This is a genomic window from Paenibacillus oryzisoli (assembly GCF_001653565.1).
GTDB lineage: Bacteria > Bacillota > Bacilli > Paenibacillales > NBRC-103111 > Paenibacillus_E > Paenibacillus_E oryzisoli.
In genome coordinates this window covers 281,910-397,252 of record NZ_LYPB01000073.1, presented here as the reverse complement: position 1 = coordinate 397,252, position 115,343 = coordinate 281,910, and the positions used below count along the sequence as shown (strand labels likewise).

The 115,343-nt window shown below is 44.7% G+C and carries 118 protein-coding genes and 1 pseudogene (2 of these 119 cut by a window edge); 93 read left to right on the top strand and 26 right to left on the bottom strand.

Annotated elements, in window-relative coordinates:
- The 16 genes from A8708_RS20060 to A8708_RS19985 form a co-directional block, all read left to right on the top strand.
- Window positions 1-1,170, top strand: the 3' portion of a protein-coding gene (locus tag A8708_RS20060; protein WP_068666646.1) for an ABC transporter ATP-binding protein. 633 nt of this gene lie to the left of the window's left edge; the window shows 1,170 of its 1,803 coding nt (coding positions 634-1,803); its start codon lies off the left edge, out of view; the stop codon is at window positions 1,168-1,170.
- Window positions 1,171-1,205: 35 nt separating this feature from the next.
- Window positions 1,206-1,661: a lasso peptide biosynthesis B2 protein gene (locus A8708_RS20055; RefSeq protein ID WP_068666644.1), complete on the top strand. Its 456-nt coding sequence runs from the start codon at window positions 1,206-1,208 to the stop codon at window positions 1,659-1,661.
- Window positions 1,662-1,682: 21 nt separating this feature from the next.
- On the top strand, window positions 1,683-2,870 hold the full coding sequence (locus A8708_RS20050) for a nucleotidyltransferase domain-containing protein (protein ID WP_068666642.1): 1,188 nt from the start codon (window positions 1,683-1,685) through the stop codon (window positions 2,868-2,870).
- A gap of 151 nt (window positions 2,871-3,021) precedes the next feature.
- Window positions 3,022-3,744, top strand: coding sequence for a glycosyltransferase family 32 protein (locus A8708_RS20045; protein ID WP_068666640.1), 723 nt, complete (start codon window positions 3,022-3,024; stop codon window positions 3,742-3,744).
- Between the two features lie 23 nt (window positions 3,745-3,767).
- A complete protein-coding gene (locus tag A8708_RS20040; RefSeq protein ID WP_068666639.1) occupies window positions 3,768-4,373 on the top strand; it encodes an acyltransferase in 606 nt (201 codons plus the stop codon).
- Window positions 4,366-5,559 carry a glycosyltransferase gene (locus A8708_RS20035; protein ID WP_068666637.1) on the top strand — a complete coding sequence of 398 codons (1,194 nt, stop codon included), beginning with the start codon at window positions 4,366-4,368 and terminating at the stop codon, window positions 5,557-5,559. Before A8708_RS20040 ends, A8708_RS20035 begins: the two co-directional genes overlap by 8 nt.
- 2 nt (window positions 5,560-5,561) lie before the next feature.
- Window positions 5,562-6,599 (top strand): glycosyltransferase family 2 protein, encoded by a 1,038-nt coding sequence (locus tag A8708_RS20030; protein WP_068666635.1) that lies wholly within the window; start codon window positions 5,562-5,564, stop codon window positions 6,597-6,599.
- 14 nt (window positions 6,600-6,613) lie between these two features.
- A complete protein-coding gene (locus A8708_RS20025) occupies window positions 6,614-7,771 on the top strand; it encodes a polysaccharide pyruvyl transferase family protein (RefSeq protein ID WP_068666633.1) in 1,158 nt (385 codons plus the stop codon).
- A 15-nt stretch (window positions 7,772-7,786) separates the two neighbouring features.
- Window positions 7,787-8,983, top strand: coding sequence for a glycosyltransferase (locus A8708_RS20020; protein ID WP_068666631.1), 1,197 nt, complete (start codon window positions 7,787-7,789; stop codon window positions 8,981-8,983).
- Between the two features lie 9 nt (window positions 8,984-8,992).
- Window positions 8,993-10,174: a glycosyltransferase gene (locus A8708_RS20015; RefSeq protein WP_068666629.1), complete on the top strand. Its 1,182-nt coding sequence runs from the start codon at window positions 8,993-8,995 to the stop codon at window positions 10,172-10,174.
- A gap of 19 nt (window positions 10,175-10,193) precedes the next feature.
- Window positions 10,194-11,387: a glycoside hydrolase family 88 protein gene (locus A8708_RS20010; protein WP_068666627.1), complete on the top strand. Its 1,194-nt coding sequence runs from the start codon at window positions 10,194-10,196 to the stop codon at window positions 11,385-11,387.
- The gene (locus A8708_RS20005) at window positions 11,384-11,944 is read left to right on the top strand and encodes an acyltransferase (protein WP_157264901.1); all 561 of its coding nucleotides are present in this window, start codon (window positions 11,384-11,386) and stop codon (window positions 11,942-11,944) included. Before A8708_RS20010 ends, A8708_RS20005 begins: the two co-directional genes overlap by 4 nt.
- Window positions 11,941-13,491: a lipopolysaccharide biosynthesis protein gene (locus A8708_RS20000; RefSeq protein WP_068666625.1), complete on the top strand. Its 1,551-nt coding sequence runs from the start codon at window positions 11,941-11,943 to the stop codon at window positions 13,489-13,491. The genes A8708_RS20005 and A8708_RS20000 overlap by 4 nt, the downstream gene beginning before the upstream one ends.
- A gap of 46 nt (window positions 13,492-13,537) precedes the next feature.
- Window positions 13,538-15,295 carry a class I adenylate-forming enzyme family protein gene (locus A8708_RS19995; RefSeq protein WP_068666624.1) on the top strand — a complete coding sequence of 586 codons (1,758 nt, stop codon included), beginning with the start codon at window positions 13,538-13,540 and terminating at the stop codon, window positions 15,293-15,295.
- Entirely contained in the window at window positions 15,288-16,382 is a 1,095-nt protein-coding gene (locus tag A8708_RS19990) for an acyltransferase family protein (RefSeq protein WP_068666622.1), read from the top strand. Before A8708_RS19995 ends, A8708_RS19990 begins: the two co-directional genes overlap by 8 nt.
- 43 nt (window positions 16,383-16,425) lie before the next feature.
- Window positions 16,426-18,648, top strand: coding sequence for a right-handed parallel beta-helix repeat-containing protein (locus A8708_RS19985; RefSeq protein WP_157264899.1), 2,223 nt, complete (start codon window positions 16,426-16,428; stop codon window positions 18,646-18,648).
- A 70-nt stretch (window positions 18,649-18,718) separates the two neighbouring features.
- On the opposite strand, the gene A8708_RS19980 is transcribed toward A8708_RS19985, so the two are convergent.
- Window positions 18,719-21,124, bottom strand: coding sequence for a right-handed parallel beta-helix repeat-containing protein (locus tag A8708_RS19980; RefSeq protein WP_068666618.1), 2,406 nt, complete (start codon window positions 21,122-21,124; stop codon window positions 18,719-18,721).
- 485 nt (window positions 21,125-21,609) lie between these two features.
- On the opposite strand from A8708_RS19980, the gene A8708_RS19975 reads away from it, so the two are divergent.
- From A8708_RS19975 to A8708_RS19915, 14 genes and pseudogenes are all read left to right on the top strand, one after another.
- Window positions 21,610-23,439: a polysaccharide biosynthesis protein gene (locus A8708_RS19975; RefSeq protein ID WP_068666616.1), complete on the top strand. Its 1,830-nt coding sequence runs from the start codon at window positions 21,610-21,612 to the stop codon at window positions 23,437-23,439.
- A 16-nt stretch (window positions 23,440-23,455) separates the two neighbouring features.
- A complete protein-coding gene (gene galU / locus A8708_RS19970; RefSeq protein WP_068666614.1) occupies window positions 23,456-24,331 on the top strand; it encodes a UTP--glucose-1-phosphate uridylyltransferase GalU in 876 nt (291 codons plus the stop codon).
- An 11-nt stretch (window positions 24,332-24,342) separates the two neighbouring features.
- On the top strand, window positions 24,343-25,497 hold the full coding sequence (locus tag A8708_RS19965; RefSeq protein ID WP_068666606.1) for a glycosyltransferase family 4 protein: 1,155 nt from the start codon (window positions 24,343-24,345) through the stop codon (window positions 25,495-25,497).
- Window positions 25,482-26,591, top strand: a complete 1,110-nt coding sequence (locus A8708_RS19960; RefSeq protein WP_068666604.1) for a glycosyltransferase family 1 protein — start codon at window positions 25,482-25,484, stop codon at window positions 26,589-26,591. Before A8708_RS19965 ends, A8708_RS19960 begins: the two co-directional genes overlap by 16 nt.
- 4 nt (window positions 26,592-26,595) lie before the next feature.
- Window positions 26,596-27,480: a glycosyltransferase family 2 protein gene (locus tag A8708_RS19955; RefSeq protein WP_068666602.1), complete on the top strand. Its 885-nt coding sequence runs from the start codon at window positions 26,596-26,598 to the stop codon at window positions 27,478-27,480.
- A gap of 21 nt (window positions 27,481-27,501) precedes the next feature.
- Entirely contained in the window at window positions 27,502-28,575 is a 1,074-nt protein-coding gene (locus A8708_RS19950) for an EpsG family protein (RefSeq protein WP_068666600.1), read from the top strand.
- A 23-nt stretch (window positions 28,576-28,598) separates the two neighbouring features.
- Entirely contained in the window at window positions 28,599-29,636 is a 1,038-nt protein-coding gene (gene galE, locus A8708_RS19945; RefSeq protein WP_068666599.1) for a UDP-glucose 4-epimerase GalE, read from the top strand.
- Between the two features lie 30 nt (window positions 29,637-29,666).
- A pseudogene (locus tag A8708_RS37115) lies at window positions 29,667-30,533 on the top strand (glucosamine inositolphosphorylceramide transferase family protein); the annotation flags it as partial.
- 102 nt (window positions 30,534-30,635) lie between these two features.
- Window positions 30,636-31,232 (top strand): sugar transferase, encoded by a 597-nt coding sequence (locus tag A8708_RS19940; RefSeq protein ID WP_068666736.1) that lies wholly within the window; start codon window positions 30,636-30,638, stop codon window positions 31,230-31,232.
- Between the two features lie 16 nt (window positions 31,233-31,248).
- A complete protein-coding gene (locus tag A8708_RS19935) occupies window positions 31,249-31,878 on the top strand; it encodes an acetyltransferase (protein ID WP_068666597.1) in 630 nt (209 codons plus the stop codon).
- Between the two features lie 23 nt (window positions 31,879-31,901).
- Window positions 31,902-33,071, top strand: coding sequence for a DegT/DnrJ/EryC1/StrS family aminotransferase (locus A8708_RS19930; RefSeq protein WP_082927645.1), 1,170 nt, complete (start codon window positions 31,902-31,904; stop codon window positions 33,069-33,071).
- Window positions 33,072-33,368: 297 nt separating this feature from the next.
- Complete coding sequence (glmS, locus tag A8708_RS19925) at window positions 33,369-35,177, top strand: glutamine--fructose-6-phosphate transaminase (isomerizing) (RefSeq protein ID WP_068666595.1); 1,809 nt, start codon at window positions 33,369-33,371, stop codon at window positions 35,175-35,177.
- A gap of 8 nt (window positions 35,178-35,185) precedes the next feature.
- Window positions 35,186-35,533 carry a helix-turn-helix domain-containing protein gene (locus tag A8708_RS19920; RefSeq protein WP_068666593.1) on the top strand — a complete coding sequence of 116 codons (348 nt, stop codon included), beginning with the start codon at window positions 35,186-35,188 and terminating at the stop codon, window positions 35,531-35,533.
- 154 nt (window positions 35,534-35,687) lie between these two features.
- Window positions 35,688-36,029: a helix-turn-helix domain-containing protein gene (locus A8708_RS19915; RefSeq protein WP_068666591.1), complete on the top strand. Its 342-nt coding sequence runs from the start codon at window positions 35,688-35,690 to the stop codon at window positions 36,027-36,029.
- Between the two features lie 19 nt (window positions 36,030-36,048).
- Here the strand turns inward: A8708_RS19915 and A8708_RS19910 are convergent, their stop codons facing one another.
- Window positions 36,049-36,222 (bottom strand): anti-repressor SinI family protein, encoded by a 174-nt coding sequence (locus A8708_RS19910; protein WP_239696780.1) that lies wholly within the window; start codon window positions 36,220-36,222, stop codon window positions 36,049-36,051.
- Window positions 36,223-36,418: 196 nt separating this feature from the next.
- Between A8708_RS19910 and A8708_RS19905 the strand changes: the two genes are divergently transcribed.
- Entirely contained in the window at window positions 36,419-37,285 is an 867-nt protein-coding gene (locus tag A8708_RS19905) for a metallophosphoesterase (RefSeq protein ID WP_068666587.1), read from the top strand.
- A gap of 43 nt (window positions 37,286-37,328) precedes the next feature.
- Here A8708_RS19905 and A8708_RS19900 read toward each other — a convergent pair whose 3' ends face one another.
- Window positions 37,329-37,748: a hypothetical protein gene (locus A8708_RS19900; RefSeq protein WP_068666585.1), complete on the bottom strand. Its 420-nt coding sequence runs from the start codon at window positions 37,746-37,748 to the stop codon at window positions 37,329-37,331.
- Window positions 37,749-37,998: 250 nt separating this feature from the next.
- Between A8708_RS19900 and A8708_RS19895 the strand changes: the two genes are divergently transcribed.
- Window positions 37,999-38,505 carry a tyrosine-type recombinase/integrase gene (locus A8708_RS19895; RefSeq protein WP_068666583.1) on the top strand — a complete coding sequence of 169 codons (507 nt, stop codon included), beginning with the start codon at window positions 37,999-38,001 and terminating at the stop codon, window positions 38,503-38,505.
- A gap of 31 nt (window positions 38,506-38,536) precedes the next feature.
- Here A8708_RS19895 and A8708_RS34945 read toward each other — a convergent pair whose 3' ends face one another.
- Window positions 38,537-38,905 (bottom strand): helix-turn-helix domain-containing protein, encoded by a 369-nt coding sequence (locus tag A8708_RS34945; protein WP_082595196.1) that lies wholly within the window; start codon window positions 38,903-38,905, stop codon window positions 38,537-38,539.
- 229 nt (window positions 38,906-39,134) lie between these two features.
- Here A8708_RS34945 and A8708_RS19890 point away from each other — a divergent pair, with 229 nt between their 5' ends.
- The 15 genes from A8708_RS19890 to A8708_RS19825 all read left to right on the top strand — a co-directional run bounded on the left by A8708_RS19890 (window position 39,135) and on the right by A8708_RS19825 (window position 51,452).
- A complete protein-coding gene (locus A8708_RS19890; RefSeq protein WP_068666581.1) occupies window positions 39,135-39,326 on the top strand; it encodes a hypothetical protein in 192 nt (63 codons plus the stop codon).
- Between the two features lie 174 nt (window positions 39,327-39,500).
- Window positions 39,501-40,520: an LCP family protein gene (locus A8708_RS19885; protein WP_068666579.1), complete on the top strand. Its 1,020-nt coding sequence runs from the start codon at window positions 39,501-39,503 to the stop codon at window positions 40,518-40,520.
- Window positions 40,521-40,769: 249 nt separating this feature from the next.
- Entirely contained in the window at window positions 40,770-40,922 is a 153-nt protein-coding gene (locus tag A8708_RS35535; protein WP_157264897.1) for a hypothetical protein, read from the top strand.
- Window positions 40,923-41,034: 112 nt separating this feature from the next.
- The gene (locus A8708_RS19880; RefSeq protein ID WP_068666576.1) at window positions 41,035-41,475 is read left to right on the top strand and encodes a hypothetical protein; all 441 of its coding nucleotides are present in this window, start codon (window positions 41,035-41,037) and stop codon (window positions 41,473-41,475) included.
- A gap of 129 nt (window positions 41,476-41,604) precedes the next feature.
- Window positions 41,605-42,360 (top strand): YveK family protein, encoded by a 756-nt coding sequence (locus A8708_RS19875; RefSeq protein WP_068666574.1) that lies wholly within the window; start codon window positions 41,605-41,607, stop codon window positions 42,358-42,360.
- Window positions 42,341-43,024: a CpsD/CapB family tyrosine-protein kinase gene (locus tag A8708_RS19870; protein WP_082927644.1), complete on the top strand. Its 684-nt coding sequence runs from the start codon at window positions 42,341-42,343 to the stop codon at window positions 43,022-43,024. Before A8708_RS19875 ends, A8708_RS19870 begins: the two co-directional genes overlap by 20 nt.
- 41 nt (window positions 43,025-43,065) lie before the next feature.
- On the top strand, window positions 43,066-43,959 hold the full coding sequence (gene galU / locus A8708_RS19865) for a UTP--glucose-1-phosphate uridylyltransferase GalU (protein WP_068666572.1): 894 nt from the start codon (window positions 43,066-43,068) through the stop codon (window positions 43,957-43,959).
- Between the two features lie 14 nt (window positions 43,960-43,973).
- Complete coding sequence (locus A8708_RS19860; RefSeq protein ID WP_068666570.1) at window positions 43,974-44,666, top strand: sugar transferase; 693 nt, start codon at window positions 43,974-43,976, stop codon at window positions 44,664-44,666.
- A gap of 86 nt (window positions 44,667-44,752) precedes the next feature.
- On the top strand, window positions 44,753-45,211 hold the full coding sequence (pssD, locus tag A8708_RS19855; RefSeq protein WP_068666568.1) for a PssD/Cps14F family polysaccharide biosynthesis glycosyltransferase: 459 nt from the start codon (window positions 44,753-44,755) through the stop codon (window positions 45,209-45,211).
- Window positions 45,208-45,690 carry a PssE/Cps14G family polysaccharide biosynthesis glycosyltransferase gene (gene pssE, locus A8708_RS19850; RefSeq protein WP_068666566.1) on the top strand — a complete coding sequence of 161 codons (483 nt, stop codon included), beginning with the start codon at window positions 45,208-45,210 and terminating at the stop codon, window positions 45,688-45,690. The genes pssD and pssE overlap by 4 nt, the downstream gene beginning before the upstream one ends.
- A 12-nt stretch (window positions 45,691-45,702) precedes the next feature.
- The gene (locus A8708_RS19845; RefSeq protein WP_068666564.1) at window positions 45,703-46,761 is read left to right on the top strand and encodes a glycosyltransferase family 4 protein; all 1,059 of its coding nucleotides are present in this window, start codon (window positions 45,703-45,705) and stop codon (window positions 46,759-46,761) included.
- A 40-nt stretch (window positions 46,762-46,801) separates the two neighbouring features.
- On the top strand, window positions 46,802-48,115 hold the full coding sequence (locus A8708_RS19840; RefSeq protein ID WP_204787601.1) for a hypothetical protein: 1,314 nt from the start codon (window positions 46,802-46,804) through the stop codon (window positions 48,113-48,115).
- Window positions 48,096-49,652, top strand: coding sequence for a murein biosynthesis integral membrane protein MurJ (murJ, locus tag A8708_RS19835; RefSeq protein ID WP_068666561.1), 1,557 nt, complete (start codon window positions 48,096-48,098; stop codon window positions 49,650-49,652). Before A8708_RS19840 ends, murJ begins: the two co-directional genes overlap by 20 nt.
- Window positions 49,649-50,857, top strand: a complete 1,209-nt coding sequence (locus tag A8708_RS19830) for a polysaccharide pyruvyl transferase family protein (RefSeq protein WP_068666559.1) — start codon at window positions 49,649-49,651, stop codon at window positions 50,855-50,857. The genes murJ and A8708_RS19830 overlap by 4 nt, the downstream gene beginning before the upstream one ends.
- A 43-nt stretch (window positions 50,858-50,900) precedes the next feature.
- Entirely contained in the window at window positions 50,901-51,452 is a 552-nt protein-coding gene (locus A8708_RS19825; RefSeq protein WP_068666557.1) for a serine O-acetyltransferase, read from the top strand.
- A gap of 49 nt (window positions 51,453-51,501) precedes the next feature.
- Here the strand turns inward: A8708_RS19825 and A8708_RS19820 are convergent, their stop codons facing one another.
- Window positions 51,502-51,930 (bottom strand): DUF2621 domain-containing protein, encoded by a 429-nt coding sequence (locus A8708_RS19820; RefSeq protein ID WP_068666555.1) that lies wholly within the window; start codon window positions 51,928-51,930, stop codon window positions 51,502-51,504.
- 123 nt (window positions 51,931-52,053) lie between these two features.
- On the opposite strand from A8708_RS19820, the gene A8708_RS19815 reads away from it, so the two are divergent.
- The 4 genes from A8708_RS19815 to ppnP all read left to right on the top strand — a co-directional run bounded on the left by A8708_RS19815 (window position 52,054) and on the right by ppnP (window position 56,719).
- Window positions 52,054-53,181, top strand: a complete 1,128-nt coding sequence (locus A8708_RS19815; protein WP_068666553.1) for a deoxyribonuclease IV — start codon at window positions 52,054-52,056, stop codon at window positions 53,179-53,181.
- 34 nt (window positions 53,182-53,215) lie between these two features.
- Window positions 53,216-54,115, top strand: coding sequence for a formyltetrahydrofolate deformylase (gene purU / locus A8708_RS19810; RefSeq protein WP_068666551.1), 900 nt, complete (start codon window positions 53,216-53,218; stop codon window positions 54,113-54,115).
- A 186-nt stretch (window positions 54,116-54,301) separates the two neighbouring features.
- Window positions 54,302-56,323, top strand: a complete 2,022-nt coding sequence (tkt, locus tag A8708_RS19805) for a transketolase (protein WP_068666548.1) — start codon at window positions 54,302-54,304, stop codon at window positions 56,321-56,323.
- 78 nt (window positions 56,324-56,401) lie between these two features.
- Entirely contained in the window at window positions 56,402-56,719 is a 318-nt protein-coding gene (ppnP, locus tag A8708_RS19800) for a pyrimidine/purine nucleoside phosphorylase (protein WP_068666546.1), read from the top strand.
- 725 nt (window positions 56,720-57,444) lie between these two features.
- On the opposite strand, the gene A8708_RS19790 is transcribed toward ppnP, so the two are convergent.
- Complete coding sequence (locus A8708_RS19790; protein WP_082927641.1) at window positions 57,445-58,092, bottom strand: ImmA/IrrE family metallo-endopeptidase; 648 nt, start codon at window positions 58,090-58,092, stop codon at window positions 57,445-57,447.
- A 159-nt stretch (window positions 58,093-58,251) separates the two neighbouring features.
- Window positions 58,252-58,656, bottom strand: a complete 405-nt coding sequence (locus tag A8708_RS19785) for a helix-turn-helix domain-containing protein (protein ID WP_068666540.1) — start codon at window positions 58,654-58,656, stop codon at window positions 58,252-58,254.
- 166 nt (window positions 58,657-58,822) lie between these two features.
- Here A8708_RS19785 and A8708_RS19780 point away from each other — a divergent pair, with 166 nt between their 5' ends.
- The 18 genes from A8708_RS19780 to A8708_RS19700 all read left to right on the top strand — a co-directional run bounded on the left by A8708_RS19780 (window position 58,823) and on the right by A8708_RS19700 (window position 74,249).
- Complete coding sequence (locus tag A8708_RS19780; RefSeq protein ID WP_068666538.1) at window positions 58,823-59,248, top strand: ArpU family phage packaging/lysis transcriptional regulator; 426 nt, start codon at window positions 58,823-58,825, stop codon at window positions 59,246-59,248.
- Window positions 59,249-59,462: 214 nt separating this feature from the next.
- The gene (locus A8708_RS19775; RefSeq protein WP_204787600.1) at window positions 59,463-60,272 is read left to right on the top strand and encodes a minor capsid protein; all 810 of its coding nucleotides are present in this window, start codon (window positions 59,463-59,465) and stop codon (window positions 60,270-60,272) included.
- Between the two features lie 7 nt (window positions 60,273-60,279).
- Window positions 60,280-60,510: a hypothetical protein gene (locus A8708_RS19770; RefSeq protein WP_239696775.1), complete on the top strand. Its 231-nt coding sequence runs from the start codon at window positions 60,280-60,282 to the stop codon at window positions 60,508-60,510.
- Entirely contained in the window at window positions 60,510-61,973 is a 1,464-nt protein-coding gene (locus A8708_RS19765) for a phage tail sheath subtilisin-like domain-containing protein (RefSeq protein ID WP_068666531.1), read from the top strand. The genes A8708_RS19770 and A8708_RS19765 overlap by 1 nt, the downstream gene beginning before the upstream one ends.
- 13 nt (window positions 61,974-61,986) lie before the next feature.
- The gene (locus tag A8708_RS19760) at window positions 61,987-62,397 is read left to right on the top strand and encodes a phage tail tube protein (RefSeq protein WP_068666529.1); all 411 of its coding nucleotides are present in this window, start codon (window positions 61,987-61,989) and stop codon (window positions 62,395-62,397) included.
- A gap of 35 nt (window positions 62,398-62,432) precedes the next feature.
- Window positions 62,433-62,825, top strand: a complete 393-nt coding sequence (locus A8708_RS19755; protein WP_068666527.1) for a phage tail assembly chaperone — start codon at window positions 62,433-62,435, stop codon at window positions 62,823-62,825.
- 23 nt (window positions 62,826-62,848) lie between these two features.
- Window positions 62,849-63,001, top strand: coding sequence for a hypothetical protein (locus A8708_RS35890; protein ID WP_167355906.1), 153 nt, complete (start codon window positions 62,849-62,851; stop codon window positions 62,999-63,001).
- A gap of 5 nt (window positions 63,002-63,006) precedes the next feature.
- Window positions 63,007-65,130, top strand: a complete 2,124-nt coding sequence (locus tag A8708_RS19750; RefSeq protein ID WP_068666525.1) for a hypothetical protein — start codon at window positions 63,007-63,009, stop codon at window positions 65,128-65,130.
- 7 nt (window positions 65,131-65,137) lie between these two features.
- Complete coding sequence (locus tag A8708_RS19745) at window positions 65,138-65,770, top strand: LysM peptidoglycan-binding domain-containing protein (protein ID WP_068666730.1); 633 nt, start codon at window positions 65,138-65,140, stop codon at window positions 65,768-65,770.
- Window positions 65,770-66,783 (top strand): XkdQ/YqbQ family protein, encoded by a 1,014-nt coding sequence (locus A8708_RS19740; protein WP_068666523.1) that lies wholly within the window; start codon window positions 65,770-65,772, stop codon window positions 66,781-66,783. Before A8708_RS19745 ends, A8708_RS19740 begins: the two co-directional genes overlap by 1 nt.
- Window positions 66,770-67,159: a hypothetical protein gene (locus tag A8708_RS19735; protein WP_068666521.1), complete on the top strand. Its 390-nt coding sequence runs from the start codon at window positions 66,770-66,772 to the stop codon at window positions 67,157-67,159. The genes A8708_RS19740 and A8708_RS19735 overlap by 14 nt, the downstream gene beginning before the upstream one ends.
- Window positions 67,160-67,645: a DUF2634 domain-containing protein gene (locus A8708_RS19730; protein ID WP_068666519.1), complete on the top strand. Its 486-nt coding sequence runs from the start codon at window positions 67,160-67,162 to the stop codon at window positions 67,643-67,645. It abuts the gene before it with no gap.
- A 1-nt stretch (window position 67,646) separates the two neighbouring features.
- Entirely contained in the window at window positions 67,647-68,756 is a 1,110-nt protein-coding gene (locus A8708_RS19725; protein WP_068666517.1) for a baseplate J/gp47 family protein, read from the top strand.
- A complete protein-coding gene (locus A8708_RS19720; RefSeq protein ID WP_068666515.1) occupies window positions 68,753-69,319 on the top strand; it encodes a YmfQ family protein in 567 nt (188 codons plus the stop codon). Before A8708_RS19725 ends, A8708_RS19720 begins: the two co-directional genes overlap by 4 nt.
- A 17-nt stretch (window positions 69,320-69,336) precedes the next feature.
- Complete coding sequence (locus A8708_RS19715; RefSeq protein WP_068666513.1) at window positions 69,337-72,642, top strand: hypothetical protein; 3,306 nt, start codon at window positions 69,337-69,339, stop codon at window positions 72,640-72,642.
- Window positions 72,643-72,656: 14 nt separating this feature from the next.
- Window positions 72,657-73,193, top strand: coding sequence for an XkdW family protein (locus A8708_RS19710; RefSeq protein ID WP_068666511.1), 537 nt, complete (start codon window positions 72,657-72,659; stop codon window positions 73,191-73,193).
- Window positions 73,194-73,269: 76 nt separating this feature from the next.
- The gene (locus A8708_RS19705) at window positions 73,270-73,668 is read left to right on the top strand and encodes a phage holin family protein (RefSeq protein ID WP_068666509.1); all 399 of its coding nucleotides are present in this window, start codon (window positions 73,270-73,272) and stop codon (window positions 73,666-73,668) included.
- Window positions 73,665-74,249 (top strand): glycoside hydrolase family 73 protein, encoded by a 585-nt coding sequence (locus tag A8708_RS19700; RefSeq protein WP_068666507.1) that lies wholly within the window; start codon window positions 73,665-73,667, stop codon window positions 74,247-74,249. The genes A8708_RS19705 and A8708_RS19700 overlap by 4 nt, the downstream gene beginning before the upstream one ends.
- Before the next feature lie 85 nt (window positions 74,250-74,334).
- Here A8708_RS19700 and A8708_RS19695 read toward each other — a convergent pair whose 3' ends face one another.
- Window positions 74,335-75,621 (bottom strand): NAD(P)-binding domain-containing protein, encoded by a 1,287-nt coding sequence (locus A8708_RS19695; RefSeq protein ID WP_068666505.1) that lies wholly within the window; start codon window positions 75,619-75,621, stop codon window positions 74,335-74,337.
- A 124-nt stretch (window positions 75,622-75,745) separates the two neighbouring features.
- On the opposite strand from A8708_RS19695, the gene A8708_RS19690 reads away from it, so the two are divergent.
- The 4 genes from A8708_RS19690 to A8708_RS19675 all read left to right on the top strand — a co-directional run bounded on the left by A8708_RS19690 (window position 75,746) and on the right by A8708_RS19675 (window position 78,972).
- On the top strand, window positions 75,746-77,101 hold the full coding sequence (locus tag A8708_RS19690) for a glucose-6-phosphate isomerase (RefSeq protein WP_068666728.1): 1,356 nt from the start codon (window positions 75,746-75,748) through the stop codon (window positions 77,099-77,101).
- Between the two features lie 165 nt (window positions 77,102-77,266).
- Complete coding sequence (locus A8708_RS19685) at window positions 77,267-77,908, top strand: YigZ family protein (RefSeq protein WP_068666503.1); 642 nt, start codon at window positions 77,267-77,269, stop codon at window positions 77,906-77,908.
- 58 nt (window positions 77,909-77,966) lie between these two features.
- Window positions 77,967-78,623, top strand: a complete 657-nt coding sequence (locus tag A8708_RS19680) for a TetR/AcrR family transcriptional regulator (protein ID WP_068666501.1) — start codon at window positions 77,967-77,969, stop codon at window positions 78,621-78,623.
- A gap of 124 nt (window positions 78,624-78,747) precedes the next feature.
- Entirely contained in the window at window positions 78,748-78,972 is a 225-nt protein-coding gene (locus A8708_RS19675) for a DUF1128 domain-containing protein (RefSeq protein ID WP_028553967.1), read from the top strand.
- Between the two features lie 153 nt (window positions 78,973-79,125).
- Here the strand turns inward: A8708_RS19675 and A8708_RS19670 are convergent, their stop codons facing one another.
- The 3 genes from A8708_RS19670 to A8708_RS19660 all read right to left on the bottom strand — a co-directional run bounded on the left by A8708_RS19670 (window position 79,126) and on the right by A8708_RS19660 (window position 80,722).
- Window positions 79,126-79,413 carry a hypothetical protein gene (locus tag A8708_RS19670; RefSeq protein WP_204787599.1) on the bottom strand — a complete coding sequence of 96 codons (288 nt, stop codon included), beginning with the start codon at window positions 79,411-79,413 and terminating at the stop codon, window positions 79,126-79,128.
- 457 nt (window positions 79,414-79,870) lie between these two features.
- The gene (locus A8708_RS19665) at window positions 79,871-80,200 is read right to left on the bottom strand and encodes a hypothetical protein (RefSeq protein ID WP_068666497.1); all 330 of its coding nucleotides are present in this window, start codon (window positions 80,198-80,200) and stop codon (window positions 79,871-79,873) included.
- Window positions 80,201-80,212: 12 nt separating this feature from the next.
- Window positions 80,213-80,722 carry a GNAT family N-acetyltransferase gene (locus tag A8708_RS19660; RefSeq protein ID WP_068666495.1) on the bottom strand — a complete coding sequence of 170 codons (510 nt, stop codon included), beginning with the start codon at window positions 80,720-80,722 and terminating at the stop codon, window positions 80,213-80,215.
- A gap of 291 nt (window positions 80,723-81,013) precedes the next feature.
- Between A8708_RS19660 and A8708_RS19655 the strand changes: the two genes are divergently transcribed.
- The 4 genes from A8708_RS19655 (at window position 81,014) to A8708_RS19640 (ending at window position 83,690) form a co-directional block, all read left to right on the top strand.
- Complete coding sequence (locus A8708_RS19655) at window positions 81,014-82,564, top strand: FAD-dependent oxidoreductase (protein ID WP_068666493.1); 1,551 nt, start codon at window positions 81,014-81,016, stop codon at window positions 82,562-82,564.
- Window positions 82,565-82,669: 105 nt separating this feature from the next.
- Window positions 82,670-82,990, top strand: coding sequence for a 50S ribosomal protein L33 (locus tag A8708_RS19650; protein WP_157264895.1), 321 nt, complete (start codon window positions 82,670-82,672; stop codon window positions 82,988-82,990).
- A 175-nt stretch (window positions 82,991-83,165) separates the two neighbouring features.
- Window positions 83,166-83,408 carry a spore germination protein gene (locus A8708_RS19645; protein WP_068666489.1) on the top strand — a complete coding sequence of 81 codons (243 nt, stop codon included), beginning with the start codon at window positions 83,166-83,168 and terminating at the stop codon, window positions 83,406-83,408.
- A gap of 21 nt (window positions 83,409-83,429) precedes the next feature.
- Window positions 83,430-83,690 carry a hypothetical protein gene (locus tag A8708_RS19640; RefSeq protein WP_068666487.1) on the top strand — a complete coding sequence of 87 codons (261 nt, stop codon included), beginning with the start codon at window positions 83,430-83,432 and terminating at the stop codon, window positions 83,688-83,690.
- Window positions 83,691-83,712: 22 nt separating this feature from the next.
- Here the strand turns inward: A8708_RS19640 and A8708_RS19635 are convergent, their stop codons facing one another.
- The 8 genes from A8708_RS19635 to A8708_RS36200 all read right to left on the bottom strand — a co-directional run bounded on the left by A8708_RS19635 (window position 83,713) and on the right by A8708_RS36200 (window position 87,532).
- The gene (locus tag A8708_RS19635; protein ID WP_082927655.1) at window positions 83,713-84,060 is read right to left on the bottom strand and encodes a hypothetical protein; all 348 of its coding nucleotides are present in this window, start codon (window positions 84,058-84,060) and stop codon (window positions 83,713-83,715) included.
- A 28-nt stretch (window positions 84,061-84,088) separates the two neighbouring features.
- Complete coding sequence (locus tag A8708_RS19630; protein ID WP_068666483.1) at window positions 84,089-84,568, bottom strand: spore germination protein GerPC; 480 nt, start codon at window positions 84,566-84,568, stop codon at window positions 84,089-84,091.
- An 8-nt stretch (window positions 84,569-84,576) separates the two neighbouring features.
- Window positions 84,577-84,795, bottom strand: coding sequence for a hypothetical protein (locus A8708_RS19625; RefSeq protein WP_157264893.1), 219 nt, complete (start codon window positions 84,793-84,795; stop codon window positions 84,577-84,579).
- Between the two features lie 146 nt (window positions 84,796-84,941).
- Window positions 84,942-85,385: an Hsp20/alpha crystallin family protein gene (locus A8708_RS19620; protein ID WP_082927639.1), complete on the bottom strand. Its 444-nt coding sequence runs from the start codon at window positions 85,383-85,385 to the stop codon at window positions 84,942-84,944.
- A 110-nt stretch (window positions 85,386-85,495) separates the two neighbouring features.
- Entirely contained in the window at window positions 85,496-85,789 is a 294-nt protein-coding gene (locus tag A8708_RS19615; protein WP_068666479.1) for an alpha/beta-type small acid-soluble spore protein, read from the bottom strand.
- A gap of 13 nt (window positions 85,790-85,802) precedes the next feature.
- The gene (locus tag A8708_RS19610) at window positions 85,803-86,273 is read right to left on the bottom strand and encodes a GtrA family protein (RefSeq protein WP_068666477.1); all 471 of its coding nucleotides are present in this window, start codon (window positions 86,271-86,273) and stop codon (window positions 85,803-85,805) included.
- A 4-nt stretch (window positions 86,274-86,277) separates the two neighbouring features.
- Window positions 86,278-87,291: a glycosyltransferase family 2 protein gene (locus A8708_RS19605; protein WP_068666475.1), complete on the bottom strand. Its 1,014-nt coding sequence runs from the start codon at window positions 87,289-87,291 to the stop codon at window positions 86,278-86,280.
- A 130-nt stretch (window positions 87,292-87,421) separates the two neighbouring features.
- Entirely contained in the window at window positions 87,422-87,532 is a 111-nt protein-coding gene (locus A8708_RS36200) for an MYXO-CTERM sorting domain-containing protein (RefSeq protein WP_204787604.1), read from the bottom strand.
- A gap of 195 nt (window positions 87,533-87,727) precedes the next feature.
- Here A8708_RS36200 and A8708_RS19600 point away from each other — a divergent pair, with 195 nt between their 5' ends.
- Window positions 87,728-88,513, top strand: coding sequence for an AraC family transcriptional regulator (locus A8708_RS19600; RefSeq protein ID WP_068666473.1), 786 nt, complete (start codon window positions 87,728-87,730; stop codon window positions 88,511-88,513).
- 534 nt (window positions 88,514-89,047) lie between these two features.
- Here A8708_RS19600 and A8708_RS19595 read toward each other — a convergent pair.
- Window positions 89,048-89,653, bottom strand: coding sequence for a DUF2087 domain-containing protein (locus A8708_RS19595; protein WP_068666471.1), 606 nt, complete (start codon window positions 89,651-89,653; stop codon window positions 89,048-89,050).
- Between the two features lie 148 nt (window positions 89,654-89,801).
- Between A8708_RS19595 and A8708_RS19590 the strand changes: the two genes are divergently transcribed.
- The 8 genes from A8708_RS19590 (at window position 89,802) to A8708_RS19555 (ending at window position 101,192) form a co-directional block, all read left to right on the top strand.
- A complete protein-coding gene (locus A8708_RS19590; RefSeq protein ID WP_068666469.1) occupies window positions 89,802-90,440 on the top strand; it encodes a futalosine hydrolase in 639 nt (212 codons plus the stop codon).
- A gap of 1 nt (window position 90,441) precedes the next feature.
- Window positions 90,442-91,284, top strand: coding sequence for a 1,4-dihydroxy-6-naphthoate synthase (locus A8708_RS19585; protein ID WP_068666467.1), 843 nt, complete (start codon window positions 90,442-90,444; stop codon window positions 91,282-91,284).
- 214 nt (window positions 91,285-91,498) lie between these two features.
- Window positions 91,499-93,256 carry a sensor histidine kinase gene (locus tag A8708_RS19580; protein WP_068666465.1) on the top strand — a complete coding sequence of 586 codons (1,758 nt, stop codon included), beginning with the start codon at window positions 91,499-91,501 and terminating at the stop codon, window positions 93,254-93,256.
- A 3-nt stretch (window positions 93,257-93,259) separates the two neighbouring features.
- A complete protein-coding gene (locus A8708_RS19575; RefSeq protein ID WP_068666463.1) occupies window positions 93,260-94,000 on the top strand; it encodes a response regulator transcription factor in 741 nt (246 codons plus the stop codon).
- 158 nt (window positions 94,001-94,158) lie between these two features.
- Window positions 94,159-95,478, top strand: a complete 1,320-nt coding sequence (locus A8708_RS19570) for an ABC transporter substrate-binding protein (protein WP_068666461.1) — start codon at window positions 94,159-94,161, stop codon at window positions 95,476-95,478.
- 190 nt (window positions 95,479-95,668) lie between these two features.
- The gene (locus A8708_RS19565; protein ID WP_068666459.1) at window positions 95,669-96,625 is read left to right on the top strand and encodes a carbohydrate ABC transporter permease; all 957 of its coding nucleotides are present in this window, start codon (window positions 95,669-95,671) and stop codon (window positions 96,623-96,625) included.
- Window positions 96,615-97,457: a carbohydrate ABC transporter permease gene (locus A8708_RS19560; RefSeq protein ID WP_068666457.1), complete on the top strand. Its 843-nt coding sequence runs from the start codon at window positions 96,615-96,617 to the stop codon at window positions 97,455-97,457. Before A8708_RS19565 ends, A8708_RS19560 begins: the two co-directional genes overlap by 11 nt.
- Before the next feature lie 36 nt (window positions 97,458-97,493).
- Complete coding sequence (locus tag A8708_RS19555; RefSeq protein ID WP_068666455.1) at window positions 97,494-101,192, top strand: Ig-like domain-containing protein; 3,699 nt, start codon at window positions 97,494-97,496, stop codon at window positions 101,190-101,192.
- Window positions 101,193-101,267: 75 nt separating this feature from the next.
- On the opposite strand, the gene A8708_RS19550 is transcribed toward A8708_RS19555, so the two are convergent.
- The 3 genes from A8708_RS19550 to A8708_RS19540 all read right to left on the bottom strand — a co-directional run bounded on the left by A8708_RS19550 (window position 101,268) and on the right by A8708_RS19540 (window position 104,414).
- Complete coding sequence (locus A8708_RS19550) at window positions 101,268-102,224, bottom strand: D-2-hydroxyacid dehydrogenase (protein ID WP_068666453.1); 957 nt, start codon at window positions 102,222-102,224, stop codon at window positions 101,268-101,270.
- 42 nt (window positions 102,225-102,266) lie between these two features.
- A complete protein-coding gene (locus tag A8708_RS19545; RefSeq protein ID WP_082927637.1) occupies window positions 102,267-103,277 on the bottom strand; it encodes an RluA family pseudouridine synthase in 1,011 nt (336 codons plus the stop codon).
- Between the two features lie 105 nt (window positions 103,278-103,382).
- Window positions 103,383-104,414 (bottom strand): LacI family DNA-binding transcriptional regulator, encoded by a 1,032-nt coding sequence (locus tag A8708_RS19540; protein WP_068666451.1) that lies wholly within the window; start codon window positions 104,412-104,414, stop codon window positions 103,383-103,385.
- 157 nt (window positions 104,415-104,571) lie between these two features.
- Between A8708_RS19540 and A8708_RS19535 the strand changes: the two genes are divergently transcribed.
- From A8708_RS19535 to A8708_RS19515, 5 genes are all read left to right on the top strand, one after another.
- Window positions 104,572-105,915: an FAD-dependent oxidoreductase gene (locus tag A8708_RS19535; RefSeq protein WP_068666449.1), complete on the top strand. Its 1,344-nt coding sequence runs from the start codon at window positions 104,572-104,574 to the stop codon at window positions 105,913-105,915.
- Between the two features lie 628 nt (window positions 105,916-106,543).
- Window positions 106,544-106,768, top strand: coding sequence for a hypothetical protein (locus tag A8708_RS19530; protein WP_068666446.1), 225 nt, complete (start codon window positions 106,544-106,546; stop codon window positions 106,766-106,768).
- A gap of 127 nt (window positions 106,769-106,895) precedes the next feature.
- Window positions 106,896-108,659 (top strand): B12-binding domain-containing radical SAM protein, encoded by a 1,764-nt coding sequence (locus A8708_RS19525; protein ID WP_068666444.1) that lies wholly within the window; start codon window positions 106,896-106,898, stop codon window positions 108,657-108,659.
- A gap of 120 nt (window positions 108,660-108,779) precedes the next feature.
- On the top strand, window positions 108,780-109,205 hold the full coding sequence (locus A8708_RS19520) for a pyridoxamine 5'-phosphate oxidase family protein (RefSeq protein WP_068666442.1): 426 nt from the start codon (window positions 108,780-108,782) through the stop codon (window positions 109,203-109,205).
- 154 nt (window positions 109,206-109,359) lie between these two features.
- The gene (locus tag A8708_RS19515; protein WP_068666441.1) at window positions 109,360-110,862 is read left to right on the top strand and encodes an IMP dehydrogenase; all 1,503 of its coding nucleotides are present in this window, start codon (window positions 109,360-109,362) and stop codon (window positions 110,860-110,862) included.
- A gap of 85 nt (window positions 110,863-110,947) precedes the next feature.
- Here the strand turns inward: A8708_RS19515 and A8708_RS19510 are convergent, their stop codons facing one another.
- The 3 genes from A8708_RS19510 to mnmL all read right to left on the bottom strand — a co-directional run bounded on the left by A8708_RS19510 (window position 110,948) and on the right by mnmL (window position 113,618).
- Window positions 110,948-111,913, bottom strand: a complete 966-nt coding sequence (locus A8708_RS19510) for a type I phosphomannose isomerase catalytic subunit (RefSeq protein WP_068666439.1) — start codon at window positions 111,911-111,913, stop codon at window positions 110,948-110,950.
- A gap of 72 nt (window positions 111,914-111,985) precedes the next feature.
- Window positions 111,986-112,558, bottom strand: a complete 573-nt coding sequence (gene mnmM / locus A8708_RS19505) for a tRNA 5-(aminomethyl)-2-thiouridylate-methyltransferase MnmM (protein WP_068666437.1) — start codon at window positions 112,556-112,558, stop codon at window positions 111,986-111,988.
- A 100-nt stretch (window positions 112,559-112,658) separates the two neighbouring features.
- Entirely contained in the window at window positions 112,659-113,618 is a 960-nt protein-coding gene (gene mnmL, locus A8708_RS19500; protein ID WP_068666435.1) for a tRNA modification radical SAM protein MnmL/YtqA, read from the bottom strand.
- Window positions 113,619-113,805: 187 nt separating this feature from the next.
- Between mnmL and A8708_RS19495 the strand changes: the two genes are divergently transcribed.
- On the top strand, window positions 113,806-114,453 hold the full coding sequence (locus A8708_RS19495) for a WGxxGxxG family protein (protein ID WP_068666432.1): 648 nt from the start codon (window positions 113,806-113,808) through the stop codon (window positions 114,451-114,453).
- Window positions 114,454-114,607: 154 nt separating this feature from the next.
- Window positions 114,608-115,343 carry the 5' portion of a tRNA (guanosine(46)-N7)-methyltransferase TrmB gene (trmB, locus tag A8708_RS19490; RefSeq protein ID WP_068666430.1) on the top strand. The gene runs 29 nt beyond the window's last position, so the window shows 736 of its 765 coding nt (coding positions 1-736); its start codon is at window positions 114,608-114,610; its stop codon lies beyond the right edge, outside the window.

The window sequence follows — 115,343 nt, the reverse complement described above, 5'->3', positions numbered from 1 at the left end:
CATTACCTCGCGGGTATTACCGATCAATTAAACGGAATAAAAGACATTAAGAGTAATATGCTAGAGCATTCCCGTATGATTTGGATGAAGGACATAGATAGTCGAATACAACAAGAGCAGCTTGCTCACGTCAGATTGAAGAATACATCGCAATTCGTGTATCAGACGGCAGCGGCACTTTTTATCGCGCTCTTCATATTCCTTTCCGTTGGCATCTTCCAGTCACAGTTAGAACAGTTATTATTAATTATTCTAATCTTTTCAAGGTTGTGGCCTCGATTGAATGGGATCCAAACGAATATGGAGACCATAGCCGCTTCGGTTCCTGCCTTCACAGCACTGAAATTGCTTCATGATGAATGTGCAGAATCACAAGAATTTACCATTAAGAAGGCTTCTCCAATCGAGCCTATTGCGTTAAAGGATCATATAGAATGTCAGCACGTTTATTTCCGCTATAACCGGAATCAATCCGTGTATGCACTACGTGACATCAATTTACAAATTCCAGTTAATCGAATGACTGCGATCGTAGGGCGTTCAGGAGCAGGGAAAAGTACATTAATTGACATCCTAATGGGCCTTATGCTGCCAGAAGAAGGGCATGTTTTGGTGGATAGCGTGCCATTGACACAAGAGCGCTTATTATCGTTCCGTGCCTCCATTAGTTATGTATCGCAGGATCCCTTCTTGTTCAATGCAAGTATAAGGGAGAATTTGCTGTTGGTTAAACCAGACGCTACCGAAGATGAAATCCATGATGCGCTTGTGTTCTCGGCCTCAGCCGAATTTGTTGCGAAGCTCCCTCAAGGTTTGGACACAGCAATTGGTGATCGTGGGGTTCGATTATCCGGTGGCGAGCGTCAAAGACTTGTATTGGCAAGAGCGATACTGCGCAAACCATCCATTCTTGTATTGGATGAGGCGACTAGTGCACTCGATACGGACAATGAGACCCTAATTCAAGAAGCATTGGATTTGTTAAAGGGTAAAATGACAATCATCGTGATTGCCCATCGCTTGTCCACGATTCGCAATGCTGATCAAGTTCTTGTTATTGATCAAGGAGCCATCGTTCAGCGGGGGATCTTCAGTCAACTTGCTAATGAAAAGAGAAGTTTGCTGAATCATCTAGTTGATAGTCAGAATGTGATACGAAAGAATGGCTAATAGCATTCATATTGATTATTTGGATGGAGTCAATGATGGTAAAGATAACGTTTATGCGAAAGTTCTTCTCATTAAATAGGAAGACAATGTTTCTATTTGTAGAGGCATTTATTTATTTGGCATGGGCCAGGATTCTCATATCGGTTCCTTTTGCCAAGATAGCGCCTTCGTTAGGTAAATCTATGGAGGAATCAGTGCAAGATCAACCTAATATTCGGAAAGTCGATCTCATCCAGATTCATGATGCCATTGGGATCATCAGTCGTCATACAGTATGGGAAAGTAAGTGCCTAGTCAGGGCGATCGCAGCTATGAAAATGTTAAAGAGACGCGAAATTTCCTCTACGCTTTATATGGGTACGCGTAAAGATGAAACGGGTAAAATGATTGCGCATGCCTGGCTTCGGAGCGGTCCCTTCTTCATTACCGGCGCGGAGGGGAAGGATGGTTATGTTGTTGTTGGGAAATTCGCAAATCATTGCAACAGATAGAATGAGGTTAGGAGGATCGAGATGATTATCAGTTCGCAAGCGACATCCACACTATTTTCCAAAGAATTAACTTTGCTGCTCGCACTCATGCATATGCCGTCAGGCGAAAAGCAACTCCCTATTGGGAATGAAGATCTCAAAGACATGGATTGGGACGAGTTGCTTGTGCTGACAAGACATCATCGCGTGTATCCAAATGTATATGACAAGCTTAGGCAAATGGATGACGAGCGCATTCCAGCCTATGTCATAAAACAACTGCAGAAAGACTATCAACGCAACACGTTCTCTATGCTGCATTTAAGCTCGGAGATGGGGAGTATTTCCAAACACTTCGAAGAAGCCGACATTCGTGTCTTAGTTCTTAAGGGGCCGGTGCTAGCAGAAGATCTATATGGGGATGTATCACTCCGTACTTGCAGCGATTTAGATATCCTTATTCCAATTGATAACCTGATGCAAGCAGAAGCCATGCTTATTGGACTAGGTTATGTGAAAGAGGACGTGTACAAAACGATTCTTGGCGATTGGAAATGGCGGCATCATCACATCACGTATAAACATCCGCAGAAGGGCGTTAAACTCGAAATTCATTGGAGATTAGGCCCCGGTCCAGGGAAGGAACCTACGTTCAATGAACTCTGGGAAGGTAAACGAAAGTGTTCCTTCGCCAAACATCCTGTCTATTATTTAGGAAGAGAGGATTTATTGCTATTTCTTGCGTCGCACGGTGCTCGTCACGGCTGGTCACGATTACGCTGGCTCGCGGATATCGACCGGATTCTTAGACAGGATCTGGCGTACGATAAGCTTAAGTATCAACTGAAGAAATATAGTCAGAAGCATATTGCTGCACAAGCAATCATACTAGCCGTTAAGCTGCTACAAACACCGATAACCAGTGAGCTTGAGTCTATCGCTATGGCTAGACGAGGAGAAAATCTCGCGAAGGATGCTTATTTCTACATTCATCAAAAAGTGAATCTTCATACGGATCCCGTTCCAGAACATATTTCAAAGTATCATAAACGTCATCTATTTTCCTTAATGACGTACTGGCAGAAAGCGTTATTTGTATTAAGCTTTTTATATCCGTATCCGGAGGACGCTGAAACATTAAAATTGCCTCAGCCCTTACACGTACTCTACTTTCCTTTACGACCTTTCCTGTGGACATGGAGAAAAACAAAAAAACATGTGTTGTCATAGGCAAGCTATGGCAATACCAAGCTGTATGTAAACGTTCTCTATTGAAGTACAATGGTGTTGACATGTTCTTTATAAAGAACTATACTTGAGATAAGTAAAGGTTCTTTATTAAGAACTTTTTATGTTTCTCGAAAGAGGAGAGAGGTATCCCATGAAAATTCCCAAAACTATTCACTACTGCTGGTTTGGACATAATGAAAAGCCGGATATCGTGAAGCGATGCATACAAAGCTGGCATCTTCAACTACCTGGATATCAATTCATAGAGTGGAACGATAGTAATTTTGATCTGAACAGCAATCCCTATGTGAAAGAGGCTTATCAAGCAGGGAAGTATGCTTTCGTTAGCGATTATGTAAGGGTCTATGCACTCTATCACTTTGGTGGGATTTACTTAGACACGGATGTAGAAGTATTCAAACCCTTTGATGATTTATTGCATCATGACTCCTTTTGGGGTTTCGAGCAAGAGAATTACATTGCTACTTCCACGATCGGAGCTGCCCCGCAGAACAAGTTAATCCAGGTTTTCTTGGATTCCTATACGAATAAAAACTTCATACGCTCGGATGGTACCTATGACTCATTAACCAATGTGGCTTTGATTACCAAGATACTTAGCGACTGGGGAGTCAAAGCGAATGGTGAATATCAAGAGTTAGATGGGATTGCGGCGTTCTACCCCCAGACGTATTTTTCCCCTTATGACTATATCAATTGCAGAACCCTAACAACGGGAGATACTTATGCTATGCACCATTTCTACAAGAGTTGGCTGCCGCTGAAGGCAAGGTGGAAGGGCCAGATCAAGGTGAAGCTGGCGAAAGTGATTGGTGGGGATAATATTGCTAGGTTGCGCAAACTACTTAGTTAAAATGATTCTTGAGGAGAATAGGCATGTGGATCCTAGGTAAAAAAATTCTAAGCACACTAATAAATGATGGTCGCGGTAGGGGATTCTACTACATGTTTATCATGAATGCATCGCATGCCATAGGAATTCTAAGAGCATGCCTCAACAAGCTTCTCTACTATAGAAATATTAAGTCATCTATTTTCTCATTACAGACGAACAGTAGAATTGATGTGTTTAGCAAACATGCCAGGATCTACATTGGCAAATTCGTATTTATAAGAAAGAACGCAAGTATAAGAGTGGATCACTATGGAGAATTGTTTATTGCGGAGAAGGTGTTTATTAATGATCATTGCAACATCAATTGTGTCTACAAGATAACGATTGGTAAAAACACTAAAATTGCACCTAACGTTAGTATAAATGATCATGATCATAATTTTCGTGAAAACTCTGGCGAACACCTTGTAAAGGGAGAGATTATTATTGGTGAAAATGTGTGGGTAGGCTCTAATGTGGTTATTCTTCGAGATACGGTAATCGGTGATAATGCGGTTATTGCAGCGGGAAGTGTTGTGAAAGGAAATGTACCTGCGAATACCATATTCTTAAATAAAAGGGAAAAGAGCTACATTCAATATGCGTAAAATTCTTATTACTGTGTTTGATATGGAGATTGGTGGCATTGAGAGAAGCTTGATTAACATGCTGGAGAGCTTTGATTACAGCAAATACGAAGTGGATTTATTTATTTGCAAACATTCAGGAGACTTCTTGAGTTTGATACCTGATAAAGTAAATCTTTTGCCAGAGATAGATAGCTATACGGTATTTCGTGCATCCATGTTGGATTGTTTAAAGAAAGGGCAACTTCTAGCTTTAGGCATCCGAGTGTTGAGTAAAGCCATTTCGACATGGAAGGCAAAAGTCAGGAAGCTGAAGGAGGGATCTGGTTACATACAGATGCAGCTTGTTCAAAAATATACAACGTATTTCTTACCGAAGATAGGGAAGCAATATGATCTAGCTATTAGTTATGCATGGCCGCATGATATTGTCGCTAGCAAGGTAGATGCTGTGAAAAAAATTGCATGGATACATACGGATTATAGTGAATTAGAGATCGATAATAAAATGGATCTGGCAGTATGGTGTAAATACGATGCCATTGCTTCCATCTCCGAGGCCTGTACAGATGCGTTCATTAAGACATACCCCACATTAGAAAAGAAGATTCAATTAATAGAGAACATTACATCTCCAGCGTTTATTCGAAAAATGGCAGATGATCATATTCACCTAGATGCTGAGCATCAGGATCACTTTAACATCGTATCCGTCGGCAGGTTATCTTATGTCAAAGGATTTGATATGGCTGTAAAAGCTTTGAGGTTGCTTCATGATAGGGGATTAACATCCATCAAATGGTTTGTTGTAGGGTATGGGGGATATGAAGAACAGCTTAAAGAGTTGATCGTGGCGAACAACTTAACGGATAGTTTCATTCTAGTCGGCAAGCAAATGAATCCCTATCCGTATATCAAGCTTTGTGACTTATATGTACAACCATCTCGTTACGAGGGGAAAGCAGTGACAGTAACGGAAGCCAAAATCTTAGGTAAACCTATTATAATTACCAACTATCCGACTTCGAGTAGTCAGATTGAAGATGGTGTGGATGGTATGATCTGTGAGCTAAGTGTAGAGGGTATCGCGGAAGGAATTGAAGAGATGTATACACGAAGTGAACTCAGAACGGGCTTCATGAACAATAATGTACGGCAAGATTATAGTAATACTTGGGAATTGAATAAGTTATACGGAGTGATATAGACATGAGTACAAAAGTAAGTGTAATTATCCCTGTGTATAATGCAGAGAAATACTTAGTGCCATGCATCGAATCACTTATCAGTCAGACGTTAGAAGAATGTGAATTCATCTTCATTAACGATGGATCCCAAGATGGAAGCGCTGGAATCATTGAGAGCTTCGCTAAACTTGATTCGCGAATTAAACTCATACATCAAAACAATCAAGGTGTAAGCATGGCGCGGAATCATGGCCTAAGGTTAGCGAGTGGTGAGTATGTAGGTTTTGTAGATGCGGATGATTATGTTGAGAAGGATATGTTTGAGACGCTGTATTGGACAGCTAAAGAAGAAGATTATGACGTAGTTATTTCGATCTTTGAAACAGAAATTGCGGGTAGTAAGGTCATTACTACATATCCTTTTCCCACAGATACAAAATTAGCAAGAGGTTTCATTGAACAAGAGATTATAACTTATTTACTAAAGTCAGACCAAATGAATACAGTATGGAACAAATTATATAAACGAACATTAATTTTTGATCATGGGGTTGAGTTTCCCCAGAATATGCCGCTAGGTGAAGATGGGTATTTTAATATGAGCTTTTTCAGCCATGCTCAATTAGTAATTTCGAAAAGTTATCGGGGATATCATTATCGAGAAGTAGCTGGAAGTGCAACTAGAAACATTTTAGAGAAGGATTACTTCAAGCGTGCCTTAGAAGTGTATCTCCAAGACGTGCCAAAAGTAGAAGATATTATTGGGAACCAGCATAAAGTTAAGCAACTAAAATCAACTAAATTGATGAGAAGTGTAATGGCTAATATTCACGTATATCTAAATCCTACCCATGAAATTAGTTTTCATCAAAGGTTTAGGTATGTAACCAATATGGTCAAACATCCAATCGTATCTGAAGCTTTACCGCTCTTCTGCGAACAAGAATACGATAATCTAGGCAGATACGAGAAGCTTATGACCTATTTAATTCAAAAAAAATCAATAGCCGGTCTATACTTTTGCACAAAATATAGCAAATTAAAAAGTAAATCTATTTAAAGGGGATTATATAAATGAAAATTATGATGTTTGCTCATGATGGTAGCTTAAATAGAGGATGTGAGGCAATCGTGAGATCCTCAACCCATATTATTAAGGAACGAATTCGTGGATCCAAGGTGTATCTAGCTTCGGGTAAACCAGAAACAGATCGTTTGATCACAAGACTAGATGGTATTTATGATGGATCAACTCGGAACTTGAAAAAGTATTCATACGATTGGTTACTTTCTTCTCTTCAATACAAAGTATTTAGAGACGACTCATACGCACTAGGGAAGATTCATGATAACATTGTCAAGCTTATTCCCAAAATGGATGTGTATCTCTCCATTGGTGGTGATAACTATTGCTATGGTGAACAACCTGGTTGGTATGAAATTAATAAAAGAGTGAAAGCTGGAGGGAAAAAGTTAGTACTATGGGGCTGCTCAATTGGACAAGAGGATATGTCTGAGCGGAAATTAGAAGATTTGAAATTATTCGATCTTATTCTGGCGCGAGAAACGCTAACCTATAACATGCTGAAGAGTAAAGGACTAACGAATGTTGAATTGTGTGCGGATGCAGCGTTCACAATGGAGAAGGAAGAACTTGAGCTTCCTGAGGGTTGGCAACAAGGAAATACGCTTGGCTTAAATTTCAGTCCTCTAGTCATGGAGCGAAATGTAAATTCTCAAATAGCAGTTAGAGAATTAATATCACATATTCTAGATAAAACGGATATGACGATTGCATTAACACCGCATGTTATCCAGGCTGGAAACAATGACTATGAAATTCTTGAGAAGTTCTTCGAGGAATTTAAACATACAGGTAGAGTGATTTTGTTGCCGAATCACTTAAACGCGATTCAATATAAAGGGTATATTGCAAGAATGAGATTCTTTATTGGGGCTAGGACCCATGCAACCATTGCAGCTTATTCCAATTACGTTCCAACCATGGTACTAGGATATAGTGTGAAGTCCAAAGGCATTGCTCAAGATATTTTCGGCGAAGAGAAACTCGTGTTGGGCATTGAAGAAATTTCGGATGGCCACAAGCTTAAGGCCAAATTTGATGAAATGTTTGCAGAGGAAGATGAAATAAAACAAATATTGCAAGGAGCTATTCCGCGAATTAAGAAAATGTCATACAGAGCTGTTGAGTTACTTCATCAATTAGTTTAATGAATGAGGTGAATTTTGGTGAAAAAACTTATCTTTATCATGCCTAGTTTAACTTCTGGTGGGGGAGAGAAAAGTCTAGTTACCTTACTAAATAAACTGGATTATAACAAATATAGTGTGGATTTATTTTTATTATCACATGAAGGATTATTTATGGAGTTTGTACCTAAGGAAGTGCGAATCTTACCTCTACCCAAAAATTTTACGATTTTCAGTTTACCCTTACTTAAATCCATTGGGAAATTTTTGCTTAACGGAAGTGTTGGTTTAGCATATAACCGGGCTATGTTTACTTTTAGAAATAGGAGCCTAAAAAATGTAGCTTTAAGAGAACAATACAATTGGAAATATATTTCCAAGTCATTGGGCCTGATTAAAGGGCCTTACCATGCTGCTATCGGATTTTTAGAGAAAACATCTACCTATATTTGTATAGATAAGGTCGATTCAGCTACTAGAAAAATAGGTTGGGTGCATATTGATTATGATCAATTAGGCATGGACCCTTTGTTTGATCAAATCTATTTTAGTAAATTAGATCAAATTGTCACAGTATCAGAAGAGTGTGCTAATGTCTTGGAAAGCAGATTCCCCGAGCAAAAAGACAAGGTAAAGGTCATTTATAATATTGTGTCACCTACGATAATTAATAAAATGGCTGAACAAGGTCAAGCAGAATTGTTTGGTAAAAAAGAGAATCAGATTGTTATTGTATCAATTGGACGCTTACATTATCAGAAAAATTTCGTTATGGCGATTGAGACTTGTAAAATGCTGATTGATCGTGGATATAACATCTCATGGAATGTTATTGGAGATGGTGAAGAAAAACAAAAACTCATGGAATTAATAAAAGAATATGGGCTAGAAGAAAATTTCAAATTATTGGGACTTAAATCAAATCCGTATCCATATGTCAAACAAGCGGACATTTATTCACAAACATCAAGATTTGAGGGTAAATCAATTGCAATTGACGAAGCTAAGATCTTGAATAAACCAATTATCGTGACTAATTTCACTACGGCTAAAGATCAGATTGTTCAAGGAGTAGATGGCATTATCTCAGAAATGAATGCAGATGATCTGGCAAATGAAATTGAAAAACTGATTAATGATGTCGCTTTAAGGGAGAGGTTATCGGCTACACTAGCTAAGCAACAATTGGGGACGGAAGATGAAATAGAGAAATTTTATGAGCTGATCGGATAGGAGGCAGTAATGAAAAAAAAGGTGCTATTTATTATGAATAGTTTAACCTGTGGCGGAGCAGAGAAAGCGCTGATCTCCCTTATGGAGTCGTTGGATTATTCAAAATATGAGGTTGACTTATTTTTGCTTAAACATGAGGGTATATTTCTCAATAAAATACCAAGTGAAGTCAACTTATTAAGTGAGCCTCAGAATTATAAATATTTCGAAATGCCAATGGGAGCGGCTGTACTCGACTGTCTTCGCAAAGGAAGGTTGAAAGTAGCTGTTGCAAGAGTAAGAGCTGGATTCATTTATAAAAGTGAGAAAAATTCAGCTAGGTCAGAGCAGAGGGCATGGAAGTATGTTTACCAAGCTTTGCCTGATATCCATACGAAATATGACGCGGCTGTCGGATATCTCGAGAAGAATCCGATTTATTTTTGTATTGATAAAGTGAGAGCAACTAAGAAATTAGGATTTATTCATAGTGATTATAACAAAATGGGTATGGATGCTAAGTTGGATTACGGATACTTCAAGAAATTGGACCATATCGTGACTGTCTCGGAAGAATGTCAGCACATTCTAAGAAAGGTATTTCCAAATTATATGCAAAGAATTGAAGTCATGCATAATATCGTGTCTCCAGTAGCTATACGTAAGCTCTCCTTAGAAGAAATTGATTTAGGTGGTCAAGAATTGAAAATTGTTTCCGTAGGGAGATTAAATTATCACAAAGGATTTGAGTTGGCGATCGAGTCTTGTAAGGAACTTGTAACGACTGGATATCAGGTGAAATGGTACATCATTGGGGAAGGCGAAGAACGTGAACGCCTAGAGAGAATAATCCATGACAACAAATTGAACGATAATATCAAGCTTCTTGGTATCAAAGAGAATCCGTATCCTTACATAAAAGCAGCAGATATTTACGTTCAGCCTTCCAGATTTGAGGGTAAATCCATTGCGATCGATGAGGCTAAAATACTCAATAAGCCAATTGTTGTTACCAACTTTGACACAGCCAAAGATCAAATCATTGATGGCATGAATGGGTTAATAGTTGAGATGAACCCGAAGTCGTTATCTGCTGGAATTGCTAGTTTGATAGATAATCCGTCTCTTCGGGAGCAATTCACGCAGAATCTTTCGTCTGAAAATTTAGGAACAGAAGATGAAATACACAAACTATATGAGATGATTAATTAAATGAAAGAGGTTAACTTATATGATATTTCAACTCATAGGTTATGCACTATTACTTCTCATCGCAATCATAATCAGTATCGATATTATTCCGTTATTCAAGGATTGGTTAAGCAGAATTCATATCGGGAGATATGACAATCAACAAATATGGAACAAATCCATAACAAAGCTTGGCCTGAAGTGGCTGCATGCGACGCCGAAAATAAAAGTGACCGATCATACCAGGTTAGTCTTTATTGATATGTTGAAGGGGAATTATACGAAAGCTGCCATTCAACATTGGCAAGAAGCCGCGTTACTATTAGGCATGTCTGAATATTTGAAACAAAACGATGACAGCGATGTCAAACATCAGCTTAGTAAATTCATGGCTCAGAAATTTAATGATCAAGGTCAATGGAAACATACACCTAAATATGTTGATGGGGCTATTTTTGCGTACGCAGTGATGAAGTTAGATTTTATTGATATCGACAAGTATAAACCTGCCTTGGATGCTGTATGGGAAATGATAAGGGGGCATATTGGTCAGGATGGTACAGTGCAATATCGCAGTTTTATGAAAGAATATCGCTATGTGGATACAATAGGTTTCATTTGTCCTTTCTTAGTGGCGTACGGACTACGCTATCATAAAGATGAGTGCGTAGAGTTGGCTGTGAAGCAGATTACAACATATGAAGACAAAGGTATGTTACAAGGACACCATATCCCAAGTCACGCTTACGCGGTTGCCGAGAAATTACCACTGGGACTGTACGGTTGGGGACGAGGTTTAGGATGGTATGCCATAGGACTTATTGATGCATGGGGTGAAATGCCTAGTGATCATGTTCATAAATCGAGGCTGACAGAGAGTGTTAAACGATTTGCTGAAGCAGCCGTATTATTCCAGCAGGATCAAGGAAATTGGAATTGGACGGTGACTAGAGGAGAATGTCGGCCAGACTCATCTACGACGGCAACGTTAGGCTGGTTCATGTTAAATGCTTCGCAAATTGATGGAATCTCAGAATTGTGTTTAAACAGTGCTAATCGAGCAGCCGCTTATCTTATGAAGGTAACTAGAAGAAGCGGTGCAGTTGATTTCTCGCAAGGAGATACCAAAGATATAGGTGTCTATTCGACCTTATTTAATATTTTGCCATTTACACAGGGCTTCTGTATTCGAATGATGAATTTCAATCACGGTTATAAGGTTGTGAAGAGATGATTACACGCATCGTAACCTTTGTAAAAGTTAGGATTAGAAAGTTTTTCTTAGAGGAAATCTGGTTAGAAGACTATGTGAAGATGGGAATGGTAGTTGGTAAGAATTGCTCCATACAACCGGGCGTTGTTATTGATTATTCACACTGCTGGCTTATTAAGATTGGAAATAATGTAACGATTGCGCCTCAGGCATACCTACTAGCGCATGATGCTAGTACGAAAAGCATCATAAATTACACCAAAATAGGTAACATAACAATTGAAGATAATGTATTTATTGGGGCAAGAGCATTGATTATGCCTGGTGTTACCATAGGGAAGAACTCAATTATTGGAGCTGGAAGCATTGTAACCAAATCAATTCCAGCAGACAGTGTTGCCGTCGGTAACCCTGCTAAAGTTGTGAAAGCGGTTGATGAGTACATTAAAAGCAATGAACTTCTGTTATCGAATAGTAGAAAATATGATGCTAGCTACACGCATGAAGGCCATATCACGCCGGAGCAAAAGTATCGCATGTATCAAGAACTCTCAAATGAAATAGGTTTCGTTCTATGAGAACAAGAAGCTCGATTATTAATATCTCAGTCGGACTAGGTAATCAATTAATTATCACTTTTTTAAGTTTCTTCTCGAGAACCGTCTTCATTCAAACGCTAGGCATCGATTATTTAGGTGTAAATGGCTTGTTTACGAATATTCTTGCCATGCTCTCCCTTGCGGAAGCGGGTATTGGTTCCAGTATTATTTATAACCTCTATAAACCTGTTGCTGAGAATGACAAAGAAAAAATGCTTATGCTTATGAAGTTGTATAAGAAAGCTTACTTAGTCATTGCGCTAATCGTCTTCGTATTAGGACTTTCGATCATGCCTTTTCTAAATTATTTTGTGAAAGATACGAATGTAGCACATATTCATCTGATCTATTTTGTGTTTTTAATGAACACAGTTACACCGTATTTTTTCCAATACAAGAGTTCTTTTCTGAATGTAAGTCAGAAGGGATATATTGTTACGGGGATGTTTTCAATCTCTTCTATTGTTTCAACTTCTTTGAAGATAGTTATTCTGTATATGACTCAGAACTATGTCGTGTACTTAATTATTGACAGCATGATTACGTTAATTAATAGTTTCATCCTATCGCTGATTGTGGATCGCTTATATCCGTTTCTCAAAGAGAAGATAACGAAGCAGATTGATCAATTAACAAAGAGTAACTTAGTTAAGAATATTAAAGCAATCATCTTGCAGAATGTGGGAACCTACTTCATATTCGGTACCGATAATATTATTATTTCCTACTATGTGAGTGTGGCGGCTGTTGGGTTATATTCGAATTATTTTATGCTCATCGACATATGTCGAACCTTCATTAATCAAATCTTTAATAATATTTACCACAGTATCGGTAATCTAGTAGCCAAAGAAAGTAAAGAAAAGATCTATCGTGTATATAGAGTGACTATGTTTCTTAATTTCTGGCTGTACTCGCTGTTTGCGATTGTGTTATTTATCATGATTGAACCATTTATAAGCCTCTGGATAGGTCCCAAATTCCTAATGGATAAACTTGTACTCATTGTTTTAGTCGTTACCTTCTATGAAAGAGGAATGAGAAACTCGATTAGTACGGTTAAAACAACCGCTGGTATTTTTCATGAGGATAGATTTGTACCTCTGTGTCAGGCGGGAGTGAACTTAGTTTTCTCCATTATTCTAGTGCAGTACATAGGCATTGCCGGCGTATTTATTGGAACCTTAATCAGTGCAATGGTTGTTCCATTTTGGACTACACCTTATTTCGTGTATAAGAAAGTGTTCCACAAGTCAATCTTCCGGTACTTTTCACGCTATTTCTACTATGGGGCTGTAGGTGTAGGTACTTGCTTAATCACTTCTTATATCGCTAATTTGGTAGTTGCGGAGAGCATATTTTCATTGGGTTTGAAAGCACTTCTTTGTTTGTGCATTCCTAATCTTATTTACATTCTCTTGTTTCATAGAAGCGATGAATACAAGTATTTACTGGGAATTGCGAAAGGGATGTTGAGTAGAGTTCAGAGGAAGGTTACTCCGAAGGGAAGTTCAGAATCTTTTTGATCTATGATTGTTCTTAATTGGGAACGTTAAAGGAGCTTGAACTGTGATGGATATGATGCCATGTAACCCTGAAACCATAGCGTTTCTATTGCAAAAACGCGCAAGAACGTGTGCGAAAGATACTGCCTACAGTTTTCCGGAAATAGAGCAGCATTATACTTGGTCGAGACTATGGAACGAAGTTCAAATCATTGCAAAAGGATATCTAGAGCTCGGGATACAGAAGGGGGATGCCATAGCCTTTCTTATGACAGGAAGGATGGAACTCATTATTTCCATGTATGCGGCAGCCAGTATTGGTGCAATAAGCGTACCTTTGAATACCTATTCGAAGAAAGGAGAAGTTTGCGAGTTTCTTAAGGGAGCGAGTCCCAAAGCTATGATCATCGGGAAGGAAGGACATCAACAACAATATGCTTCCATGCTGATTGATATTTTCAGTGATTACGCTCATGGCGACAGCTCTCCTGCTTGGCTGCCATCCCATATTTTCATCGTTGAAGGGAAGGGCATAGAAGTTCAGTCTCCTATGCGTCCCTATTCAGACTTATTCAGACTTGGAGCACAATCGGAAGATGATGCTCTTCTTCGTGCGTGTTTATTGACATCTATCCATGATCCGTTAATCCTGCTGTACACCTCGGGTACGACAGGTTCGCCTAAAGGCGTGATTCGTACAACCGCTTCCTTCATATCAACCGCACCTACGTATACGAATAGGAAGAGGGCTAACCCTATTTTGCAAAAAATGATAGATGTTGTAGCTAGAAGTTTTTCTGTCATCAGCCTATTACCCTTATACCATCTTGGGGGATTTGGTGTTATTTTCACCAATTTGAAGGTTTGTAACGTAAGAATGGTACTGCTTACTTATTATCATCCGTTAACGGCAATAGAAGTGGTTAGGAAGGAATCATGTCGTATATTGATTGGCACACCCTATATGGTCCAACGTATGATTTCTGTCACGCAAGGCAACAACTCGGCCCTCTCCTCTCTAATTGGCATTTCCTTTACTTCTGCGGCAGTCAGTAGGGCCTTACTTCATAAGGTGAAAAGTGATCTTAAGCTCTTATTTTTTATGGTCACTTATGGCTCTACAGAAGCTGGTGCCATTGCGAATGGCACTTGTTTCACCGGTGGGGAGAGAAATTTACTCTTGTCACTGCTTTTCAAACTACTGAGAAGTACTCATTTATTAAGCGGTGCCGTGGAGTACAAGCAATTCGAGCAGAACAGTTATAGTCTTGCAGGGAAAGTTGACCGAGGCGTAGAGATAAGAATTCGTGATGTTGTAACAGGCAATGATCAATCCGGCCTGGAACATGGTGAAATTGAAGTCCGCAGCCATCGTGTTATGGGCATGCTCAATACACAGTCTTCCAGTATGGAAGAAGACGGTTGGTTTCGAACAGGAGATCTAGGGTATATAGATAATAACCGGAATTTGACAATTACAGGGAGAATTCATCGACTGATATCACGTGGTGGAGAGAAAATATCTCCTCTTGAAGTCGAAGGGGTATTATTGAGAAACGAAGATGTAGAGGACGCTTTCGTATTAGGTATTCCGGATGTCCTATATGGCGAAAAGTTATGTGCGTGTGTTGTAGCAAGGGAAGGTTCGAGTCTGACAGCTGAATCCTTAGTACAAAGTCTTGGTAATCAAATATCGGCTTTTAAGGTACCTGAACATATTGTTTTTCTCCCGGAATTGCCATTATCTCCGACTGGAAAAATTTCTGTGGTTGAAATTCGTTCAATCGTTATGAATGGGTTAAATCGGGAGATTCGTTATGCGTAAATACTACCCAGGGATTACAATCTTTAAACTTGTCGGTTGCTTGCTCGTATTATTTGCCCATTTGGTAATTAATCGTTATATGGTCTCATTACCGAACCATCAACTGCGATATCTCTCCCTGCCACTTGGTGTGATCGTTCCTTGCTTTTATGTGGTTGCAGGGTTCCTAGCCTATAAGGGATGGTCAAATGCGAGCAATTCACACCACTATATTAAAAGGTATGTGAACCGGATACTCCTGATGTATGTGCCCTTTTGCTTGCTGTTTATATTTGAATTTATCGTACCTGAACTGATTCGCGGCGGGGTGACAATTGCCAATCTCGGGCTGCAAGCCAAGATTCTTACTGCCGCTGTCATGTTGAATGGACCATCCGTGCAATTATGGTTTATTCCCCCCTTAATTTTCAGTCTTAGTGTTGGTTATTGGCTTGTCATGAAAAGAGGCGTACGTACCGCACTTCTGGCGGGAATTGCCGGTTTTCTATTGAGTTTGCTGATTTCAGGCAGCCTGCGTTCTTTTGCGATCGATCCTATTGAAAGCTATCTATCTGGAAGCTCGATTCTGGTCTATATGAAATTGTTTATCTATAGATACTTAGGACTTGGTTTCACATTTGTTGTAATGGGGATTCTACTTGCTCGATATGAGGAGAAGTTCAATCGCGCCAAAGTGTGGCCAATGGTTGGAGCAGCAGTCATTATTACGACGGCGGAATTTTTGTATTTATGGCGCTACATCGACTGGAATATGGAGTATAAGATTACATTGAGTATTATTCCTAATACCCTGCTTGTCTTCTACGGCATACTTAGAGTGAAGAGTCCCATCATCCAGAAGTATCATAGCTTCATTAATTTATTTAGTATAGTGACTTTCTGTGGACACATCCTGTTTATGAAGCTTAACCTTTTAGTATTAGATTGGGAGGTAACAGAGCTGAGCAATGGGCAGAACATCGTCTATGTGGGGGCTACAGGTATGGAATGTATCCTTGTCAGTATAGTTTTGTATAAATGGAAGTCGATTTTTCCGAGCATTCATATTAACAAGTTGAAGAGCATGAGTAAAAGCACCGATCGATAGTAGGGAGAAATTCCCGTAGATATGAGAGGATTGATATTTGGTAATGTCTAAATTAGTTTTACTTATTTACATCTTGATACTGTCCTTACTGCCAACGTTGTCTAGTAATTCGAGTACAAGCTCTAATGCTAGCCCAAGTCCAAATCCAAGTCCAAGTCTAAGCCCTACTGTTACTGCGAGTCCTACTACTACCACTCCTCCTCCTACTTCCGATACTCCAACAACAGACCCTATCCAAGTATCTAAAGATAAGATATATGAACTTAATTTGTCCCAGTGGCAGATATACAATGATAATACACATGCCCAAGAAACAACGGATGGATTAAATAAGGCTCTTATTTGGGCACGTGAAGCGGGCTTCACTGTGTTTAAGGTACCTGCGGGAACGTACCTTATTGCCAAGGGTACCGATGGAACGTGGGATTCTCGTGGGCGAATTAATATGGTAAGCGACATGACCTTCTGGCTTGATGATAGGGCTGTTATTCAAAAAGAAACGAATGGCTTCGAAGGTTATTCGACTCTACAAGTTGGTGTAGGTGTCCAAAATGTCCGAATTGTTGGAGGTACCTATCGCGGCGATAGAGAAACACATGATTATTCAAGCGGAGGCACACATGAAGGTGGATATGGCATCGTAACCAAAGGAGCTATCAATGTAACGATAGACGGAGTGAAAACACTCAACTTTACTGGCGATGGGATCTATGTTGCAGGTGGAAGTGGGTTTATGCAAGATATCTATGAACCTGGATTCGAGAGTGGTGGCATTGACGATAAGGGGAATTCAACCGCAGACACGAATAAAATTAGAACGAAATCAACCTGGAAGATAACAGATCCTTCATTTGCATTGACGAAAGCCGTGATCGTTGATAATGGTAAGAAATTACCATATACATTTGATATATTCTTTTATAGAGCGGATGGTAGCTTTCTGACAAGTACCAAGCAGCAGAAACAAGGTAAATATATTCCTATACCTGAGGGAAGTAGTTCGATTCGACTTGTATTCTCTGGAAACCTGCAGGCGGGGACCTATCTGGAAATATGGAATAGAATACAATCCACTGGAGTAATTATTCAGAATTCAGATTCTTCATTTAATCGTAGACAAGGGTTGAGTATAAGTGGCGGTAAGCAGATTCTTGTGCAGAATAGTGTGTTCCATGATATCGGGGGGAAAGGTGGAACGGCTCCAATGGCCGGGATTGACGTGGAAGGTGGAGCTGGTGACAACGGGTATATTAACGAGAATATTACGATAAGAAATAATAAGTTTTATAAGAATAGTAGATATGATGTGATATTCTACGATGGTCATGATGGCGTTCTTGAGAACAATCATTTAGCTTCTACTGGAGCTATTGGGCTTGCCGTTTCTGAGCCATTTACAGGAGCAACGATTACCAATAATAATTTTGAAGGTACGAGTATTTATGCAAGTCATGACGTTACTTTCAATGGCAATCAGATCAGTGATTCACTCACTCATTTCGATGGTCCTAATATTGCGATCAGAGGCATGACGGCAACGAATACAAACTTTTCGATTTCAAGCTCAATACCCTTTGGAGTAACTGCGTCGGATATTACGATTAATCTTACGAAAAAAACAGCGGATGCAGGGTTATCGATTTGGAAGAATCCTGTACATCTAACGAATGTTACTATCAACGGAGCACCTGCATTGCGGTCAGTTTCAGGAGGGAATGTGCCAGGGAATATATTCGATAACCTTACTGTTACCGGTTATAATTCAACCTACGGATTGGATTTACCACCTGGAACGTATAATAATTGCTCATTTACTGGGCCAGCGGATGGTGGTAAAGCTATTCCCAGTGTTGGAAAGCCTGGTGAATATATATTTAATAAGTGTTCCTTTACAGGTTATGGGGGGATACAAGCTGGGAATGAAAATTTGGACCTCACCATCACGAACTCAACATTTCATACAAAGGCTAATGCACCAGCCGTATCTGTAGATAGCGCTCGGAAGGTGATTATTGACGATAATGAAATTGTAGCAACTGGTATTACGTCAAACTCAACTGAAATTATTAAACTGAATGATTATTGGCAGAAAGACAAACCGAATGATATCGGATTTGCTCAAATAAAGAATAACTCCATTACAAGTAACATGGAGGCAATCGGGATTTCAACGATAAATGTTGGAACAGGAGCACCTGCTTTTGATATTGCAAATAATAACTTAAAGAATGCGATATTAAAATTAAAAGCAAACGATATGAAATAACTAAATAGTTAAGCGGATATAAAAAGGAAGAGCGATTGTGAATAACACGGCTCTTCCTTTTGCTATGAAATTATAACGTAATATTGTTAATTAACCGGGTACTGGTGTTTATATCTGAAGTTACATTATTAAATATACAAGCTGCGATTGTCATTGATTTATCGCGTGTAAGCCAACGAAGATTAAGTTTTGTGTTTTCAAGATAACTATTTGTAATAAGGGATATATTGACACTGTCAGCTTTACCGATGCTTGAATTTATTATCGTACTCCGATTATTGGTTACGTTACCATTGTAATTAATGCCTACATTTTGAAAGATACAGTTATCAACAAATAACTTTCTAGTGTAACGAGCATCGTTGGAACCGAGAGCAATATCACCGCCAAGTATGCCTGTTTTGGCTCGAATGAAGGAACCATTAGTTACATTTGTAGACTCGAAATTAGCTCCACCTTCAATTACAGCGATTCCGTCAATTGAATTTGGCCTTCCTACATAATTGGCAGGGGAACGCAGATCGACTTCATAGTTTTTTACAGTAATATTGCGGAGAACAGCCCCTGTAAGAAGTAACTGGAAATTCGGTGTGAGCACATTATCTCCCCGCCAATCCCGCTCGACAACAACATCAGAAATGTAGCATCTTCCATAATTAAAACGACTGAGATTGAAACCAGATATGCCGGCATCTGTCATCTTGACCACGGGCCCATTTAGACTCTCTGAGACTTGAAAGCTGTTGGTTTTAACATTAATCGTATAATACAGTTTATCAACACTTATCCCCGAGGGCACCTTGCCAAGCCATTGCTCGAACGCAACTTTCGCTCCGTTTCCTGCGCCATGAGCTGCAGCGAAAGTGAATGTACCCGTTGCAACGTCGACGATTGGCGTTCCCCAGTAACCGTAAACACTTGAGCCATAGAATAGGCCATTATTAATTTTACAATCATTAATTACAGCCCCTGTAACATCTGCAATTCGAATGTTTCCATTGTTGCAAATGGCGCCATTAACAAAGTTATCACCTTTCACAACAAGTTCACAAGAAATCATCGTGTTATTGAGGTAATTGATATACATATTATTGGGATACGAACTAATGCCTCCAACATTGTATCCTTCAAATTTGTTGTTTTCTAATGTGACGTGAACCGCATCTGCATTAACGAAATGGCCGCGGCTATTGGTGTAGATATAGTTCTGAGCAATATAAATACGTGTATTTAATTCCAATCCAGTTTGATTCAATTCAGGACGCCAAGTGGGGATATTCGTTTCTGACCACATCGATTCAAGATCGATACCGAACATGGGAGCTGTTCCGTCTTCTGTTACACCGTTATCGGCCAAACCAATATGATGGATCTTATTATTAATAATGCTGACATCAGTCGAACCTGCAACGGAAATTCCTTGTCTTCTGCAGTGATGAAGATTACAGTTATGAACTGTAAGATAGGATCCCATTTGTCCTTGTGTATAGTCAGCAGGATTTGCTTTATATTCAAGCCAAGAAGTGAAGATAGCGTCTCCTGTACAGTTGCTGATGTCCATATTCTCGATAAGAATGTGGTTTGCACCTAAGAGATTAATGCCATATCCCCATTCATGCGTATAGTTCTGAGCATCAACTTTAGCGGTAATTTGAGCAATCTGAGCATCTGTTAGGGGAGAAGCCGTAATGTCGATGGCGAAAATCATTTTATTGGCGTTTGCGATATCAGCGAACCATCCTCGTCCAGTTGGGGCTGCGGGTGCGAATTGTCCATTCGTTCTTGACCCGGCCAAAGTGGAGTTGGAAATCGTATCTTTGTACTGGAAGAAACTATAATTCGTATTCGTTATGCCATTAATCGACCATAAACGGAATAATTGAAGTAACCCAGGATTGCTGTATCGATCAATGATTTCACTGCGGATCCAATTTGGATTCGTATTTAGTGAACCATCCGAATTAACCCCGCCACGAACGAATTTCACGCCTAACTGATAAATGTGCGTTTTCTTATCACCAATCACGGTTCCTCCTGAAATTATAGCATCAGAGACCCCTTTTAAATAAAAGATGCTGTACCAAGGAGAAGAATTCGCTTCCAATTGTACAATGCAACCATCAAGCATTTCGAAATGCATGTTGCTTTGCATGGTAATACAGGAGTAAATCGTGCTATCAATTTTTAATGCATAGGTGCCTTTTGGTAAAACACAATGTGTAATGCCTTGCGATTTGGCCCAAGCAATGGAATCGTTGATACCCTTTGTCGTTGCGGCTGAATTCGTACCATCATTCTTAATGGACCATTTGGCTAAGTCAATCACATAAGAAGCGGAGGAGAGGGAGTTCGAACTAACGGGTTGTTTAGGAACCCAGCGTGACTGTGCGCTGTCATAAGTTAGAACATCATTTTGGGCAGGAAGCTTGGTCGTTACATTAATATCGTCTAAATCACCCAAATTTGCATGAATCATACAATCTCACCTTCTTTCTAGTTATTTTGTCGCATAGATTAGTGTATGTATAGCTAGTTGAATGCGTTAAGGATGAGAGACTAGGAGCCGATAGTTTATTTTGGTATTGACACGTTCTTTATAAAGAACTACAATGAAAGTAATTTAATCGAACCATTCGTCGGTCTATTTTTTTTAGTTTAAATGTTCTTTATAAAGAATATTCATTAGGAAAACGTTCTCTATACAAAGTAATTAGCAGAGTTGCTTCACATCGTTCTTTATAAAGAACAGTGAGAGTCATTTATCTCTGTCGGTAATGTCTCCTTACCGTTATCAACGGGGGCACTCGATCATGCTGTGGGTTCGTTTATAGGACCTTAGACGCTAGTCGTCAAGAGTGTGGTGCGAGGTGGGGTTAGATGCCCTATTCATTAAAGGGTTTAATTATAAGGTCTTTTCCAAAGGCCCTATACTTAAGAACTTTAAAGAAAGGGTGAATTTATGTGTCATATAACCAACGGTTGTCGCTTTTAATTATAGTGGACTCCTTTATTGTATTAACCTCTATTTTCTTTAGCCGATTCTTGTTGAGCGCAGATTTGCGAGTTATCACATTGCCGTTAGTTGTAAGTGCGATCGCACTGTTAGTGAGTCATCATGTATTTTCGCTGAGGTATAAACTTTATAAGAAAGCATGGGAATACGCGAGTGTGGGCGAGTTACTCATTGTGTTGAAGGCTGTTTCATTCTCCATTATTGCTGCTGCGTGCGTTCAACAAATTGTTGTTCAAGACATATACTTTCGTTTACTCGCTGTGACGTGGATGATACATATTCTGTTAATTGGCGGCTCTCGCTTCTGTTGGAGATTATTACGCGGGACTTTGACGAATCGAACGGACAATAAGAAGAGGACATTGATCATTGGCGCTGGATCAGCCGGTACGATGGTAGCTAGACAGCTAATCAAGAATAGTGATACAGAACTGCTTCCAGTCGCTTTTATTGATGATAACGTACGTATCCATAATCTCGACATTATGGGGATTCCCGTTGTTGGAGGTATTAGTCAAATTGAGAAGACGGTAGCTGATCTAGGAATTGACAGCATTATTATTGCGATTCCATCCTTAGGACGGAAAGACCTGAATGCGATTTTCCAAGAATGCGCCAAGACGACAGCCAAAACACAAACACTACCCATGTTAGAGGATCTTGTTACAGGTAAGCTTTCCGTTAATCAATTCATGGATGTTCATGTAGAGGATCTCTTGGGCAGGGAACCAATTGAGCTGGATATCGCAAGTATATCGGAGTTTGTTACGCACAAAGTGGTCTTGGTAACCGGCGCGGGGGGCTCTATTGGGTCTGAAATCTGTCGTCAAGTTTCTAAATTCCAGCCGAGTAAACTTATCCTGCTAGGGCATGGTGAGAATAGCATTTATTCCATTGAGATGGAATTAAAAGATATTTGTGAATACGATCAAACGGAATTCATTACCGAAATTGCTGATATTCAGGACTCGCGCAAAATGATGGCCGTTATGAATCGACATCGCCCTGATGTCGTGTATCATGCAGCAGCTCATAAGCATGTACCGCTAATGGAACGAAATCCTGAAGAAGCGGTTAAGAATAACGTCATAGGTACGATGAACGTGGCGATTGCAGCAAGTAGGTATGAAGTGAACACCTTCGTCATGATCTCTACGGATAAAGCGGTAAATCCAACGAGTGTCATGGGCGCCACCAAACGAATGGCCGAAATGATTATTCAAGACATGGATAAGAGCAGCAGTACGAAGTTCGTAGCCGTCCGATTCGGTAATGTCTTGGGAAGCAGAGGTAGTGTCATTCCAAGGTTCAAGCATCAGATTGAAAAAGGCGGCCCTGTATCGGTCACTCATCCGGACATGATTCGCTATTTTATGACCATTCCGGAAGCATCTCGGCTCGTTATGCAGGCTGGGGCTTTAGCCAAGGGTGGAGAAATTTTTGTCCTTGATATGGGCGAGCCGGTGAAAATTGTTGATCTGGCCAGAAATCTCATCAAGCTATCGGGCAACACCGTGGAAGATATCGGTATTGAATTTACCGGAATGAGGCCGGGAGAGAAGCTTTATGAAGAGCTTCTGAAGGCTGAAGAAATCGAGGAACAGCAAGTATATCCCAAGATCTATATTGGGAAAACGGCGGATTTATTTATGGATGAAATCAAAGAGACCATTTCTATGTACAACACCTTAGATAAGGACAGCTTAAGAGAACGCTTGCTTAACATTGGTAACAGTAACGTTCTTCTTTTATCCAAGAAACTATCATCTGTAGGCTAAAAAGGAGCAATCATGTATGAAAGTTAGAAAGGCCATTATCCCAGCTGCGGGTCTGGGGACAAGATTCCTGCCGGCAACGAAAGCAATGCCGAAGGAAATGCTGCCGATTGTTGATAAACCGACCATTCAATATATTGTTGAGGAAGCTGTTGAATCAGGCATTGAAGATATTATTATTGTGACGGGGAAAGGGAAAAGAGCAATCGAAGATCACTTCGATAACTCCTTCGAGCTTGAGCAGAATCTATTAGAGAAGCAGAAGTTCGAACTTCTTTCTGAAGTGAAGAAATCATCTAACGTGGATATTCATTACATTCGTCAGAAGGAGCCGAAGGGCTTAGGGCATGCGATCTGGTGTGCACGCAAATTTATTGGCAATGAGCCGTTCGCCGTATTGCTTGGGGACGATATTGTTCGGGCAGATAAGCCTTGCTTGCAGCAATTGATGGAACAGTATGAGTACAACGACGCATCCATTATAGGTGTGAAGCATGTACCAGACGAAGAAGTGTCTCGATACGGAATCGTTGATGGATTTGAGTTAGAGAACCGCCTACATAGCGTTAATCATCTGGTTGAAAAACCTCTCAAAGAGTTAGCTCCCTCTAATTTAGCTATCATGGGACGATATATTTTAACTCCCACCATTTTTGATATCCTTAATAATCAGCAACCAGGAGCTGGAGGCGAGATCCAATTAACGGATGCGATCGCACAGCTGAATCGGATTGAATCGGTGTATGCATACGAATTTGAAGGTAAACGCTATGATGTTGGGGAGAAAATGGGCTTCATTCAAACGACAATCGAATATGCGTTGCAGCGTAAAGATTTAAGATACGGTTTATTGAAATATCTTTCCGAGCTCATGGAGAAAGAATTAATTAAATAGGTGATGCGGCGATGTCTAAAAAAGTATTGTTCTGTGCTACGGTTGATTATCACTTCCGTGCCTTTCATCTGCCTTACTTGAAATGGTTCAAGGACCAGGGCTTCGAGGTTCATGTCGCTGCAAGTGGGAATATAGAGCTGCCCTATGTCGATGCGAAGTTTGACATTCCCATTCAGAGATCGCCTCTACATCGTACGAACTTGGAGGCTTACGGGGCACTGAAGTCCATTCTTGCTGCGAACAAGTATGATATTATCCACTGTCATACTCCAATGGGAGGCGTGCTGGCACGTTTAGCTGCACGATCTGCCCGTAAGAAGGGAACCAAGGTGATTTATACCGCGCATGGTTTTCATTTTTGCCAAGGTGCCCCTTTGTTTCATTGGTTAGCTTATTATCCATTAGAGAAATTCTTATCTTATTATACAGATTGTTTGATTACGATTAATGAGGAAGACTACTCACTTGCCAAGAATCGCCGGTTCCGTGCGAGCCAGATCGAGCATGTGCATGGAGTAGGCGTGAATACAACACAGTTTCAGCAGATTGACGAACTGCATAGAGCGGCAAGAAAAATATCCCTGGGCTATCAACCATCGGATATTCTTTTGTTTTATGCGGCAGAATTTAATTCTAATAAGAATCAGGCGCAGCTCATACGAGCATTAGCGCATATTCGCAACGAAGCTCCTCATGTCAAACTGTTGCTTGCTGGAGTAGGCCCACTACAAGTGCAATGTCAAGAACTTGCTAGGGAGCTACAGGTCGCTCGACAAGTGAATTTTCTTGGTTATCGTACAGATATAGATCACTTGGTCCCTGTATGTGATATAGCTGTTGCTTCAAGTCTACGTGAAGGCTTGCCCGTGAACATGATGGAAGCGATGGCTTGTGGCCTTCCTGTAGTAGCGAGTGAGAACAGAGGTCACAGAGAACTTGTACATGATGGTGATAATGGTTGGCTAACCCCGCCGAATGATTACAAAGCAATGGCGGAGAAGCTCTTGCTATTAGCTAATGATAAAGAGTTACGGATTCGGTTAGGGTCAAATGGGAGACAAATGATTGAAGCCAAATACGCTATCGAGCGAGTATTACATCAGAAAAGCGCGATATATTCCCGATTTATGGATGAAAAGGTGGAGGTCATGTGGGCGATCCAATAAGAATTCTGCATGTTGTTGTCAATATGAACAGAGGGGGCGCTGAGACCCTTCTTATGAATTTATATCGGAATGTAGATCGAACGAAAATTCAATTCGACTTTCTAACGTGTAAAGAAGGAGCCTATGATTCGGAGATTACCGAGATGGGAGGGATCATTTATAGAATTCCCTATGTGTCGGAGATTGGACACGCCAAGTATATCCAAGCCTTAGATCAATTCTTCGCTGATCATGCTTCCTACAAAATTGTACACGCACATATGGATAAAATGAGTGGTTTTGTATTACGTTCAGCCAAGAAGGCTGGTATCCCCATTCGCATTGCACATAGTCACAATACAAGCAGCGAAGGTGGCATAGCGGCCAAAGCATATAAATGGTTTGCAGGTACGTTCATCGCTTCCTGTGCCACTCATTTTCTGGCTTGCTCGAATAAAGCAGCACAGTGGCTATTCGCGAATCAGCGGAACAAAGTGGTGTTAATGAAGAATGGCATTGAGAGTGAGCAATTCGCATATTCACCAGTAGTAAGAGAGGAAGTAAGACGAGAGTTGCAAATTCCGCCGGGCTCTTTCGTACTTGGTCATGTGGGCAGATTCAATCATCAGAAGAACCACACCTTTCTTATCGATGTATTTGCAGAATTGAATCGAGAGAAACCCAATACGATGCTTGTACTAGCAGGTGACGGGCCTCTTCGAGAAGAGGTGCAGAGAAAAGTGAAGTTACTTAACTTGCAGGATAAAGTGAAATTCCTTGGTGTACGCAGCGATATTGCACACTTACTTCAAGGGCTAGACATGTTTGTATTCCCCTCCTTACATGAAGGCTTACCCGTGACGCTTATCGAGGCACAAGGTGCGGGACTACCTTGTATGATCTCGGATGAGATTACACAGGAAGTGGATATGGGCATTCGATTAGTAGAACGATTACCACTAGCGGATAAAGAAATTTGGGTTCATCAGATGAAGGTTGTGATGGCCAGGAACAAATCCAGGCACATACCCGCTTCATCCTTATCTAACCAGGGGTATGATATCCGAAACACGGCTGCTTGGACCGAAGGTTTTTATCTAGGTATTTCGAGGTGAAGAGATGACTAAGCTTACTGTTTTTACTCCGACTTATAATCGTGCGTATTGTCTTCCGACTTGTTATGAGAGCTTGAAGAAGCAAACTTCGAAAGATTTCGTATGGCTTATCATTGATGATGGCTCAACAGACCATACAGATCAGGTAGTTGCTGGCTGGATTGCAGAGAATGTGATTGGGATCCGATACCACCGTCAGGATAATCAAGGCATGCATGGCGCCCACAATACAGCCTATCAATTGATTGATACAGAACTGAACGTATGCATCGATTCAGATGACTATATGCCACCGAATGCAGTAGAACGCATTCTTACTTTCTGGGAGGAACATGGCAGTGATCAGGTTAGCGGTATGATCGGCCTTGATTCCTACACAGATGGGCGAATTATTGGTACCAAGCTGCCAGAATTACTGGAGCGGTCGACGCTATTCGAGTTGTATAGTAAGCACGGCGTGACGGGAGATAAGAAGTTAGTGTATCGAAGCGAGTTAACGCGAGCTTACCCTTACCCCATTTTTGAAAATGAGAAATATGTAGGTCTAGCTTACAAGTATTATAAGTTGGATCAACAGTATGAAATGCTCCTCTTAAACGAAGTTCTCTGCTGTGTGGAATATTTGCCGGACGGCTCTTCATTAAACATGGTAAAACAGTATGTCAAGAATCCCCGAGGCTTTGCCTTCTACCGTAAGGAGCTCATGAAGCTTCCCTTTGCCTCCTTATCCTTTAAATTCAAACAGTGTATTCATTATGTGTCCAGCTGTATCATTTCGGGCAATCGTCGGTTTATGAGAGAAACACCTGCTAAACTCCTTACATTCCTTGCGATCCCGCTTGGCTGCATGCTCTATTGGTATGTTAGTCGCAAATCAAGAATCTCTTAAGCTACTAGGAAGGGACTTCACATGGCTATATTATGGCTTAACTTGGTCGTTGTTTATTTTGCTTCCTATTTATCTAGGCAAATTGCAAAGCCTGTACACGTAAGTTCGGGCCTGTTATGGATGAAACCTAACCAGTGGTTGACTGCTATTGTGATGGTGACATTCGTCTTAATTGCAGGACTGCGCAACAACATTGGAGATACGTTCTTCTATATGTATTCCTACACATTAAGTGATTTTACTTGGGAAGAAGTACTGGCAGAGAAAGATATTGGCTTCGGTATTCTTCAAATGATACTGAAATCATTTACGAATGATCCTCAGTTGTTAATCTTTATAACTGCGTTAATAACCAACGTCCTTATCGTCTATGTGTTGTACAAATATTCCAAATTATTTGAACTGAGTATTTTCATTTATATCACTTCAGGATTGTACATTGTATCCATGAACGGTGTTCGGCAATTTCTAGCTTCAGCCATTGTTTTCGCGGCATCGAAATTTTTGTTCGAAGGACATTGGAAGAAGTACTTTCTAGTCGTCGCCTTTGCTTCCTTATTTCACGGCAGTGCTCTCATCCTTATCCCCATCTATTTCATTGTGAGAAGGAAGGCATGGACATCCTCTACGTTTGTTCTCTTAACGCTTGCTGTGATTCTGATACTTGGCTACAGCGTCATATCCGACGCTATCTTTACAGCTATCGCAGATACACATTACGGTGAATACCAGAATTTTCAGGAGGGTGGCGCGAATATTATTCGTGTAGCCATTAGTGCGATTCCCCTCATATTCGCTTTTATAGGAAGAGATAAGCTGCGGGAAATATTTCCCTATGGTGACTATGTCGTAAACATGTCTTTGTTGAATTTTGTAGTTATGGCTGTAGCGACGCAGAACTGGATTTTCGCGAGGTTTACCATCTATTTCGGTTTATACAACGTTATTCTCATGTCGTGGGTCATTAGTCTATTTGCGAAGAGACAACAGAAATTTATGTACTATATCATTTTGGGATTTTATCTCGTGTATTTCTATTTTGAAAATGTAGTTACGTTAAACATTATTTATAAGAGCGATTATTTTAAATTCTAAATGAAGGATAGGGGGATATCACGATGGCAATTCTCGTGACTGGCGGAGCGGGCTACATTGGAAGCCACACATGTGTGGAGTTATTGAATGCGGGGTATGACATCGTTGTCGTTGATAATTTAAGTAATAGCAGTGCAGAGTCATTGCTGCGAGTAACAGAGCTTACGGGTAAGGAATTCGCGTTCTATCCCATCAGTTTGAACAATCGACCGGATATGGAGGGGATATTCAGAAACCATAGGATTGAAGCTGTTATTCATTTGGCAGGGCTTAAGGCAGTAGGTGAATCTGTTTCTGTGCCCTTACGCTATTATCATAATAATATCTCTGGTTCCATTGTCTTATGTGAAATTATGCAGGAATATGGCGTGAAGAAGATTGTATTTAGTTCGTCTGCGACGGTCTACGGTACGTCTGAACATGTACCCATCACGGAGAATGCGCCGCTAGGAGCAACTAATGCGTATGGTCGAACAAAGCTCATGATTGAGGAAATCATGAGAGATCTTCATGTTTCAGATTCAACATGGAGCATAGCGCTATTGCGTTATTTTAACCCAATTGGTGCTCATGAGAGTGGTCGATTAGGAGAGGATCCGAACGGAATCCCCAACAATCTTATGCCATATATCACACAAGTGGCTGTTGGTGGTTTGAAGGAATTGCAGGTATATGGCGATGACTATGCTACGACAGATGGTACAGGTGTAAGAGATTATATCCATGTGGTGGATCTAGCACAAGGACATTTGAAGGCACTTGAGAAGGTTATGGAAACAACGGGAGTTGAAGCCTATAATCTGGGAACAGGCCGAGGTTATAGTGTATTGGAAATGGTTCAGACGTTCGAGCGTGTAACTGGCAGGAGTGTTCCCTATAAGATTGCTTCACGCAGGCCTGGTGATATTGGGGTATGTTACTCGGACCCAACTAAGGCCGAACGAGAATTAGGATGGATCGCTCATAAAGGAATTGATGAAATGTGCCTGGATTCGTGGCGATGGCAAACCAGTAACCCGCGTGGTTATGTAGTCGAGAACGAAATGCTCGCAAATATATAAGGAGGAATTAGCTTGTCGATCATTCGTGCAATGGACTTTAGAAGATTTAAGAATTGGTATGCTCTGTTGCGGAATGGAATGATTGTGTCGTTGTGGTCAATTACTGTATTTATTTCAGATAGTGTAATGGCTAGTGAGCCCCAGAAGCATAAGTTGGCAATGCCAAGTCTCCAATCCTCCGATGTAACGGATGTACCTGCTGAGTTTGTTGCTGATCCTTTCATTATTCAGCATAACGCAGAATTTCATCTCTTCTTTGAAATTCTTAACAAAGCAACAGGCAAAGGAGAAATTGGTGTAGCAACCAGTTCCGATGGGAGCGAATGGACATATCGACAGGTCGTGTTGCGCGAGAAATTTCATTTATCTTACCCGCAAGTGTTTCTCCATAATAATGAGATGTACATGTTGCCGGAAACGGCGGAATCGAATCGCATTCTTCTATACAAGGCCACCCAATTTCCTTATGAATGGGAAGTAGCTTCTGAGCTCAAGGAAGGAAAGTATCTCGATCCATCCATTGTGAATATGCATGATAAATGGTGGATGTTTACAGGGACAGATGGGGGGAAGCTCCATATCCTTCATGCTGATCAGTTAGAGGGGCCATGGTTGGAGCATGTTCAAAGTCCAGTCGTCTCCAATAATCATATTATTAGTCGTCCTGGTGGGAGACTCATTGTTTCAGATGGTGTTCTATACAGATATACACAAGCCGACTATCCGCATTATGGAGACTCTGTCCGAATGTTTAAAGTATATACGCTCTCCGAAGATAGGTATGAAGAAGAGGAAGTTTCACTTGTCTTAAGTGGTTCCAAGCAAGAGATGGATTGGAGAAAAGACGGGATGCATCATATAGACCAGCTTCAGTTGAATGATAACCAGTGGCTGGTAGCTGTTGATGGTCATGAGAGAAAGAAAGTAAACTATTTTGCTTGGAAGTTTGACCGAATGAAGTCGAGCTTCATGGCAAAGCTGAGTGGGAGTACAGCCATTATGAAGAGACTATTTGATGTCAGTGTCGCAATCACATTATTAGGGCTATTTCTACCGATAATCGGTATTGTTGCCCTTCTGATTAGGTTAAAGCTTGGCTCACCAGTCATTTTTAAGCAGCAAAGGCCAGGCCTGCATGAGAAGCCCATCAACATATTAAAGCTGCGATCCATGACGGATGCCAGAGACTCCGAGGGTAATCTATTGCCGGATGCAATACGATTAACACCATTTGGCCATTTTCTTAGAAAATTTAGTCTGGATGAATTATTACAACTGGTCAATGTGATTAAAGGCGATTTGAGCCTTGTTGGGCCAAGACCACTCCTAATGGATTATTTACCCTTGTATTCCAAAGAACAAGCGAAGCGTCATTTGGTTCGACCTGGGATTACGGGGTGGGCGCAAGTGCATGGCCGAAATGCGATTTCGTGGGAAGAGAAATTCAAACTTGATATTTGGTATGTAGAGAATAGAAGTTTCATGTTGGACCTCAAAATATTGGTGTTAACAGTCGGTAAAGTCGTGAAATCGGAAGGCGTCAGTCATGGAAATCATGTAACGATGGAGAAGTTCTCAGGATCAAATTTGTCATGAAGCGATGTGGACTCCTATGAATATTGTTGTCATTGGCGAAGGTGGTCATAGCAAGGTTATTAGGGACATCATTCGATCGAAGCCATTAAATCAAATCGTGGCAATGCTAGATGATAAGTATTCGGAATTGACTTACAGAGAGGGTATGTATCAGGGACCCATCTCAGCAGCTCATCAATTGAGGGATCTCGGCCGTGAGTTGAAATGGGTGGTTGCCATTGGCAATAACGAAATAAGGAAGTCTATTGTTATGAAACTAGGTTTACCATATGAAGACTATGTCACCTTGATTCATGAGACAGCCGTCATTAGTCCAAGTGCTACGCTAGGTCATGGTTCCGTCATTATGGCCAACGCGGTCATTCATGCAGATGCTCATATTGGTCACCATACCGTTATGAATACGGGATCAATCGTAGAGCATGACTGTCAGATTGCGGACTATGTTCATATTGCGCCTAGGGCAACGTTGACAGGAGCGGTTGTGATCCAAGAAGGAAGCATGATAGGGGCAGGAGCAACTATTATCCCTGGTAAGCAGGTTGGCGAATGGGCCACAGTAGGAGCGGGAGCTACGGTTATCCATGATGTTCCCTCATTTCGAACCGCAATTGGCACCCCGGCAATCCTTATGACTACTAAATAGTGAATGAAAGGTGTGTTCATACGATGTTTACTAACAAAAAAAGAATCTATCTATCTCCCCCGCATATGAGTGGCAATGAAATGGCGTTTATTCAGGACGCTTTTGATACAAATTGGATCGCTCCGCTAGGTCCGCATGTCGATGCCTTCGAGAAAGAGATCGCCAGCCATGTCGGCCTTGTTGATGCGGCAGCAGTTAGTTCAGGAACAGCAGCCATCCATTTAGCCCTGCGACTATTAGATGTTGCTGAAGGAGATACCGTCTTTTGTTCTAGTCTAACGTTTGTGGCTAGTGCGAATCCGATTGTATATGTAGGTGCAACCCCTGTATTTATTGATTCAGAGCCAGAAACATGGAATATGTCCCCACAAGCTTTAGAACGTGCCTTATATGAAGCAGCTCGTAATGGGAAATTGCCCAAAGCGATCATTGTCGTTAATTTATATGGTCAGAGTGCCAAAATGGACGAAATCGTAGCCCTGTGCAAATTATTCCATGTCCCCATCATTGAGGACGCGGCGGAATCCTTGGGTTCGACTTATAAAGGAAGAGCAAGCGGTTCATTTGGCAAGTTTGGCATCTATTCCTTCAATGGAAATAAGATTATTTCCACATCAGGTGGAGGCATGTTGGTATCCAACGATGTTGATGGGCTGAATAAAGCGCGCTTTCTAGCTACACAAGCTCGAGATTATGCCTTGCATTATCAACATAGTCAGACTGGTTATAATTATCGGATGAGTAATATATTAGCCGGAGTTGGCCGTGCTCAACTTGCTGTGTTGGAAGAGAGAGTGACTGCTAGACGCGTTGTATTTGAACGCTATTACAACGAATTAGCCCACTTGCCAGGCATTCAATTTATGCCAGAGTTGCCGAATACGCGATCGAATCGGTGGTTGACAGCGCTAACAATCGATGCGAAAGAAGCGGGTATTTCTGTGGAAAAATTAATAGAGCTTCTCGCGGAAGAGAATATTGAGGCTCGTCTTGTTTGGAAACCGCTGCATATGCAGCCTTTATTCGAAGGAATTCCCTATTATCCGCATAGTTACGACGACAATGTGTCAGAGCGGTTATTCCAAACAGGTTTATGCCTGCCTTCGGGTTCGAGTATGGCCGAAGAAGAGCAAGATCGGGTCATTGCTTGTATTCAGAAATCTATACTTAAGGCGAAGAGTATCAGTGCTTAGTGAGTGAGTTGCCTAGGAATATTCGTCCATTTTCAACCGATGATGCTGCATTTTCTGAAAGATGATTATTTTCATTGGGATGTCGAGACAGTCGTGATAGAGGATAGAGTTGTAGTCATGCATGAATGTATGGTACCTACGTATCACCTTTCTCCATACGTTTATCCAAAATGAAGTCATGGCATGAATTCCTCCCTTCAGTACAAACGTATGAATACATAGACAAATCTATTCAATTATTCCTAAATACTGACTAATTGTTCTTTATTAAGAATTTTCTTTAGGGAGGTAATGCGCATGTGCGGAATTGTAGGATATATCGGTAGTCAGGATGCGAAGGAAATATTAGTTAAGGGATTAGAAAAGTTAGAATATCGAGGGTATGATTCTTCCGGTATTGCTATTCTAAACGACAGCGGGCTGCATGTGTACAAAGAAAGGGGTCGAATTGCAGCGCTTCGCGAAGTAATCGATACAGAGCAAGTGGCGCGGGTGGGAATCGGGCACACGAGGTGGGCCACGCACGGCAAACCAAGTAAACGCAATGCGCACCCTCATCAAAGTCACAATGGTAGATTCACGGTCGTGCACAATGGTGTAATTGAGAATTACCAAGAGCTGAAGGAGAAGTCTCTCTCGCATATTCCGTTCGCCAGTGATACGGACACGGAAGTCATTGTACAGAAGATGGAGCAGCTTGTGGAGAGTGGCTTATCGATCGAGGAGGCCTTTCGACAGTTACTTCTAGCTATGAAAGGTTCATATGCTGTTGCTATATTAGACAGTCAGGACACGGAAACCATCTATGTTGGCAAAAATAAAAGTCCCCTGCTCATCGGGCTTGGATCTGATTTCCATGTTGTTGCGAGCGATGCGATGGCAATGCTGCAGCTAACGAATCAATTCGTAGAATTGATGGATGAAGAAATGGTTATTCTACGTCAACATACCAAAATCATTAAGAAATTGAACGGTGAAATCATTCAAAGAAGGCCTTTCCAAGTAAAGCTGGATGCAAGAGATATAGAGAAGGGATTATACGCTCACTATATGCTCAAGGAAATTGACGAGCAGCCAGCAGTTATTCGCAAGGTAATATCCAAGTATCGGGATGACCAAGGTGGGATTCGGATTGACCCGGAGCTGCGCGAACGCGTAATGATGGCGGATCGCATCTATGTCATTGGTTGTGGAACTAGTTATCATGCTGGATTAATTGGCAAGCAATTGATTGAGAACATCGCGAACATACCGGTTGAGTCCCATATCGCCAGTGAGTTTCTATATAACAGGCCCATTTTGTCCGCGAATCCACTGTTTATCTTCATTTCGCAGAGCGGCGAGACGGCAGATAGTCGCGGTGTATTGGTTGCGATTAAACAGATGGGATATCCTGCTGTCACGATAACGAACGTACCTGGTTCGACACTATCTCGTGAAGCGGATTATACGTTGTTAACGCATGCAGGACCAGAGATTGCTGTAGCTTCTACGAAAGCATACACGGCACAGATTGCCGTATTAGCGCTACTTGCCTTCAGCAGTGTAAGTGAGAATGGCAGGGCGCAGTGGCATGGGGTCGATCCTTTTCATGAGCTGAGTATCGCCGCGAATGCAATGGAAATTCTAATTAATAAGAAAGAGATGATGGAAGAAGTCGTATGGAAATATCTGACTTCCTCACGCAATTGCTTCTTTATTGGCCGAGGGGTAGACTATTATGTTGCCTTAGAAGGTGCGTTGAAGCTGAAAGAGATTTCCTATATCCAGGCAGAAGGGTTCGCAGGCGGGGAACTCAAGCACGGTACAATTGCGCTCATTGAAGAAGGTACACCAGCGATTGCTCTAATTACACAGCCGCATATTCGTGCGAACGTTCGAAGCAATGTGCAAGAAATTATGGCGCGTGGTGCTCATGTGTGCATGATTACCATGGAGGGGTCAGAGGAGAGCGATGATCAGATAGTGCTGCCTGCTGTCCATGAGTTGCTAACACCTCTGGTCTCCGTTATTCCAGTTCAGTTAATCTCTTATTATGCAGCTAAATATCGGGGCTGTGATATTGATAAGCCCAGAAATCTTGCCAAAAGTGTCACTGTGGAGTGATGATAACGATGATTGGTCACAATATATCGAGCATTCGCAAGCAAAGGGGGTATACATTGTCCGAGCTTTCAGAGCGGACAGGTATTTCCAAGTCGTATTTAAGCAACATTGAGAGAAATTTGAAACAGAATCCATCTATTCATGTTATTGAGAAAATCGCTTTGGTGCTTAAGGTTGATCTGAAAATACTATTGAAAATTGCTGTAGAAGTGGAAACCAACCAGCAGCTTGATCAGGAGTGGATGGATTTTATTGCGGATTTAAAGAAGTCAGGAATCAAAAAGGAACGGATCAACGAGTTGAAAATATTGATCGAGTTTATGAAATGGCACAATGAAAAAATATCGACGAAGTGATGAGATTCATATGTATGCTTATAACGGGTAGAAAGCAAATACTAGCCCCTTAGGGGGCTAGTATTGTTCTTTATTAGGAACAAAATTTGTTCTTTAATAGGAATTCTGTTATACTAAAAGGAGCAACCACTACATTTAAAAGGGAAGATCTACTATGATAGGTAAACGTGTACAACAATTAAGGAAAGAGAAAGGTCTGTCCCTGACAGAATTGGCTGAACGGGCAGGTGTGGCCAAATCGTATATTAGCAGCTTAGAGCGAGACATCCAAAAGAATCCTTCTATTCAGTTTCTAGAGAAGATTGCAGGCGTATTAAAGGTGCCTGTTGATCGACTTATTGACGATCAAGAAGAGATAGCTGTAGGTGAGCGAGAGTTGGATGAGGAATGGTATGAGATCATTAAAGAAGCTATGTCCTCTGGCGTAGATAAGCAGCAATTTCGGGAGTTTTTGGATTTCAATAAATGGAGAATGAAACGGCCTAATGATGAATAGCTAGCTGTGCTATGTGAACTTATGGGGACATGCAAGGATTGTTTTCATTTGTGTTTTGGGTTGGTTTCATGGGTTGGAACGGGCTTCTTAAGAATGCGCGAATATCTTCCATGGTAAGTCCCATCTTACGAGCGCTTATAATGAGATTAATCCATTCTGCATCATATTCTTCTTTATCCATTTGCTTTAGCATGTTCACAACTGACCCCTCCAAAACTTTCTGTGTAAGATACGCTTTGTATCGTTATATGTATTATCGCACGTTTTTTATCCGAAATCAATCCCGTTCACATTAAAATTATACAAACTGTATCATGAATTAAGAAGAGGATCATGTAGTATTATGTTCGGATACAAGTCTTTAGACCTAGTTAGGAGGCGGACGCTGCATGGACGATACCCCCTTAAGTCGTAGGTCATTCCTCAAGCATAGTCTATTGGCGGTTGGTTCTTTGGGGTTATTAGCAGGGATGGGCGGTGCGTATGGTATTTTTGGAGAGCCGAATTGGATCCAGACCACAACGGTCAAACTATCCTACAAGCGGTACCCAGCTTCATTCGCAGGTATGCGAATCGTGCAATTCAGTGATACACATATTAGCAAGTATTCTGGCCTATCTCACTTAACTAGATTGGCCCAGCTGCTGCAGCGACAAGAGCCTGATATCCTTGTTTTTACTGGCGATTTATTTGATTCCAGGCAAGGCGAAATATCGGATGACGTAATTCCCATTCTATCTCAGCTTCAAGCGGCGCATGGGAAATTCGCAGTACTAGGTAATCATGATCTTCGCATGGATGCGAAACGTATCACGGACATATTGGAGAAGTCTGGGTTTAAAGTGCTAGTTAATGAAAACCAAAGAATCAGTCGAGGAGAAGAAAGTATTCATATCGTAGGCGTGGATGAGATGTTCCACGGTAACCCCGATCTACCACTCGCACTACAAGGAGTGGAGCGAGATGAGTTCGCCCTCTTGCTCGCACATGAGCCTGATTTCGCTGATTTGGCCTCAAAGTACGCCATTGATTTACAACTTTCCGGCCATAGCCACGGCGGACAGATACGGATTCCCTTCTATGGCAGTGTATTCACGCCAGACCTAGGACAGAAGTACTCGATGGGGTTGTACAATTTCGACGGAACTGAGTTCCATGTGTACACCAATCGCGGCATAGGTACGACTTTATTGCCCATTCGCTTCAATTGCCGGCCTGAGATCACTGTATTCGTCCTTGAGACGAATTCCATATAAACGTAAAAACTCCGCTGCATATTGGATGCAGCGGAGTTTTCTATCAATAGCAGAACCATTTTTTCCAGATATCAAAGGAATCTTCGCATTCAATATCTTCGAAATCGTAATCATCCCAACAATCTTCCCAATCATAATCGTCCCAGTTGTTGTTATTATGATTGTTGTTATTGTTGTTGTTGTGATTATCTTTATCCTTATCTTTTCCCTTGTCTTTGTCTTTGTCCTTGTTGTTATTACTGTTGTTATTGTTATTATTGTTGTTATTGTTGTTATTACTGCTGTTCGTGTTGCCATATGTATTTGAATTAAAAATTTTACTTAAATTATTCATAAATTGAGATAATAGACTATTCTTCTGTGAATTTCCGTTATCATAGCCTGAAGCAAAGGCTGATGCAGGAAATAGAATGGTAGTCAAGAGTACAACGATGAGGGGAATTCTTAGTATTTTTTTGAACATGTATGGCGCAACCTCCTTTCTTCCTAGTATAGTAGTACTATAGTATTGTTCTTTATTAAGAATTATACATGAAAATTTCGGGTTTGAGAACAGCAAAAGGCATAGATCATTTCTTAAATTTATGATACAATATGTAACATAATAGACGGAAAGGGAGTGGTATGCCAATAATATGAGTTCGTCACCTATTAATAGATACATATCGTAACATATCCTATGAAACTAATTAAGGTCATGTGAGGTGCTATTCATGCAAGTTGTTCAACCAATTAGAGAACAAGAGAAGATTGAGCAGATTCAAGAAGTATTGAAGGAACAATCGGTTCGTGATTGGCTGCTATTCACAATTGGAATTAATTCAGGACTCCATCTTAGTGATATTCTCTATTTGAAAGTAAAAGATGTAACGGATCGAAATACTGTGAGTGTAAGAGAGGAAAAAACGGGGAAAGTAAAGACATTCCAGCTTTCTTCGCAGCTGAAGGCTTATATTAAGGAATATGTCCAATATATGGATGAAGACAATTACTTATTTCCTTCCCAGCGTACGGGTCACCCTATTAAGCGAATACGTGTGTATCGCATACTTAACCAGGCTGCAAAGCAAGTAGGCCTAACAGATATAGGAACGCATACCCTTCGTAAGACCTATGGCTATCATTACTACCTCAAAACGAGAAATGTCTCAGTACTTAGAGATTTGTTCAATCAGTCAGCACCATCCGTGACTTTAAAGTATATCGGTGTCAACAATTAATGGAAGGCTGAGCGTTGAGAGCAGCTACTAATTACTCTAATGAACGCTCAGCCCTAACAAAAGCAATAAATCTTCTTGCTTCCTCTGCTGATAATCGCTTCCCATCCACGGTTAATGAAAACTTCTGTAGAATACCCTCATCTGTTAAATCCAAATTTTCGACAAAGTCACGTACATCTTCATCCAAAACAGTTTGTTGATGGTTTGTACGCCCTAGCAAATAGTCAATAGATACATTAAAAAAGTTTGCGATCTTATTAATAGTTTCATAATCAGGTTCGCGGCGATTGGTCTCATAGTGAGACAGGGATGCTCTGGAAATACCTATTTTGACGGATAAGTCCTCTTGTGTTAGTCCTCTTTTTTCACGTAATAGTGCAATGCGATCTCCGTATTTCAGCTTGATCAGTCCTCACTGTTCATAATCATTTCATTATTATAACCACTATCATTAACGTGATATACCAGAAGATAATTATAACAAAGCAGAGATTCATTTGACTAGATACAAAATGTATTTGAAATCATGAATAAATCCTTGATAAGTTACGAAATGTATCATATAATGAATAATATATACATATTGTAACAGGTTACGACATTTAGTCATACATTAGAGGGGGATAAAAATGATTCTTTTTGAAAAAGTATTTTGTGTCGAATGCAACGAAATGATGGATAAGTGTTATGCCAGGAAGATTTTTAAGACAGGCTACTATCATACAACCATTCCATTGGCCCATTGCATGAAATGCGAAACGATGCAGGCCATTTACATGCCGAACTTTGTTGAAGAAATGGCAGTTGCGAGTTGGATTTAATGGGATAAGGCGGGAGCAACATGAGAGACATGAAATGGACTTGTCACCACCAGTAGGCCACGTTCTCTTAGTTGCATAAGAGTCGTGGCTTATTATTTGTTTTCTTCTTGTAGTTCTACAACCTCGTTGATACAATACGTATCTAATAAATAGATAAGTTAAAGGAGTGACTACATGCGCCGTTGGGTAATGTACACTGCAGGCTGTCTCTTTGTTGGAATCATTGGGGGAGGATTAAGTGTTTATTGGAAATATGAGCCCATTCGTCACTTTGAGCAAGTGGACGTGCCGGTTCTAAGCAGGCCATCGCTTCCCATTGAGGAGGGAGTGACGATTAGTCAGTCTGCTGCTGCTGTGGAAGGAACGCCTCAAGTTATGCAGCAAGCACCCGCTCACCCGCTAAAGTCATTCAATGTGCTTCTGCTTGGAACGGACGCTAGAGGTACAGAGAATTCAAGATCGGATGTTATTATCGTCCTACACATTATTCCTAGCATGCGTAAAATCAATATGATTTCAATCCCCAGGGACAGTCGTGTCTACATGGAAGGTGTGGGATATACCAAAATAAACCATGCACATATGCTTGGCGAGATGCGGGGAGGTAACGAGGAGGGGACGAAGGAAGCTCTTCAGACTGTATCCAATTTCCTAGATGTACCCATTAATTATTACATGAAGACTAATTTCAAAGGTTTTGAGGATTTCATCGACACCATTGGCGGTGTGAATGTAGAGGTTAGACAGAATATACATTTACTACACGCTGGAGTGACACTGCCTCAAGGCCAACAGCATATAGATGGCAAATTGGCACTGAGTCTGGTAAGGGAACGATACGCCTTTGCGAATGGAGACTTTGACAGGCAGAGCGAGCAAACACAGTTATTGAAAACAGTTGCTTCAGAAATTTTGCGTCCAGATCATGTTGGAGAAATCGCAGGCTTGCTAACAAAGGTTAAGAAAGATATCGTGGATACCAATTTCAAGGATAGCGATATGATAAGCTTAGCTTGGCTATTTAAAGGAATGACACCGGACGATTTTACAACCAAGCAAGTTCCAGGCCATAGTGGCTATGAGATGGATCCGTTGGTGCGCGCACGGTTATATTATTGGATTCCGGACATGGCGAAGGTGAAGGAGATCAGCTCTACATTATTTTCGCAAAATGACATCGTACGAGAGCGCTGATTCTATCAGACTTGGGTGCGCTTACAAGATTTCTTGCTGGAATTAATGCAGGATTCTATTCATATCTGACGGTTTACGGGCATAACTTTGAAAACAGAACGAGTGATTTTCACACGTGCGATGCAAGTCTTTGAGGATCTATTGAATTTTCTCGTTTTATCTTGACAAGATACGAAATGTATCATAAATTGAAAACAGAATCAAAAGAAATGTCATAGAACATATCATGATCAGGAGTGGTGCTCTTTTATGGAAAAAGATAAACCAGTTACACTTGAGATTAACGATATTTTAAGACATTTGGGACTGGATGTGCAACAATTTCTGTTGTGGAAAGAAAGCCAGTCGAAGAAGCCCCTCCAAGTTGCTCCAACTCATGCCCCCCTCACTCACGAGCATTAACCGACATCGCCTCGTCGAGACCAATCCTACCACACTTATCGTACAGAGAAGTTAGCTCCTAGTCTAGTCATGCTCACAATGATACATATCGTAACATTAAGGAGGGGAATCGATGACGACATCTTGGGCAGAATGCTCAGAAACTGTTTTGGAATATCCTTGTTATGGTTTGATGAATATTAAACAGATTGACGGTCGAATGTTGGACTCCAAGTATACGCCGTTCAAAGTCATCGACATGAGTCCATCGCGAATGGGCTTCACTTCTTCTTTAAGTCTGCCCACAAATGAAAATGTGATTTGGTGTTTCCAATTTAAGTTTCATAACCAAGAGATCTCGTTATGCGGTGTGCTTCGTGAAAAAAGTCTGAGAGAGAATGGGTATGTCTATGCAGTAGAGTGGCTGAAGGAAGAAACTTCAACAGGCGATACCGTGCTGCAAACTCTTCGTTTCTGGGAGTATCAATTCAAGAATGAATTTGGCAAAGCGGTACGTGGCTATATCAATGCCATGGAGCTAGCCAATAAGACAACAATGGATGTTTCGTGCTAATTTGCGGGCCAAGAAGAAAGAGTCTCTCAGAGACTCCTTCTTGACTTGGCTGCGGCTCGAACTTGAACATTGCGTCATGGAGCAGGGATTTTCCCGATTTCAATAGTACAATCACGATCGGAGGTCACAATGGAAATAGAACTTAGGCAATATTTGACCATTGTTCAAAAAAAGTTAGGGCTAATTGCTGGCATTGTACTTCTAGCAAGTGTAGTTACAGGGCTTGTGAGCTACTATTTAATCACTCCTCTCTATGAAGCCAGTTCGAAGATCATCGTCAATAAATCGACGGACGTCGCAGGCAGAGAGAATCTCGATTACGATTCCATACGGACGAATGCGTTGTTGATTAAAACGTATAAGGAAATTATTTTAACCCCAGCCATCCTCGACAATGTGATTACGAAGTATCCCGATCTTGGTTTGACAAGTGCTGACCTCAAGGACATGGTTCTGGTTAGCTCCACGGTGGATACGCAAGTAATGACTATAACCATTCGAAGTTCCTCGCCAGAGAACGCAGCTAAGGCAGTCAATGCCGTCTCCGATGTATTCAAGACTACAATTCCTTCCATTATGAAAGTAGATAATGTTGTTATTTTGAACGAAGCTAAGCCCGAAGAAAATCAAAGACCTGTATCACCTCATACGATCATGAATGTTGTGATTGCATTCGTAGTGTCTCTGATGTTGGCTATTAGCTTCGTGCTTCTTCTAAATTACCTAGATGATTCCATCCAATCGGAAGCCGACATTGAACAATATCTTGGCTTACCTACACTTGCTACCATTGCTAACGTGAAACCAGAAGATCTGCCGAACAAAGCATCTACGCAATCCCCTAGAAAGGTGGGTGATACGGTCTATGCGAACGCTAATCAATAAGCATCCTCTCATCACAGAATCGCATCCGAAATCGCAAGTGTCCGAATCGTATCGTACGTTAAGAACGAACATTCAGTTCTCATCGATTGATCGCAGCATGAAGACCCTATTAGTAACATCGGCGCAGCCTGGTGATGGCAAATCGACGACAGCTGCTAACTTATCCGTTGCCTACGCACAAGAGGGAAAGAAGGTGCTCATTGTTGATGCCGATTTACGAAAACCAACCCTTCATCATTATTTTGGAAAGTCGAATCGGTATGGCTTAACCAGCGCAATTGTGAACCGAAACCAGTTCGATGAGTTCATCTGTGAGACGTCGATCGAGAACTTATTCCTTATTCCCTCAGGTCCGATCCCTCCGAATCCATCTGAACTGCTCATGTCGCAGAAGATGACCGTATTTCTTGAGGAAATGGCAGCCAGATTTGATGTCATTATTATTGATTCGCCGCCAACGTTAGCTGTGGCCGACGCACAAATTTTGGCTACCAAATGTGATGGTGTTGTCATGGTCATTCGCGATGGGAAAGTCAAGCGAGATATGGCTAGGAAAGCTATTCATAACCTGCAAAGAGTGCAAGCGAAAGTGCTAGGTGTCGTTCTTAACAACAAGCGCCCTAAGAAAAGTGATGGGGCTTATTACGACTATTATGGCGACTAAATAGAGAAGAGACAGAGAGACGATATGAGGAGGAGTATGGGATGGAGAGAACAGTAAGGAAAGCAATTATTCCTGCAGCTGGTTTAGGGACCCGATTCTTACCCGCAACGAAAGCGATGCCGAAAGAAATGCTGCCCATTGTCGATAAACCCACCATCCAATACATCGTAGAAGAAGCGATTGAATCAGGAATTGAAGACATCATCATTGTGACGGGGAAAGGAAAGCGTGCGATCGAGGACCATTTCGACAATGCCTTTGAATTGGAATACAGCTTAGCGGAGAAAGGGAAGTTGGAGCTGCTCGAGGAAATTCTGAGGCCGGCCAAAGTAGACATTCATTATATTCGTCAAAAGGAAGCGAAAGGGCTCGGTCATGCCGTCTGGTGTGCACGTCGATTTATCGGTAACGAGCCATTCGCTGTGTTGCTAGGTGATGATATTGTGACGGCGGAAGTACCTTGCTTGAAACAATTAATGAATCAATATGAACGGACACAATGTTCCGTCATTGGCGTGCAGCCCGTTTCTGAGGAAGAAACCAAACGATATGGCATCATAGATCCTGTGAATCGCAATGGGAAATTGTATCAAGTTCGCAATCTTGTGGAGAAACCACAACCAGGGACGGCACCTTCCAAGCTTGCCATTATGGGACGATACATTCTTACGCCAGAAATATTTGAGTTTCTCGACCTGCAAGAACGTGGCGCTGGGGGAGAAATCCAGTTAACGGATGCCATTTCGAAACTGAATGAGATACAGAATGTGTATGCCTATCATTTTAATGGGATTAGATATGATGTAGGTGAAAAGCTTGGATTTATTCTTACTTCGTTAGATTTCGCTCTTCGGAACAATGAGCTTAGAATGCCACTCTTGCAGGCGCTGGGTGAAGTGCTCAAACGTGAAAAGTCACCTCGCGCCATTGGCTAGAAGGAGGGAAACGAATGTCTAAATTATCCAACGATTCATCGGTATTCGAGGCAAACCAATACTATCCTAGAACAAGATGGAAAAGGGCAGATAGTTCAATGGTTTACTATGGAATTGCTAAACGAGTATTGGATATGATAGGTGCATGTTTAGGACTGCTTGTTTGCTTGCCCTTGTTCATTGTGCTAGCGATACGCATCAAGTTAGAGGATCCGAAGGGACACATATTCTTCTATCAGCAGCGAGTAGGTAAAGATGAGAAAGTATTCAACATGTACAAGTTGAGATCGATGGTATCGAATGCAGAAGAGCTGCTTGACGAGCTGCTTGATCAGAATGAAATGGAAGGCCATATGTTTAAAATGAAAGAAGACCCCCGTATTACCAAAGTCGGGAAATTCATGCGAAGAACAAGTATGGATGAACTTCCACAATTATGGAATGTGTTGAAGGGTGATATGAGTTTAGTAGGGCCAAGACCCCCACTCCTTCGTGAAGTTGAGCAATACAGCGCCTATCATAAACAACGGCTGCAAGTTACGCCTGGGTGTACAGGGTTATGGCAAGTTAGTGGTCGGAACGACATTGGGTTTGAGGAAATGGTGGAATTGGATCTGACGTATATTCGGGAGCGGAAACTTTCATTAGAAGTCATAATCATTATGAGAACATTCAGAGCCTTGCTCGGGTCCAAAAATGCTTATTAATTGAAGTCTGAATTCGCCCATTTGAAGGAGGATAACTGGGGCGTGCCTTGCATGCGCCAGTCATCCTCTGAAAGGAGAGAGCTTAGATGAAGATTTGTTTAGCCAGTTCCACTGGAGGTCACTTGGGTGAATTGAAGAAGATCATTCCGGCCGTTGCGGAGCATAACTATTTCATTATTACAGAGCAAAGTGAGATGAGTCGATCTCTGAAAGACCAAGAAAGGGTCTATTACTTAGCGCAGCAGGAAAGAAAGAATGTCCTCCTCTTCCTCCATTTATTTCTTAATTTGTTCATGTCCTTGTATATCCTAGTTAAAGAGAGGCCGAAAGTCATTATAACGACAGGAGCAGGCGCTGTCCTAGGACTCTGTGTACTGGGAAAACTGTTCGGTGCGAAAGTTGTGTACATTGAAAGCTTTGCCAAAGTGTATACGGCTAGTGTAACCGGTAGGCTCATCTATAAAATTGCCGATCAATTTTATATTCAATGGGAGCAACTAAGAGACGTTTATCCGACTGGGACGTACAGGGGGAGCTTATATTGATCTTGATAACGGTAGGTACGCAGAGATTTCAATTCAATCGATTATTACGCTCCGTAGATCAATTAGTAGAAGAAGGCGTACTGACAGATTCCGTTATCGCTCAGATTGGCTATTCAGATTATAAGCCTAGACAGTATACATACGCTGACTTTTACAAACTTGAAGAGATGGATCAATTAACGAGAGCGTGCGACGTATGCATTACGCATGGTGGTATCGGTTCTATTCTCAATGCGCTCAAATACAACAAGAAAGTAATCGTCATGCCCAGAAGGCGATCATTAGGCGAACATGTCGATGATCATCAAGCCGAAATTTCAACTGCCTTTGGAGAGAAGGGATACATTCAGGTTGCCGAAGATGTGGATCAATTAAGGTTGCTACTTACTGAGATTGATCATCTGCACTTTAACGCATACATACAAGAGGAATCCAACCTCCTTCACGCTATTAAGGCATATCTTCAAACCTTAGGATAGGAGGGAGCTAGAATGAAAGCGAAGATTCTTGTCGTAGGTTCATCGTTAAAGGATATGGGCGGCATCGTTACGGTCATTCGAAATATAGAACAATCCAATCTCAATGAACAATATGATTTAACGAGAGTGGAAACGTACATAACAGGGAGTGTTATAGCCCGATTACACATTTTCATAGTAGGTCTGTTTAAGTACCTCTATCAGTTGTTATGGCATAGGCCGGACGTCGTTCATATCCATATGTCCAATGGAGGGAGCTTTTACAGGAAATCTATCATGGTCATGGTTGGCAAAATGGTCAGAGTGCCCATTATCCTGCATATACATGCAGCAAGTTTCGATGAGTTTTACAATCACAATAAGTTCCAGAAGAGGTATTGTCAGTTCATCTTAAATAGCGTCGATACCGTAGTCGTTTTATCACAAGAATGGAAGAAGTACTTCTCTACCATTGTTCCTAGCCGGAAAATAGAGATTCTTTATAACGGGGTTTTTACAATGGAGGAACCGATTAGCCGCTCGAATTCGACACCGATTTGTCTTTTTCTAGGGAGATTAGGGGAGCGTAAGGGAACTTATGATCTACTTCTAGCTATCAGAAATTTGAGAGAAAAAGGGGTTGCCTGTAAGTTCCTATTAGCTGGTGATGGGGAAATAACAGAAGTGAAACAGAGGATTCATAACTATGGTATCCAGGATACGGTTGACGTCCTAGGTTGGATAAACGTTCAGGAGAAGGAAGAATTGCTAAGAAGCGTAGATATGCTAGTATTGCCATCGTACAATGAGGGATTGCCAATGGCCATCTTGGAAGCGATGAATTTCTCACTACCGGTTATTTCAACTTACGTTGGGGGCATACCTGAGGTTATCCAGCATGGGGAGAATGGTTATTTGATTGAACCGGGTGACATTGAGGGGCTAACTAGATCACTGGAAATGCTGCTGAAAGACAAGAATACGATTATCACAATGGGAGAGAAGAACAGGGCATTGATTCATAATCATTTTGATATGAATAGGCTGATGAACGAACTATCACACCTGTATCAACGACTCATTTTGAAATGAAAATAGCCTCCAAAAGGAATGATTCATAATGAGCCTAACGATGAGATGTTTCTTGTGCTTCGTACTCTTCATGTTTGCTCAGGATCTTATCACCATTCAATTGAACAACACCTTAGGCACGTATTTATCTTATGTAGATGAATTCTTCATTATTGGCAGCATTGGTATCATCATGGTTAGATCTAATTTTAAGATGAAAAGTAGTACATTGATCTTGTCGCTCATTACGATAGGCGTTTTGTTTTTCGGGCTGCTATCCAGCGCCATTCATCACGTACCCATAAGTACGACATTCACAGGTGGACTATTAACGATAAAAGGATTCTTATTATTCTTTATTTTTAAAAACGTATCGATGAACGAAAATAATACGGGGCCATGGATACGTCTCTTTACGATTCTTGGAGGTCTGGCTGCTCTCTGTGCGCTAGTGGATCTCTTGTTTCACGAGCAGTTTCGAAATTTGCTGCACACGAATAATCTAGTCGATGCGAGATCTAATCTAGTCAGTGTACAATCTTTCTTTATTCATCCGGGTACCTATGGTTGGTTTATGGTATTTGTAGGTTTGTACTATTTGGCGAATTATCTCGTTCAGAAGCACAACAAATCACTCATCTATACGGTTCTTTTCTTCCTACTAGCGTTTCTTTCGCTGCGATTTAAAGTGTTGCTGACGATTGTCGTTATCCTCCTGTTGGTTGCCATGAAAAGGCGTATATATTCGGCAGCCCTTGTGTGTGTAGGCATCCTCGTCTATTTATTTTTTGGAGACATGATACAGAATCTGACCTTGTTAACCATAGACAGATATATTTCCGTAGACTATATGGACTCCGCCCGTAAGGCTTTATATCACACGGGGTTTACAATCGGGCTTCAAGATTTTCCGCTAGGTGAAGGATTCGGGAGATTCGGAAGTTGGATGGCGAGAGTCGACTACAGTCCTGTTTATTACGAGTATGGCTTACAAAGTGTATACGGTTTGAGCCCCGATGATCCGAAGTGGGCAACCGATACGTACTGGCCATCCATTATTGGCGAGGTTGGTATACTGGGGACTATCCTATTTATCTCTTTCTTTCTCTACATCATGAGAGGGATTTATGTGAAATTGCATGACGCCAGCGTTAGCAAGAATGGGAAAGTTTTTCTTCTCTTTGCTCTATTTATTATAATTCAGAGCTTGGTTGAGTCGTTAGGGGAACAAATATTTAATGGCTCGCCCCAGTATATTTTTATTTTTGCGGTCATGGGAATGGCGGCCTCTCAAGTGGACAACGTAAGAAGCAGTCATGTGAGCGTACAACTTTATGCACAAAGGAAGTATGCCTATGACTCGAGTCCTGTTTAAAACGGGGATGGTTTTATTTTTGATCACAATGGTAAGTAAAGTACTCGGATTTACAAGAGAAATATTGATAGCCCGAAATTACGGGACTTCTTCATTGGCAGATGCTTATTACGTTGCGTTAACGCCGGCGATGTTGGCTATCACCTTCTCCTTCACACTCAGCAGCGTTTTCCTCCCACTATATGTTCAAGTTGCTTCCCATAAAAAGACATCAAATGTCTTTACGAACAATGTCTTATTCTTGTTTTTTTCAATATTTATCGTGGCCTATACACTGGTGATCGTGTTTACACAACATGTCATCCATCTACTTGCCCCTGGATTAACAGCGGAAGCGGAAGCTATGGCGATAACGCTTGTGAGAATCTTATTTCCGCTCGTTTTTATAGTTATAGCTATTCAAATCTATACCTTAATGTTAAATACATTTCATGACTATATGGCTTCGGCGGCGAGTATTCTTCCTAATAATCTCATCATTATTGCCTATCTGTGGTTGTTTGGTGATAAGCACGGTATGGTTGGTATCGCCGTTACAACGCTAATCGCCTATGTCATACAGCTTGCCATACTTTTCATCCTACTGAAGGGCCATCATTATAAAGTCGTGAAACACGTGGAACTTTGGAGGCCTGACTCTAAGAAATTCCTGCTATTGCTGTACCCGATCCTGTTTAGCTCTGGCTTCAATCAATGTAACGCGATCGTAGACCGCATACTGGCTTCAGGCATTTCAGAGGGCGCCATCGCGGCACTATCGTATGCCTTTAATTTAAGGGGAATCGCGACAGGTATAGTCATTACGCCCATCATCACACTTACATTTCCTGAGTTGTCGCGGCTATCCCATAACCAAGATTACGACAAAGTGAGTACACTTACGCACAATAGTCTATTTACACTGTTCATCCTCCTCATGCCACTTACCGTCATATTTATGTCGTTTAGTCCGACAATCGTTCAAACCCTTCTAGAAAGAGGAAGTTTTGATTCGCAAGCCACGGCAATGACCTCTACGATTTTCTGGGCCTATTCCCTAGGGATTCTCGCTATTGGGTTCAGAGAGGTCACATTAAGAGCTTTTTATAGTTTCGGAGATACCCGAACGCCAACGTATATCATGATAGCTGGCACAGTGGTAAACATGGTTCTCAGTTATATCCTTGTGAGGAGCAGCGGGGTTATGGGGATTGGGCTATCAGCTAGTATTTCTTTTATACTTACAGCGGTTATTACGGCTATTTTACTCAAGAGGAAGCAAGCTTCCATATGGTCGAGAGATTTTATACGAAAAATGATGAAACTAACTGTCGCAATGGGGGGATGTGGATTGGCCGTCTATTTGCTGAAGCTGGTTCCTTTGTTCGGAAGTCTACTCGTCGTTAATCGATATTACACGGTCATTGGATTAAGCTTATACGCGATGTTTGCCTACTTCATTTTTATTGTTCTATTACTCGTTATGAAAGAAGACGACCTTATCGGTCTCATGAAGAAGCTGCTCTTTCGTAGGAAAAAGGAGATGAAGCTAGGATGAATATCTTGCTTATTAATGCGCATTCTTCCAAAAATAAAGGAGATGCAGGCATTGTTCTTTCGATGATCGACGCGATCAAAAAACACAATGTAGATTGCTCTATTCGAATTCACAGTCGATTCCCGGAAATTGACAATGAATTTTATGAAGAACAGGTTAACGCTTGTGTAGATAATGTTTCTATAGATCCGGATACGTCGAAAATAGAAAAGATTGGATCAGTCTTAAAGCTGCTGCCGAATTTGAAGAATGTAAGGAAAATAAAATCAGATGATTACGAATGGGCGGATGTGGTTGTCAGTTGTGGCGGGGGATTTTTACTTTCACACCGATTTAGCGTAGCGCTTATGCAGCACCTGGTTCAAATTAAAACCGCTTTCGACTATGGCAAGCCCGTTGTTATTTATTCGCAATCCATTGGCCCTTTCTATAATACCTATATGCAAAAGTTGGCGAAGGAGATTCTCGATAAAGTAGATCACATCTTTCTAAGAGAAGCTGTATCCATGCGGTGGCTTGAGAAAATCGGGTGCAAGAATAAGAACGTGATGCTTGTTCCTGATTCCGCCTTTTCCATGGGAGAGGTTAGTTCGCCACGGATAGATAGTCTGATGGAGGACATTAAGGCGTCACATGAGGGCCCTATTATTGGGTTCACGGTGAGAGACTGGAATTTCCCAGAGGTTACCGATACGCAAGCCTATAGGTCCAAATATATAGCAAGTATCCGTCATGCGATTCAGTTTATTCATCAAAGGTACAAAGGGAAGGTATTGTTGATGCCGCAAGTGCTTGGGCCTAATGACTTTAATGATGACAGAATTATTAGCAGAGAAGTGCTAGCAGGCATAGATGCGCGAATTGCGGAGTTGTTGTCGTTCGATTTCCACCCTCGCGAATTAAAATATTTATATTCTAAAATGGATATGTTCGTTGGAACTAGAATGCACTCTAATATCTTCGCGCTCTCCAATCATATCCCGACTGTTGCCATTAATTATGAACATAAAACGAGAGGCATCATGGAAATGCTTGGCTTACATGACTATGTGGTGGATATCTCGGATATTGAACAGCAGTCGTTCATTCGGATGATCGATCGTTGTTGGCAGAATAGGCAGGAATTAAGGGATAAACTTGCTAGTGAAATTCCTTCTGTCGTGGAACAAGCAGAGTTGCCGGCTCAGATTCTCAAAGCGCTATAAATCAGCCCAACAAATTTGTTAACCAGAGTGGTGAGAGGCCTTGATGACGAACCTAAGAGCTGACATTAATCGCTATGTAAAAGTAGGAAGCCACGTTAGTGTAGTATCCAAAATGAAAATGTTCCTTCTGCATGAACCCCTGTGGTATCTCATCATTTATCGCGCAGGAAGCTATGTGAGGGATCATATGAGAATTCCGGTTATCAAACAAGTGTTATACATCATCCTGTTTATCCTACATAAATGTGTGTCCATCGTGATGGGCATTCAAATTCCGCTGGGAACGAAGATTGGCAAAGGGGTTTACTTACCTCATTACGGTACGATCGTGGTTCATCAGGATTCGATTATCGGTGAGCATTGCAATATTGGACAGGGCGTTACGATTGGAATTGCAGGCAGGGGGGAGAAGAAGGGCGTACCGCATATTGGAAATAAGGTATATATGGCACCAGGAGCCAAAATTATTGGGAAAATCGTGATTGGCAATAATGTGATGATTGGTGCGAATGCGGTCGTAACGAAAGATGTGCCTGATAATGCTGTTGTTGCAGGTGTTCCGGCGCGAATTATTAGTTACAAGGGATGGGAATAGCCATAGCGACACCAAACACGCCCCCTTGTAGAAGGGGGCGTGTTATCGATTAATTTAATAAATGTTTGAATGCGCTGTAATCAATCTGTTGCTTCTCCAAGAAGCTAGTCAAGCTTCGATAATCGCGCTTCGGCGTTGCAAGGATGTAACCTTCGATACAGTGTTCTCTTGTGACCTCATTGGCATGGGCCTCTAGGGCGACTTGTCCGATACGCGCGGCGATGGAATGCTTGGCAATATCACGGAAAGCTGTTGGTACCGGCGACACTAACTGGTCGAGAAATGCTTTGGATTCTGCTGTCCATAGATGCCGAGACGTGTCAACGTAATGATTCTGCCAATCCAGTTTGGACTTGCCGTCCTCTTTGGGAAGGACCTTAATAAACTTGCGGAACATAAAGTAACCGCCGATAGACATGAATAAAAGCAACACGCATACCCAGAAAATGATAAACCACATGAAAAAATCATTCGCCATTTATTTGTCACCTCGCTAATTTGCTTCACATAGATAGTAAGAATTATACCTTATTTCTAGATTTCTTGCGACAATACGAGTAAAATAGGAGGGTAGCAGCTACTAATAAAGGAGTTATGGACTATGCCGAAAATTGGATCACACGTTTCGTTCTCAGATAAAGGCTTACTCAATGCAGCAGAAGAAGCCGTTTCCTACGGATCATCCACGTTTATGATATACACGGGCGCACCGCAGAATACGCGCCGTAAACCGATCGAAGAGCAGTATATTGAAGAAGGCAAAGCTGTGATGGACAAGCATGCGATGAATGAAATCGTCGTTCATGCACCGTACATTATTAACTTGGGTTCTTACAAAGAAGATTCATTCGAGCTTGCGGTACGTTTCCTTCAAGAGGAAATTCGTCGGACGGATTACATCGGTGTTCGCAACATCGTGCTTCATCCCGGTGCTTATACGGACAAGGATGCCGACTATGGGATTGCCAGAATTGCTGATGGCTTGAATGAAGTGCTCGCTGGGGTCAAAGACACGAACGTGAACATTGCGCTGGAAACGATGGCTGGCAAAGGGACCGAAATCGGCCGCAGCTTCGAGGAAATCGCGGAAATCATGGAGCGCGTAGAGTTCAACAATAAGTTGACGGTCTGTATGGACACTTGCCATATTCATGATGCCGGCTATGATATCGTGAATGATCTGGACGGCGTGCTGCATCATTTCGATCGCACGATTGGCCTTGAGAAGCTCGGTGTCATTCATTTGAATGACAGCAAGAATTCGCGCGGAGCGGCGAAGGATCGCCACGCACCGCTGGGCTCAGGCTGGATCGGCTTCGAAGCGATGAACAATATTGCGAACCATGAGAAGCTGCAACATTTGCCAATGATTCTCGAAACCCCATGGATTGGGAAAGAAGACAAGACGCAGCGCCCTATGTATGAAGCGGAAATTGCGTTGCTAACCGGCAACTTAAGTGGTCGCTTTGGTGGCGAGTTCCTGGATCAAGTGGAGCGAATTGACTTCTTGATGAACAAGAAAGATATTCACTACCGTGACTTCGTTCTCAAAACATGGGAATTGCTCAAAAATGATGCGAAAGCGAAGAAAGCGGATGGACGTGAGCCGCTGGAACGTTTGTATGATATTCTTCAAGAGGAACGCCTTTTCGCTGATCTAAGCGAAGAACAAATTAATCAACGATTGATTGTTTGGCTTGCTGGAAATGACATCTTGAAGAAGGCTTAAATGAGAGAGAGACAGAATTGCTAGGGGGATACAGATGGAAGCGGGAACCACCAATAGCTCAAATCGCCGAGGAAGCGATTTAGAGAATAGAGCAAGAATGCTAATATCTTGCCCGGATCAGCCGGGTATTGTAGCAGCCGTATCACAATTTCTATTTGAATATGGCGCAAATATTGTCCAATCGGATCAGTACACGATGGATCCAGAGGGCGGTATGTTTTTCATCCGAATTGAATTCGATTTAACAGAACTGGCGAGTCGCGTAGAGACATTAAGAGCAGATTTCTCCACCGTTGCTGAGAAGTTCTCGATGGACTGGAGTCTTTCATTGGCAAGTCAGAAGAAGCGAATTGCGATCTTCGTCTCGAAGGAAGACCATGCGTTGCTGGAGTTGTTATGGCATTGGCGTGCAGGGGATCTCAACGCTGATATCGCGATGGTAATCTCTAATCATAATGATATGCGATCTCTGGTGGAGCCCTTCGGCATTCCATTCCATCACATTCCGGTTACCGCGGCAACCAAAGCGGAAGCGGAACAGCGCCAGCTTGAGCTTGTTGGCGACAGCGTGGATGCGATTGTACTTGCTCGTTACATGCAGATTGTTTCACCATCGTTTATCCAAAATTACGCTAATCGCATCATCAATATCCACCACTCCTTCTTACCTGCTTTTGTAGGCGGTAAGCCTTATGCGCAAGCGCATAACCGCGGAGTCAAGATTATTGGTGCGACAGCGCACTATGTGACAGATGAGCTAGACGCTGGACCGATTATTGAGCAGGACGTTCAGCGTGTGAGTCACCGGGATAATGTCGAGGATTTGAAACGAATTGGTCGTCACATCGAACGGATCGTTCTTGCACGTGCAGTAGCTTGGCATGTGGAAGATCGAATTATCGTCCACAATAACAAGACGGTTGTGTTTAACTGAAAAGTCAGGTTGTACCCATCTATGGGTACAGCCTATTTATACATAGGTTAAAGCTTTAAACGTTTTAACTGCTTATTGTGGCAAAGCCTTAAAGCAAATGGTACAATAATGCAAGCGAGTAAAGTCACTTGTATGTACAAGTTAGTTAGCTTTTGAAAATACAGAAATAATGGAGGGAATTATCGAATGACTGCATCAACGAAAACAATTGAACAATTAGCTGTCGACACGATCCGTACATTAGGTATTGACGCGGTTGAGAAAGCTAAATCAGGACACCCAGGTATGGTAATGGGAGCTGCACCAATGGCTTACGTACTCTGGAAACAACATATGAAACACAATCCATCGAATCCTAAATGGGTCAACCGTGACCGTTTTGTTCTATCTGCAGGACACGGATCCATGCTTCTATATAGCTTGCTTCACCTATGTGGCTATGATTTGCCAATGGAAGAGATCAAGAATTTCCGCCAATGGGGAAGCAAAACCCCAGGCCACCCAGAGTACGGTCACACAGCTGGTGTCGACGCAACGACGGGTCCGCTTGGACAAGGTGTAGGTATGGCAGTAGGTATGGCCATGGCTGAAGCTCACTTGAGAGAGACGTACAACAAAGAAAACTTCCCAGTTATCGACCACTATACATACGCGATTTGCGGTGATGGCGATATGATGGAAGGTGTTTCTTCTGAAGCAGTTTCTTTAGCAGCTCACTTGAAACTAGGCAAATTGATCATGATGTACGATTCCAACGATATTTCGCTTGATGGCGAATTGAATATGGCATTCTCCGAAAACGTACAAGCACGTTTCGAAGCATACGGCTGGCAAGTTATTCGCGTTGAAGAGCAGAATGACCTTGCTGCTATCTCCAAGGCGATTGCAGAAGCGAAAGCTGATACAACACGTCCTACCTTGATTGAAGTGAAAACGACAATCGGCTTCGGTTCCCCGAACAAAGGTGGTAAAGGTGGTCACGTTGGACCTCACGGATCCCCACTCGGCGGCGATGAAGTGAAATTGACGAAGCAAGCATACGGCTGGCCGGAAGAGCCGGATTTCTACGTTCCGGACGAAGTTCGTGCTCACTATGCGGAAATTGGACGCGAAGGCGCTGCAGCTGAAGAAGCTTGGAGCAACCTTTTGAACGATTACATCAAAGCGTACCCAGAGCTTGGCAACCAATTCAGCGCTGCTGTGAACGGTGAGCTTCCTGCTGGTTGGGATGCTGATCTTCCGAAATACACGACAGAAGACAAGCCAATGGCTACACGTGTTGCTTCTGGTAATGCGATCAATGCTGTTGCAGGCAAATTGCCGCAATTGATCGGTGGTTCCGCGGATCTAGCTAGCTCCAATAACACGATGATCAAAGGCGAATCCAACTACAGCGCTAGCAACTATGCTGGTCGCAACGTATGGTTCGGTGTTCGTGAGTTTGGTATGGGTACAGCTATGAACGGTATGGCGCTACATGGTGGCGTTAAAGTTTACGGAGCAACATTCTTCGTATTCTCTGATTACCTGCGTGCATCCATCCGACTTGCAGCACTAATGCAGCTTCCTGTTATTTACGTTCTAACACACGATAGTATCGCTGTTGGTGAAGATGGACCGACGCATGAGCCGATCGAACAATTACCGGCACTTCGCGTGATTCCAGGCATCACAGTTATCCGTCCTGCTGATGGTAACGAAACATCCGAAGCTTGGCGCTATGCGATTGCTGAAGCGAAAGGTCCAGTTGCGCTAGTCTTGACTCGTCAAAACTTGCCAATCCTTCCAGGTACGGTTGAAGGAGCTAAAGCGAACCTAAGCAAAGGCGGATACGTGGTATCCGATGCTGCCAACGGTCAACCAGATGCACAAATCCTAGCAACAGGTTCTGAAGTTCAACTGGCTGTCGCGGCTCAAAAATTGCTTCAAGCCGAAGGCATCAACGTTCGCGTTGTCAGCCTACCGAGCTTGGAACTATTCGAGAAGCAATCCAAAGAATACAAAGATTCCGTTATCTTGCCAGGCGTGAAGAAGCGTCTTGCTGTTGAGATGGCGTACCCACTTGGCTGGGAGCGTTACACTGGGGACGAAGGTTCCATCCTTGGTATCTCCACTTTCGGGGCATCCGCGCCAGGGGATACAGTTCTTAGAGAATACGGCTTCTCGCCAGAGAACGTTGCAGCACGCGTTAAAGCTTTGTTAGGTTAATAGAGTGGCAGGGGCTCAGCTAAGTCTGGGCCTCGATTTGCACTTATTTATAGCATTTTAGAGGAGGAACTATTCATCATGTCAAGCTTTGAAAATGTAACGGTACTTACGAAAGCTAATGTTTATTTCGATGGAAAAGTAACAAGCCGCACTGTGCAGTTCGCAGACGGCACGAAGAAAACACTAGGCATTCTGCTTCCAGGTGAATATGAATTCGGAACAGATGTGAAAGAAATCATGGAAATCCAAGCTGGTGAGCTGAACGTATTGCTTCCAGGCAGCGCAGAGTGGATTACAATCAGCGGTCAAGGTGAGTTCACCGTGCCAGCTAACGCGAAATTCAAGCTCGAAGTGAAAACAGTGAGCGACTACATTTGTTCGTATATCGCTGAGTAATTACGCGGCGAGTTGAACGCTATAAAGCGAAAAACCATACATCCCAATTGAACGTTATGTTCAAGGGATGTATGGTTTTTTATTTAGTTATGGCCATCACTTCAGCGGGGACACCGATGTTGGCGAAAGGGAACTACGTTCCGCTATTTCACCCAGAAAGAGTAATCTGTGTAGCTAACGGAACGTGCTTCCTTTATTCGGTTGGTTTTTTCGGGGATTCAGGTTGCAAATCGACCATTTAGCGGAACCAGGTTCCGTAACTTTTCGGTCTAGTGCTTATTTAGGAAAATAGTGGAACCACGTTCCGTAACTCTGGTGAGGCTTAGAGAAATTGAACTAGAACCGTTAGGTTTGGGTGAATATCTGCACCTTGTGGTCATATCCAAGACCACCTGTAGTAGGAGCGGATCTCCATCTGCAGCACCTCTTCGATGTCAGTCATGCGAATCCATAATTGCTCAATCGCAGGCTGATCTTGGAGCAGCAGCTGGTGTCGTTGCTTGATTCTAGACAGGCTGATGCCGATGGAAGCAGGCCGTGCAGGATTGACGATGAGATCCTCGAGCAGCACGGTGATGCCGACTTCTAAATCGAGGATTTCTTCGGCATGTAGCTGCTGGAAAGGAGCACGAATCGGTATGTACAGGGTGGACTTACTAAAGTCTAGCTCGTTAGGCCGAAAACGCAGCGCCAGGAGTAGGGGGTGTATGTGTTCTTCATGAAAGTCATAGAAGACGGCTAGCTTGACGATCGGCCATTCCCCCTCTGCGCTTTAATTGCTCTAGCTTGTTCATAATGGCGCGGGTAGCATCGGACCAGTTGGCTGAATCGTACGTCCTCACTTGGCTCTGTGACAATTGTTGGTATTCATGATCCAGAATTCCTTGCAGGACGCGCCGCTGGATTTGTTCAATTCGTTCATTAGCAAGCCGATAACTCACCTGAAATTCATCGGAAAGAAAGGCGACCATTTCATTCTTATGCTGGGGCAGCGACAGTTTCTTCAGCATGGACATAGGAATAGCCGCGTAGAGCTGAAACGCAGAGGCATCCTGTTCTTGCCAATCGACATAGCGATCCGGCATCACCATCTGGTTGCCAGAATGGCGAAGCACATGACACAGCTCATGCAGGAAGTCCTCCCACTGTTCTTTGACGGATAGGCGGCGGTCAACATTGATGCTGAATAAGCCATTTTTTTCGATAGCCATGCTGTTCATATCCATCGTATATACCCAAATATGCAGTTTGGCAGCCAAGTTCGTTACCGTAAGTTGAGCTGGAGTTGTGATGCTATGTTGTTGATATAAGTCTTCTACCCACTGTTCAAGGGGAGTTGCTTGGTAATGAGTGAACAGGTTGACACACCTCATTCTGGGAATGTATGTTCGTTTATTATTGGAAAAGAAAAGCCCATAAGGGCTTAGCTTAAATATCAAAATTCATAAGTTTACTTAATAATAATTATGCTGAATTTCTAGATAAACGCTCCTATCCTTCAAAGGACGGCGTAGCCGTTTATTTTGCATGAATTACTGCTGGCTGTCTGGTGTTCGGTTCTGCTGCTGCTCCTTGATGAAATTCCAGAAACGAAGCATCTCGTCGCGGCGCTCTTTGGGGGCATTTTTGAAATCTTTAAAAAATAAGCTCACATCAGGATCATCGACTTCGTCCAGACCTTCTCCCGACAAGCCATCGAGTGACTCCTCTTCCGTTGGAGCGAATCCGGCAAGCAGCAGAAGCTCGTCCTTCTCAGCAATACGAAGCGCATCTGCTAAGGCGATAACCGTTTCCCTGGAGGGGCTGAAGCGGTTATTCTCTATGGAGTTAATAAATGAATAACTAACACCGGACCGTTCTCCGAGCTCTCTGAGGGAATAATTGTTCATCTTTCGCAGATCCCGGATTCGAATGCCGAATTGCACCATATCTTTCATCGTTTGATCACCTGTTTCTATTGTAAATGCGGAACGGTGCAAAAAACAAGAGGAGATTACTAAAAAGTTTTGAATTTCAAAACTTTTTGTGTTGAAATTTTAAACGAGAGAGCGTATGATTTGTTTAGAATTTCAAAACGACAAATTTTAGGAGATGGTCCAAAGGATGGTAGAACGTATGTTGCATATAGAGCAAGAACAGATGGATCGCCGGGCAACGCGCAAAAGGGTAGAGGGTGTGCTTGAAGTCGTGCGCATGTATCGAGCGATGGGAAGTTTGCGGAGAGGTAATCGAGCGGTTGCGAGCAGCAATGAAAGGGATAAAATTGCGGAGAACGCTGCCCTCTACGAAGGAGGAGCAGATGAACATATGCGCAGCATTTGTGATGAATTGGAGCAGGCCATGTCGCGTCTGGACGAGCAAGAGCAAGGCATTATCCGGGAACGTTATTTAAAAAGGGAGAAGACGTTCGACTTTCTGCTGTTTCATGAGCTTAATCTAAGTGAACGAACCTATCGTCGGATGAAAGCGCGAGCGATTGAGAAGCTTGCCTACATGCTGCAGCTAGAAGTGAAGATAGGGGGGAGTTGACCGAAAGTTGGCCGCTTGTTGGCAGTTCGTTCCCAGAAGGGTATGGTAAGATCGTTGTGTAGCCAAGCAAGGGAGTGATGCTGCCAAGCAGATGCACAAGAAACCGTTCCGGCGGAGGTGTAAGGAGTGAAGATATGTTTTGAAAAGAAAAAAATGTTTTGAATTTCAAAACAAAAAGAAAGCTGGAAGGAGGTGAGAGAAGTGAATGATGAATATGGCACAGGAAATAGCTCTATATCTCCAATCAGAAGCAGCAGGGACGCTTGGAGCTGACCTCTTCATTGACGACGTGCCACCAACACCCGATGAAGCCATATGGTTGAACCATACAGGCGGAAGTGCAGAGTTCAAATGGGATGCGCCGGATAACTGGCGTAAGCTAAGCTTGCAAGCCAGAAGTACAACTTCTGTTGGGGCACATGAGCGAATATGGAGCGTCATTACGAAGCTTTTAGAGCCAGACGATGGGGTTATCGAGGTCGCAGGCCAATTGTACACCGTACAAATTACGGCTCTGCCCGCACTGCAAGACAAGGATGTGACAGGCCGGTATCTCATGAAGTCCAGTATGATCATTCGTCAGGTTCAACCGGTTGAAGAGTCGTGGTTAGAGGCAATTTCGCAACTTACGGAAACAGTACTTGGGTCGTCTTGGCGGGTATATCGTGGATTCAATGGTACATGTCGACCGGCTGTATCGTGGCAATGTACAAGCTTACAGAGCGCATCTTCTTCCCAAAGTACTACGAAGGTAACCAAACAATACGTTGGGCAAATTGCTGCAAAGTCAGCAAGTGACTATCAATTAGCTGCTCAAATGTTAGTGGTAGGGTTGGCCGAACAGGTAAAATTGCCTGTTGATGATGCGGATGGCAGATGGTTAACCGTCATTAACTCGAATGTGGCAATGCGTTCAGGAGATTTATCCACGGGGTTAATAACCGTTGCATTAATGGGCAGAGTTACGGCTCCGATAGGTGCATTACCTTTAATGGCAACGGTGGTTACAGAAACACAAATTTAAAACCGAGGTGATTGAGTTGAAACAAGGTACAAGCCTTTCTAAAGGTCAAGCAGAAGTAGAGGCAGCTGAAGCTGTTGGTTATACAAAGGAAGAGCTGTTAAGCCATTCCCAGCAGCTATTCGGTTGTCCACCGGAAGTGCTCATTGGAGCCTTGCACGAAAACACGGAAACGGTATTCACGATTCCTGAGATGAAACAATTCATTCAAAACTTTTTACAAAGGAAGGTGCAGGAATAATGGCAGGTGGAACATGGAGTGGGACGGATCGTCCGGTATTGCCGGGATTTTATATGAATTTTGAGGCGGCTGCGCTAAGTGCGATTGAGCCAGGGAGCCAAGGTACAGTTATTATCCCCGTGAAAGCAAATTGGGGAGCGGTACGGAAGTTTGTGGAAATTACGAGTGAACAAAGTATTTATGACGTGTTCAGCGCGGATCAATCCGGTGCAGCAACAGCTCCGGCCGTACTGAAACTGGCTTTGCTGGGCAAGCCGAAGAAAGTGCTGGCATATCGAATCGCGGATGCAACGGCGGCGAAAGCGAGTGTTACGTTGAAAGATTCTGCTTCAGCGAATGTGTTGAAGCTCGATGCGAAGTACGAGGGAGCACGAGCGAACAATTTCTCGGTTACCGTACAAACCAACGCCGTAGATAGTGCGAAGAAGGATCTTAAGCTGCTTGAAGGCACGTCTGTTCTGAAGACTTTTACTTTCTCGGGCACCGCAGTTCAAGCTGCTGCCGATGCGATTAATCAAGATGTCAGCAATCTATGGTTGACGGCAACCGTGCTTGCTCCTGGTAATGGCACCTTGGCTGCCGTCGCAGGCAGCTCCCTTACGGGAGGTAACTCGGGTGTAAGCGGCATTGCCGCAACCGATTATGTGAACGCCTTGAGTGCAATGGAAACACAGGATTTCCAAGTGTTGGCCCTGGATGGTATTTCGGATGCGAGCATCCAAGCTTCGGTCGTTGCTTGGACCACACGACTGCGGAGCGAAGGCAAAGGGATTGTCACCGTGCTCGGCGGCTCAGGGGCTGACGATGTGGCGGCAGACGCCATCAGCAGAGCTGCGGCGAGGAGTGCGATCTATAATCACGAAGCTATCGTGAATGTTGGAACTGGTGCTATCGTAGCGGGTACGAGCTACAGCTCGGCGTATATTTCCGCCTATGTGGCAGGCCTCATCGCAGGTCAGAAGCTGAATGAATCGACGACGTATGCGGCATCGCCATTCAGTGATGTAACACGCCGTGCTACACGCAGCGAACAAGAAAATGCCGTTAAGAATGGCGTGTTCCTATTCGTTCACGACGGTCAGAAGGTGAAGGCGCTACGCGGTATGAACGCACTAGTCTCTTTGCGTCAAGGGCAGAGCACGGCATGGAAGAAGATTCGGACGATTCGCGTCATGGACGCGATTAGTAACGATCTGCTGCGCACAGCGGAGGACAGCTATATTGGGAAAGTGAACAATACGGAAGAGGGGCGACTCGCACTCGTAGAAGCTGCTAAGCAATATATGCAGACACTGGCACAAGCAGGCGTTATTGATGCCCAGGCATTCAATGTGTATCTGAACCCTGCCTATTATGGTCAAGGATCTGTACTTACACCTGCTCCCGATCAAGTATATATCAAGTGGGAAGCTCAATTGACGGATGTTATGGAACAAATTTTCGGAACATTTATCGTAAATTAAGGGAGGCATAATAATGAGTTTAGATGCGAGTAGAGTTATTTTAGGCACATATGGAAGTGTATTTATTGATGGTAAATGGCAAACCAATTTCAACCATCTAGAAGCCAATGTTGAAATTCAAAAGAAAGAGCTCAACCTGGCAGGCGATCCGTGGGTTCGTCACAAGAAAGGTGCCATGAAGGGAACGGGCACGATGAGCGGCTTCAAAGTAACAAGCGATATGATCGTCCGCGGATTCGAAAAATTTAGCCTTGTTTCCAAACTAGGTGATCCAGATGCTTATGGTTTTGAGCGTATTACTTTGAACAATGTCATGCTGGACAAGCTCCAGTTAGCGAACTGGACGGCCGGCGAAGAAGTGAAAGAAGAAGTTGCGTTTACGTTCGAAGGATATACGCTGAATGACCCGATTAAGGGGATTTAACATAATCTCGATCATTTTGAAGGAGGACATATCTAATGTTGACTGATGAACAAATTTTGCAAAAACTGCTTGAGGCGGATCAACTGCCAGAAAAGACGTTAACCCTTTCCCGGGTTGGCGTCCCCATTATTCTGCGCGGATTAACTGGGAAACAGGTGTTTGCGCTGCGGGAGCGTTGTACCGAAAGATCGGATCGTCGAGGTGTCCAAACCGATCGGCTTGACGAAGAGCAATTCAACGTCGCGCTCATTGCTGCTGCTACTGTGTCCCCCAATTGGGGGGACTCCCGGTTGCTTACGAAGTATCAGGCCAGCTCTGGCGAGGAAGTGATCAAGCGAATTCTGCTAGCTGGCGAGCTCTCGGCGCTGGGGGATGAAGTGCTCGATCTGAGCGGGTTCAACAAGTCGCTAGATGAAGTAAAAAACTAATTGCCTCCGGGGGGCTCCCGGCGATGCTCCATGCCATATGGACGCGTCATCATCTGCGCCCCGGAGTATTCTGGAAGCTGCCTCGCGGGGAGCAGCTATTCCTGCTGGCCAGCTTGGAACTAGAGCTGGAGCAGGAACAGGCGCTGCAGCGAGAGCGTGAACGCGCAAGGAGGTGAGAGCCATGAGTGACATGGCGATGGCAGGCAATTTAGCCAGAGTAACAGCTGCGCAAGATGGATTGCGAAGAGCTGTGGATCGAACGGGATCAGCTGCACAGCGCTTGTCGGGTTTATTCGACAAGGCTAGTGAAGCTGGTGCAAGGTTAAGTCAGGTGACAGCGAGACCGACGATTGCCGTGCGGGATTATTTTTCCTTTGTGATTGACCGGCTGCTGCTGCAACTGGCGGACCTGGGGCACACGAAGGTGGATGTGAAACTGATCATCAACGATCAGGTGATTGGCGCAGCGAAACAGCTGCGGCAGTTGCTGACTGGGCTTGGCGGGACGTTATCAGTCGGCATAAAGGGCGGGGGATCGGCAGGAGCGAGCGCATCTGCTTCAGCTTCTGTGTCAATGATTACTGTGAAAGCAGCACAAGAGAAGAAAAGTCCGATCGATGTTTGGATTGACCGCTTAGCTAGAATAGGTGAGGCGGTGAAGCTGTTTGGCGAAGCTTTTAAAGCTTTTGGTGATGGATTCAAAGGTATACGTGATGGACTTCAAGGGATAGGCGAGGCGTTCAAAAGCTTTGGTGCTGGCATCGGTGAGGGTATTAAAAGCATCGGAGCAGGCATCGGGGATGGACTCAAAAATATCGGCGCAGGAATTGGCAGCATCGGCGATGGAATCAAAGGAATCGGCACGGGAATTGGCAGTATCGGTGATGGATTCAAAGGAATCGGCGCAGGAATTGGCAGCATCGGCGATGGAATCAAAGGAATCGGCACGGGAATCGGCAGCATCGGTGATGGATTCAAAGGAATCGGTGCGGGAATTGGCAGCATTGGAGATGGATTCAAAGGAATCGGTGCAGGAATTGGCAGCATAGGTGATGGATTCAAAGGAATCGGTGCGGGAATTGGCAGCATCGGCGATGGGCTCAAAGGGATCGGTGCAGGAATTGGCAGTATAGGTGATGGAATTAAAAGCATCGGTACAGGCATCGGAGATGGACTCAAAAATATCGGCGATGGCATTAGTAGCATCGGCGCTGGAATCGGTAACATCGGTGAGGGAATAAAAGGTATCGGTGCGGGATTCAGCAGCATCGGTGACGGAATCAAGGGGATTGGCGATGGCATTAAAAGTTTCGGCGAAGGTATCAAAGCAGTGGGTGATGGAATTAAAAGCTTCGTTGAGGGGATCAAATCTGTCGCGCAAAGTTTGAAAGAGACCTTTAAATCTATGGCAGAGGGCTTCAAATCGATCGTAACTAGCGTTAAATCCATGGTTGAAAGTATTAAATCTTTGGGTGGGTTATCCTCGGGAAAAGGTAAGCTCGAAGGGAATAGTACGAAATGCTGCTGTGATGCCAATGCGAAGACGAAGTCTAGTGCAGGCACGAAAACGAAGTCCAGGACGGGTACGGTAACCAACATGCAAACCGATAGCACAACACAACCCGTAGGTAACAGGAGGACGAGACCAAGTGCTGCTGACCTTACGCCAGATGACAGAAATCTAGGGAGAGTCGCTGCAGAGGGACAACCCGACGTACATCCGACAGCGCCATCGAGGGGACGTTTAGGCAAATTGTTCAAAGGCGGCATCAAGATGCTGAAAGGTGCGGGCCGAGTGGCAGCACCACTCGGTATTGGTATGGCAGCGATGGATGTGATCACATCTGAGAACAAAGCGGGAGCAGCGGTTCAAGCGGGTGCAGGTGCGGGTGGCGCTGCGCTCGGTGCTGCGCTCGGGTCAGCCATTTTGCCAGGATTAGGAACGGTGGCGGGTGGGATGATCGGAGGTTGGCTGGGGGATAAAGCAGGTGCATTTATTGCGAATAAATGGTTTTCAGGGAAGAAGCCCCCTGAGGAAACTGCGTCCAGAACATCACTTGTACCCCAGGGACGCGAGTCGGTGGCCTCTGATCCAGCTCAAGCCGTTTCTGCAGTGAATGCTGCGAAATCGCAAACAGCCCCTCCGAACAAGTATGACATCAAAGTGGATGGCGTAGCGGTGCATTTTCCGAAAGAAGAGGTCGACAAGGACAAGCTTGCGCTCACGATCGGGCATCAAATTGTATCCAACATGCAAGCTGCCATGCAAAACCGCTTAGTGAACGGGGGCGGCGCGATTGGCTGATGAGGCTATGGATTTTACACTGGAAGATCCGAGTGGCTTAAGATTGCACTTCCCCGTGAATCCGACAGAAGTGAACATTCGCCGGGATAAAAGTTTTGAGACCATCACGATTATTCAAGGCGGTGAGCTGGACGTGCCACAAGGTGTGAAGGTGAAGGAAATTGCCTTCTCTTCCTTTTTTCCAGCGCAATATGATACTAGCTACTGTAAGTACCGACCTCTGCCGAGCCCGCAAACAGCCATGAATCAGCTCAACACTTGGATGGAACAGCGTGAGCCGCTTCGCCTCATTATTACGGGGACGGATGTGAATGTGCTTGTCATGTTGTCGGCTCATAATAGCAGCTTTAAAGGCGGTGAGCCGGGAGATGTCTATTTTGATGTGACCTTTCGTACTTGGCGGGACTACAAAGTGAGAACGTTAGCGGAACGCAGTGGTGCTTCTAGTGGAGAGGTACGGCCTGACATTAAGCCTGTATCGGCTACGTACACAGTCAAATCAGGTGATTCCCTATGGGCGATTGCGAAAATGACTCTCGGTTCCGGCAGTCGTTGGCGGGAAATTTATGAAGCAAATCGGTCGTTAATCGGCGAGAATCCCGATCTAATCCAAGTTGGACAAGAGTTGGTGATGCCCTGATGGCGAGTTGGCCTAGTGGAACTTATGATATTTGGCTAGATGAGCAGTATGCCTTGCGGGATTTGATTTATGAAATGACGTTGGAAGAATCGCTCGACGAAATTTCCTACCGGGCACAAGCGACGATTGCGGTGACGCCGGAGTTTCCAGGGATGAAGCCAGGACAAGCTGTTCGTGTGTTGGGCACTCCTTTTGGCGGGACAGAGCAAGTAGATTTGCTGCATCCAGCTGTTGTATGGCAGTGCGAGAACAGTTATGAACGCATGGATCGCTTAACGGTGACAATGTATGATCGCACGATTTATTTGGCCAAATCAGAGGATGAGTACGTGTTTCCGAGCGGAATGACGGCGAATGAGCGCCTGCGCAGGTATGCGGAAGATTGGAATATTCAGCTAGGCAATCTGCCTGACACAGGTGTTAAGCTTGCGAAGGCGATGTACCGTTCGGAGACGATCTACGCCATGATCATGAAGGATCTCAAGGAAACAGCCAAGAAAGGCGGTCCGATGTATCGTCCGCGCGTGACAACGGGCGGGTTGGAGCTTGTGGAAATTGGCCGTAATGCAACCGTGTGGTCCTTGGAGCCGAGTGAGAATGTGATGAACGTGATGCAGAAAAGAACGCTCGAAGGAGCCGTTACCAAGGTGAAGGTGCTCGGCACCAAATCAGCAGGGGATGATGCCGCAGCGCAGGTATTGGCGGTTGAGGAGGGGGAAGTGGCTGAACTAGGCACGCTGCAAAAAATCGTCCAAGACAGCAGCTTTCAATCCGTTTCTGAAGCCAAAGAGGCTGCGCATGCCATGCTTACGGGAGTTCAGGAGACGATTAGCGTCACCTCGATAGACATTAACACGATACGTGCAGGAGATAAGGTAGATTTGGCGGGCAGCGGGATGGCGCTTATTGCGATGTCGGTCCGACATGAGTTAGGTAATCCTGGCAAAATGGTGCTGGAACTAGGCAGTCCCGAACTCGTCAGAAGGAGGTATTACATGAATGAATCCGTATAACAAATTGGCTTCGCTTTTGGACAATCGGATGTCCGGGCATGCCGCATCCGCGGTTTCCGGTTTACCCGCTGAACTCGGTACGATGACGGCCGGCGGGCTGAAGTTGGATCGTTTTAAACATGAAATTGCTGATTATTATGTGGCCGATTGGATGGCTAAGCTTCATCTGCCTAGCTTCTCGCTTACTGGTACGGTTTCGGGACTGAATAGCGGGGGTGTTCCGGTGGCGGGGCAGGGTACGTTTGCTTTCGCAGAGTCGGGTGTTGAGGATGTGCGGATGGAGTTTCAGCATGGTTTGAAGCCCGGGGACCGCGTGCTCGTGATTCCGATCGATGACGGCAATGATGCCGTGATTCTGTGCAAGGTGGTGAAATAGATGGCGAATTTATTTCCGCTTGTGGGGGCGAGTGCTGGGACAGGTTTAGGAACAGGAACAGGAACAAGGGCATTTTTGGCTGGGGGCAAAAGGGGGACGATCCCCTTCGGACGCAGTCCGAAGTTTGACCATTCCCTAGGGGAGTTCGTAACGACCCCAACGGGGAAGATCGCGGAAAGCGAGGGCACCGACGCATGGCTTGAATGGTGCCAGAAGGCGCTGCGTTCGCGGCGGTACACACATTTGGTATATTCCCGAGCTTATGGCCAGGAGTATGACGATTTAATTGCCCGGCATTTGTCCCGTCAGGCGAACGAAATGGAGATTTTACGTATGACGACGGAGACTTTGAAGGTCGATCCGCGTACAGCGGATGTTCGCCATTTTACATTTGCGTGGGGAAAAGATCAGTGCTCGTTTCAATGCGAAATCGTGAACGTGCGAGGCGAGCAAAAAAACCTAAAAGGAAGCGTGGTGATCAATTAATATGGCAAGTTTACCCGATTATTTGGTTGAACAGACGGAGGAAGCGATTCGTAGCCGGATGTTAGGCAGTTTGCCTTCCGATTTGGACCAGTCAGAAGGTTCTTATATCTGGGATGTATTGGCCCCGACTTCGATTGAGTTGGCGCTTGCGGCGTTGCAGTCGCAGGAGGTTTTGCGGAGAGGATTCGCGGGAACGACCTTTGGGCCCTACCTGGACTTGCGCTGCGCGGAACGCGGGATTACTCGCAAAGATGCGGTGAAAGCCACCGGTCAGGTGAAGTTCACAGGCGTGGCAGGGACGACCGTCCCTCAAGGAACGCGTATTGGTACATTGGCTGATTCCGTTAAAGGGACATCGTCTGTGATGTTTGAGACAGTGGATGCGGCGGTTGTGGATAGCTCAGGATTCGTGATGGTGGCGGTATCAGCAGTGGATGGTGGTACGACAGGCAATGTGCCGAGCGGAGCGGTTAGCCTTTTGATAACGCCTATCGTAGGCATAACGAACGTGACCAATAGTGCGTCCATGACAAGTGGAGCAGACATAGAGAAGGACGATTCACTGCTCAATCGGTATTACGCCAAAGTTCGCTCCCCTGGAACAAGTGGGAATAAAGCCGACTATCTGAACTGGGCGCTCGATGTGGCTGGTGTAGGTGCGGCGCAGGTGCTGCCGTTATGGCAGGGTCCTGGTACAGTCAAGGTTGTCATCATCGGCATGGATAAAAGGAGTGCTTCTGCTCCCATCGTTTCCGCTGTACAGCAGTACATTTACCCTACGCCACCATTGGTGGGGAAAGTTCCGATTGGTGCAGTTGTAACCGTCGTGGCAGCGACAGAAGTCGCGATTGGCATTCAGGCAGTTCTTACCTTGAACGGAACAAGAACGTTGACACAGGTGAAAAATGATTTCACCGCGGCCGTTCGCGCCTATTTATCCGAACTGGCGTTCTCTAGTGATCCAGCAGTCCGCTATGTGCGCATCGGCTCCTTGTTGCTCGACACGCCGGGGGTGCAGGATTATGCCAACTTGCAGATCAGTGGCGGCACTTCTAACATCACGATCACCGTTGGGCAAGTAGCCGTTGCAGGGACGGTGTCGCTCGTATGACGCAAGTGACTTCATCAAGTGGCAAGCGCATGCTGGGCTATTTGCCTGAATACTACGAGACATCGCGTGTGATGGGCTCTATCCTGCAAGCCCAAGGGGCTGAGCTCGATCAATTGCGTGTCTCCTTGGAGGAGACATTAGGGCAATTTTTCGTGGGCTCCGCGACGTGGGGGCTGGACGCGTGGGAGGCCGAGCTCGGCATCGCGCCAGTGCCAGGCAAGCCCGACGATCAGCGTCGGTCGGTGATCAATGCCAAGCTGCGCGGCGTCGGGACCGTCACCGTGGACTTGATCCAAAGCGTGGCCGAGGCCTACGACCGCGGAGCGGTAGAGGTTACGCAGCAGCCGGCTGCGTACCAGTTTACGGTGCGGTTTGTGGATACGTTGGGGACGCCGCCGAACCTAAGCGACCTGCAAGCAGCTATCGAGGAAATCAAGCCAGCCCATTTGCAGGTGGTCTATAAATATAAATATTTTTTGCTAAGTCAGTTGCATCAAAAGTTAAAAATTAACGAAATTCAAACGAGGAAAATGACCGACTTCGCGCCATTTATGCCCGTTTAAAATGGAGGGAAACATATATGTCCAGCACGACAACGAACGTAGGACTGTATAAGAAAAATCCGTCAACAGACGGCAATGATACATTCGATATTAACACCATGTTGAATGATAACTGGGATAAGATTGATGCGCAGCTAGGTTCGCAAGTTGGAGTTAGCCCACCTCCAACGGCTGTAAATTTGGTTAATGGGATGCAGGTTGTTAATGTTCCACAGAGCTCGCCGTTAAACAACTTGAATATCAAGGGGCGTACGTTGGTTAATTTGTTGGGGCGGGATGGGAATTGTGAGGATGTGAGTAGGTTTACAGCGGGAGGTACTACTCTCGCACTCGATACAACAAATAAGGTTAACGGAAATAACAGTATCAAAGCTACGCTTACAAGCACAGCGGGCACAATGCAAAGAGTGTTCAATACGATCTCAGGTAATAAATATTTAATCGTAGGAGAATTGAAGAACGGTAATGCGACAAATGTTAAAGTCGAGATAGCTTCTCTTGTGTCTGGTAACGCGGTAACAAGTACGACGGCTTTCGGTATTTCTTATGCAACTTTTGGAGCTACAGGAGCAACGCATACCGCACAAGTATTAGTAACAGGTGCAAGTACGAAATATGCTTATGCAGATTGTTTACGCGTTTATGAAATCACATCCACAGAAAAAACATATATTGACGGTCTAAGCGTAGCCAATGCACAAGCATATATCGCCGCAAAATACCCTTACGTAGACGATGTCAAACATGTTAATGCACCTTATGTAATTAAGTACGGGGAGAACTTGTTGCCTACGTTTAATGAGTGGGCGAAAGACAACAACGGCAATTACCAAATTAATGAACCGTACAAAGTCACGCTAACAAATACAATAAACTTTTTTTACGTGGCTCCCATAGTTCCAAGTCAACAGTATTCATTTAGTGTGAATACTACTAATTCGGGCGGCGTCTACCTAACAACTAGAGATATTAACGGAAGCAACGTAAGGACTAATTTTTACATAAGTTCAGGTAGTGTATCTACGACATTTACGGCTCAAGCAAATGAAGTTTATGTGCATGTAAACTTCTATATGCCTTCTGCGGGTACGTATGTATATACAAATCCTATGCTTAATCTTGGCACAACGGCTCAACCATTCAAACCACGTAACGACGATATGCTTGCATTCCCGAATGTCCAATTAGCCTCATCCGTAGACGGTATTGTCTACGATACGTTGTTTAAGAGGGACGGTAAGTACTTTGTTGAGAGTCGTTTCAAAAAAGACGTGGTTCTTGATGGTAGCTTGTCGTGGTCTTTCAGTAGTGACTATGCAGGCGCTAAACAAGTCGCCGCAGTAGGCGCGTTTGCTGCATCTCTTATAGGTGTTGTAGGACATAGACTTGTTAAGTACGACGGTAAAATTATCTCCGAAATACAAACAGCTACAACGGGGGATCAGTTTTTAATGTGGAGTGCACCAAGTGCAGGGACGCTGTTTGTAAGTATCTTCGACACAGACAGCGGTTGGGGCGAATCCTATACACCTACAGCACAAGAGATACAAGCATATTTCTATGGGTGGGTTATGACTACACAGGAATCATGGTCATCTGCACCCGTACCTTATAACGGAACGGGGACAAAAGGATGGGTTAGACGTTGGACACCTACCACAGGTGGTACGCCCCTCACAGCGGGTTCGATAGGTACATGGGTTAGTTCTTCAGGATCAGGGACATTACCTACTACAGCATCTAACGGTTTCACACCTTACAAACTAACCTATCAACTAGCTACACCAACATTTGAAGAAGTAGCGGTAGAAGGTAGCATGACACTTCACGAAGGATTGAATCAGATTGAAGTGGGACAAGGAATTATTGTACGGGAGAAAGTTGTCCCTATTGCGGATTTAACGGTATATCACATTAATAACACAGCATTTCCAGTATGTCTTCTTAGAAATAAAACTAATCGCATATACGCTATTTATAAAAACGGAAAACTAGACAGTAGTTGGACGATTAGAACGAATCACGCAAATGGATACGGCGGGGGCAATGCTTACACACTGATAGTAAACTACGACCCAACTGCAACCTATGAAGTCTCATACATTGCCCTAGATCAATACTTACTATCAGCACCAGTACAAGCCGTAACAGGGGAGACAGCAAGCAACCTTAAAACCGCTGTTGATTTATTGTCTATGAATGATGCAGATCAAGACGCACGTATCAGTGAAGCGGAGAGATTAGCTAGACAGATTTACAACGTACCGCAAAAGACAACGGCGGCAATGACGCTGTATGTAGACGGGACAAACGGTGCGGACAATAACGATGGAAGCTCGGGTATGCCATTTAAGACAATCCAAAGGGCTATAGACTCTATTCCACAAATTGTCAACCACCCTATCAACGTATTTGTAGCAGCGGGGACGTATGTGGAAGATGTTAGAATCGAGGGCTTCGTAGGTAAAAATGGTGGTGTTATATACTTAACTGGGGATTCCATTGTAAGTACGTCCAGAAGTGTTAGTTCCATTGTTGTTGCAAACTGTATTAACGGCGTTGTAGTCACAGGATTTAACATAACTAGTACGACAACAAATTCCTTATCGGTTGTAAGATCGTCCTTTGTTCAATTTGGATTTATGAATCTAGTGTCTTCCTCTATCACTAAGATGGGACTCTATGCAACAATGTCTGTCGTATTCTTTCACAATTCCGTAATAAGCAATAAAAGTGATGTTTTATACGCAGACCATGGATGTCGTGTAAGCCTACAGGACAGTACTGGAAATTCAAATGTCAATGGTGCCACCGCTTCAACAACGGCTACTATATCTAGGATTGGAACACAACCTAATGCTACAAACAACTATGGGGGCGTCACATCAGGCGTTATTAACCCTTGGGGAGATAATACACAAGCAAATAGAAGTAGAGTTTCCGCCGCAAGTAATACTACACAAAGCATTTCAGCGGCGACTGCTACAAAAGTAACTCTTCAAAGTGTAACATCTGATAATTTAACGGAGTTTGCCACTAGCAGATTTACAACAAAAAGTACAGGAACTTATACAGTTAATGCCGTACTAGCGTTTAATTCAGGTATTACAACATCTGTATCATACTCGCTTATACTCTATAAAAACGGAAGTGCTTTCCGTTATGGTCATGTTAATAATGGGACGACTTATTCCTCACCTATCATTCCAAGTGTATTTATGGTGGATTTAGTTGCAGGCGATTTCATAGAAATTTATCTTACTACATCATCGGCAACTGTATTAGCATCGGGATCAACCCTAGAAATTACTAGAATCGCATAAAGGAGGAAACCCACATGAACATAGCACAAGCAATCATGCATCTATACCCACAATCCATTCCCATGACCGACTTCATCGTCCAAGACGATTCAGACGGCAACGGCCCGTACATCGCACAATGGAACTTGGAGGATCCCCAGCCAACTCTAGACGACCTTCAATCTGCATGGAACGCTATGCAACCAACGCCAGTTCAAGTATTGAATGACGCTAGGACCGCTAAAATCAACTCTCTCAATGTCGCATGTAATGCATCTATCCTAGCAGGGTTCACATCTGACGCCCTCGGCACAGATAACGCATATGATTTTGCATACCATGACCAGATTAATCTGGAAAGCACATTCAATGCAATCTCAGCGGAAATCCATATGGATAACATCAAGTGGAAAGCATCAGGTGTACCTCAGTCCCATACTAGTGAACAATTCAAGTTGCTGTATGCCGACGGGCTCGCCCATAAAAACGCGAACATCAGCAAGTATTGGGAGCTAAAAAATGCTGTACTTTCAGCGAGCAATGCTGAAGATATCTCATCAATATCGTGGTGAAACGCTGTAAAAGGTCTACCCGGAAGCCAAAAGTCCCAGTAGACCCAACCCACCCCCCAAGAAAGGAGCAAAGAACATGAACCAAATCAGTTTTAACCTGATTACAGCCACCCTCGGAGCGATAGCAACCTACGCCTTCGGCGGGTGGAGCGAACTTATTGGTCTCTTCCTCACGGCGATACTCGTCGATTATGTCACCGGTATTGCGGCTTCGATCAAAGAGCAGCAAGGCCTCAACAGTCAAGTTGGTTATTGGGGCCTGGCGCGCAAAGGACTTATGCTGCTTGTTATTATGCTGGCTCATCGCATGGATATTCTCTTGGATACAGACCTCATGATGACAGGCGCCATTTATTTTTACTTGGCCAATGAGTTTATCTCCATTACTGAAAATTATGGACGTTTAGGTCTGCCACTTCCTGCCTTTTTGAAGCAAATGATTCAAGTCTTACGAAGCAAGGGGGAAGGGTTATGAGTAAAGAAACATTTATTGAGCAAATTGCGCCTGCCGCACAAGCGAACAGGTTAGCCTATGGAATTCTGGCTAGTGTGACGATAGCACAGGCTATTCTGGAAAGCGGTTGGGGCCAATATGCCCCAGGCAATAATTTATTTGGGATCAAAGGAAGTGGGCAACAGCAAGCTACGCAGGAATTCATTAACGGCAAGTGGCTGCAAATTGTAGATGGGTTCTGTGTCTATGAAAGCTGGAGCGATAGTATACGCGATCATGCTATCCTACTTGTGAACAATCCAAGGTACGCCATGATCGTAAATGAACAGGACTACCGAAAAGCGAGTCGAAGGCTCCAGCAAGCAGGATATGCGACGGATCCAAACTATGCGGACAAGCTTATTCGTATTATTGAGGGGAGTGATCTGACACGTTTTGACCATACTGAAGACGAAGAAAGGGAGTATGTAATGAGTTCAGATGATGCGAATAAAATTATTAACTTTTTATCTGCTGCTTGGATGAGCACGGATGATGCAGAGGCGAGGGAAGAGTTCCACCGTCTAGCCAACGAACTCCGTAAAGTGTCAGGCCAATTGTGAACCGACAGCATGCCGTCCAACTTAAAAAGAACACCGCCACTTCCACTTTAGGAAAGAACGGTGTTCTATTTTCTATTCGTATGTTCTACACTGCACTCGCAATATGTTCCTCAATATACTGCTCCAACTTGATCCGCACGTACGGCGGCAAGCCCGACAGCATACAGCCATATCGGAAACTGCGTCCTTCAGTCACGATGCGAATGACGCGACCCGTGATTGGAGGTAGTCCAGCTTCCTGAGGGAAGTGGATGACGACGAACATATCTGGTGCAAGCAGCACATCCGTTGTGATTTGCAGTCCGCTTTCAGATAAGTCGAAGAGAGTTCCGTCAATATTTTGTCCGGAGAATGAACCTTCTTGCTCCCATTGATAAATGGACAGCTTCAAGTTAATATCCAGCTGCACCCGTGTATTCTTACGACGTTCGCGACCGGAGAGCGGAGAAGCGACTTTCACCAGTTCCGTAACAACAGGCTCGCTAGGCTTGACAACTTCTTGCCCCATCCATTCTTCGTAACATTTAATGACTGCGCTTAGATCTTCTTCCCCTAAGCCTTTGCTTACGCCGATTTGGAACAGATTCGTTGCTGATTGCAGCATCGGTGTTGGTAATTGAAACTTCCCTGTAATCTCTTGGGCAAGCAGCAAATCCTTCAACATCAGCTTCAATGAGAATTGATTGCTGAAATCGCGATCGAGGATTTTCTCGCCTTTGAGCTCGACTTGCTTGCTATTAGCTCCGCCTGAGCGGACGATTTCTAAGAATTGGCTAGGATGAATGCCTGCTTTCGTTGCGATAGATAAGCCTTCGGCAAGTCCTGCGAGGTTAATGCCCACCATTGTGTTGTGAGCGAGCTTCGCATAGGAACCTGAACCGCTTGGTCCTAGGTAAAGTGCTTTACTGCCGAGTACGTGGAACAATTCTTCCTGCTCCTCGAATACTTCTCGGCTGCCGCCAACCATGAATGTAAGCGTAGCTGCTTCAGCAGCGGGCTTCGTGCCTGTCACAGGCGCGTCGAGGAAGTCGACGAAATGCGCTGCGAGCTCTTCAGCGAGCTTTTGGCTAGTTTGGGGAGATACGGTGCTGGTGTCAATAATGGTGAGTGCCGGGTGAATACCGCTCAGAATACCTTGCTCACTGTAAAATGTTTCGAGAAGCGCAGCATCGTTGCTGAGCATCGTAAATAGGACATCTGAGTTGCGAGCGACTTCCGCTGGCGTGAGGCCGACCTCAGCCCCCAGTCGTCCAAGCTCGTCCGCTTTGCCAGCAGTACGATTATACACAGTTACCATAAAACCTTTTTGAATAAGGTTAGCAGCCATGGGCTTACCCATTGTGCCAAGTCCAATAAAGCCGATACGTTTCATGTCCTCACCTCTGACTTCATTTTAGCATGGGAATTAATACCTGTGAATTCCTTTCTCGCTTGCTTTTGGACAAGCAAATAAGTATGCTAGGAAAAGGTGAAAAATAGAGATGGAGGCGAACCAATTGAGTACAAAACTACAATTTGATTACAGCAAAGCATTATCCTTTTTATCTCAGCATGAGGTCGATTATTTGTCGGCTCAAGTGGAGTTAGCCCATGATCAACTACATAACAAAACAGGTGCAGGCTCTGATTATTTAGGGTGGGTGGATCTTCCTGAGAACTACAATCGTGAAGAGTTTGCCCGTATTGAGGCAGCTGCGAAGCAAATTCAATCGGATTCTGAGGCACTTGTCGTAATCGGTATTGGCGGATCCTATCTAGGTGCACGCGCGGCTCTAGAAATGCTATCTCATTCCTTTTATAATATTCTGCCAAGGGATAAACGTAAAACGCCTGAGATTTATTTCGTAGGAAATAATATCTCTTCGACATATGTCACGCACTTGCTTCAATTGCTTGAAGGCAAGGATTTCTCCGTGAATGTGATTTCCAAATCCGGTACGACGACTGAGCCAGCGATTGCTTTCCGTATTTTCCGCGAACTATTGGAGAAGAAATATGGTAAAGAAGCGGCTCGCAAACGGATTTATGCAACAACGGATCAAGAGAAAGGCGCGCTCAAAACATTAGCAAATGCAGAAGGATACGAGACCTTCGTTATTCCAGATGATGTGGGTGGACGTTACTCCGTACTTACAGCGGTTGGTTTGCTTCCTATTGCAACAGCGGGCATTGACGTTGAAGCAATTATGAAAGGTGCGGCAGACGCGCAACAAGAGTTCTCGAATCCGAAGCTTAGCGAAAACCAAGCCTACCAATATGCAGCTGTTCGTAACTCCTTGTATCGTAAAGGCAAAACCATTGAAATCCTTGTCAACTATGAGCCATCCCTGCACTTCGTTTCGGAGTGGTGGAAGCAATTGTTTGGTGAAAGCGAAGGGAAGGACTACAAAGGGATTTACCCAGCTTCCGTCGACTTCTCAACGGATCTTCATTCCATGGGACAATTCGTTCAAGATGGTAACCGCATTTTGTTCGAAACCGTTATCCAAGTTGACCAAGTGGCTGATCATATCACGATCGGTACAGACGCAGATGATCTGGATGGGTTGAACTTCCTTAGCGGCAAAACGATGGACTTTGTAAACAAAAAAGCTTTCCAAGGTACGATGCTTGCTCACACAGACGGTCAAGTACCGAACCTAATCGTGACATTGCCGGATATGACGCCTTACACGTTCGGATACATGGTCTACTTTTTTGAAAAAGCTTGCGCTATCAGCGGCTACTTGATGGGTGTTAATCCATTCGATCAACCGGGTGTTGAAGCGTACAAAAAGAATATGTTTGCCCTATTAGGCAAGCCTGGCTATGAGAAAGAAAAAGCAGAACTTGAAGCTCGTTTGCAAAAGTAATTGAACTTGAAAACGAAAAACGATCAATCCTATCGGATAGGTCGTTTTTTTGCACCTTTTTTTCCATTATTTATGTGGTAAATTTTCTTTCTATATTGTCGAAGTACTACGTTGTGTGTAGAATATAGTGAAACAGTTGTTTCCTTCTACCGAGAAAGGTTGGCTATGCTAGCACATTATCGCACAATCCATTCCTATGGTTCGTCTGAGATTATCATCAAGAAGTCACGTTTCATCGGTCATGCTAAACCCGTAGAGTCAGAAGAAGAAGCAATCCAGTTTATTGAAGCCATCAAGAAAGAACACAGAGCGGCGACGCATAATTGCAGTGCGTATATCATTGGTGAGCGGGATCAAATCCAGAAGCAATCCGATGATGGAGAACCCAGCGGTACCGCAGGGAAGCCGATTCTGGAAGTGATGAAGCATCAAGGGCTCAAGAATACCGTTGTCGTAGTTACTCGTTATTTTGGTGGCATCATGTTAGGGGCTGGCGGTCTTATACGCGCTTATGCGGATGGGGCTGTGGCAGGCATAGAAGCAGGAAAGCCGATTTATAAAGTAAATCATCAGCTTGTGCTGATTGAAGTCGATTATACATGGTATGGCAAGCTGGAAAATGAGCTGAGAAATCAAGGGATGCTGCTAGGGGATATTGGGTTTACGGACAAGGTTACCGTACCTTGTTATCCATTAGCGGCTAATGCGGAAGCATTCATGAATTGGGCAACGGATGTTACACAAGGTCAAAGTTTGATCGTCGCGGGTGAGAACGAATACATCGTTCATGAGAGCTTGCCTGAATAGGCAAGCTCCCAGTAGACCCAACAAATTTCATATGAGCTGAGGATGCGGAGGGATAGGAATGGCTAGGAAAGCAGTCGCGCAAGAGCTTAGCAGAGAACGAATTCTTACAGAGGCGCGGGAATTATTCGCTACTTTCGGCTATCGCGCTTTAACGATGCGAAGCATTGCTAAAGCAATGGGGTACAGTCATGGTGCGTTATATTACCATTTTAATGAGAAAGCTGAATTATTTTATGCACTAATTAAAGACGATTTTGCCTCATTGCTGCAACGTCAGCGGGAAATGATTATTCGTGAGCACGGGTTTAGCGTGAATTTGCTTCAGAAGTTAATGATGGAGTTCGTCTGGTTTGGTTTAAGTAACCCGAATCACTACGAAATGATGTTTATGATTAACGAGCCAGAACTACAACAGTACTCACGTACCGAACAAGCGCAGTGCTTGGACATGTTTGCCATTGTGATTCGTGAAGTGATGGCAGATCAGCCAGGAGCTGAGAGTCGGAAGTTTACGCTTCCATGGAATTTGTTTATGTCTTTACATGGCTTTATCTCCTATTGTATTCAGTTTAAGCTATCTTACGAGGATGCACGTAAATTGGCTGACGAGCATATTCGCCTTATCTGTGTTAGTCTGGATGTCGATTCAGCTGAATTGCAACGTCCACTGGTCAAAATGGTTGGGCCGAATCCACTTAAATCAATCGTGATCTAGTAGAAATAAGGAAGCGAGACGCTTAGTCTGTGCTTCCTTTTTGCATTTTGGGCCAAACTGTATTTTACATTACCTTGTATGTGCTTTAAAATAATGAAAAGACAGCGATGGAAGGATGATTACGATGGATTTAAATACATGGTCGGAAGCGAACGTTGAGTTTATGTTTGAAGGTATTACAAGAAAGCTGCGAATGGCAACAGGGGGATCCATTAAAGCCTCCAACGTGAAAGAAGAAATGTACGAGGATTTGAAAGATCTCTATGATATGGTTACGAGCAAAGATCGTTTCAGCATTAGCGAGATTGATGCGATTACAACCGAACTTGGTAAAATTCGCAAAGCATAGTGTACGAATACGCCCCAATAAGCAAGCCGCTATTCTGACCATGAGTTGGAAGAGCGGCTTTTGGTTGTGCGGGCAGCACCATCCATCGAACTACCAGCACTAGCAGCACTAGCAGCACTAGCAGCACTAGCAGCACTAGCAGCACTGGCAGAACTAGAGAACTAGCAGAACTAGCAGAACTAGCAGAACTAGCAGGACTAGCAGAACTAGCAGAACTACCAGAACTAGCAGGACTAGCAGAACTAGCAGAACTACCAGAACTACCAGCACTAGTAGCACTGGCAGAACTAGTAGAACTAGTAGAACTAGTAGAACTAGTAGAGCTAGTGCAGGCGTTAGCACCAAGTAGGTCGCCAACAGTACTAGCAGTAGCAGCACTACCACGAGCAGCAGCAATATCACCACCACATCAGCACTAGCTACCAGCACAATCTCCAGCATTTGCAGCCCCAACCACAATCAGCATTATCACCACCAGCACTCGCAGTCTAAGCCTCACAAGCAGCACCAGCACCACCAGCAATACCAGTACCCGCCGCAATACCAATTCGCAATCCGATGCTGATCTGCAACCCTTTTTGCCGGCTACCACTCACTCACTTTAGCGAATAACTGGATTTTATACATCTAATTCAAGCTAAATCAATCAATTATAGAAAATAACTGGATTTCCTCCCGTTAATTTCAAGTATTTTACGCAAACGGGGCATTCTGAGCAAAATTAGCTGTAGAAAATCCAGTTAAACTAGAAAAATGCTTGTTTTCTCCTGAAATAGCTGTAGAAAATCCATCTAATTCATCCAAACCCCCATACCCCCAACCCCATACCCCCAACCCCCAACCCCCCAAACCCCCAGCCGCCCAGAAGAGCTCCGCCTTCTGCTGAATCTACCCAGGATTAGAGCCGTTTTCTCATTTGGATAGCTGCGATTAGATAGCAAGCAAGCATTAACCCAAATAAATTCCAAATGCTAGGAATCGTACCAACTGTTAAATAGAGTCCGTAGGGGAGTGACCAAACAAAGGCGCCAGACATCAACCTACTACGATTAGTAAAAGAAGCAATTAACCCTAGCACAGCAGGGGCGACTAACATTGCGAGAAGAATGAGCACAGTATCCCTTCTAGCCGCTATTTCTAAATAGGGATTCTCAAAAAGGAACCAATAACAAAGCAGAAGACTGCCTACCGAGGCACAAACGCCAACATAGGATATGCTCCATCTCAAAAGAAATCCCCCTTATTGACCGCAATCAAGCTCAAGTCGCCAATCGTTACATGGCATGAAATGCCCTGGCGGGTATTCGAATTCACATTCACTCCTAAGTGTAAAATGAAGCTTACGACACACAGCATTCGAAGCTGGATTGTGAACAGAAGGGAACGCATGCATCCACCGAAATTTCGCCTCTGAATTGGCATGGGAAATAGCTGCCTGCAAAGCGCTGCTCGCTATCCCTCGCCCTTGAAAGCCGGGCAGCACACTCCAACCGACTTCGTAGACGTTTTCTCCTTGCCAATGGCTATCCCAGTAACCAATACTCCCCACGACTTCACGATTTGGCAGCAGTACGATGCTAAACATGTGCCCCTTGCCTTTCCCGCTGATTTCTAAATACCGTTTGTGGCGAATCTCCAGTTGCTCCTCCGTCTCCGGACCACCCAGATGTTCCATCATATCAGGAGCATTGATGAGCCGAAGAAGTTCAAGGTTGGATTCGGACCACGGTACGATGTTAACCTGTGACATGTTCTCACCCCTTATATTTGAAATAATCTCGCAAATTTGAAATCGTTGCTACTTTTTGCTACCTCCATCATATTGGAACGTATGTTCCTTAGCAAGTCTTCACTCAATCTTTCATCCCTTCATTCTTTCATCCCTTCATTCTTTCATTCTTTCATTCTTTCATTCATTCTTTCTTTCTTTCTTTATTTCTTTCATCCATTCAATCAGTCCGTCCTCATCCATTCGCCGTACATACAATTCCCCTAACAAGGACAGAATAGGTAGAAATTGGCACATAAGGAGAACGTTACATTGACGCAACATGGAGAGGCTTCCACGGCCGTTTTACCGCAATTTCCCCAGTCATTCTGGCTCGATTCTGTCGACTGGCTCCCTCAGTTTCCCACGCTGACAGCCGATTTGAAGACCGACGTAGTGGTCATTGGTGCAGGGATTACTGGCATCACAACGGCGTATTTACTAGCTAAGCGAGGTGTTAAAGTTGTTATTTTGAACGCAGGGCCCATCCTGCAAGGAACAACAGGACATACCACGGCGAAAATTACAACGCAGCATGGACTTATTTATCATGAGTTTCTTTCCCATTTTGGAGAGGAGAAGACCCGTCTTTATTATGAAGCCAATCAAGAGGCGCTATTGCTCATCAAACAAACGATTCATGAGCTAGGCATCGAATGTCAGCTTACGGAAGAAGACGCTTATCTCTATACGAGTGATGATGCTTACTTACAACAACTACAAGACGAATATATGGCCTATGGGCAAATGCAAATGGGTGGCGATTATCTGGAAACCACTCCTCTTCCTTTCGCGACCAAGGCGGCCATTCGATTAAAGGGGCAGGCTAGGTTCAATCCTGTGCCTTACTTAATCAGACTCCTTCAGGAGATTACGAAGTTGGGTGGTCAAATATATGAAGGAACAACCGTCGTCGGCGCGACCCATGAGCAGCCATCTGTTGTCACAACAAAGCAAGGGAATCGAGTGACTTGCAATTATGTCATCACAGCCTCCCACTATCCATTCAATGATATCAAAGGTGCTTACTTCACTCGTCTGCATGCAGAGAGGTCATATGTCATTGCAGCGCGCACGAAGAAAGCTTACCCTGGGGGGATGTATATCAACGTGGAGCAGCCAAGTCGCTCTCTGCGCGCTGTCACCATTCATGGAGAACCGGCGGTACTTATCGGAGGGGAGGGTCATAAGACCGGGCAGGGTCTATGTACGCATCTCTATTATGAAAACCTTCAGAAGTTTGGCGAGGACATGTTCGGACTCCAGGAGATACTGTATCGTTGGTCGGCTCAAGATGTATTCACACTGGATAAAATGCCCTACATAGGCCAGCAATTCTCCGATGCTCCTCACCTCCTCATGGCGACTGGCTTTCGCAAATGGGGAATGACGACCAGCATGGCAGCCGCGCTGCTGAATTCCAAAATCATTCTAGGGGAGAAGAGTCCCTACGAAGACATATTTACACCGCATCGGTTCCATGCGGATCCGAGCATTCAGACATTTGTCATGCAGAATGCCAACGTCGCGAAAGAATTTGTTGCTGGCAAATTTGATTTGGTTCATAAGCAACCAGAAGAACTGTCACCTGATGAAGGGGCTGTCGTCAGCGTGAACGGAAAGAGAGCCGGCGCGTACAGAGAACCGAGTGGCGAACTGCATATCGTTGATACGACTTGTACCCATTTGGGATGTGAAGTGGATTGGAATGATGCGGAGCGTACATGGGATTGTCCATGTCACGGTTCTAGATATTCGTTCCAAGGTGATGTCATTGAAGGACCAGCTAAAAGAGCATTGACCAAGCTTTCTGTAGAGACATGAGCGTATTTTTACTGCAAAATGGACAGCTATCCATGCGATGTTACCCCATATGCCATACACTGTAGAGCAATGTATCTCTATTGGGTAAAGAGGAGGTGGACGTTCGTGGCATCCAGAATTCGTAAAGAAGAAGTTCGTAAATTGATCGGGAAAGAAATTGTGGCTGTTAAAAAGGATGGTACACAGGTAACTGGTAAATTGGTGCGAATCAGCGGTAACACGTTGATGGTTGCTCCACAAAATGGGAAAAAAGTGCAAGTAAAAGCGATTATCCCGTTGGTACTATTTGATTTGTTGGCAATTGGCACGGCACCTTATGCATATGGTGGTTTCGGTGGTGGCTTTGGTGGCGGCTTTGGCCCTGGATTTGGCGGTGGCTTTGGCCCTGGCTTTGGCGGCTTCGGTGGTCCAGGACTCTGGTTCTGATCATCGTGTTCGAAGACTCTTTCCTTCGGGGGAGAGTCTTTTTCCATTGGGAGAGCATCTAAGAAAGGCCGCACCATTTCTCTGCTCACTGAATAGGCTATGATACAGGTTTACGGCAGGGTCCCGTGCATGAGGGAGTAGCCCTAGAACCAATCGCGGATAGGGAGTGAGCAGCATGCCGAGTTCCATCGTGTTTAACATGATCAATATAAATAATCAGAATACGAATGCAACGATCGGGATTGGTGAGAATGCACAATCCAGCTGGGATTCCCATAGCAAAAATAACTATGGCAACGGTGAATTCATCGGTAATTCGATCGCCTGCAATTTCGTCAATACGATCTTTGATAATGACTTTATCGATGCCCCAATTAATGATCAGGATTTTAAACCAGCTTTAACGAATCAAGTTTAAAATGAAGGGTGGTTGTATGCGATGCAGCATCTGCTCGGACCGTTAGACCCGCCATTGATTCAATTTGATTCCATTCATGTCAATTCGATGACCGATGCTTCTGGCATCTTCATGGGGACGAACGCTCAAGTGAATTGGTCAACGAGCAGCAAAAGTAATAGTGGTCTTGGTGAAGTCAGTGGTGAACATAACAAGGTGTGGAACAATATTAACACGGTATACGATAACGATATCATTGATGCACCGTATACCAAGGGTGATTTGATCATTGGCCGTGTTTGAAAATAAAGCTCCGCGAGCAGCCTTACTCGGCCGTTTGCGGAGCTTTGGTTGTTGCATCTGCTTGGGGTGAAGAGGGTGCAGCGCCAGCCCCAGCGGTGAAGCCCGATGCCTGTGCTTGCACGGTTATCATCTCTTGCAGCCATTCTGGCGTATCATTATCGCCAACATTGAGCATGTCGAGGAAGTCGGAATCGTTCAGCATGGAACGGGTACCGACTAATTGATTATGATCCCCTTCGACGGCGCCAAAGCCTTGAACGGTTTTTTGATTACTTTGAAAATCTGTCGGCCAATTATTTCCCATATTGATGCAGGATGCACTTTCTACGGATCCAATTCGAATCGAGCCGATAATAAAAGTTGGAGACATGAACGATGACACAGTTAATCACCTCATTTTACACTTTAGACTTGGGAGGGGTGTAGCGGTAGCCGGTTGGGGTACGCTCCGGACCTGGACCATCATGTGCAGAGGACGAATTCGAAAGGCCTTCTGATCGCTCCTGGCGCGACTCTTTGGTGACCTGAGAACGCTGTAAGGCCTTATCCACAGCTTCATCCTGCACTTTCCCATTCGGCTTAGCACCGAAATTATTTCCCAAATTCAAGGAACCGCTAAGCTCCTTAATATCGAGCTGATCGAGTCGAAACGTTAAGTTTTCGAGAACAGGCTGATGAACATGAAGGTTATCGATATGGATGCGCGGATGCTTAGCAGAAAGGTCAGCCAGCTGTTCTTCCAATTTACGCAACCGCTGTTCCAATAAGTGTACGGTCTGCGTGTGGACGGATGAATTTTCGGTTCTCATCGCAGGTTTGGGAGCGGCATTAGTGGGTGCAGGTGGAGGCGGCGACGCTTTCTTTTTTTGAAACCACATAGGTTCGGTCAGCTCTCTCGTGTATTCGATTTCACATCAAACGTATCATTATCCAGGATTGTATGCTTCCCGCCAAACACCACATTATGTTCACCTTCTATGGCTCCTAGTCCTTGATTCGTCTTGACAGAATGTCTTCTACCGCTGATCCGATTGCTGCCCTTGTTAACGCTTGAGTTTTCCGTTATGTCATCAATATGAATGGATTGAAATTGGATCCGAACCATGGTCATTCCCTCCAAATCCTCAATTTCAGCGACTCCTTTCCATGTATATGGGGACAAACGCAGAATCATTTCTTTTTTTGTAAAACAAAAAGATCACCACAGCTCCTTCATGAAAGGGAGTCGGCAATCTTTCTTCAACCGTTGTCTCAAGTAAACTGTATGGGAATAACTTTCTCGCCATCGGGTGGTGCAAGCGGGATGCGAATGATAAGCAAACCATTATGATACTGTGCTCGCATGGCATCTGTCAAAGCCCTGCCGGGCAAGCGGATCGCTCGCTCAAATGTGCCAAAATAACGCTCAGACAACCGCATTTGCTCATCGCTAACCTGATAAGGACGAACGAGCATTCCTCGGATGAGCAGAGACTGATCGCGGAAGGATAGCTGGATATTCTCAGGGGACGACAATCCTGGAACTTCAGCGACCACTACGAGTTCCTGCGGCGTTTCATACATATCAACTCTAGGTCCGGTTAGTGGAATAATACTGGCAATGTCCTGCCAGAATTCAGGGCCCAGCACATCGCCGGCTTGCGCCGACAGCCCCTTCCAATCGGGTTTTGACGAACGATTGCCTGGAGGATTCATCTGCCATCATCACCTGACTTCACCATGAAAAGTAGAGCTGCAAGCAGCTTGCTACTAGTTTATGTGGGGATTCGTCGGATTATGGCTAGCATCTCAAATGCGGGTCGTGCTTAAGGCTGCGGTGGACGCTTATTCGCTAATTGCTGTTGCGCCATGCGCACGAGCTCTTTCACCATGGCACCGCCAATTGGACCGCCGACTCTGCCGGCGTCTTCTGAGCTGAGGTGCCCATTATAGCCTTGCTGCAAAGGGACGCCAAGTGTCCGGGCAACTTCGTATTTGACAAGATCAGGCTGCTGTGGGTTAACGTCATAGCCTTGATTCTGCATAACGTGAGCTTTGAGCAGCGCTAAGCCCTGTTCGGATCCGGGCACCATAGCCCGGTTTCTTCTTCTTCGTGACATCATCAATCACCTCTTAGGTGTTAGGATGCCCTTCCTTTTTTGAAACATGAGTACGGAAAGTGAAATATTTATGCCCGACATAGTTGCCAATCGTGTACAAGCCATTTCCTACTAGTATGGCACCATTGTGGAGCCAGCTTGTACTGGCATTTGACCAATAGGAACGGAGCGCTTCGGCAAGCAGCCAAGAGATCCCGTAAGAAAATCCGTAGCAGACCAGAATAACCAGTCCGAACTTCCACCAAGAGCTGCCGATACTGGCTTTGGAGCGAAAAGTAAACCTACGATTCAGCACATAACTGACTACGGCGCCTATCGTATTTCCGCCAAAAGTGGATACCCAATAATTCAAATTCAGGAGGTTGAAAAGAGCAAAGCTGGCGGACAGACCCACCAGTGTATTTAATACACCCACGAGTAGGAAACGCGCAAAGCTGCCTGTTAACAAGGATTTGAGTGAAGAGGACGCGGATGTTGAAGTCATTTCACTACCGCCTTGCAGAGGCAGGTTGGACTGCCTGTGAAGTGGCAGATACCTGATCTTGAGCCGCTCCCTCGGTTAATTCTTTTTCGATCACAAAAAGCGGACGCTGCTTCACTTCTTTATAAATTTTACCTATGTATTCGCCGATCAGACCAATGGCAAGGAGCTGCACACCGCCGATGAACCAGACCGAGAGAATAAGAGAAGTCCAACCCGTTACATTCGCGCCGAGGAATTTGCCTACAATCGCATAAACAGCAGCTACAACGCTGAGTGCGAAGAGCAGAAAGCCCATCACCGTGACTAATCGAATGGGAGTTACACTGAACGAGGTGATGCCATCGAAGGCAAAAGCGAGCATTTTGCGCAGCGGATATTTGGATTCACCAGCCCATCGTTCCTTGCGGTCATAATAGACCTGTGTAGAGGGAAATCCTAGCAGAGGGACTAAGCCGCGGAGGAATAAATTAACCTCTTGAAACTTCTCCAAATTATCAAGTGTACGCTTACTCATTAAGCGGAAATCCGCATGATTGTACTGTATTTTTACACCTAGGGATGTCATGAGTTTATAAAATCCTTGCGCTGTAGCTCGCTTAAACAATGTATCAGCAGAGCGATCTTGACGGATACCATAGACAATATCGTAGCCTTCATGGTATTTCACGAGAAATTCACGAATGACAGCAGTGTCATCCTGAAGGTCTGCATCGATGGAAACGACACAGTCGGAATACGCTTTGGCTTTCAGAAGTCCAGCGAGTAAGGCGCTTTGATGACCGGCATTTTTGGCCAGTTTAAGCCCCGTTACGAATGGATTAGCAAGATGGAATCGCTCAATTAGCGACCATGTTGCATCTTTACTGCCATCATCGACAAATAATACCGTACTGCCCTGGGCAACTAATTGATCTGTTATGAGAGAATCTAATACTTCGCTGAGTTGAAAGACCGTTTCGGGGAGGACTTCTTCTTCGTTATAACAAGGGACCACAATGGTCAAAATCGGTTTAGACACAGTACCTCGTCTCCGTCCTAAATAGGGAATTAATGAAATTCATGCTTAAGCTTTTATTATAGCTAAAAGGACTAGAAAAAGTAAGCGGCTGGAACGGAATCACCGTCCCAGCCGCCGCTATAGCTTTTAATTACCAGCCAAACCCAAACGTACTAAGAACGATAACCAAGAGGATGTATAGTACAAGGACTACAGCAGTACCCGAATAACCAACGCCGCCAGTTCCGCAACCACAACTCATGTCAATCCCTCCCTTCACAAGATTACTATATGTCATCCGACTAGAGGGTGTATGGATGAATGACCCGTATGCACAATAATAATTGGGCAACGTGTCCATTTCGTGGGACTGGTAGGGGATGAGTAGTCATGCCTGAGCGATTGACAGTAACGGTGCAAGGATGAGGAGACATCTACGAGCGAGGAGGTAATGGACATGCGTTACGAAGAGCGTCAGCCGGATGAGACATTGCAGCGATATATCCAATGTTATTGGTATTTGGAGCGGGATTATAGCGCGGCGGAAGAGGAGGAAACCCTGTGGCCCGATGGCTGCCAAGAGCTGATCTTTCATTATGGAGCCGATTATTCAATTGGTGGGCAAGTGCTGCCGAGGGCATTTTTCATCGGGGCACTTTCACGCTATCAGCCGCTTGCCGCAGATGGTCCCATCCGTGTATTCGGTGTGCGTTTGCTGCCGTGGGGGTTGCGCGCCTTCAAAGAGATGGATCATCGTGCGTTGATCGATAAGTTTCTTCCGCTTACAGACGTATTTCCCGAGCAGGGACTTGTTGAAATAGTGCCTCAGCTGGCTGAGGCTGATGTGGATGAGGGGATAGCGATGCTAGCGGCTTATCTGACTCGTCATCTTCAACCGGAAACCAAGCATGTCGCGATGATTAATATCTTATCCAAACTATATCGAACACCAATGGAGCAGGATGTCCCCATCAGCGTAGCCGAGAGTGGTTACTCTCAGCGGCATTTTGAACGGATTTGTTCAGAGCTTGTCGGGATGTCTCCTAAAAGATTAAATGCCGTGTCCCGTTTTAACATGGCTCGACTTCAGATTTTCTTCAATCCCATGATAGATATCGCGAGTTGTATGGACCAGTTCGGCTATCATGACTATGCGCACTTTTCCAAGGAATTTAAGAGGTGTCTCGGCGTTACACCGACGGCATATAAGAAATGGTTGTTGGGGCTGGGGAAAGTGCGTTGAACATCGAAATGAACAGATCTGCGTGTACCTGGGAAAGCGTTAATTCACCTCAAGCGAAAGAGTGGAGGATCTATTACATCCCGCCTGACCAACACGCTCGACACTCGATCCATCAGTTCACCCTTTGAACCGAATCAAAGTAATTTGGTAGTCGTTCAGATAAATAACTGGATTTTCTCCATCTAATCGAGGCCAAATTGGCTGAATTTGTGAAGTAACTGTATTTTCTCCAGTTAATCTTGATCGTTTCCTTCTACAGAAGAGAAATGGGCGAAATTAACTGGAGTTTTTCCATTTATATTCCAAATATATCGAAAATTGTTGGAAATAGCTGTAGTTTTTACAGTTAAAGTTGCAGGGGAAGAGTTGGTTACTACAGAGCGTTGAGAAGGACATGCGTAATTAAGAGTAACAAGGGTAGCAAGAGGTAAGTGTGATTAGGTGATTATGAGTGACTAAGGGTAGTGAGAGTGTTAAGTGTGACTAAGAGTGATTTTAAGTGTTCCTAAGAGTAACAAGAGTGGAGTCTCACACTTAGGATAAGGTTTCCCATTTTGCCCACATTTCCCTAGGGTTCAACTCGTAAACTTCACTTTCCCGAAACATAAACTGGTGCATAATCAACTCGCGGCGCAAGGTGGCGAAATCGGGATGATAGTTTTTGAGGTAGAGGTTAAGCTCTTTTTCGTCGTAGGAGCGGCCCTTCTCAAGTCCTGTAACTAGATGCTCGAGGGCAATCAGCTTTTTCTTGAGCTGAGCGGGAATATGTTTGAGTTTACCGTCGAGCGTGAAGAAGTTTCTTAAAACGGATTTCTGAAGATTTGAATGTTTGTCTTCAATATCCATGGATGCGGGTATCTCCTTTTTATTTTTGAAAATTAGGTTAGCGGTCGCTTGGCTGTAGCTGTGAATGAAGGCTTCGTTCAAGGTGAAGTAAATCGTGTTTTTGTCACGACGCTCATGAATTAGGTTGGCTTCGCGAAGTTTTGAGGCATGGTGGGTAACGGTAGCGGGTGTTACGCTAAGCTTCTCGGCGAGAGTTTGCCCATTAGATTCACCGTCCGCTAACAAAATAAGCATACGAATACGCGTAGCATCCGACATTGCTTTGTGATAGGTGAGGATTTTGTCCAATTGCATACGAGAACAACTCCTTGGGTTATTATTTAATAACCATCTAATTAGATGATAATTAAATTATATGTTCGTGTCAAGCGCGAAAGTTTCCTTCTGGACATGGGTCATGTAAAATACGAGTATAGAAGTCAAAGCTTGAAGGGGAAGAACGATGCGAATACTTGTCATGACAGCAGTCGCTGCTGAACGAGATGCCGTACAACGTGGTCTTGGTCAGGATAGCCGATTTGAATATGCATTAGCTGGAGTTGGGCTTGCTGCGGCGGCGGTAAACGGTGCCCTTGAACTTGCCAAGGCCGATTATGACCTATTGATTATCGCGGGTATCGCAGGCGGTTTCGTGGGTCAAGCGGAGATTGGCTCGCTTGTTGTTGCGAGCGAAATCATCGCCGCCGATCTTGGTGTTGAGCTGCTGGATGGCTTCAGCAGCTTGGACGAGCTGGGCTTCGGCGTGACGCGCATCAGCGCGAATGCCGAACTGGCCCAGCGTGTGACGGCGGCGCTGCAAGCCGCCGGCCTGCAGGCGCAAGCGGCGCCGGTTCTGACGGTGGCCACGGCCACCGGAACAGCGGCAACCGCCGCTGCGCTGGCTGGGCGCGTGCCTGGCGCTGCCGCCGAAGCCATGGAAGGCTTCGGCATCGCGACAGCTGCGCAGCAGCGCGGCGTGCCTGTGCTGGAGATCCGCGCGATCTCCAACGCGGTCGGCCCACGAGACCGAGACGCCTGGCGGATCGGTGATGCTTTGAAAGCTTTAGAAGCAGCAGGTTCAGTCTTAGCGGAGGTGTTTTAATATGAAAATAGCGTTCTCACCTTGTCCAAACGATACATTTGTTTTCCATGCCTGGGCGCATGGCTTAATCCCAGGCGCACCAGAGCTCGATGTCCTCTACGCGGACATCGATATCACGAACCGTCTGGCCGCCGAAGGCACGGGCCCCGACGTGCTCAAAATCTCCTACGCAGCACTCCCGTGGGTGCTGCAGGATTACGCCCTGCTGCCCTGCGGCGGCGCCTTGGGCAGAGGCTGCGGCCCGCTTGTGCTGACGCAGTCAAGCGCCAACCAACCGGCAGACCCGGCTGCCCTTAGCGGCCGCCGAGTAGCCGTGCCAAGCGAGCGCTCGACAGCGTACTTACTGTTCCGCCTATGGGCCGAACAGAACGTGCCTGGCGGCGTCGGCGAAATCGTGGCCATGCCGTTTCACGAGATCATGCCCGCCGTGCGGGACGGCCTCATCGATGCCGGCCTTGTCATTCATGAAGCGCGGTTCACGTACACGTCGTACGGGTTAGCGCTTCTAACCGATTTGGGCAGCTGGTGGGAGCAAGACACCGGGCTGCCAATACCGCTGGGCGCCATCATTGCTCGGCGCACCATGGATGTGAAGGCGCTCGCGGGCTGGGCTCGCGCCTCCGTGGAATATGCGTGGGCGCATCCGGAAGCTTCGCGCGACTACGTCATGCAGCACGCGCAAGAGATGGACCCGCAAGTCGCGCAGCAGCACATCGACTTGTATGTCAACGAGTTCACCGCGGATCTCGGCGAGAGCGGGTATGGCGCTGTATTGACCTTGCTCCAGCGTGCAGCGGAGACAGGTCTTGTGCCGCAGATGGATTATGCGGCATTATTAAAATAGTAAGGAAAAAGGCTGTCTTCCTCGTAGTTGAATCTACTTGGAAAGACAGCCTTTTTGTGTTCTTTTGCACTAACGTAGTTCTGTCTAACACTCCTAATATTTCCATTAATATACACGCGCAAATATAAAGTAAAATTAAAGTAGATTTGTCCTCATCGAGCAATCATAATTGGCGTATGCAAGAACACTTGGGTTAAGAGGTGAAGGATTCAGCATGCGGACGAAGCTATTTCTATCTTTACGGGGCAAGTTCATTATTTTATTTGCTTTGCTCATTACGGTTCCCTTCTTTATCAGCGGATGGATTACCTACTATCAATATATCTCGAATGTGGAAGAGGATTCCCGCAGATATACGAGCCAAATTATTGAACAGGTCCATATAAATCTTGATCGATATATGAAGGACATGGATCGCATTACGATGGCGCCTTATTATAATCAGAACGTCATGAATATTTTGAGAAAACACCCCAAGCAAAGTAATTCCGAATTTGTAACCTCGGATGAATACAGCAAGATGAATTTGATGATTTCTTCGCTCACCTTTGATCGAAGTGAGATAAGGAGCATCTTGATTTTTGCGCTTGACGGGAACTTGTTTAGCAATCTGGAGACGACCGTTGATCGATACTGGGAAGCTTCAAGCAATCCGTGGATGGCAGATGTAGAGAAGGGGGACGGTTCAATCGTCATATTGCCGCCTCATGACGCAGGTTATTATTTGGATGGCACAGAAAAGGTTATTTCCATTGCACGTGTTGTTAGGGAAATTTCCACCAATGAATATTTGGGTATCGTGAAGGTCGATCTGACTGAGATGGGTTTCAAAAGTTTACTAGATTCCACGAATTATAATAGCAAAAGCCAAATTTATATTTCGGATCGTAAAGGTGATGTGATCTACCCCATTGATGGGATGGATATGGATAATTCATTGAGTTTGAAGGCAATTAACGACAGCAATGAGCACATTTCGGCAAAAGTAAGCTCTGAATTTACAGGTATGCAAGTGACGGGTTTTATTCCGAAGAGTGAGGTAACTGCGGGAGCGCGCAAGCTAGTAAAGTCTACGATTATCGTTTCAGTTATTTCCATGCTAGTTGCTTATCTCCTAGCTGTTGTAGCTTCTAGCAGTTTAGTGAAACCGATTCGACATCTTCAGAAGAAAATGAAAAAGGTGCAGATGGGTGATTTTGGGGAACGAGCTGAAGTTGCTTCTAACGATGAAATTGGTCATTTGACAGGCGGCTTTAACATGATGGTAACAGAAATCGAGCGGCTGATTAAAGAGGTGTATGAAAGCAAGCTTCGTGAGAAGGATGCCCAGCTATCGACGCTTGAGAGTCAAATCAACCCCCATTTTATCTACAATACGCTGGAATCCATTAATCTGATGGCTCTGGAGTCGAATCATCCTAAGCTATCCAGTGTTGTCGTCAGTTTAGGCAGACTGCTGCGATTTACGGTAGATAAGGATGAGCGCCTTGTCTATCTGAAGGACGAGCTGCTATTCGTGGAATCCTATATTCAGATTCAGTCGTATCGATTAGGTGGACAGCTTCAGATGGAGCTTGATGTCGACATGGGGCACGAAGAGTACCTCGTTCCTAAATTAATGCTTCAGCCTTTAATTGAAAATGTTATTGAGCATGCCATGGAAGACAATCCTGTCATTGTCCGAATCGCCACATATGTAGAAGAGGATCACTTTGTCATCACGATTTCAGATGACGGTAAGGGAATTAGTGAGGAAAGAATGAGGCAGGTTGAAGCTCATATCTACAAGGAAAGCAACGAACACGGTGCAAGGGATGGCTTTGGTTTCAAGAAGAAAGGCTTCGCTCTGCGGAATGTTCACTGGCGAATCCGACTATTGTTCGGAGCGGCATACGGGTTGTTTTTGGATAAAACCGATAGGCAAGGCACGCATTTTATTGTGAAAATTCCATTGCAGTGGGAAGGGGAATGACAAGTGTTTCGAATTTTATTAGTTGAGGATGAGATTAATCTTCGGAATGGTTTTCGTCATTTACTTGAGCATATTATAGGCGGCGTTCAGGTAGTTGGGGGAATGTCCAATGGCGTGGAAGCGATTGAATGGCTGAAGACCAATACAACGGATGCCGTCATTACGGATATTCGCATGAAGGAAATGAACGGGATTGAGATGATGCGAAGGCTTAGTGACCAATATCCTGAACTGCCAGTTGTTATCGTTAGCGGGTACAGCGATTTTGAATATGCACGGGACGCACTAAGGTATCATGCTGCGGATTATTTATTGAAGCCTGTAGACAAGGCGGAACTAGCCATTGTTATTGATCGATTAAAGAAGGAACTGCTCAAAAGTAATCCCCTGCAAGCTGAAGTGGCCTCTTCTGCAAAGGAAGGGCAAGAGGAGCGGCAAATCATAAGAAAGGTGAAGGAGCTTATCGACAGTCATTTAGATCAGAACATCTCCCTGCAATATCTGGCTGATCAGGTGTTCTTAAACCATCGATATTTGTCCGCGTTGTTCAAGTCTGAAACAGGTCAGAACTTATCCGAATACTTAACGCAACGCCGAATAGAGAAGGCTAAGCAGCTATTAAAGACAACACACATGAAGGTTCAAGACATCGGCAGAATGTCGGGATATCCCAATGGCAAGTATTTCATGTCCTTATTTAAGCAAGTCGTTGGGTTGACCCCATCCGAATTTCGAGACCAATAAACGTACGATTTCATGCAGATTATTAAACCTAATATCGATACAATTCGAACCTATTCTGAATTTTAGGCCATAAAAGAGCGGGTTCGTTTTCTTTATAATAAAGTTTGTAAACGTTTCACTGAAGCGGTTACATAATACGAATTAAAGGGGAACCGAATATGAATAAAAAGTTTAGCTTACTTATGGGCACGCTGCTAGTCACAACTTCAGTAGTAACTGCTTGCGGTACCAAAACAGATGCGCCGGCAGCAACCGGAGCTACAACCGCACCAAGTTCGTCAACAGAAGTGAAGGCACAGAAGCCTGTAACACTGAAATTTAGCATATGGGGCAACGACACGCACAAGAAAATGTATGAAGATATGATTGCCAAATATAAAGAGAGTAACCCGAACATCAGCGTCGAGATTACAATTATTCCTTTTGCTGACTACCAGCAGAAGCTTTCGATCATGCAAGCATCGAATTCTGCTCCAGATGTCGCATGGCTCGCAGAACGTATGATTCCGCAATTCATTCAGGGTGGTCAACTTCTTGATGTAACTTCTTTGAAAGCGGATACGGCGTATAAGTTTGATGAAGTTTATCCAACCACGCTCGACTTGTTAACCAAAGACAGCAAGATTTATGGCATTCCATTTTCTACGCCTACATCGATGATCTATTACAACAAAACGATGTTCAAAGCCAAAGGTTTAGCAACGCCAACTGAGTTATATAAGCAAGGAAAATGGAACTATGAAGAGTTCCTCAAAGCGGCTAAGACATTAGCTGACCCTGGAAAGGGTGTATATGGAACGAATTTTGTACGCAATGGCTGGACCAACTGGCCGGATGCCCTACAAACAGTATTTAATTCTTACGGCGCTGAACTGTTAAGTAAAGATGGTGCGAAGTTTACCTTGAACTCCAAAGAGGGCGAGCAGGCACTTCAGTTGTATTCGGATATGATCTTCAAGGATAAGGTGCATCCGAAGCCAGGGGATCAAACGACGTTCGACACGGGTAAAATTGCCATGCAAAAGGAATTGTTCAGCTATATGGGCAAAGCTAAGGCGATTAAAGACTTCGAGTGGGATATCGCGCCATTGCCTCAAGGTCCTAAAGGTGCGGGCACTACAATGGGATACGCTGGTGTTGTCGTTATGAAGGATAGCAAATTCCCGAAAGAAGCAACGGACTTCTTAAAATACATTACGAATAATGAGAATATGAACATTACGAGCCAATATTTCGTGCCTAGCCGCAAGTCGATTTTGGAATCGGAGTCATTCTTGAAGCAAGGGCCATCACCAGAGAGTGTGAAGCTTGCTGTCATCGATCAAATGGTAGGCGCTACTACGTTGCCAGCTCACAAGAATTGGCAGCAAATTGATACCAAGATGCAAACCATTCTTGACCTGCTATATGCGCAGTCGGGTACGGTGAAGGATGTATTAACCAAAGCGGAAAGTGAAGTAAGCCCGCTGCTTAAATAAATTAAATCAAGAAACGTCACGGTAGTGGGGAGGTTTTAGGGTATAAGGTGAGTCTGATCGCGAGTTAATACCTGATTCTGGCTAGAAGCCAGAGCCTGTTTCAGACACCTTGTACTCGAAGCTTCTTGCGCTGCTGTGGATTTCATGTGTTTATGAATCGAATAACTTACAGAGAACGGAGAGAAACAACATGGATTCCGCAGGTGCGAAATTGACCCCATCCCTGCAGACAGGGCAACCCGTTTCCGTCCGGAAACGTGCCAAGAGCCGCCTTGCTTCGAGTGGGGCATGGTATGCATACTTATTTATTTCTCCGATGGTACTCGGATATATCATCTTCTTATTAGTTCCAATCGTGGCTGCATTCGGCATGAGCTTCACCAATTACTCTCTCCTTCACGATACGTCGTATGTGGGATTGGATAACTACGAGAAAGCATTTCTGAACGATCCTTTATTTTGGAAGACGGTATGGAACACGTTGTACTTCTCGGCTGGGCTCATTCCCCTGAATTTGATGCTCGCGCTTGGTTTAGCTCTTCTGTTAAATAGAAAAATACCAGGAATTAGCCTGTTTCGAACCGCTATATTCACGCCGGTTGTGACCTCGATTGTCGTATGGGCGATTGTGTGGAAATACATTTTTGCGACGGATGCTGGCTTGGTCAATCAGATCCTGCAATTGTTTAACATTCAGGGACCCGCTTGGCTTTACAATTTTGCCTTGGCAATGCCAGTGGTTATCGTAGTCAGCGTACTGAAGAATGTGGGTCTGAATATGGTGATTTTCCTAGCTGCGTTGCAGGAGGTTCCCAAAATGTACTACGAAGCTGCCAAGATTGACGGAGCCTCGCGCATGAGAACTTTCTGGAGTATTACTTTCCCGATGATCTCACCAGCGTTTTTCCTGGCGCTTATCCTTACCTTAATCGGTTCGCTGAAGGTATTCTCCCAAATTCAAGTCATGACGGATGGTGGTCCAGGGACAAGTACATATGTTCTCGTTTACTACATTTATCAGCAGGCGTTTAAGCAATTCGAATTCGGTTACGCATCTTCAATCGCTTTCATCTTGTTTTTCCTAGTGCTGGTCTTGACCATCGTGCAATGGAATATGAGAAAAAGGTGGGTGCATCATGAACAATAACCAACAGGGCATACTTCGAAACCTGCCTATTTATACAGTGCTTTCCCTGATATCACTCGTGATCTTGTTTCCATTTCTGTGGATGATCACGACTTCACTAAAGGATCCGACGAAAATATTTCTTTTTCCACCGCAATGGATTCCTGATCCGATTTCGTGGTCCAATTTCAAGCAAGTATTCGTCAAACAGCCCGAGTTTCCTCTCTACTTCTTCAATAGCGCTTATATAGCCATCGTGGTTACCATCGCTACTTGCTTGTTTGCGGCACTGGCTGGGTATGCATTTGGTAAGATGAATTTTCGCTTCAAAAATATCATCTTCCTCATCTTGCTCACCGGTATGATGATTCCAACAGAAGTAACGGCGATTCCGATGTTCGTTTGGATGTCTAAGCTGCATCTGACGGACACGCACTTCCCGTTAATTGTGCCATCCGTATTAGGGGCAGGCGGCATATTCGGCGTATTTTTACTTCGTCAATTTTTCATCATGGTCCCAGATGAGCTGGAAGAAGCGGCGAAAATAGATGGCTGCACACCATGGACAACATTTTGGCGTATCATGCTGCCGCTAGCTACACCGGCGTTATCCACACTCGCTATTTTTACATTCCTTCATAGCTGGGATAACTATTTCGATCCACTGATCTATATTAGCGATAATAAATTATTTACTTTGCCTGTCGGACTCAAGTTATTCACGGATACGGCAGGGACGGATTGGCACTTATTAATGGCGGCCTCCGTTATGGCGACTGTGCCTCTATTGCTTGTTTTCTTTATTGCCCAGAAGCGATTTATCGAAGGGGTAGCGTTGACTGGTTTGAAATAAGTAGAGAATAATCTACCATTAGAAGGAGCAAGACTGATGCTAAAAAGAGTGATAGCCAGTTTGATATGTTTTATCATGGTGCTGAGCATTGTAGTCGTTGTTAAACCTAAATCTGCGTCCGCTCTAGCGGGTTTTCCGATTTTCAAATATCAGGGGCAAGTCCTGAACCCGTTGGATTTAAAATATAATCCGACAGACGAGATTATATTTCCGCAAGTTGTTAAAGCGACGGATCATATTGCGAATCCGCTAGGTACTTATTATTTGTATTATGCTCCTCATGATGCACCAGGAGGGATTAATCTGGCGTATTCCGATTCCTTGAACGGTCCCTGGACGGAGTACGAGGCTAATCCGTTAATCTCCAATGTTTGGTCTCCGAATTATAGTGTGTCGCATGTGTCCTCACCGTATATGATATGGAACGATGCGGCTCAGAAATTTTACATGTATTATCATGGGGAAAATACGACGACAAGGATTGCTTCAACCTTGGACGGCATCAACTTTACGTATGAGCAAAAAGCGCTTGGCACGAGTGATTTTGTTGGCTTGATGGAAACTTCTTATGCCAAGGTGTTCAAGTATACGATTCCCTCCAAAAATAATACGTACATCATGCTGCTGATGGGTAATACCACAGCGAATAAAAGAAACATTTATCTAGCGTGGTCGAATGATGGTCTCAGCTGGACAACACAAAAGAATCCATTGATTACTTCCAATGCATCTGAAGGAACTAACTTGTCCGGTCCCACTTATTTCCCATGGAATGGTAAGCATTATGTAGCTTACCATGCGTCTTCGGGCAATGTGCATATTACCGAGGTTGGTGCTAATTTTGACCTGGAGAATCATTTGGGAATATTACATGACTCTGATGATGTAATTGATCGAGGGCGAACAGCCTCGGCTAACTTCGTATATGACGGCGAAGACTTATATATGTTCTATGAGCAGGGTGACCGATTAGGCGGTGTGCTTGCGTATGCCAAGATGGATCCGAATGCAGTTGAGCCTATCGACGAGATACCGCCACTGCCTCCAGGCCCATTCAAATATTTTAATGATGATATGAATAAGTATTCACGTGGTTGGTCCAAATTGGTTAATGGCCCTGGTTCCGTAACTCAGGATAGCGGGAATGTAAAAATTATAGACTCAAGCACTGGGTTTTCAACGTATTTGCTGAAAACCGATTTCTCGCCTATGGTCGGCGCCTTCACCGTAGAGTATAGAGCTAAGGTAAATACGGCAAACACGCTAAATGAATTTACAATTAGAAGCGGTAATTATCAGATCGGACTTTATTTGAAGCATGGCACACAAGGTACGGCACAGAATAAAGCTAGCAGTCCGAGTAAGACGACTACGTTAGACACGACCGTATATCACGATTACAGAGTCATTGTTCACGCGAATTATACGTATGACTTGTACATCGACGGTCAACTCGCTTGGGCTGGAGCAGCCAGTTTGGGTACCGGCGGCAATGTGATGAAAATTGGCGGAGACACGACTCCGATCGCTGATATTACATTGGACCATGTCAAAATGGGCAGTGGTGAAATCATCCCAGGAACAGCAATGATTAATGCGGTATCACCTGTTGATGTGAATACGTATGTCAACGTTGCTCCAACCTTGCCTTCAACTGTCTCTGTTACGTATAGTGATGAGTCGGTCGAAACGCTGCCGGTTGCGTGGGACACGCTAACACCTGATCAATATGCCGCAGAAGGTACCTTTACTTTACAAGGAACTGTAGCGGGGACAGCCCTGCGAGCGGAGGCGCATATCACTGTAGGAGCTACCCCGGCTGCTATTGTCAGCTTCGAGCCTAAGTTGGTTACGACTGCTGTAGGATCAGCACCAGTATTACCTACTCACGTCACTGCCCTGTACGACAATCAGTCACAGAAATCACACCCTGTCATCTGGGATACTGTGGCACCTTCGCAATATGCGCAGGCAGGGAGCTTTGTTGTGTATGGTTCCGTAGAGGGGACAGATGTGAGAGCAGAGGCTCAAGTCACTGTCAACCCTAACCCAGTGATTGTTAGTATCAATCCGGTTGGGGTGTTAACGACGAAAGGTATACCACCAGAACTTCCATCCGTAGTAACAGCCGTGTATGATGATCAATCTACTTCATCGCAGTCTGTCACATGGGATCTCGTGGATGCTTCCCAGTATGCTGCGGCCGGTTCGTTTGTCGTCAATGGAGATGTTGCAGGCACAAGCATTCGCGCAGTAGCGAATATTACGGTAACGGAAACTCCAGCTGTTATCCTATCGATTGAGCCTGTAGCCGTAAGCACGACAACAGGGGTAGCACCGATATTACCGACGGTTGTAACTGCCGTATATGATAATCAGCTAACCTCACAACTTCAGGTTGTTTGGGATACTATCACTCCAACCCTTTATGGGCAAGTAGGTGGCTTTGTCGTTCATGGATCAGTATCAGGAACTACCCTGCAAGCGACCGCGAATGTAACGGTGACAGCTAGTCCAAACAATGGAGAGAACCCGGATGATAGTACGGACGATACCTCTAACGGATCGGGTAGCGGCGGCGGTGTCATCTCTGTACCTGTTAAAGAAGAGCCGAAGGATCCCAATACATCAACAGTTACTATTCAAGACCTAGACATGGCTAAGGCTATTGAGGGAGCAACGAACGGAACGATAAGCTTAGGCGTTCCAGCAGAGTCGACAACGAAGAAGCTCGTTATACAAGTTCCTGTTGCGTTGCTGGACAAAGCAGATGCGAACCAAGTGAAACAGATCGCATTCCAGGCAGGTGCCTCTAAGGTCATCCTACCGATTCAAGCATTGAAGCAACAGGCAGGGACAGATGCGAAGAACATTCAGGTTGTCGTAACAAACGTTGAACAAGGAGCGCTTTCCGAGCAAGTTAGAGCGTCTATTGGGAGCGGGAGTGTATTCGATTTTGACTTGCAAGTGGATGGAAAGTCGACGAAGAACTTGAGTGCCGAGGGTGCCCGAATAGCCATCAACTATACGTTGAAACCGGGAGAATCGCCAGAGAAAGTAATCGTAAGCTATGTGAGCGCATCAGGGAAGTTAGAGGTTCTTGTGAATGGGGCATACAATGCAGCTACAGGACAAGTGGAGTTCACGACTGCACAGCTGGGCAACTATGCCCTATTCTACAAGGATGTTACCTTCCAAGACATCAGTGAAGTATCTTGGGCGCAAGCAAGCATTGATGCTTTGGCAGCGCGAGAAATAATCCGTGGTAGGAGTGAAGCGAGCTTTGTACCGAATAACCCGGTCACAAGAGCAGAATTCGTGACTCTGCTAATGAGAGCCTTCGGCTTAGATGGTGAACAGGCTGCGTCAAATGCCTTCTCAGACATTGATCAGGAAGATTGGTACTACAGCTCTACTGCTGCAGCTAAGCAGCTTGGCATCGTAAGTGGCAGAGAAGACGGAAGCTTTGGTGCAGAGGATGAGATATCCAGACAAGATATGGCGGTTATGGCTTATCGTACCTTACTAGCGCTAAACGCAAGTCTCCAGACGAATGCTGGTTCCAAGGTCTTTGACGACTCGGCTGACATCTCCGATTATGCGGCTGAAGCAGTCAGTGCCATGCAAAAAGCAGGAATTATTGAAGGAAGTGATGGCAGCTTTATGCCGAGCGATAGCACGACAAGAGCGCAAGCGGCTGTGATCATTTACCGTTTATTGAATGCGTTAAAATAATAGAACGATCGACAACTAAAAAGGACTGCCGCTAAAGCTTCGAATTCACGAAACTTTGGCGGCAGTCCTTTATTGCTACCCGATCACATTCACTGGTTGACCCGCGACAAAACTCCGTGCATTACTGCTCGCAACAGCCATCAACCTCGTCCTAGCTTCCTTCGTTGCCCAAGCGATATGCGGTGTAATAATTACATTCTGCGCATGCAGCAAGGGGTTATCTGATTTTGGCGGTTCAATCGTCAGGACATCAAGCCCTGCTCCAGCTAGGCGGCCTTCGTTCAAAGCTTGCGCAACATCGGCTTCGTTAAGCAGTCCACCTCTGGCGGTATTAATGAGAAGTGCCGATGGTTTCATCAAAGCGATTCGCTCCGCATTGATCAGCTCATTCGTTGCAGGTGTCAGTGGACAATGCAAACTGACTACGTCAGCGCGATGAAGCAACTCCTCAAGGGATACCCATTCAATGCCATCCACAGGCTGTGGCACATTTCGTCCGCTCCCTGTCGCAATGACCTTCATGCCCATCGCCTGGGCGATCAGAGCTGTTTGCTTGCCGATCTGACCAAGTCCGATCAGTCCCATCGTTTGGCCAGTTAACTCGATGAGAGGGGAGACGCTGTAGCTGAAATCAACCGATCCAGCCCAATCCCCCTGAAGCACACTGTCGCTATGGCGCTGCACCCGGTGGCAGAATTCCAGCACCAGTGCAAATACTAACTGAGCAACCGAATGCGTGCTATAAGCTGGCACATTGGTCACTACCACACCGCGCTCCTTCGCAGCTTGTACATCTACAATATTGTAGCCAGTTGCCAATACACCGACATACCTCAGTTTCGGCAGTTGACCCAGTGTGCTAGCGGAGAGAGGCGTTTTATTCGTGAGCACGATGTCGGCGTTAGCCGCACGTTCAACGATTTCAGACTCAGCCGTGCGGTCATAAACAACCAGCTCACCAAGAGTTTCAATCCCGCTCCAATCCAAATCACCCGGATTCAATGTATATCCATCAAGAACAACAATATTCATCTCTATACACACGCTCCCCGTCTAACTTTTCAATTTCACCAACTACTTCTTCACACCAGGCTCTTTAAAAGGGTTTAAAAACACCTTCGGAATATGCGTCTCGAAACGCATTAACTGTCCAGTCGTCGGGTGCACAAAGGCGAGCACACGCGCATGCAGACCAAGGCGATTGATCTCCTTCGATTTGGAGCCATACTTTTTGTCCCCGGCAACGGGGTGCCCGATATCCTGCATATGAACGCGAATCTGGTTTTTGCGACCCGTCTCCAGGTTCACCTCAAGCAGGGAGAAGCTCTTGTTCGCTTGCAGCGTTTTGTAATGCGTGACGGCATGTTGTCCGTCGTTCGGGTACGGCGTGGAGAACATTTTGAGCGACTTCGCGTGCTCCTTGAGCCAAGAAGAAATCGTTCCCTCTGGCTTGCGCACCATGCCTTCCACTAGGGCGACGTACGTCCGCTCTTTAACGCTCTCTTGCCACGTGTTCTGCAGGTGCTGCTGCGCTTGCTCATTCTTAGCAAACATCATCACTCCCGATGTGTCCCGATCTAAGCGATGAACGACGAAAATTCGCGCCTTCGGATCATGATTTCGCACATGGGCCGTAAGTTGACGGTAGGCTGTGATTTGATTTTCCTGCGTATCCGTTGCAATGGATAGGAGGCCTGCATCCTTTTGAATGACAATGACATCGTGATCTTCGTGTAGAATCGTCATGCCAGCGAGCGGGATATCCTCGACGACTTTATCCTTGTTGATCGTGACGATCATTTCCGGTTGCAAAGGGTGATTGTATGCCGTTACTGCTTTGCCATTCACGGCGACTTGTCCACGAGCGAGAATAGCCTTGACGGCATTCCGGCCGAGACTCGACAGCTTTTCCAACAAGAAGGGCAGAAGCTCGGTAGGCTCCTTTACCGTATACTGGCGAGTACTCGACTCCTGGCCATCTTTAGCTGCACCTGCTTGCAAGGACTGGGTTTGTGCTTTATGCGTACCGAATTTGGGTTTATGGCTGGGGTTTCCTTTTGGACGTGAACCTGGTTTCTTTTGCATATTAAAATAGTACCTCCTAGTACGATGGCTTACCTTCCGGTCAGATCATTCGACCTCCAATATACCACGTTCATAAAAGCAAATGAAATGATCGCCTCGTTATTGTTAACCCTGCAACTTCTGAATCGTACTCCCTGTGAAAAAATCACCTTGCAGACGCACATGCTCAAAAGGCAAATGCGGATTCGCGATCCGCCATAACATGCGATCCGCTGCGCGATAACCGGCCTCACGAATCGGCAGTTGAGGGCGTGAACAGAGCGGCAGCGTGTCGCTTTGCTCATTCAACAGTGCAACCAGCGAGCATTGCTGCGGCACGCTAACGCCTAATCGGCGAAGCGTATGATACACAGGAGCAGCTTCCTCATCAATACCGCAAATCACAGCCGTTGGCTGACGCAGCTCATATTTCTGCTGGAAATCCTGCAACCACCCCTCCGACCCATCTCGCTCTATCGCGTGTTCACAAGGATCCACCATCACACCAGCCTCTTTCATCGCTTCGGTGAAAGCCTGCCAACGGATAACGAATCCGCGCTGATCCTTCGTATCACCTACATAAAGAATGTTCCTATGGCCCATTCGTACTAGCCTGCGTACCGCCTGATAAACAGCCTCGTACACATCCCAAATAACACTATCGACCTTGGACTCCGGCGGCGGAAAATTCAACAATATCCGCGGAAGCTGAAGCTCTAACAGCTTCTGCTCTAAGAGGTCCCAATTCATCCGCGGTGCGATAAACACCCCCTCCGCATATAACAAACCTTCGTCCTCAGCCCAGTCTTCGAATTGTGATGGCTTTAATTTAGGCGGAATGAGAAGTGGTTGTACCGTGTGGCCAAACTCCATGAACCGTTCATGCAAGCCTTGAAGCAGCAAGCGGTTGAAGTTCAAAGATTGCTTGTTCTGGACGAGCACGAACCTACGTTGTACGACGGGATATGGTGAGATGAAATCTTGCTGAAGTGTTTGTTTCTGATCTTTGGTCATATAGCCAAGTTCGCGCGCGAGCTTGAAAACTTCACTTCGTGTCTGTTCGGACATACCAGGCAGTCCGCGCAGCGCCTTCGATACCGTTTGTATCGTTAAGCCGAGCTGAGCGGCCAAATCGTGGAGTGTAATTCGTTTTCGCATATGTCTGAGATGCCCCTTTTCTGACTGCCTTCTGTACCTCTAATTTTAAACCAAAGTTAAACTAAAAAGAAGGTTAATTTTAAACTACACTAAGAGAGAAGCAAGTGAGTGAGTGGCAAGTCGCTTACCAACATTTAAGATAAGGGAGAGAAGTTAGATGATTAAACAGATAGAAGCAGATGTGGTTGTAGTAGGTGGAGGGCCAGCGGGTGTCAATGCGGCGATAGCAGCAGGGAGAAGTGGGGCTTCAACCGTTTTGATAGAGAAATACGGCTTTATTGGCGGCATGTCGACGGCTGCGCTTGTGTACCCATGGATGACGTTTCATACGACAGATGGCAAGCAAGTTATTGCGGGGCTCGCGCAAGAAATCATTGACCGCCTCATGGCGATGAACGCATCACCAGGACATCTTCGGGATACGGTTGGTTTCGTGAATACGATCACACCTTACCACCCTGAAATTTATAAAGTTCTTGCTGTCGATATGCTCAAAGAAGCAGGTGTTAAGCTGTTATTCCATAGCTTTGTGGATCATGTGGAGACCGTGGACAATCGCATACAATCGGTGCAATTGACGTCCAAATCTGGCCGAATTGATGTCAGAGGCAAAGTATTTATCGATACCACGGGCGACGCTGATCTTGCCTATCTGTCCGGTGCGCCGTGCCTCCAAGGGCGTGATGGGGATAACGCGACACAGCCAATGACGATGAAATTCAGAATGCGCGGTGTGAATCTGCCTGCCGTGAAACAATACATGATCGACCACCCAGATGAGTTTTATAAAAAGACGCCTTTCTCCGAGCTCGCTGATCTCCCTCTTTCTGGTGTGCTTGGCTATTTCAAACACTGGAAGGAAGCGAATCTTCCGATCAATCGTGATCAAGTGCTGTTCTTCACCGGTCCTGAGGATGACGAAGTACTGGTCAATACTACGCGCGTGCAAGGGCTGGATGGCACCAATGTTGAGGATTTGACAGAGGCCGAGGAACTGGGGCGCAAGCAGGTGTTAATGGTCGCTGAATTTATGCGCAATAACCTGCCTGGCTTTGAAAAAGCCTCCATTTCCAACGTTGGCGCACAAATTGGTATCCGGGAAACGCGCCGTATCGATGGTCAATATGCGCTGCAAGTGGAAGATGTCGTGCAAGGCCGTCATTTTGATGACGTTATCGCACGCAGTGGCTATCCGATCGACATCCACGATCCGTCAGGCAAAGGCGTAACTGCTGCTTGGGTTAAAGGGGACGGTGCCTACGACATTCCGTACCGCTGCCTGCTGCCGCAAACAATCGAGAACCTGCTCACCGCAGGTCGCTGCATCTCAACCACGCATGAAGCGTTGGCGACTACGCGCCTTACGCCAAGCTGCATGGCCACAGGCCAAGCCGCAGGCTCCGCTGCTGGACTCGCTGTGAAGCACGGTGTGCAGCCAGCGGAGATTAACGTCGCCGAGCTGCAGGCTGTTCTGGAGCGGGATGGGGCTTTGTTGAAATAATGGCTGGCGATCAATTAACGTGAAAAAATACAGTTAAATCCCTTTATTTTTGCATCGTAACCTTATTAAATGGAAAACAGTTTTTCCATCTAAATGCGGATTCCAGTGCTGTGGGTTGAAAAAGAGGGGAATCAACGGTATTCCCGCTGGTATTCCTCTCGCTATTCTCGCCGACAGATGGTCCCGCAGAAGCAGAAACCTCATCCATGTATGCGCTGCCGTTGCTGCCAACCCACTAACCATTAAGCTCCGCATGAGGCACCGCGCTGCGATAACTGGAAAACCTACAGTTATTTTAGGGTAATTTAGCTGGTTACATCACATAACTGGAAAATCTACAGCTATTTTCAGCCATTGACACCCTTTTGGGCAGAATGGTGAAATTTAACTGTAGTTTTTCCATCTAAATGGAAAAATAGACCGTATCCAGCGGATTTAGATGTAGTTTTTCCATCTAATTGCGGAATCCAGTAACGGAAACTATATCAGCGCCTTCCTTACAAAACCCGCCAATGGTCTAACGTGCAAGCACCAGTTCCTCGCCCTCACATCTCCCTTACCCGAATACACATATACAAATCAGGGAACACTAGCACATACATATCCTACGTGTGAGAGGCGGTCCCTTATGCTTTTATACCAATTAACGCAATGGTTTGAAGAACGCTCCACTTTACAACAAGCGCTGCAAAGTGAACCGGTAGAATCGGCTGGCGAAATTAGTCAGAGAATTCAAGAAGTCGAGCAGCAGCTTTACTCCCACGCTGAACGTTGGAAAAACGCCATCGAAGAAGCCTCCTACCTCCAATTTCCTTATGAAGTCCCTCATTTGGACGACGACATGGTTCTTTAAAAGGGTTGCCATTTGCATAAACACTGCTAAAGTCGTCCCGCATGGGAGGGCTTTCCTTTGTATTTGCGCGTTTTTCGTGTAGAATTAGGAGGCACGATAACCCAGAATAGAACGAGGTTTTCTTCCTATGAAAGTACTTGTATCCACCCTGAATGCCAAATTCATTCATACCTCCTTGGCTTTACGCTATCTGAAAGCGTTTTGCGAGAAGGATTTTGATGTTGAGATATCCGAATATACGATCAAAGATCCCGTCATGAATGTCGTCTCTGACATTTATCAGAAGGCGCCGGACGTACTGGGCTTCTCCTGTTACATATGGAACATCGAAGAGACGATTCACATTATCAAAATGATCAAGAAAATCAGACCCGACATCCTCATCGTCCTTGGCGGGCCTGAGGTTTCTTATGACACGGACTACTGGATGGAGCGCATTCCTGAGGTCGATTTCATCGTGATGGGCGAAGGGGAAGAAACGTTTCACCAGCTGCTGACCGAAATTTCAACGACGCGCAAATACCACTTTGTCTATGGCGTTGCCTATCGCAAAGAGCAAGAAGTGATTCTGATGCCAGGCAGACCGAAGCTGAAGCTGGATGATATCCCGTCGCCGCATCGCTTCAAGGAAGATCTTCCGAGTCTAGCCAATCGAGTTGTCTACTTTGAGACAAGCCGCGGCTGCCCGTTTTCCTGCCAATTCTGCTTATCGAGTATCGAGGTGGGCGTGCGGTATTTTGACATGGAACGAACGAAAGCAGATCTGCTGTACCTTATTGATTCGGGCGCGAAGCTGATCAAATTCGTGGATCGTACATTTAATATTAAGCGTGATTATGCGATGGAAATCTTTGAATTCCTTATCCAAAATCATCGCGGCACTGTGTTCCAATTCGAGATTACGGCCGACATTATGCGACCGGAGGTTCTAGATTACCTGGCTGAAAATGCCCCTCCCGGCACGTTTCGTTTCGAAATCGGCGTGCAATCGACGAATGACACGACGAATGATCTTGTGCAGCGCAGACAGAATTTCTTCAAGCTGAGCCGCACCGTGTCCAAGGTAAAAAACAGCCTCAAAATCGATCAGCATCTCGATCTCATCGCTGGATTGCCAGAAGAGGATTACAACTCGTTCCGTAAGACGTTTAACGATGTTTTCGAACTAGGGCCCGAAGAGCTCCAACTCGGCTTCCTCAAAATGCTGCGCGGCACAGGGATGCGTAAAGATGCCCATAAATTTGGCTACGTGTATATGGATCACGCCCCTTATGAGATTCTCGGCAACGACATTCTGCCGTTCACGGATTTGATTCGCATCAAGCGCGTGGAGGATGTGCTCGAGAAATACTGGAATGCGCACCGTATGGATCACACGGTGAAACATCTTATCGCTAATGAGTTCGCGTCGGCGTTCGATTTCTTTCAAGAGTTCGGCGACTTCTGGGAAGGCCGCGGCTGGCAGAAGATCGGACACCAGCTCGAGGATCTGTTCACTCGCTTGCGCGAGTTCCTGCTTCATCGCGGAACGTCCAGCATGCACATCATCGAAGGCTTGATGAAGCTTGATTACTTCCTCGGCCACAAATATAAGCCGCGCAAGATCTGGTGGGACTTCACCCTGAAGAAGTCCGAACAGAATGCGTACCTCAAGCTGATCGCGGAGCAGCCTGAGCTTGTCAGCGGAGACTTCCACAGCCTCCGCATGGGTGAGAAAGACCTCCACAAGCATGCCATGCTTGAGGTCTTGCCATTCGCTTTACAGACGTATCTGCAAAGCGGCGAACTCGACCAAAGCAGCAAGGAGCTGCTTGTCGTGCACTTCCCGCCGGACGCGCAGAAGCCAGCGTCCTACTATACGATGCCGCTGCAGCAGCTGGCAATGATCTAAACCAAATCCCCCTTGCGCCTGACGCGAGGGGGATTTTTTTCGGTCAAACCGATTGAACACGACCCCATATGGGTAATCTAGGATAGTTAAAGCAATTTCAGACTGAGAGGAGAGCTAACTATGATCGAAACGAAAAAGTCACAACTCGAAGAACAAATCATCGGCGTGCTGAGCGCCAACCAGGTGTGCTCCTTTGGGACAATTGACGGTAACAAGCCAAAGGTGCGTTATATGGCATTGTTTCACGATGGGCTCACGATTTATTTAGCGACGAATAAGAAAACAGATAAAGTGGAGGAACTCCAAGAGAATCCCCATGTGCATATCCTTGTGGGATATGATGGTAAGGCTACGCCGAACATTTTGCAAATCCAAGCGACGGCCAAGATCTCTTCGGACAATGCGCTTCGCGAGAAACTATGGAACGATGAGATGAAGGAATGGTTTGATGGACCGCATGATCCTAACTATGTCGTAATGGACATTTCGCCGTCCTATATTGAATACTCGAGTAAGGATTCTGAACCTCAAATTTGGACGAAATAACGCCAACATGTAGCCAATTGAACATTTCCCTAAAAAATCCATTGACCACAGGTAAGGTTCAGTGATAAGATTATAAAAATTTACCTATGGATCAATCGAGTGAGAGACTTTGAGGAATGCTCAAAGATCCCTAATATTAGGAGGAAAATGTAAAGTGGCTACGTATTATATGGAACCATCGCGTACGTTTAGTGAGTTTCTGTTGATTCCTAACTTGACGACGAAGGCATGTACACCGGCGAATGTAAAGCTTAAGACTCCGCTAGTCAAGTTTAATAAAGGTGAGGAACCTGCGATCTCACTGAATATCCCGTTTTCTTCTGCTGTCATGCAAGCCGTATCCGATGATGGAATGGCTATTGCGTTGGCGCGTAGTGGCGGGATTTCGTTCATTTTCGGCTCCCAGTCGATTGAAGAGCAAGCACAGATGGTGCGCAAGGTAAAAGGATACAAGGCTGGTTTCGTTGTAAGCCGCTCCAACCTGAAGCCTGAGCAAACCCTAAGTGATGTGCTAGCTTTGAAAGAAGAAACAGGGCACTCCACGGTTGCAATCACTGATGATGGCACAGCGAACGGCAAATTGCTGGGAATCGTAACAGGCCGTGACTATCGCAAGAGCCGCGATCCGTTAGAACGCAAAATTTCGGAGTTCATGACCCCGTTTGAGAAATTAATATATGGTAAATCCGGTATCTCGCTTTCGGAAGCAAATAACTTGATCTGGGATCACAAGCTGAATTGCTTGCCCGTTGTTGATGGCAATGGGAATCTGGATACGCTGGTTTTCCGCAAAGATTATGATGAGCACAAAGAGAATCCGATGGAGCTGCTCGACAAGAATAAGAGCTACATTGTTGGTGCGGGGATTAACACGAAGGATTATACGGAAAGAGTTCCTGCGCTTGTTGAAGCGGGCGTAGACATTCTGGTGATCGATTCTTCTGACGGTTACAGTGAGTGGCAGCATGAAACGGTGCAGTATGTGAAACAGAACTTCGATGTGAAAATCGGTGCAGGTAACGTTGTTGATCGCGAAGGTTTCCGCTACTTGGTAGAGTCAGGTGCTGACTTTATTAAAGTGGGGATCGGCGGCGGTTCCATCTGTATTACGCGGGAGCAAAAAGGGATTGGCCGCGGCCAAGCTTCCTCTGTGATGGAGGTTGTCGAAGCGAGAGACGAGTACTTCAGAGAAACAGGGATCTATGTTCCGATCTGTTCCGATGGTGGTATCGTACACGACTACCATGTGACCCTTGCTCTGGCGATGGGCGCTGACTTCGTTATGCTGGGCAGATACTTCGCTCGTTTCGATGAGAGTCCAACTCGTAAGCTGAAAGTTGGCAACAATTTCGTGAAAGAATATTGGGGCGAAGGTTCCAATCGTGCACGTAACTGGCAGCGTTATGACACTGGCGGCAAGAGCAAGCTTCTGTTTGAAGAAGGCGTAGATTCCTACGTTCCTTATGCGGGAAGTCTGCAAGAAAACTTGGACAAGACGCTGGGTAAAATCAAGTCCACCATGTGCAACTGCGGTTCTTTGACGCTGGATGAATTGAAGCAAAATGCAAGAATCGCGCTCGTATCCGCAACTTCACTCGTTGAAGGCGGAGCACATGACGTGATCCTGAAAGAAAGCAGCCTTACGGAAGAACACTAAGATCGTTCCATAAAATAAAAGCTCTCTGATAGCCCCGAGCGGGTACAGTCAGAGAGCTTTATTTATGTTAGGCTACAAATAAGTTTTAAGGCAAGTAACTACGAATCACCGTCATGCTGCCCTCAAGGGAATAGCTGCCCAAATCAGCAGGAAGCAAGAAGCAGTCGCCTGGCTTCGTCGCAATTTGGCCGTCTGCCCATTGCAACGTTCCGTTGCCTTCTGCGATAACAAGAATAACGAAGCTTTCTGGCGTTGTAGTAAGTTCCCACTGCGGGCCTACAAGGCCTTTTTCCACGGTGAAAAAAGGAGAGGATGCGAGCGTCAACCATTTCCCTGCTTCGGCTATATCGGTTTTCATGCGCGTGGAACCTGAACCTTCGTACGCGATCACATTAAGGGAATCCTCGATGTGCAGTTCACGCATTTTGCCATCCAAGCCTGGACGGTTGTAATCATATAAACGATACGTTGTATCGGAGTTTTGTTGAATTTCTGCTACAAGTACACCCGCGCCTAATGCGTGAACCGTACCGGCAGGTATGTAAAAGGAATCGCCAGCTTCGACAGGAACTTCTTGCAAGCAGTCCATAATGCGGTTCTCCGCAATCGCTTCTGCAAGGCTCTCCCGTGTTACGCCTTCTTTCATGCCATATATAATTTTGGCGCCTGGCTTCGCATCGAGAATATACCACATTTCTGTTTTGCCAAGTTCACCCGCCGCGAGATTCTCGTAGTGATCGTTGGGATGAACCTGCACAGATAGATCGTCTTCACAGTCAAGCAATTTAATTAAGAGTGGAAAACGGCCATTTTTCTCTGAGAATCCTTTAGTGCCGAACAAGGTTTTGCCGTATTTCTCACGAATTTCGTCCAAGCCTAGGCCAGCCAATTCGCCGTTGATCACTTTCGTCGTTCCGTTCGGATGATCGCCGATCATCCAACCTTCTCCGATCGCGCCTTCCGGCAGTTCAAAACCGAAGCGTTCGAGGGTTCTGCCTCCCCAAACGCGTTCTTTCATTTCAGGTTGAAATTGTAACGGGTATGATTTCAAAACAATCCCTACTTTCCCCTAGTCTATTCTATCATTCTGTCATTTATACCACTCTAGCATTATATCATGCGGCTATCTTTTTTCTAGAGCCAAGAGATACGGCGCAGAGGCGCTGCGATTGGCAAATTGATACCGCAGCACTTGAACTGCTGCGAGTGGCAGCTGAGAAGCCCAACGCTCGACCGCTGCGGCTTCTTCAGACCCGCCATCGTGCCCGCTGTACAGCACGATGGTCACGATTCCGCCTTTGCGCAGCAGGCGGAGGGCGGCTTCAAGAGCAGGTATCGTCGATGCCTGCTCGGTGATGATGGCCGTATCGGCTCCCGGCAGGTAGCCGAGATTGAAGGTGACCGCGGCGACTTTGCCGTGGCGGTCTTGCGGCACCGCCGCTTCCATGAGCGCATGGCTGCATAAGCTCATGTGCACGTGGGCGTCTGGCAGTTCCTTCGCCAGACGCTGCTCGGTTTGATCCAGCGCGGCCTGCTGGATATCGAAGCCGTAGACGCTGCCGCGGGCGCCTACGAGCTTCGCCATGAAACAGGCGTCCACGCCTGTGCCGAGCGTGGCATCGATGACAGTATCACCAGAGGCGACACGTTGGCCGATTAATTGGTGTACATAACTCAGAACTGAAACGAATCCCATGTGTAGAGTGCCTCCAGTGATTGCTTACTAACGCATTTCTCGACAATTTCCCAGGAAATATGGAACGAGAGGACGCTGGTTGTACAGAATCTAGCTGATATTAGCTTTCTTTCCCCGACCAATACTTCCCTTGCCACGTATTTCTCTCCGTGAGTAATTTATCAAAAGCGTTCAACACTTCCCACTTTTTGAGGCTCCACATAGGGCCGATAAGAAGATCCCGCGGGGCATCTCCTGTGAGGCGATGAACGATCATCTCTGGCGGCAATATCTCCAACGTATCAACGATCAGCTTCACGTACTCATCCTTCTCTAAGAACTGCAATAAACCAGCTTCATACTGCTTGACCATCGGGGTTTTGCGCATGAGATGGAGCAAATGAATCTTGATGCCTTGCACGTCCATTTGAGCAACCGCCTTGCCTGTATCCAGCATCATGCCATGGGTTTCGCCAGGCAAGCCATAAATAATGTGCGCACACACGCGAATATTATGTTTGCGCAGCTTAGCTACAGCATCGAGATAGCATTGTGTATCATGAGCGCGATTAATCAGCACCGAAGTGGATTCATGCACGGTTTGCAGACCCATCTCAATCCATAAATAGGTGCGCTGATTCAATTCCGCGAGATATTCAATAACATCATCTGGCAAGCAGTCTGGCCGCGTAGCGATAGAAAGACCAACGACACCAGGTTGTTTCAAAATCTCTTCATAGTATTCTCGCAACTCTTCAACGGGTGCGTAAGTATTCGTGTAGGCTTGGAAATAGCCAATATAGCTGGCTTCCGGCCACTTCTGATGTTGAAGGTCACGGATCTTGTTAAACTGTGTGACAAGATCATCGCGGCGACTTCCAGCGAAATCTCCTGATCCGCGTGCAGAGCAGAACGTGCATCCGCCAGTTGCAATATTGCCATCGCGGTTCGGACAAGTGAAGCCAGCATCGAGCATGACTTTGAATACTTTTCCTCCGAAGGCATCCCGCATTTCATAATTCCATGTATGGAAACGTTTATCACCCCAAAGCTGAGGCGATTCCTGAATCATTGTAGACATAAGACATGTATCCTTTCTTTCTGTTGCTTCACTTTCAATCTTTTATTCATGCTTCAACCTATATTGTAGCGAAATTTACACATGAAAGCGACCCCTGCCTTTCCAACAAGTACCCCAATAAAACCTCTCCTTAGCGAGCATGATAACCTTGCACCACAATTACGAGCTGAGAGGGGAAATGGACTACATGAAAAAGTTTCGTACAATAACTTTGGCGGTAGCATTGACAACAGCTTTAAGTATGGGGGCAGCAGGGGTTCAGGCTACGCAAATGGATACAGGAAATGCGACCGGAACGGGATCACCAATTGGGACATTGGGGACAGGGACAACGGGGACTACGACATCAACGGGCTATACCGGCAGCAACTATGACGCCACTTCGCCAGGAATGGGGCTGGGGACAGGCGTCAGTTCTTCACCAAATTTTAGCGGGAACGGAACGAACGGTGTTTATAATGGGAATTTAACGACTCCTAACACGTATTCGGGCTATGGAACAACAGGGAGAGGGACCGGCATTATGGACCATATCAATGGCTATGGAACGAATCCGGTTGAAAAAGGGGCCAACGCGGTTGAGAGAGGTGTTGAACGCGGGGCCAATGCGATTGAGCGAGGTGTCGATCGCAGTGCGAATATGGTTGACCGAATGAGTACGAAAAGCCTTAGCACAACGCCATCAGGCAATTATGGGACTAATTCTTACCGTGCTAAGTCTACAACAGATACTTCGACTAAAAGTATGAATTGGGGTTGGTTAGGTCTAGTAGGTTTATTAGGCTTAGCGGGGCTGCGCAGCAATAACAGTCGGAGAGACGAAAGCTACAAATAACATTGACTAAAAGCGAAGCATGTAAGCACCTTCCATTCGGAAGGTGTTTTCTTTCATTCTTCCATCGGTTTACTAGAGGAAAGCTTTGATTTTTTTTATAGAATCGTCTATGATTTGTATTCGATAGCATGTACGTGTAGGAGGCAAATGAATAATGCGTTTACGGGGCAGAAAAGGTATCAGAGAAGATATAGAACGTCAAAAAGAACTCGTTGTACTAAATGCCAAGGATTATAAGGGTAAATGGGCCGAGTTGTTCGGAAATAATAATCCTATTCATGCTGAGCTTGGTATGGGCAAAGGGCGCTTTATCAGTGAAATGAGTAAAAAGTATCCAAACATCAATTTCATTGGTGTCGATATGTATGATGAGTTGATTCGGAAAGCAAGCGAGAAAGCCAAGGTTGCTCATGAAATTACCGTGGAAACTGAAGAGGATGCCGTGCTAAGTATCCCAAATCTCAGATTGATGCTGTTCAATATCGAACATATTGAAGAGGCTTTTGCTGAAGGTGAGCTAGAGCGCGTATATTTGAACTTTAGTGATCCGTGGCCGAAGAAGAAGCATGCGCGCAGACGTCTAACGCATCCGGGATTTGTTGCTAAATATCAACAAATTTTGAACGCCAAGGGTGAAATTCATTTGAAAACCGATTCGCAATCCCTATTTGAATTCTCATTGAATTCATTTGCGGATATGGGACTAAGAATGCGTAATATTTCGCTGAATCTTCACGTGGATGGCATTCATCCTGATCATGTGATGACGGAGTACGAAACGAAATTCGCGGGGCAAGGCATGAACATTCATCGCTGTGAAGTTGTGATTGGACAAGACGCATTGTCATCACATCAAGAGCAGTTGAAGCAAGCGGCGGCAACCGCTTTAG

Bases quoted from the DNA above. Each gene is read 5' to 3' on its own strand.
- A8708_RS19555 (WP_068666455.1), top strand. From the start codon at position 97,494: ATGCTAAAAAGAGTGATAGCCAGTTTGATATGTTTTATCATGGTGCTG.
- A8708_RS19495 (WP_068666432.1), top strand. From the start codon at position 113,806: ATGAAAAAGTTTCGTACAATAACTTTGGCGGTAGCATTGACAACAGCT.
- A8708_RS19785 (WP_068666540.1), bottom strand. From the start codon at position 58,656: ATGAAAGATATGGTGCAATTCGGCATTCGAATCCGGGATCTGCGAAAG.
- A8708_RS19630 (WP_068666483.1), bottom strand. From the start codon at position 84,568: ATGTGGTTTCAAAAAAAGAAAGCGTCGCCGCCTCCACCTGCACCCACT.
- purU (WP_068666551.1), top strand. From the start codon at position 53,216: ATGGAAGCGGGAACCACCAATAGCTCAAATCGCCGAGGAAGCGATTTA.
- A8708_RS19695 (WP_068666505.1), bottom strand. From the start codon at position 75,621: ATGAAACGTATCGGCTTTATTGGACTTGGCACAATGGGTAAGCCCATG.
- A8708_RS19565 (WP_068666459.1), top strand. From the start codon at position 95,669: ATGGATTCCGCAGGTGCGAAATTGACCCCATCCCTGCAGACAGGGCAA.
- A8708_RS19550 (WP_068666453.1), bottom strand. From the start codon at position 102,224: ATGAATATTGTTGTTCTTGATGGATATACATTGAATCCGGGTGATTTG.
- A8708_RS19745 (WP_068666730.1), top strand. From the start codon at position 65,138: ATGGATTTTACACTGGAAGATCCGAGTGGCTTAAGATTGCACTTCCCC.
- A8708_RS36200 (WP_204787604.1), bottom strand. From the start codon at position 87,532: ATGAGTTGTGGTTGCGGAACTGGCGGCGTTGGTTATTCGGGTACTGCT.
- A8708_RS20040 (WP_068666639.1), top strand. From the start codon at position 3,768: ATGTGGATCCTAGGTAAAAAAATTCTAAGCACACTAATAAATGATGGT.
- A8708_RS19610 (WP_068666477.1), bottom strand. From the start codon at position 86,273: ATGACTTCAACATCCGCGTCCTCTTCACTCAAATCCTTGTTAACAGGC.
- A8708_RS19580 (WP_068666465.1), top strand. From the start codon at position 91,499: ATGCGGACGAAGCTATTTCTATCTTTACGGGGCAAGTTCATTATTTTA.
- A8708_RS19750 (WP_068666525.1), top strand. From the start codon at position 63,007: ATGAGTGACATGGCGATGGCAGGCAATTTAGCCAGAGTAACAGCTGCG.
- mnmL (WP_068666435.1), bottom strand. From the start codon at position 113,618: ATGTCTACAATGATTCAGGAATCGCCTCAGCTTTGGGGTGATAAACGT.
- A8708_RS19830 (WP_068666559.1), top strand. From the start codon at position 49,649: ATGAATATCTTGCTTATTAATGCGCATTCTTCCAAAAATAAAGGAGAT.
- A8708_RS19600 (WP_068666473.1), top strand. From the start codon at position 87,728: ATGCGTTACGAAGAGCGTCAGCCGGATGAGACATTGCAGCGATATATC.
- A8708_RS19625 (WP_157264893.1), bottom strand. From the start codon at position 84,795: ATGGTTCGGATCCAATTTCAATCCATTCATATTGATGACATAACGGAA.
- A8708_RS19660 (WP_068666495.1), bottom strand. From the start codon at position 80,722: ATGTCACAGGTTAACATCGTACCGTGGTCCGAATCCAACCTTGAACTT.
- A8708_RS19875 (WP_068666574.1), top strand. From the start codon at position 41,605: ATGGAAATAGAACTTAGGCAATATTTGACCATTGTTCAAAAAAAGTTA.
- A8708_RS19715 (WP_068666513.1), top strand. From the start codon at position 69,337: ATGTCCAGCACGACAACGAACGTAGGACTGTATAAGAAAAATCCGTCA.
- A8708_RS19940 (WP_068666736.1), top strand. From the start codon at position 30,636: ATGAAGAGACTATTTGATGTCAGTGTCGCAATCACATTATTAGGGCTA.
- mnmM (WP_068666437.1), bottom strand. From the start codon at position 112,558: ATGGGATTCGTTTCAGTTCTGAGTTATGTACACCAATTAATCGGCCAA.
- glmS (WP_068666595.1), top strand. From the start codon at position 33,369: ATGTGCGGAATTGTAGGATATATCGGTAGTCAGGATGCGAAGGAAATA.
- A8708_RS19775 (WP_204787600.1), top strand. From the start codon at position 59,463: ATGGCACAGGAAATAGCTCTATATCTCCAATCAGAAGCAGCAGGGACG.
- A8708_RS19965 (WP_068666606.1), top strand. From the start codon at position 24,343: ATGTCTAAAAAAGTATTGTTCTGTGCTACGGTTGATTATCACTTCCGT.
- A8708_RS19780 (WP_068666538.1), top strand. From the start codon at position 58,823: ATGGTAGAACGTATGTTGCATATAGAGCAAGAACAGATGGATCGCCGG.
- A8708_RS19930 (WP_082927645.1), top strand. From the start codon at position 31,902: ATGTTTACTAACAAAAAAAGAATCTATCTATCTCCCCCGCATATGAGT.
- A8708_RS19570 (WP_068666461.1), top strand. From the start codon at position 94,159: ATGAATAAAAAGTTTAGCTTACTTATGGGCACGCTGCTAGTCACAACT.
- A8708_RS19645 (WP_068666489.1), top strand. From the start codon at position 83,166: ATGCCGAGTTCCATCGTGTTTAACATGATCAATATAAATAATCAGAAT.
- A8708_RS19825 (WP_068666557.1), top strand. From the start codon at position 50,901: ATGACGAACCTAAGAGCTGACATTAATCGCTATGTAAAAGTAGGAAGC.
- A8708_RS19985 (WP_157264899.1), top strand. From the start codon at position 16,426: ATGTCTAAATTAGTTTTACTTATTTACATCTTGATACTGTCCTTACTG.
- A8708_RS20000 (WP_068666625.1), top strand. From the start codon at position 11,941: ATGAGAACAAGAAGCTCGATTATTAATATCTCAGTCGGACTAGGTAAT.
- A8708_RS19885 (WP_068666579.1), top strand. From the start codon at position 39,501: ATGCGCCGTTGGGTAATGTACACTGCAGGCTGTCTCTTTGTTGGAATC.
- A8708_RS19685 (WP_068666503.1), top strand. From the start codon at position 77,267: ATGCTAGCACATTATCGCACAATCCATTCCTATGGTTCGTCTGAGATT.
- A8708_RS19880 (WP_068666576.1), top strand. From the start codon at position 41,035: ATGACGACATCTTGGGCAGAATGCTCAGAAACTGTTTTGGAATATCCT.
- A8708_RS19820 (WP_068666555.1), bottom strand. From the start codon at position 51,930: ATGGCGAATGATTTTTTCATGTGGTTTATCATTTTCTGGGTATGCGTG.
- A8708_RS19905 (WP_068666587.1), top strand. From the start codon at position 36,419: ATGGACGATACCCCCTTAAGTCGTAGGTCATTCCTCAAGCATAGTCTA.
- A8708_RS19590 (WP_068666469.1), top strand. From the start codon at position 89,802: ATGCGAATACTTGTCATGACAGCAGTCGCTGCTGAACGAGATGCCGTA.
- A8708_RS19595 (WP_068666471.1), bottom strand. From the start codon at position 89,653: ATGCAATTGGACAAAATCCTCACCTATCACAAAGCAATGTCGGATGCT.
- A8708_RS19760 (WP_068666529.1), top strand. From the start codon at position 61,987: ATGAGTTTAGATGCGAGTAGAGTTATTTTAGGCACATATGGAAGTGTA.
- A8708_RS19540 (WP_068666451.1), bottom strand. From the start codon at position 104,414: ATGCGAAAACGAATTACACTCCACGATTTGGCCGCTCAGCTCGGCTTA.
- A8708_RS19955 (WP_068666602.1), top strand. From the start codon at position 26,596: ATGACTAAGCTTACTGTTTTTACTCCGACTTATAATCGTGCGTATTGT.
- A8708_RS19560 (WP_068666457.1), top strand. From the start codon at position 96,615: ATGAACAATAACCAACAGGGCATACTTCGAAACCTGCCTATTTATACA.
- ppnP (WP_068666546.1), top strand. From the start codon at position 56,402: ATGTCAAGCTTTGAAAATGTAACGGTACTTACGAAAGCTAATGTTTAT.
- A8708_RS19910 (WP_239696780.1), bottom strand. From the start codon at position 36,222: ATGCTAAAGCAAATGGATAAAGAAGAATATGATGCAGAATGGATTAAT.
- A8708_RS19915 (WP_068666591.1), top strand. From the start codon at position 35,688: ATGATAGGTAAACGTGTACAACAATTAAGGAAAGAGAAAGGTCTGTCC.
- A8708_RS19740 (WP_068666523.1), top strand. From the start codon at position 65,770: ATGGCGAGTTGGCCTAGTGGAACTTATGATATTTGGCTAGATGAGCAG.
- A8708_RS19530 (WP_068666446.1), top strand. From the start codon at position 106,544: ATGCTTTTATACCAATTAACGCAATGGTTTGAAGAACGCTCCACTTTA.
- A8708_RS19845 (WP_068666564.1), top strand. From the start codon at position 45,703: ATGAAAGCGAAGATTCTTGTCGTAGGTTCATCGTTAAAGGATATGGGC.
- A8708_RS19935 (WP_068666597.1), top strand. From the start codon at position 31,249: ATGAATATTGTTGTCATTGGCGAAGGTGGTCATAGCAAGGTTATTAGG.
- A8708_RS20015 (WP_068666629.1), top strand. From the start codon at position 8,993: ATGAAAAAAAAGGTGCTATTTATTATGAATAGTTTAACCTGTGGCGGA.
- A8708_RS20050 (WP_068666642.1), top strand. From the start codon at position 1,683: ATGATTATCAGTTCGCAAGCGACATCCACACTATTTTCCAAAGAATTA.
- A8708_RS19635 (WP_082927655.1), bottom strand. From the start codon at position 84,060: ATGTCTCCAACTTTTATTATCGGCTCGATTCGAATTGGATCCGTAGAA.
- galU (WP_068666614.1), top strand. From the start codon at position 23,456: ATGAAAGTTAGAAAGGCCATTATCCCAGCTGCGGGTCTGGGGACAAGA.
- A8708_RS19620 (WP_082927639.1), bottom strand. From the start codon at position 85,385: ATGAATCCTCCAGGCAATCGTTCGTCAAAACCCGATTGGAAGGGGCTG.
- A8708_RS20005 (WP_157264901.1), top strand. From the start codon at position 11,384: ATGATTACACGCATCGTAACCTTTGTAAAAGTTAGGATTAGAAAGTTT.
- pssD (WP_068666568.1), top strand. From the start codon at position 44,753: ATGAAGATTTGTTTAGCCAGTTCCACTGGAGGTCACTTGGGTGAATTG.
- A8708_RS20030 (WP_068666635.1), top strand. From the start codon at position 5,562: ATGAGTACAAAAGTAAGTGTAATTATCCCTGTGTATAATGCAGAGAAA.
- A8708_RS19790 (WP_082927641.1), bottom strand. From the start codon at position 58,092: ATGAGGTGTGTCAACCTGTTCACTCATTACCAAGCAACTCCCCTTGAA.
- A8708_RS19525 (WP_068666444.1), top strand. From the start codon at position 106,896: ATGAAAGTACTTGTATCCACCCTGAATGCCAAATTCATTCATACCTCC.
- A8708_RS19535 (WP_068666449.1), top strand. From the start codon at position 104,572: ATGATTAAACAGATAGAAGCAGATGTGGTTGTAGTAGGTGGAGGGCCA.
- A8708_RS19890 (WP_068666581.1), top strand. From the start codon at position 39,135: ATGATTCTTTTTGAAAAAGTATTTTGTGTCGAATGCAACGAAATGATG.
- tkt (WP_068666548.1), top strand. From the start codon at position 54,302: ATGACTGCATCAACGAAAACAATTGAACAATTAGCTGTCGACACGATC.
- A8708_RS19995 (WP_068666624.1), top strand. From the start codon at position 13,538: ATGGATATGATGCCATGTAACCCTGAAACCATAGCGTTTCTATTGCAA.
- A8708_RS19735 (WP_068666521.1), top strand. From the start codon at position 66,770: ATGAATCCGTATAACAAATTGGCTTCGCTTTTGGACAATCGGATGTCC.
- A8708_RS20035 (WP_068666637.1), top strand. From the start codon at position 4,366: ATGCGTAAAATTCTTATTACTGTGTTTGATATGGAGATTGGTGGCATT.
- A8708_RS19950 (WP_068666600.1), top strand. From the start codon at position 27,502: ATGGCTATATTATGGCTTAACTTGGTCGTTGTTTATTTTGCTTCCTAT.
- A8708_RS19585 (WP_068666467.1), top strand. From the start codon at position 90,442: ATGAAAATAGCGTTCTCACCTTGTCCAAACGATACATTTGTTTTCCAT.
- A8708_RS19520 (WP_068666442.1), top strand. From the start codon at position 108,780: ATGATCGAAACGAAAAAGTCACAACTCGAAGAACAAATCATCGGCGTG.
- A8708_RS19720 (WP_068666515.1), top strand. From the start codon at position 68,753: ATGACGCAAGTGACTTCATCAAGTGGCAAGCGCATGCTGGGCTATTTG.
- A8708_RS19900 (WP_068666585.1), bottom strand. From the start codon at position 37,748: ATGTTCAAAAAAATACTAAGAATTCCCCTCATCGTTGTACTCTTGACT.
- A8708_RS19815 (WP_068666553.1), top strand. From the start codon at position 52,054: ATGCCGAAAATTGGATCACACGTTTCGTTCTCAGATAAAGGCTTACTC.
- A8708_RS19840 (WP_204787601.1), top strand. From the start codon at position 46,802: ATGAGATGTTTCTTGTGCTTCGTACTCTTCATGTTTGCTCAGGATCTT.
- A8708_RS19895 (WP_068666583.1), top strand. From the start codon at position 37,999: ATGCAAGTTGTTCAACCAATTAGAGAACAAGAGAAGATTGAGCAGATT.
- murJ (WP_068666561.1), top strand. From the start codon at position 48,096: ATGACTCGAGTCCTGTTTAAAACGGGGATGGTTTTATTTTTGATCACA.
- A8708_RS35535 (WP_157264897.1), top strand. From the start codon at position 40,770: ATGGAAAAAGATAAACCAGTTACACTTGAGATTAACGATATTTTAAGA.
- A8708_RS19680 (WP_068666501.1), top strand. From the start codon at position 77,967: ATGGCTAGGAAAGCAGTCGCGCAAGAGCTTAGCAGAGAACGAATTCTT.
- A8708_RS20010 (WP_068666627.1), top strand. From the start codon at position 10,194: ATGATATTTCAACTCATAGGTTATGCACTATTACTTCTCATCGCAATC.
- A8708_RS19640 (WP_068666487.1), top strand. From the start codon at position 83,430: ATGCAGCATCTGCTCGGACCGTTAGACCCGCCATTGATTCAATTTGAT.
- A8708_RS19670 (WP_204787599.1), bottom strand. From the start codon at position 79,413: ATGCTGGAGATTGTGCTGGTAGCTAGTGCTGATGTGGTGGTGATATTG.
- A8708_RS19755 (WP_068666527.1), top strand. From the start codon at position 62,433: ATGTTGACTGATGAACAAATTTTGCAAAAACTGCTTGAGGCGGATCAA.
- A8708_RS19990 (WP_068666622.1), top strand. From the start codon at position 15,288: ATGCGTAAATACTACCCAGGGATTACAATCTTTAAACTTGTCGGTTGC.
- A8708_RS19710 (WP_068666511.1), top strand. From the start codon at position 72,657: ATGAACATAGCACAAGCAATCATGCATCTATACCCACAATCCATTCCC.
- A8708_RS19920 (WP_068666593.1), top strand. From the start codon at position 35,186: ATGATTGGTCACAATATATCGAGCATTCGCAAGCAAAGGGGGTATACA.
- A8708_RS35890 (WP_167355906.1), top strand. From the start codon at position 62,849: ATGCTCCATGCCATATGGACGCGTCATCATCTGCGCCCCGGAGTATTC.
- A8708_RS19725 (WP_068666517.1), top strand. From the start codon at position 67,647: ATGGCAAGTTTACCCGATTATTTGGTTGAACAGACGGAGGAAGCGATT.
- A8708_RS19615 (WP_068666479.1), bottom strand. From the start codon at position 85,789: ATGTCACGAAGAAGAAGAAACCGGGCTATGGTGCCCGGATCCGAACAG.
- A8708_RS19705 (WP_068666509.1), top strand. From the start codon at position 73,270: ATGAACCAAATCAGTTTTAACCTGATTACAGCCACCCTCGGAGCGATA.
- A8708_RS19980 (WP_068666618.1), bottom strand. From the start codon at position 21,124: ATGATTCATGCAAATTTGGGTGATTTAGACGATATTAATGTAACGACC.
- A8708_RS19700 (WP_068666507.1), top strand. From the start codon at position 73,665: ATGAGTAAAGAAACATTTATTGAGCAAATTGCGCCTGCCGCACAAGCG.
- A8708_RS19870 (WP_082927644.1), top strand. From the start codon at position 42,341: ATGCGAACGCTAATCAATAAGCATCCTCTCATCACAGAATCGCATCCG.
- A8708_RS19860 (WP_068666570.1), top strand. From the start codon at position 43,974: ATGTCTAAATTATCCAACGATTCATCGGTATTCGAGGCAAACCAATAC.
- A8708_RS20045 (WP_068666640.1), top strand. From the start codon at position 3,022: ATGAAAATTCCCAAAACTATTCACTACTGCTGGTTTGGACATAATGAA.
- A8708_RS19675 (WP_028553967.1), top strand. From the start codon at position 78,748: ATGGATTTAAATACATGGTCGGAAGCGAACGTTGAGTTTATGTTTGAA.
- A8708_RS19765 (WP_068666531.1), top strand. From the start codon at position 60,510: ATGGCAGGTGGAACATGGAGTGGGACGGATCGTCCGGTATTGCCGGGA.
- A8708_RS19545 (WP_082927637.1), bottom strand. From the start codon at position 103,277: ATGCAAAAGAAACCAGGTTCACGTCCAAAAGGAAACCCCAGCCATAAA.
- A8708_RS19730 (WP_068666519.1), top strand. From the start codon at position 67,160: ATGGCGAATTTATTTCCGCTTGTGGGGGCGAGTGCTGGGACAGGTTTA.
- A8708_RS20025 (WP_068666633.1), top strand. From the start codon at position 6,614: ATGAAAATTATGATGTTTGCTCATGATGGTAGCTTAAATAGAGGATGT.
- A8708_RS20055 (WP_068666644.1), top strand. From the start codon at position 1,206: ATGGTAAAGATAACGTTTATGCGAAAGTTCTTCTCATTAAATAGGAAG.
- galE (WP_068666599.1), top strand. From the start codon at position 28,599: ATGGCAATTCTCGTGACTGGCGGAGCGGGCTACATTGGAAGCCACACA.
- galU (WP_068666572.1), top strand. From the start codon at position 43,066: ATGGAGAGAACAGTAAGGAAAGCAATTATTCCTGCAGCTGGTTTAGGG.